We start from the raw sequence: 115,343 nt of genomic DNA on the forward strand, positions 1-115,343 counted from the left end.
TTTCCCATGTCGGCACAGGCCGTCCTGTACATCATCGCCATCATCCTGCTCGCCGTCGCGGCGCTGCCGGTGCCGTCCCGCGGCTTCAACCTGGCGATCCTCGGCGCCGCCTTCGCCCTCCTCGCCTACGGCTGGCCCGTCGTCAGCGCCTGACCGAGGCACCCGGCCACGGCCGGCCACCCCGCTCCCCGGGTGGCCGGCCGTGGCACGTTCCGGGGATTTGAACCGATCGCGGGGTGCCTAACGTCTGTCTCAACAAACGCGGCACACACCGAATCAGGGGAGATACGAACATGAGCGACTACGAGACCGGCGACGCGGGCTACGACGGCGGCAACGACACCTACGCCAACTACGAGGCGGGTGAACAGCACGAGGCCCTCGACCAGCTGCACCAGGTCAACGCCAGCGAGGCCGACTACAACAACCAGTTCAACGTCTACGAGCAGGACCACGCCGCGGCCGAGAACACCAGCTTCGACCAGGGCCACCACGTCGAGTACTCCAACCCGTCGGGCGAGCACTACGAGGAGTCCGACTACACCAGCTACGACCACTCCGCCGCCGAGACCGACCACGTCTTCGCCGCCGAGGGCAGCGAGTCCTCGCACACCGCCGAGTACTCCCAGCTCGACGCCCTCCAGGCCCGCCTGGACAGCGCGTTCGCCTCAGCCACCGAGATCAACAGCGGTGGCGGCACCGCCGAACTCGGCGTCGCCTCCAACTGAGCACCAACCACCACACCCACAGCACGACCCCTGGCGTGAGGCCGGTCACCAACACGGTGACCGGCCTCAGCCCCGTCCGGGGTGCGGGGACAGTAGGAGCATGAGCAACAACCCCGCACGGGTGTTCCGGATCGCCGCGATCGGGGAGGCGTGCTCCTGGCTCGGCCTGCTGGTCGGGATGTTCTTCAAGTACGTCGTGGTCGAGAACGAGATCGGCGTGAAGGTCTTCGGGCCGATCCACGGCGCGATGTTCGTCGCCTACCTGGTCGCTCTGGTGTGGGTGGCCAGAAGCGAGCGGTGGAGCTTCCTGAGGTTCGCCGTCGGCGCGGTCGCGTCGATCCCGCCGTTCACGACCCTGCTGTTCGAGCTGTGGGTGGAGCGGGTCAGGCGCGCCCCGGTGCTGGAACGCGCCTGACTGCGCACCATCAGGCCGGCAGGGTCCAGCGCTGGTTCTGACCGGTGCCGCACGCCCAGATCTGCAGCTGCGTGCCGTCGGCCGAGCTGGGCCCGGTGGCGTCGAGGCACTTGCCGAGCGCCCGCAGCGTGCCGTCGCCCGGCGCCGTCCAGGTCTGTGCGGTGCTGCCGTTGCAGTCGTACAGCTGGACCTTCGTGCCGTTCGCGGAGTTGGCGGCGGCAACGTCGAGGCACTTGCCGAGCGCGCGCAGCGTGCCGTCCGTGCCGACCGTCCAGGACTGGGCGGTGGTGCCGTTGCAGGTCCACAGCTGGATCTTCGTGCCGTTGGCGGTGGCCGCGCCGGCCACGTCGACGCACTTGGCGCCGTAGCCGGTGATCGGGCCGACCCGGGTGGACGGGGTGCCGCTGCTGGCGCCGGCCCACAGGTACGTGCCGACGGTCTTCGCCGGCAGCGTGCTGCTCACCTGCTGGGTGCCGACCCGCAGCGTGAACGCCTGCGAGGCCGACGTCTGGTTGACCACGACCGTGACGAGGGTGCCGTCGGGGTTGAGGAACGCCACGTTCGTGACGCTGCCGGTGCTGCCGTAGCCGGTGGAGACGCGGCGGGCGCCGGGTTTCACGAACTTCGAGAACTGGGCGATCATGTTGTAGTCGGGCAGCGCCCAGAAGGTGTCGCGGTTGCTGGTGCTCTGCACGAGCATCGTCGGGTCGGGCGAGCCGGACCAGCGTTCGGGGGCCCGGTTCTGGTCGAGCATGCTGACCCAGCCCTCATACAGGGTGGCCTGGTTGCGGAAGTACTGCACGATCCGGTCGGCGCCCGAGGTGCCCCACACGGAGCGCTCGGTCATCAGCATGTCCTTGTCCGGGTAGGAGGCCTTCACGGTGCTCATCGCGGACGGGTCGCCCGCGTAGTCGTGGAAGGCCACACCGTCCACGGAGGAGTACGCGTCGGAGTGGGCGCCGGAGCTTCCCAGTACACCTGCCGCATAGGAGACCGACTCGGAGAAGTTGTGGTCGAAGGCCCAGATGCGGGTGCCGAGACCGTTGTTCGTGAGCTCGGCACGCAGGGCCTTGGCGAGCTGCCGCTCCTGGTCCGCGGAGACGAGCATGCCGGGGTAGTCCGGCGGGGAGAACAGCGGCTCGTTCTGCAGTGTGAGGGCGTGGATCGGGATGCCCTGGGCGGTGTACGCCTGCACCGCGCGCCGGTAGTAGGTGGCCAGGGTCGGGATCTGGCTGGTGTTGAGGCTGCCGCCGATGATGGCGTTGCTGGTCTTCATCCACGGCGGCGCGGACCACGCGCTGGCGAACACCTTGATGTCGGGGTTGATGGCGAGCGCCTGCCGGACGGTGGCGATGATGCCGAGGTCGATGTCGCGCTGGATGGAGAAGCGCGACAGCGTCGGGTCCGCGGCGCCGTCGTCGTAGGTGTAGAAGGCACCCGACGTGAAGTCGCTGGTGCCGAAGGTGATCCGGATGACGTTGAATCCGGCGCCGGTCGCCGGGTCGACGAGCGCGCGCAGGGCCCGGTCGCGGGCGGTGGCGCTCATCCGGGACAGGTTGGAGACCGTGGACTCCTCCAGGGAGGAGCCCACGCCGAGGATCGTCTGGAAGCGGGTGTTCGTGTCGGCGGTGATGGTGGGGGTACCGGATGCCGCGACGACCGGCACGTCGGCCTGCCGCGACAGCTGGTAGGGCGTGCCGGCCAGACCGGTGGCCGGGTTGGTGTACCAGTTGCCGTTCTTCGGTTCGTAGCCGGCGGTGCGGGACTCGGAGCTCCAGTAGACCTGCACGCTGGTGGCGGCGGCCTGAGCGCTGGGCGCGCTCAGGGCGACGACGGACGCGGCGAGGACGCTGAGGACGAGCAACGGTCGGGTTGGGACCATGTGGAATGCTCCTGGCGGGGAGTGCACGGAAAACTTCAGGACTCGAAATAAGTCCTGACCGAACTCTCCGCAATAGGCAGCCAACCTGTCAATAGGTGGCCACGTTGAGCTTGCCCCTGGGGTCGAAGTAGCCGATCGTGTCGTGGAAGCCGTCGGTGGCCGCGCCGACGCCGGACGCCGCCGGCAGTTCCCAGGGGAACGTGTAGAAGCAGGTCGGCCGGCAGCCCTGGGAGTAGCCGCGGTGCACCGTGCCGTCCGGCGCGCGGAACCAGATGTACAGGTCTGACGGGTGCGAGGTGAGTGAGAACCCGCCGCCGGTGGACACCTCGCCGGGCTGCGGCACGCCGGAGCGGTTGGTCAGCGTGGCCGAGCCGGGCGTGAAGGTGGCGAGGTTGATGGCGTTGCCCGCGCCGGTCCAGCCGAGGATCAGGCCGTTGCCGGCGCCGGAGTCGTCCTGGACCAGCGCCGGTCCCGCGGCGCTCGTGTCGGCGAGCGTGACCCGGTCCAGCAGCGCGATGCCGTTGGGCACACCGTTGCCGCCACAGCCGGTGCTGTCGAGCCGGCCCAGGTTGAGCCGGCCGTCCGGCCCGGTCCACGCGATCCAGCGGCGGCCGAGGCCGTCGCGGGCCATCGCCGGCGAACGCAGCGTGCGGACCCCGGCGAACGCCGTGCGGCACTTCAGGCCGTTGCCGATGGTGTAGGCGACGCTGAGGGTGTTGGCGTTGTTGGCGGCGGACCAGGCGAGGTAGACCCCGAAGGCGTAGCCGAACACCCCGTCGGCGTCCAGGGCGGGACCCTCACCCTCCGGCACCCGCTCGACGACGCTGTTGTCCTTGGTGAAGGTGTGCCCGCCGTCGACGGACCAGCCGACGATCAGCTGCTTGCCGGACGTGCCGGACGTCGATCCGGTCCACGCGGCGTAGAGCCGGTTGTTCGCGAAGGCGAGCGCGGGCCGCCCCGAGCCGGTGTGGACGGTGGTGTACGCCGCCGCGGCACCCGGGAACGGGCCCAGGACGAGTGCGGCGGCGACGAAGGGCAGGGTGAGGCGTCGGACGTGCATCAGGCGTGGTCTCCACTCGGTGGCGGCGGCGGATGTGGCCGAGAGAGCGCTCTCTGAACGCCTTCAGTGTCCTGACGCCTTCACCGGCGGTCAATCCTTGTTGCCATCAGTTGCCATCGACCGACCAGACCTGGAACGCCGGCCCGTCGGACGGTGCGGTGGCGGCGCCGCCGTACAGGTTCACCGCGCGGTCGAGGCCGGGCAGCTGCACCGGCGGGCCCGACGCCCGGCGGGCGAACACCAGGATCCGCTCCTGCGCGGTCTCCCGCCAGAACGCGACGGTGTCGGCGTCGGCGTGCTCGAGGCGCAGCCCGCCGTGACGCAGCGCCGGGTGGGCGCGGCGCAGGCCGAGCAGCGCGCGGTACCGGGCGAGGGTCGGCCGGTGCCAGCTCGGCTCGTCGTGCCACGGCATGGTGCGCCGGGACTCCTCGCCCCACGCGCCGGTGAGGCCGAGCTCGTCGCCGGCGAAGACCATCGGCACGCCCGGCAGGGTCGCCAGGAGCCCCGCGGCGACCTCGACCCGGTCCGGGTCGCCCACGACGGTGCGGACGCGCGGGGTGTCGTGGGTGCCCAGCGCCGTCCACGAGTGCGTCCACGACCGCCACGACATGCCCGCCGCGGCGGAGCGCATCGAGCGCATGACGGCGTCGCCGCCGCGGCTCGGCACGCCCCCGGGGACGCCGAGGAAGTCCGGCAGCGCGAGGTCGGGCGCGCGCAGCCAGGTCCACAGCGGACGGGTGAAGCCGGCGTAGTTCATCGTGCCCTGCCAGCCGTCCAGGTCCAGGTCGCTGCCGGCACTGTGGGCGTGCTCGGCGACGAGCATCGCGTCGGGGCGCACGTCGCGCACGGCGCGGGCGACGAGCCGGGACACCTCGTGGGTCAGGTCGTCGGTGCCGTGCCGGCCGGTCATGTTGGCGACGTCGACCCGCCAGCCGTCGAGGTGCTCCAGCCACCGCTGCAGCGGGTCGACGAACGCCTTGCGCAGGCCGGTGGAGTTCCAGTTGAGCTTCGGCAGGCTCGGCACGCCCAGCCAGGCGGCGTAGCCGCCGTCCGGCGCGTGGTAGTAGCGGTCCCGCGCGGCGGGGTCGTGGAACCACTCGTGGCCGTCGCCGGTGTGGTTGGTGGTGATGTCGCCGATGAGCCGCATCCCGCGGGCGTGCAGGGCGTCGGCGAGCCGGGCGAGGGCCGCGTCGCCGCCGAGCAGCGGGTCGACGGCGTCGAAGGTGGACGCGTCGTAGCGGTGGTTGGAGCCGGCGGGGAAGAACGGTGTCAGGTAGACGGTGTCGGCGCCGAGGGACTGGATGTGCTCCAGGCGACCGATGATGCCGTCGAGGTCGCCGCCGTAGATCTGCCGGCCGGTGAGCTCGCCGCGGCCGACGACCGGGGTGTCCCAGCCGCACGGCACCGCCCATGACGGCAGCGCCCGTTCGGCGTAGGCGGGCGAGCGCGCGAACCGGTCGGGGAAGATCTGGTAGATGGTCGCGTCGCGGATCCAGGCCGGCGGCGCGGGGTGCGCCACCAGCCTGAAATCCGTGGCGTCCGAGACCTCGTGGTCCGCAAGACCGGCCGCGGAGTACCAGTTGCCGTCGACCAGGAACCGGTAGGGCGTGACGGGGTTGTGCACGGGCAGCGTGGCCCGCCACCACAGCTCGGCGCCGCGGCGTTCGGCGACCGCCTCGGAGAAGCGCGGCTCACCGTCCACGACGGACCGCACGTGCACCTGCGCGACCCCGGGCGAGGTGCGCAGGTAGACGTCGGCCTCGGAGTCCAGCGAGGGGGCCTGGTCCGGGACGTGCAGGGCCGAGCCGTCGTGGTGGATCATGGTTATCCCTTCACCGCACCCGCGGTCAGGCCGGACACGATGTACCGCTGCAGCGACTGGAAGACCAGCACCGTCGGGATCGCGGTCAGCAACGACCCGGCGCAGAACATGCCGAAGTTCGCGTTGCGCTGCCCGGCGATGAGGCCGTAGAGGCCGACGGCGAGGGTCTTGGAGTCGTCGGAGCGCAGGAACACGTTGGCGAGGAGCACCTCGTTGATGGTGCCGATGAAGCCGAGCAGCGCGGTGACGGCGAGGATCGGCGCGATCAGCGGCAGCGTGATGCGGAAGAACGTCTGGGCGTGGGTGGCGCCGTCCATGACCGCGGACTCGTCCAGCTCCCGCGGGACGGTGTCCAGGAAGCCCTTCATCAGCCAGGTGCCGACGCCGAGCGCGCCGCCGAGGTAGAGCAGCATCAGCCCCCACGGGCTGTCCAGGCCGAAGGACGGGTAGTAGTCGCCGATCTGCGAGAACAGCAGGTAGATGGTGACCACGGCGAGGAACTGCGGGAACATCTGGATGAGCAGCAGCGCCATCAGCCCGACCCGCCGGCCCGCGAAGCGCATCCGGGAGAACGCGTAGGCGGCGAGCACCGACAGGAACACCCCGGCGGCCGACGCTGTCAGTGCGATGACGACGGAGTTGAGGTACCAGCGGCTGAACGCCGTCCTGGTGAACAGGTCGGCGAAGTTGGTGGTGCTGGCGCCGGTCGGGTAGAGCTCGGTGGAGCTCAGCGAGCCGACCGGGTTGAACGCCGCGGACACCACGAACACGATCGGGAAGAGCGAGAACGCCACGGCCGCGATCCCTGCCGCGTGCCGCCATCCCATGCGGCGCATCCATTTCGTCACGAGTACACCTCCTCCTGCTTGCGGCTGCGGCGGAACCCGACCACGGACACGATCGCCACGATGGCGAAGATGTAGACCGAGATCGCCGCGGCGAAGCCGAACTGGGCGCCGGAGCCGCCGAACGCCAGCCGGTACGTGTAGGTGATGAGCAGATCGGTCGCGCCGACGCTGGAGTCGTCGGGCGGGAACGGGCCGCCCTCGGTGGTCAGGTAGATCGCGTTGAAGTTGTTGAAGTTGAACGCGAACGACGCGATGAGCAGCGGCGTCAGCGCGACCAGCAGCAGCGGCAGGGTGACCTGTTTGAAGCGCTGCCACATCGAGGCGCCGTCGATCGTCGCGGCCTCCGTCATCTCCTTCGGGATCGCCTGCAGCGCGCCGGTGGCGACCAGGAACATGTACGGGTACCCCATCCACAGCTGCACGAGGATGACCGCGAGCCTGGCCGTCGCCGGCTGGCCGAACCAGTCGACGTCGACGCCGAGGAGCCGGTTGATCAGCCCGAACTGCTGGTTGAACATGTCCCGCCAGACCAGCAGCATCGCGAAGCCCGGCATGGCGTAGGGCAGCACCAGCAGCACCCGGTAGAGGCTGCGGCCGCGCAGCTTGTCGGCGTTGAGGGCCAGGGCGCAGCCGAGGCCGAGGCCGAAGGTGACCAGGACCGAGCCGATCGCGAACGCGAAGTTCCACACCATGGTGCTCAGGAAGTGCCCGGAGATGCGGGAGTCGGTGAGGACCCGGGTGAAGTTGCTGAGGCCGACGGAGACCTTCCAGCCCTGCGGCAACCGTTCGCCGTCGGCGGCGACGAAGCTGCCGGCGTCGTTGTCGGCCTTCCACTGCTTGCCGGTGCCACGGTCGGTGATGCAGTCGCAGGCCTTGTCGTAGAACTGGGTGGCCTGGCCGTTGTAGGCGCGGGTGAGGCCGGACGCGCGGACCGCGCCCTCGCCGGTCGGCACGCTGAAGGCAAGGATGTCGTCGTTGCGGAGGTTGGCCTCGCCGAGGCTCAGCAGGGTGTACCCGTCGGCCTCGACGATCTTCCGGCCGTCGACGGTGAACTGCGCGGGGTGCAGCCCGGTGCCGTCGCCGACGAACGTCGCGCCGGTCTTGTCGATGAGCAGGAACACGATGGCGCCCTCGCGGGTGGCGACGGCCAGGTCGTACTCCTGGGAGCCGGGGATCTGCTTCACGGAGGCGCCCTGCACGGCGGTGACCGCGTCGGCCTTGCTGCCGCGGTGCCCGTCGCCGTAGTTGGTGAACGCGGTGCTGGCGGTGTACAGCACCGGCACGACCTGGAACGCGAGCAGGAACAGGGTGCCGGGCACGAGGTACTTGGCGGCGATGTGCCGCGGGGTCAGGTAGACGTAGAAGAGCAGTGCGGTGGTCACGGTGAGCACCGCGAGCCAGCCCCAGGCGTGGGCGTCGACCAGCGGGAGGGCGGCCGCGATCGCCAACGCCAACCCGGCGCCGAGCAGGGCGATCTTGATGGTGGGGCCGGCGAGCGAGCCGCCTCCCCGCTGGGTCGTCGTCATCATCGCTACTTGTTGATCGCTTCGGTGATCGCCTTGCCGGCGGCGGCGAGGGTCGTCTGCACGTCGGCGCCGCCGACGATCGCGGCCTCGGCCTTGCCGAACGGGTCCCAGACCGCGGCCATGGCCGGGATCGCGGGGAGCACGGCGCCGCCCTTGCCGGCGTCCAGCCACTTCTGGATGTCGGGGTCGGTGCCCTTGACCTGGTCGAGCGCGGCGACGAGCGCCGGCGGACGCGGGTTGGCCTGGTACAGCGCGACCTGCAGCTCGGGCTTGGTCAGGTAGTTGGTGATGAACTCGTTCGCCAGGGCCTTGCTACGACCCTTGCTGGCGACGTAGAACGCCTGCACGCCGACGAACGGCTGGGCGGGCTTGCCACCGGCGAACGCGGGGATCGGGGTGATGTCGTACTTGACGCCGGCCTTCTTGATGTCGGCGACGGCCCACGGCCCGGAGATGAGGAACGCGGTCTTGCCGCCGGTGAAGGTGGGGATGGCGTTGTCGCCGGTGATGGAGCGGGTCAGCGCGCCGCTGCCCTTCTCACCGAGGGCGGCGATCTTCTTGAACGCCTCGACCGAGGCGGGCTTGTCCACGCCGAGGTCGGCGGGGTCGTAGTCGCCGTTGGGCTTCTGGCCGAAAAGGTAGCCGCCGGCGGAGGCGTACAGCGGGTACGCGTGGTACGCGTCGCCGTTGGCGCCGACCTGCAGCGACATGATGTTGGTGACCTTGCCGGCGGTCTTCAGCGTCTGCCCGGCCTTGACGAGGTCCTCGATCGACCCGGGCGCGGTGGGCGCGAGGTCGGTGTTACGGATGAGGGCGAGGTTCTCGATCGCGTACGGCACGCCGTAGAGCTGGCCGTTGAAGGTGACGGCCTTGACCGCGACCTCGGCGAACGCGGACTTCTGCGCCTCGGGCAGCTGCACCGGGTCGATGGCGCCGTTCTGGACCAGGTTGCCGATCCAGTCGTGCGCGCCGACGACGATGTCCGGGCCCTTGCCGGACTGCGAGGCGGTGACGAAGTTGGTCTGCAGGTCCTTGGAGACCGCCTGGACCTCGACGGTGACGCCGTTGTCCTTGCCGAACTTCTCGGCGAACGGCTTCAGGGCCGCGGAGCGCTGGTCGTCGGCCCAGATGGTGAGGGTGCCGCCGGCGGCCTTCGACGCCGTGGACGACGGGGTCGTCTTGTCGCCGTCGCCGCAGGCGGTGAGTGCTAACGACAGAGCCGCAAGGGTGACGACACCCGTGATGCGGATGCGCATGGGGTTTCTCCTGTTCGGACAGGGAGGTGCTGGGGGTGTGCAGGGTGTGGTGAGCGGTCTCCGGACACGACGTGTCGGCGGTCGCTTGCGCAACCGCTGACGTGGTCTTGCGGAGCCACGGGAATGCCTGAACTTGGGGTGTGGAGCGGGGTGTGACGGACGGGTGTCGGGTCGCGATTCCAACGACACCCGTGCGCCGTGGCCGAACGCTAGCAAGACCTTGCGGCGAATGAAAGACCTTGCATCGACCTTTCACAAATGGCGGTTCGATGCTTTACAGTCGGCCTATGTCCACCGAGCCACCCCGTGCCCGGCTCGCTGACATCGCCCGGCAGGCGGAGGTCAGCGAGGCGACGGTGTCCCGCGTGCTCAACAACCGCGCCGGCGTCAGCGCGGACACGCGGCAGGCCGTCCTCACCGCGCTCGACGTGCTCGGCTACGAGCGCCCCGAGCGGCTGCGCAAGCGCAGCGCCGGCCTTGTCGGGCTGGTCACGCCCGAGCTGGAGAACCCGATCTTCCCGCTCTTCGCCCAGATCATCGAGTCCTCGCTCGCCCAGCACGGCTTCACGCCCGTGCTGTGCACGCAGACCCCGGGCGGCGTGACCGAGGACGAGTATGTCGAGATGCTGCTGGACCGGTCCGTCGCCGGGATCATCTTCATCTCCGGCCTGCACGCCGACACGACCGCGGACCACGACCGCTACCGCAAGCTGATCGACCGGCCCCTGCCGATCGTGATGATCACCGGGTATGTCGCGGGCCTCGACGCGCCCTGCATCTCCTGCGACGACCGGCTCGCCAGCCAGACGGCGGTCGACCACCTCGCATCGCTCGGCCACACCCGCATCGGCCTCATCTCGGGCCCCGACCGCTTCTCACCGGTGCAGCGCAAGCTCACCGGATACCGCGCGGCGATGCAGCGCCACGGCCTCGACGAGATGGTCGAGCTGTCCCTCTTCGGCGTCGAGGGCGGCGCCGCCGCCGCCGACCGTCTCATCGCGCGCGGCGCGACCGGCCTCGTCTGCGGCTCCGACCTCATGGCGCTCGGCGCGATCCGCGCCGCCCGCGCCCGCGGCCTGTCGGTGCCCAAGGACGTCTCCGTCGTCGGCTACGACGACTCGCTGCTCATCGCCTTCACCGACCCGCCGCTGACGACCCTGCGGCAGCCGGTCCGGGCGATGTCCAACGCCGCCGTGCGCGCCCTCGTCGACACCATCAACGGGCAGCCGACCCCGCACTCCGAGTTCCTCTTCAACCCGGAGCTCGTGGTCCGCGGCTCGACGGGCATCGTCGCCCGCTGATTTCTCCCCTCTTCAGCTCTTCAGCGCAAGGGACTCCTTCACTGTGCCTTCTTCGCACTGGTGGCGCACTGCTGCCATTTACGAGATCTATGTCCGCAGCTTCGCCGACGGCAACGGCGACGGCGACGGCGACCTCATCGGGCTGCGCGAGCGCCTGCCGTACCTGCGCGACCTCGGCGTCGACGCGATCTGGCTGACGCCGTTCTTCCGCTCCCCCATGGTCGACGGCGGCTACGACGTCGCCGACTACCGCGACGTGGACCCGCTGTTCGGCACCCTCGCCGACTTCGACGCGATGCTCGCCGCGGCGCACGCCCTGGACATCCGCGTCATCGTCGACATCGTGCCCAACCACACGTCCTCGCAGCACGCCTGGTTCACCGAGGCCCTCGCCTCGCCACCCGGGTCACTCGCTCGCGACCGGTACATCTTCCGGCCTTCTGCGGAGGAACCCCCGAACGACTGGGAGTCCATCTTCGGCGGCCGCGCCTGGACCCGCACCCCGGACGGCGAGTGGTACCTGCACCTGTTCGACCCCGGCCAGCCCGACCTCAACTGGGACAACGCCGACGTGCGGGCCGAGTTCGAGTCGGTCCTGCGGTTCTGGCTCGACCGCGGCGTCGACGGCTTCCGCATCGACGTCGCCCACGGCATGGTCAAGGAGGCCGGCCTGCCGTCCGTCGGCCACCCGCAGCAGATCGGCCTGCTCGGCCGCGAGCCGCTGCCCTACTTCGACCAGGACGGCGTCCACGAGATCTACCGCGCCTGGCGCAAGATCCTCGACTCCTACCCCGGCGACCGGATGGCGGTCGCGGAGGCCTGGGCGTCCACCCCGCTGCGGCTGGCCCGCTACGTCGCCCCCGACGAGCTGCACCAGGCCTTCAACTTCGACTTCCTCGCCGCACCGTGGTCCGCTGCTGAGCTGCGCGCCACGATCGACGCCTGCATCGAGGCCGCGGACAGCGTCGGCGCGCCGACCACCTGGGTCCTGTCCAACCACGACAAGGCCCGCCACGTCACCCGCTTCGGCTCCCCGCTGATCGCCCGCGCCGCCGCCCTGCTCATGCTGGCCCTGCCCGGCGCGGTCTACCTGTACCAGGGCGAGGAGCTCGGCCTCCCGGAAGTCCTGGACCTGCCCGACGACGCCCGCCAGGACCCCGTGTGGCACCGCTCCGGCGGCACCGACCCAGGCCGCGACGGCTGCCGCGTGCCGCTGCCCTGGGACGCCTCCCTGCCCGCCTACGGTTTCTCCTCCACCGGCCGCTCCTGGCTCCCGCAGCCCGACTGGTCCTCCCTGGCCGCGTCGTCACAGCAGGGCGTGCCTTCTTCGTTCCTGGAGTTGTACCGCTCTGCGTTGCGCCTCCGGCGCACGTTCACCGGCCCGCTGACGTGGCACCCCTCCCCCACCGACGTCCTGGACTTCCAGCGTGCCTCTCTGCGCTGCGTGGTCAACCTGTCGCCCGCAACGGTCCCGCTCCCCGCCGGCGACGTCCTGCTGACCAGCGGCGACCTGCCGGGCGGCGAGCTGCCCCCGAACACGGCGGTCTGGCTGGGGTAAACGGCCCCGTCAGGGGGCATCCGGGGCACGGCGGGTCGCATATGCTGCCCGCCGTGCCGTTTCAGATGCCGGTGCCGGAGAGCCAGCCGGTCGACCTCTTCAGCGAGCTGCGGCGCCTTGCGGCCGACGCCGACCGGGGTGACTGGCCCGCCGTGGCGGCGTTCCTCGGCAGCCTGCGCGGCCTCGACGACGTCGCCGTCGCGTGCGGGCAGGTCGAGGAGCGGCTCAGCGAGCAGGTGCTGCAGCGGGTGCCGGTCAGCGACCCGACGGGTGCGCTGGCGCAGACGGTCCGGGCGGTCGGCATCGTGCTGCGCGGCTGGAACATCCGCGGCACCGGCTGGGCGCGCAGCGTCACCGCACAGCAGTGGGCCGGCTTCCACGAGCACCTCAACCGGGCCGAGCAGTTGCTCATCGAGGTCACCGCGCGCCAGCCGGAGCAGGGCTACGCGTGGGTCGAACGAATGATCATCTGCCGGGGCATCTCGCTCGGTCACGACGAGGCCCGCCGCCGCTTCGACCGGCTGAGCCTGCACCATCCCCACACGTACATCGGCGGGTTTCAGCTCGTGCAGCAGCTGCTGCCGAAGTGGGGCGGCTCGTGGGAGAAGGTGGACGGCTTCGGCGCCGAGCTGCTGCGGACCGTCCCGGCCGGGTCGCTCGGGCTGCTGCCGGTGCTCGCCGGGCATCTCGAGCGCTTCACGGACGCCGGCTCCGACGCCGAGGGCGCCGCGTACCTGCGCAGCCCGGCGGTCTCGGCGCAGATCCACCAGGTCGCCGACCGGACCGTCCGGCACCCCGGGTTCCAGGGCGGCTACCGGCACTACACCGCGCACGACTACTTCGCGATGCTGTTCTCCCTGATGGGCGACCACGCGGCCGCGGCACCGCATTTCCGGGCCCTGGCCGGGCGGCGGACGCCGTTCTGGAACTGGTACTTCGACAACCCCGGCACCGCATACGCGAACCTCCGCGACCGCGCGCTGGCGAGAGGCTGACCCCATGCTGCACCGCACCGACGTCGGCGGCGTCCCGACGCTGCTCGCGCCGAGCTCCGGCCCGATGAGCGCCGGGCTGACCTTCCGGGTCGGCCTGGTCGACGAGGGCGCCGCCCGCATCGGCATCACGCACCTCGTCGAGCACCTCGCCCTGCACCGGCACGGCGTCGCCGACTACCACTACAACGGCGCCACCGGAAGCGTCGTCACGCACTTCCACATGCAGGGCAGCGAGAGCGACATCGTCACATACCTGGAGATGCTCTGCGACTCCCTCGCGAACCTGCCAGTGCAGCGGCTGGAGACCGAGAAGGCAATCCTGCGCACCGAGGCCGCCGGGCGCGGCAGTGGCGGCGTCAACCGGATGCTGCCGATGTGGCGGTACGGCGCACAACACTACGGCCTGGTCAGCTACCCCGAGTGGGGCATCGACCGGCTCGGCCCCGACGACGTGCAGGCCTGGGCAAGCGCCTGGTTCACCCAGGCGAACGCCGTACTGTGGATCTCCGGCGACCGGATCCCGCCGGGCCTGCGGCTGCGCCTGCCGGCCGGCACGCTCCGGCCGGTGCCGGTCGCCACGACGATCCTGCCGGCGGCCCCGTCCTACTTCACCGGCCCCGGCGGCGGCGTCGTCTTCGACGGCATCATGCGGCGGCACCCGGCCGGTCCGGTGTTCGCCCTGATGCTGGAGCGGGAGCTGTTCCGGTCGCTGCGGCAGGAAAGCGGCCTGTCGTACGCGGCGAGCGCCGCCTACGACCCGCGCGGCGACGGCTTCGCGGTCGTCACCGCGTTCGCCGACGCGCTGCCGGAGAAGCAGGGCGCGGTCGTCGGCGGTTTCGTCGACGTCCTCGCCGGGTTCCGGGTCGGCCGGATCACCCAGGCGGACCTCGACGCGGTCCGCACGAAGCACGACGAGGCGCTGCGCCACCCCGACGCGGTCGCGGGCCGGCTGCCGGGACTTGCCACCGACCTGCTCACCGGCGCACGGCTGCGCACCCTCGACGAGCTGCGCGCCTCCCTGCACGCCGTCACCCTTGCCGACGTGCACGCCGCCGCCCTGCAGGTCCTCGACTCCGGCCTGCTGCAGGTGCCGCAGGGCAGCCGCGCCGACTGGGCGGGGTTCACGCCGACGCCCACGACGTCGACGGACGCGATACCCGGGCACACGTACCGGGCGCTCGACGGCTCCGGCGCGGCGCTCGTCCTCGGCGCCGACGGGGTCAGCATCGTGGACGGCGGGTGCCGGGCCACGGTCCGGTACCGCTCCTGCGCGGTGGTGCACGCGTGGCCGGACGGCGCGCGGCAGCTGATCGGCCTGGACGGGATCGCGGTGCTGGTCGAGCCGGCGCTGTTCGGTGCACCCGCGGACACCGCCGCGCGCATCGACCGGTCCGTGCACCCGTCGATCGTCCTGCCGATGCCGGCCCGCAGCGCGCAGGACATCCCCCGCCCGGCGCCGACACCCGCCACCGGCGCGTCCCCCGTCACCCGCCGGCCGGTTCCCGTCACCCGCCGGCCCGATCCCGCAGTCCGTCGCCGTGCTCCCGCCCGACGGCGTGTTCCCGCGGCACGGCTGACTCCTGGGCTTCCAGCGAGGCTCCTTTTGTTGACCCGGCCCTGGAGTTGTCCCCCAAGAGGTCGTGGTCGTCCTCGTGCCGGGGGTTCGCGTGGGGCTACGCCGTCTGGAGTGGTCGTCTGGTGCATCCGGGTCTTGTCGGTGGCTCCGCACAGCCTTCGGCCGCGCGATGGGTAAGCGTGGTTGCGACTGCGCTGGATCATCGACAAAAGCCGGACGCGCCAGACGACCACTTCAAGCGGCGTATCCCCACGCGAATAGCACGACGGACCGGCGCTCGGGCAAAGAGCGCCGGGTCGTCGTCAAGCGATGTGCAGCTACTTCCAGGTGGCGTTCACCGCCTGGTTGGCGGTGCCCGTGTTCAGGGTGCGGTTGGCGCCGCTCTCCCACGTCACGTTCCCCGAGCCGTCCTTCTTGATGAACTTGTACTCCACCGCGGTGCTGGCCGGCATGGTCACCGTGCCGGACCAGACGGGGTAGGTGGCCGAGGACAGGGCGATCGCGTTCGCCGTGTTCCACGAGCCGAGGGCGGGGATCGAGCCGACGACGTAGACGTTCTGGCCGAGGACCGTGGTGACGGTGGCGTTGAAGGTCACCGCCGGCTGGGTGGTGGTGGAGCCGTTCCAGGTGGTGCTGACGGTGCCGGTGCCGTTCGCGGGGACCGTGTACGTGTGGTTGCTGCCCGGCTCCCAGGTGACGGCGCCGGCGCTGGTCTTGGTGATGAACTTGTACTCGACGGCGGTGCTCGCGGGCAGCGTCACGGAAGCCGTCCACGCCGAGCCCGAGGCGGTCATGGGGATGGCGTTGGCGGTGCTCCACGAGCCCAGCGCCGCGACGGAGCCGACCAGGTAGACGGGGTTGCCGGTCGGCGCGCCGGTCACCGTGAAGGAGACGCCCGACGGGTTCGGCGACTGCGACGTGGACGGGGTCGGCGACGGGGTGCCGCCGGTGACGCGGGCGTTGACGTGGAGCGCGACGGCGTCCTTGGCGTTGGCGCCGACGGTGGCCTGGCCGGAGCCGTTGACGACCACGGTCGGGCCGCTGCACGTGCCGGAGGAAGCGGTGAAGTCGCCGTGGATGACGTCGCAGTACGTGCCGGCGGGCAGGCCGGTGCTGAAGGTGCGGCTGGCAACGGTGCCGGAGCCGTTGTTGATGAGGGTCCAGCCGTTGGCGCCGCGGGAGAAGGCGATCGCGTTCGAGCCGTCGCTCCACCAGTTGCCGACGGTGGTGTTGGCCTTGGTGGCGTTGTGGAAGCCGACCATGTTGCGGATCGAGCGCTGGCGGTGCTGGCACTCCCAGCCGCTGCCGCAGGTGACGGCGGAGACGTAGCCATTGCCGTCGGCGGGTGGGGACGCGTCGGTGTTGGTGAAGGAGAAGGAGCTCATGACGTTGGGGGTGCCGTAGTTCCAGGCCAGCATGAAGACGGTGGCGAGGGTGTCGGTGCTGCCGTTCTTGTAGCTGAGGGTGGAGCCGTTGCGCTCGGTGTCGTGGTTGGACACGAACGCGGTCGCCTTGTCGGTGGGGCGCAGGCCCCAGCTGGTGCCGAACGTCTGCAGGTTGGCGATGTTGCCCTGGAACTGGCTCTTGAGGTTGGTGGCGTAGTTGAACTCCAGGACGCCGCCGGTGCCTTCGTAGGCGGCCATCGACAGGTTGCCGCTGCCGCCGGGCATGACCTCCTGGGTCCAGTACACGTTCTGGTTGGTGAGTTTGCCCTTGATGGCGGCCAGGTCGGCCTGCGGCATGTGCTTGGCCGCGTCGATGCGGAAGCCGTCGACGCCGACGCCGATCAGGTCATTCAGGTAGCCGGCGATCTTCGTGCGGACGTAGTCGGTCTCGGTCGCGAGGTCCGACAGGTGCAGCAGCTGGCAGTTCCAGACCTCGGTCTGGTTGTTCCAGTCGTGGATCTGGCCGTCCGACTGGGGGCAGGCGCCGCCGGTGTGGTGGAAGTCGTTGAACCCGTAGCCGGCGCTCGGGTAGCTGTAGTTGTTCGTGAAGGACGCCGGGCCGTAGGCGGTCGTCGAGGACTGGTCCGAGCCGGTCATGTGGTTGATGACGGCGTCGACGTAGACCTTGACGCCGGCCGCGTGGCAGGTGTTGACCATCGACGTGAACTGAGCGCGGGTGCCCATGCGGCTGTTGAGGTCGTAGGCGGCCGGCTGGTAGATGTCCCACCACGGGTGGCCGCTGACGCTGATCGAGTCCTCGGGCGGGGCGACCTGCACGGCGCCGAAGCCGGCCGGGCCGAGCACGTTGGTGCATTCGGTGGCCACCGACGTCCACGGCCACAGCCACAGGTTGGCGATGACGTCGTCGGAGGCGACGGACGCGTCCGCGGAGCGGTCGGCGGACACCAGCGGGTAGGCGAGCGCGCCGGACACGGCGAGCGCGACCGCGCCGATACTGAGCAAGCGTTTCACAGGGGTGTCTCCAGGAGGAAGAAGGGTCAGCGGAGGTACGGGCCGGCGGTGCCGACCTTGCCCGGCGCGGGGTTGCCGGGCAGCGACAGCACGTAGACGCGCATGGCGCCCTTGGCGGTCACGGTGGCGGTGAGGGTGCCGTTGGCGACGGTCTGCACGTCACCGGTGACGGCGTCGGTGTACGTGCCGTTGGGGATGCCGGTGAAGGTGGCGGTGCTGGAGACGGCGACGAGGACGAAGCTGTCCACGGTGCCGGCGGTGTAGCGGCGCTTGTAGGCGATGCCGCCGGAGACGCCCGCGGTGGAGTACTGCCCCATCTGCAGTGCGGGCACGGCGCGGCGGATCTGGTTGAGTCGCTGGACGTGCTGCACGAGCGGCTTCTGCAGGGTGGTGGCGACCGGGCCGCTGGCACTGGCGACGGTGCCGTAGCCGGAGGCGACGACCGTACCCTCCACATAGGAGCCGAAATAGGCGCGGCCGGTGTTCGCCAGGGGGCACGTCGGGCCGCAGTCGATCTGTTTGCCGGCTTGGAATTCGACCTCCGAGCCGTAGTAGAGGACCGGGACGCCGCGGAACGTCCACATGAGATCCATGTTCTCGGCCCACGCGTCCGTGCCGCCGGCGTAGCGGGTGGAGGACTTGTTGGGCCCGTAGTCGTGCGAGTCCACGTACACGGCGTTGTACGTGGCGTCGTTGACGCTGTCGTCGGAGTCCTTGCCGTTGTTGAAGGCGTTGGCGGCGTCACCGAAGTTCATGTGCATCCGCATGTCGATGATGTTCATGCCGGAGAACTGGCTGTGGTCCGGCGCGTGGTAGTCGTTGCCGTTGAGGAACGCGTTGGTGGACGTGGGCTGGTTGCCGGTGCCCTGCAGGTTCTCGTAGTTGAACTGGTCCAGGGCCGCCTGCACGTCGTCGGCGACGTAGGTGCGCCGCTCCTTCCAGGTGTAGAACTGCGCGGAGTGGTTGACCGAGCCGCGGTTCCACTTGTCGTTGACGAACGCGGCGACCTCGCCGAAGACGTAGAAGTCGTTCGCCTTCGCCGCGCCGTACTTCTGCGTGAGGCGCTGCTGCAGGGCCGGCAGGAAGCGCCGGTTCCAGGTGACCCGCGGGATGTGCACGGCGGTGTCGACGCGGAACCCGTCAACGCCCATGTCGATGTAGGAGTTGTAGGCGTCGATGAGGTACTGCTGCACGACCGGGTTCTCGGTGTTGAAGTCGGCGAGGTCGTCATGCAGCCAGCAGGAGCGGGCGTCCTCGCCTTCCCAGTTGCCGATCCAGCACTGGTGGTACAGCGAGGCGGGGAACATCTTCGCCGTCGGGCTGGGCCACTGGCAGTGGTGGTTGGCGTAGCCCTCGGGGCTGAAGGTGCCGTTGGTCTGACCGTAGTTGGGGCAGGTGTTGCCGGCCGGGGCGGTGGTCGACCACAGGTCGCCGTTGTAGGCGCGGCCCAGTGCGTTCTCGTTCAATGGGTTGTACGTGGCGCCGGCGACCTTCTCGCTGTACATCCAGTCCCACTGCCCGTCGCGGGCGCCCCAAACCGTCGGCACGTACAGCCCGCTGGCGCCCCACCGGGAGCTGTGGTTGTAGACCACGTCCTGGTAGATCTTCAGGCCCTTGGCGTGCGCGGTGTTGATGAGGTCCTGATAGGACGCGCCGGGCGACTCGAGGCGCGGGTCGACGCGGAAGAAGTCCCAGCCGTGGTAGCCGTGGTAGTCGTAGTCGGAGCGGTTGAGCACGACCGGCGTGATCCAGATGGCGGAGAAGCCGAGGCCCTTGATGTAGTCGAGCTTGTCGACGAGGCCCTTGAAGTCGCCGCGGAACATCGGGTCGTTGTTCGCGGCGTTGCCGGACTTCACGTGCTGGCTGCCGCCACGGTCGTTGGACGTGTCACCGTCGTAGAAGCGGGCGGTGAGGACGAAGTAGATGCTGTCCTTGCGCGGGTCGCCGCCGAGCATCGAGCCGCCGGCCGGCAGTGGCGGCGCGTCGCCGGTGGTGACGGTGACGGTGCTGGATGCGCCGGACAGGTTGCCGGCCGCGTCGACGGCTTTCACGGTGTACGTGTAGCCGGTGCGCGGCGCGAGCCCGCCGTCGATGTACCCGTTGGTGGCGCTGGTGAGCAGCACCGGCCCGGGGGTGCGGGTGAGCTGGTAGCCGGTGACGCCGCGGTCGTCGGTCGAGGCGGTCCAGGCGAGGGTGACGGTGACGTGGTCGACGGTCGCGGTGACGCCGCCGGGGATGCTCGGCGGGGTGGTGTCGGGCGGGACGGCCGCGCACGGGTCGGTGGCGCCGCTGGTGACGACTCCGCCCGCGACCCTGGAGGTGCCGGCGTTGATGCGGTAGTTGGCGCCGTTGTTGTTGTCCCAGGTGCCGGAGCCGTTGTTGAACACGGCCTGCATGCCGGTGGCGGCGCCGAGGGCGACGGTCTTCTTCACCCAGCCGGTGCAGGCGGTCTCGTTCATCGCCACACCGGGGACGGTGGTCCATGCCTCGCCGGTCGGCGCGTAGTGGATGTTCACCACCGGCCAGGTCCTGCCGGCGGTGGAGTAGAAGACGGTGGCGGTGTTGCCGGTGGGCGGTGGTGTGGTCGGGGTGGGCTGGCCGCCGCACGGGTTGCCGGTGCCGGCGACTCCGCCGGTGACGGTGACGTCGCCGCTGCCGAGGGTGTAGTTGCGGCCCGAGTTGTTGTCCCAGGTGCCGGAGCCGTTGTTGAACACCACCTGCACGCCGGTGGCGGAGCCGAGGTCGATGGTCTTGCTGTACCAGCCGGTGCAGGCGGTGCTCATCGCCACGCCCGGTACGGCGGTCCACGCGCCGCCGTTGGGGGCGTAGTGGATGTTCACGGTGGTCCAGGCGGCGGAGGGTTTGTAGTAGACGGTCACGGTGGTGCCCGCAGCGGCGAGGGCAGGGACGATGAGCAGGGACGCCAGCAGCGTCAGGACGGCCAGAATCAGGGTTCTTCTGCGGGACACGGGTGCTCCTTGCGTGCATCGATGCGGTGGCGGACCGACCGACGTGACAGCCCGGCGGGGGCATGGCAACGCGTGGAGGAAGACTGATCTGGAGGATTGACGTATGTCAAGGTTCTTGCAAAAATCACCGGTTCTTCACCGTGCGCACCGCATCTGAGCTGCTGAAACGCTGATGCCACCTTGCAAAGATCAACAGGTCTTTACCGGCGGGTTACGGGAAGCTAGCATCAGGGCGCTCTTGCAAGACTTTGCATAGCCTGCAAGTCACCTACAGTGGAGCGTATCCGTTGAAGCGTCCCCTCCTGCTCGCGGCGGTCCTCGCCCTGACCGCCGTCGGGCTCAGCGCCCCTCCCGCGGAAGCGTCCGGTTCCAGCAAGGACGTCACCGCGCACCTCTTCCAATGGCCGTGGCGCGACGTCGCCCACGAGTGCCGCAGCACCCTCGGCCCGGCCGGCTACGCCGCCGTGCAGGTCACCCCGCCGCAGGAGCACGTCGAGTTACCCGCCCAGGGCTATCCGTGGTGGCAGGCGTACCAGCCGGTCAGCTACAAGCTCGACAGCCGCTACGGCAACACCCGTGAGTTCGCCGCCATGGTCGACACCTGCCACCGCGCCGGAGTGAAGGTCTACGTCGACGCCGTCATCAACCACATGTCGGGCCAGACCACCGGCGGCACCGGCAGCGGCGGCACCCGCTTCGGCAAGTACGACTACCCCGGCCTGTACGACACCACCGACTTCCACCACTGCGGCCGCAACGGCGACGGCTGGATCCACGACTGGAACGACGCGTGGGAGATCCAGAACTGCGAGCTGCTCGGCCTGTCGGACCTCGCCACCGAACAGGACGACGTCCGCACCGACATCGCCGGGTACCTCAACTCGCTGATCCGCCTCGGCGTCGACGGGTTCCGCATCGACGCCGCGAAGCACGTCCCGGCCGCCGACCTCGCCGCCATCAAGGCCAAGCTCAAGCGCCCCGCGTACCTCTACCAGGAGGTCCTCGGCAACGCCCCGATCCCGAAGGCCGACTACCTGCCCAACGGCGACGTCATCGAGGACGCCTACGGCCAGCAGATCAGCCGCGTGGTGAAGTCCGGCAAGCTCAGCTGGCTCGACCAGTTCGGCGAGGCGTGGGGCTTCTCCCCCGCCGGCAGCGCCGTCGTCTACGTCGACAGCCACGACACCGAACGCGACCAGAGCGGCGCGACCCTGACGTACAAGGACGGGCCGCTGTTCGCGCTCGGCAACGCGTTCTCCCTCGCCTGGCCCTACGGGCACCCCCTGGTCCTGTCCAGCTACGGCTTCACCAGCACCGACGCCGGGCCGCCCGGCACTTCGTCCAACGGTGACGTCCGTCAGGTGCGGTGCGGTGGCGTCACCAGCGGCCCCGGCGGCTGGCTCTGCCAGCACCAGGACACCGCGACGACCGGCATGGTCGGCTTCCGCAACGCCGCCGGCGCCGCGCCGGTGAGCCACTGGTGGAGCGACGGCGACAACGCGATCGCGTTCGCCCGGGAGGGCCGCGGCTACGTCGTGCTCAACCGGGAGAACACCGCCGTCACCCGCACGTTCGACACGGGCCTGCCGGCCGGCACGTACTGCGACGTCATCCGCGGCGAGGTGCGCGGCAACCGGTGCACCGGCCCGACGGTCACCGTCACGAAGACGGGCCAGTTGACCACGACTGTCCCCGGTCTGAGCACGCTCGCGATCGACGTCAAGCACCGCGTGTCCCGCCCGGTCGCGGCGGCTGCCCCGGCGGTCAGCTTCTCCGCGTACGCCGTCGTCGCCCCCGGCGAACGGCTCGTCCTGGTCGGCAACGCCCCGGCGCTGGGCGCCTGGGACCCGGCCAACGGCGTCCGGCTCGCCGCGGACGACTATCCACAGTGGACCGCGCGGGTGCAGGTCCCGGCGGGCACGGCGATCGAGTACAAGTACGTGAAGGTCGCCGCCGACGGCACCGTCACCTGGGAGAGCCGCCCCAACCGCCTGGAGACGGTGCCCGCCGACGGCTGGCTGTCCACCTCGGACGGCTGGGAGGCCGGCGCGACCGTGCAGGCCAACGTGACGATGCACGTCGCCGAGGAGCCCGGGCAGCAGGTGTACCTCGTGGGCGCCGCACCGTCCATCGGCTCCTGGAACCCGGCGGACGCGGTGCCGCTGACGAAGTCCGCCGAGGCGACGTGGACGGGCCAGGTGACCCTGCCCGGCTCCGCGGTCGTGGAGTACAAGTACATCCGCAAGGACCCTGCCGACACCTCAGGGAGCACCGTGGTCTGGGAGAGCGACCCGAACCGCACCGTCACCACCCCGTCGGGCGGCACCATCACCCTCGACGAGACCTGGCGCTAGCGCGCTGACCACAACGTTCACGGTGTTGGACGGCACGCCGCCCGGCCTGCGGGCCGGGCGGCGTGCCCACGTTCAGGACGGCCCGGCCCGGCTCGCGGCCTTTTCGCGGGGTCGGCCGTGGCGTGCATTGTGTAGCCTCAATGCGTGACTTCGGGGGAACAGTTCGTCACCGTTGCGGTGTCCCGGCCGGCGCCGGGCCGGCGCCGGATCGGGCGCGGGTTCGCCGCGGTGGCGCTCGCCGTCGCGGTCACCGCCGCGGCGACCGGTGACCAGGCAACGCGTCCGGCCGTCGATCCGCTCGCCTTCGCGGCCACGACCTCCACCTACACGAAGCATCCGCCGGCCGGCGACGTCATCCTGCTCGCCGACCCGTCGACCCAGCACCACGTGCCGCGACGGCAACGGGTCACCTTCGTGGTCTGGTCCTCGACGACCGGCCAGCTCTGCGGGGCGTACGAGGACTTCACCCAACGCTCAAGCTTCTGCACGAAAGACAACTTCGTCGACCTGACCCCACCCGGGCAACTGGACTACGTGATGGCCGCCGGCATCGGGAACTTCTTCTGGTGCTTCGGCACCGTCCCGCCAGAGGTCACCGCCGTCACCGCCGTCAGCGGAACCGGCCGCCCGGTGACCACGAGAGTGATGACAGCAGACCTCGGCGCCGCCGCCCCGTTCCACTTCTACGCCATCACGCTGTACACCGGCGACCAGAACCTGGGCCTGCTCCGCTTCGAAGGCACCGACGCCTCAGGCCGGGCGGTCGTCACCAGCACCATCAGCAAGTACGCCTAGTACGGGCGGGCACCGGTCGCCCGTGCCCGGCTCGTTGTAGACGACCGACCACGGGCCCGGCGCGCCGACGATCCTGGCCGGGTGTGCCGGGCGAGCCTGCAGGACGTCGCCGGCGACCGCCGCGAAGCGGGCCGCGGCCGGGTGCGGGTTGCGGGCCGGCCACACCACCGACGTCTCCTGCCACAGCGGGTCACCGGTGAACGGCCGCCAGGCGACCCGCGGCTCACGGCGTACCAGAGCCTCCTGCTCCAGCGCGATGCCGAGGCCGGCCAGGACCAGGCCGCACAGGAACTCCGGGTTGCGGGCATGCCGGATGCGGCTCGGCGTGAAACCGTGCTCCCGGCAGGTGGCCAGCAGCAGGTCGTGCCACGCCGGAGCGGTCGACCGGGGGAACGTGACCAGTCCGTGCCCGGCGAGCTGCCCGAGGGCCAGCTCCGGCAGCCGGGCCAGCGGCGAGGTCCGGGGCAGCAGCACGCCGAGCCTGACCCGGGTCACCGGGCCGTGGACCAGATCCGCGGCGTCCACCGGGTGGTGGACGAGGCCGACGTCGAGGCGGGCCGCGGCGAGCTGCTCCAGCTGCTCGGCCGTGGACAACTCCTGCAGGTCGACGTCGAGCCCCGGCGCGTCCTGGGCGAGGCGGCGCAGCAGCTCGCCGAGCGCCGGCGCGGGCGTCTCCGGCGGCACCCCGGCGCGCAGCGTGCCGAGGTCGCCGTCGCGGATGCTGTGCATGAGCGCCCGCAGCCGCTGCTCCGAGGCCAGGAACCGCTCCGCCTCGTCACGCAGCGCGTGCCCGGCGACGGTGAGCTCGGTGCCGCGCGGCAGCCGGTCGAACAGGGTCACGCCGAGGTCGCGTTCGAGGCGCCGCATCGCCTGGCTCAGCGGCGGCTGCGCGATGCCGAGCAGCTCCGCGGCCCGGCTGAAGTGCAGCTCGTCGGCGACGACCAGGAAGTACCGCAGGTGCCGTGCGAGGTCCGCCATAGGCTGAGCGTATGTCGATCAAGGATGTGTTCGCCGAGGCCGGGGTGCAGGGCTGGCTGCACGCCCGCGACGTCGACACCGGGCGGGAGGTCGGATTCCGGGACGGGGAGCAGGTCGTGCTCGCCTCCATCGTGAAGATCCTCATCGTGCTGGAGTTCGCCCGGCAGGTGTCGGCGGGCGGCCTCGACCCGGCGGAGCGGGTCCTGGTGCGCACCGGCGACCGGCTCGGCGGCTGGGGCACGGCGGGGTGCGTCGACGACGTCGAGCTGTCGCTGCGCGACCTGGCGTACTTCACCATGTCCGTCAGCGACAACACCGCCGCCGACGTGCTGCTCGGCCGGGTCGGGCCGGACGTGGTGCCGCTGCTGGCCGCCGAGCTCGGCCTGCACCGGACCCGGATCGCCGGTGGGCCGCGGCAGCTGCTCGAATCGATGTTCGACGACGTCGGCGCCCGCGACGCCGCCGAGTTCGCACAGATCTTCCCTTCCCTGCCGCCGCAGCGGGTGCGGGCGTTGCGGGTCTTCGACCCCGCGCGGACGACGTCGAGCACGCCGGAGGAGATGACGCGGCTGCTCGGCCTCATCTGGCGCGACGAGGCGGGCCCGGCGGAGGCCTGCGCGGCGGTGCGGGGGCTCATGTTCCGGCAGCTGTTCTCGACCCGGCTCGCCGCCGCGTTCCCGGACGACGTGCGGGTGGCCGGCAAGACGGGCACGCTGCCCGGGCACGCGATGGAGGCCGGGGTCGTGGAGTTTCCCGGCGGTGGCCGGTACGCCGTCGCGGCCTTCGTGCGCGCCGAGGCGCCTCGTCCGACGTTGGACGCGACCCTGGCCCGGGCCGCCGCGCTCGCCGTCGGCATCCTGCGTGACCTGCGCTGATAGCCGATCGGATATGCCCTCAGCAGCCTTCTGATCTTGGACAGGTCGCGAGGTGCCCTGCTTGGGTGGCCGCATGCCAGATCGTCGTGATTTCATCCGTACCGCCGTCGCCGCCGCCGTGGTCCCCGCCGCGGTCGCCCTCCCCGCCGCTCCCGCGCTCGCGGCGCCGCACGCCGGCCGTGGCACCTTCCGCTGGTTCGGGACCGCGGGGTGGCGCATCGACGTCGGCGGGCGGACCCTGCTCGTCGACCCGTACCTGAGCCGGTTCGACACCGGATTGTTCACCGGCGCGTTCAACCCGGCGACGACGCTGACCGTCAGGGCCGACGTCATCGCGGCGAGGGTCGGCAAGCCGGAAACGGTCCTGGTCACGCACACCCACTGGGACCACTTCGCCGACGTCCCGCACATCGCCACGACCACCGGCGCCCGCGTCGTCGGCACCCTCACCGCGTACCACCTGGGCCTGGCCAGTGGCGTGCCGAGCGGCAAGCTGTGCCCGGTCAAGGGCGGCGAGGTCCTCGACTTCGGCGACTACACCGTCGAGGTCGTCGCGTCGCTGCACAGCCGCAACGCCGCCTACTCGATGGCGTTCCCCGGCGTGCGGGTCACCCAGCCGGCCGCGCCGCAGACGATCGCCGACCTGCCCGAGGGCGACACCCTCGCCTACCAGGTCAGGATCGCCGACGGCCCGGCGGTGTTCTTCATGGGCGGCAGCGACTTCGTCGAACGCAACCTCACCGGCCTGAACCCGGACGTGGCGATGGTCGCGCTGCCGTCCAGCACCGCCACCGACGACTACGTGCCCCGGCTCATCGAGGCCCTCGGCAGGCCGAAGGTGGTCGTGCCGGTGCACTGGGACAACTTCGAGACCGAGCTGCGCAACCCGCCGGCGGTCGCCCTCGCCGACGCCACCCGCCTGGACGCCCTGATCGCCGCGGTCCGCAAGGCCTCCCCGCGGTCCCAGGTCATCAGGCCTGAGTACGACACGCCGTACACCTTCTAGCACTGCTGCGCCCTGACCGGGACGGGTGCGGCGGTCGGCGCAACCGCCGCCCCGCCCGGCGTGGGCAGGCGAGACATATGATCCATGAAATTGCCCGTCTCAGCAGCAAGCACATGATGGCCCGTCCGGCCGCCTCATTGGCGACAGGTCGGTACGCCTATGGACGGTCATCGGAGGCATTGCCAGTGCCTCCGCCGTACTGGTAACACTGATTGTGTTCGTCATAGGCAAGCAAGGTTTGCCGCCGCCGGCAAGCACAGCGGCCGCAGCGCAGCCAAGCCTGACGCTGCCGCCTTCCAGCGACTCCAGAGCATCGGGCCCGCCTGTCGAGGCCTCACCCACAGCGGACTCGGCCAGTGCTACGGCGCCTGCCCCTGCTGAGCAGTATCTTGCTGACTCCAGCGTCTTTCAAACAACCGATCAACTGAACGTCACCTTCCCAGAAGCACGCGTCAACGGCGAGCCATATCCGCAGAGCGTTGCCGTCTACCTTTACTGTGAGGGGGAACGTGGCTTCGCGACGTACGTTCTCGGCCGCCAATACACGCGTTTCAAAGCAACGGTCGGCATTGAAGACGGGTCGAAAAGCGCCTTCAGGGCACGGGTGGAGATCTTTGCCGACAACCGCAAGCTTCTTCAGCGGACAGTAGGCAAAGGCGAGGCCGTTCCGGTGGATATTGACGTTACCGGCGTCTACTCGATCACCCTCGCCGCCACGTACCTCGGCCCGGGCGACGGCACGATTGCCTTCGGCGATGCGTGCACCGGGCGAGGGCGCGCAGCCGCGCGGATTCGCGCCGGTGGTGCCCGGCGATCTCGCGGGTGAGGATGCCGAAGAGCCACGGCCGGGCGTCGGGGCGGGTCAGGTCGTAGCGGCCGCGGGCGGCGAAGGCGGCGAGGAACGCGTCGGCGACCACATCGCGGGCCGTGTCCACGCCGAGGCGGCGCTGGGCATACCGGAACAGCTGGACGGCGTAGCGGTCATACAGCGGGCCGAACGCGGCGGCGTCGTGCCGGGACCGCTCGATGAGGTCCGCGTCGCTGGGTTGCGTGTCGACGTCCACGTCGGTGATGCTCCCGCCTGGTGGGGCCCGGTGTCAGTGGTGTATCTGCACCAGGCCCCGTTCAGGTTCCAAGGGTCAGGCGGGTTCGATCCAGATGTTGCGGTAGCGGACGTTGGCGCCGGCGTCGCCGTGGTCCTGCAGCCGGATCGGCAGGGCCGCCGGCGACTCGGCGGCGCCGTTGCCGGTCGGGCCGTCGATCTCGACGTCGTTGTGGACGGTGACGCCGTTCCACACCACGGTGACCCGGGCGTTCGAGAGCTTCGTGGTGCCGGTGTAGCGGGCGGCCCGGAACGTGATGTCGTAGGTCTGCCACGTTTCCGCAGCGGTGCCGGCGTTGCTGTCCGGGGCCCGTTTCAGGTAGATGGCGCCGCACTCGTTGTTGGCCAGGGTCGCCTTGCCGAATGTGTCGAGCACCTGCAGCTCGTAGCGGTCCTGCAGGTAGATGCCGCTGTTGCCGCGGGCCTGGCCGGTCACCTCGGGCGGCAGGTTCGGCAGCCAGAACTCCACGTGCAGCCGGAAGTCGCCGAAGGTCTGCTTGGTGCGCAGGTCGCCGCCGAGGACCTCCATCGAGCCGTCCGCGACCGGCCAGGTCGCCGCGGTGCCGTCGCCGGCGGCGAACGCGTTGAGGTTGCCGGCGTCGAACAGCTGGACCCGGCTGGTGCCGTTGTGCGTCCACACCTGGTGCGCGTCGCCGATCTGCAGCTGCGTGCCGTTGGCGGTGCCGCCGCCGGCCGCTTCAAGGAACCGGCCCGACTGCGGGTTGCGCAGCGTGCCGTCCGCCTGCGGCTGCCACACCTGCGCGCCGCTGCCGTTGCAGTTCCACAGCTGCACGAGGGTGCCGGCGGCGGTGGCGCCCCCGGCCACGTCGAGGCACTTGCCGAGCGCGCGCAGGGTGTCGCCGGTGCGGGTCCAGCTCTGCGCGGTCGTGCCGTTGCAGCCGTACAGCTGGATCTTCGTGCCGTTGGCGGTGCCGGCGTTGCTCACGTCGACGCATCGCCCGCCGGCGCCTGTGATCGTGCCGGTGCGGTCGGCGGGTGGCGGGCCGACGGTGATGCTGTCGAGGTTCACGTGCCCGATATCGCCGGTGTCCACTGTGTACGCGATGGTGTTGCCGCCGGCCCGCAGCGTCACCGTGTCGGTGCTGGTCGCCCACGTCTCCCAGTCGCCGGTGCTGGCGAGTGGCACCTGCCGGACCTTGGTGCCGTTGACGTACAGGCTCACCGTCTTCGTCCCGGCCGACGGGTTGGGGCCGTTGCTGTAGCGCAGGCCGACGTCGTACGCGCCGGCGGTCTGCGTGGTGACGCTGAACGTGGTGGCCGCGCCGGTGCTGTCGTAGCCGGCGACGAACCCGCTGCCGGTGTATCCACTGTGGTCGGTCGCGACGTGCGCGCTGCCGCTGAGCCCGGCGTGCTCCGCCTCGAGCCGGCCCGGCTGCGGCAGGGTGCCGTCGACGAGGCTGTTCAGCGTGTACCAGGCCTCGGTGCTCCACAGCGACGCGCCCGTGGTGGACGTGAACGGCCGCGGCGAGCGCAGGTACACGACCCGGCCGGGCTTCAAACCACTCAGCTGCAGCGTCACCTTGAGCCGGTCCGCGGACAGCGTCGCCGACGTGACCGGCAGGGTCTCCTCGTCGACCTTCGGGCCGCCGTAGGCGGGGGTCGGCACGTACCGCCACTGCTTGGCGGTGTAGTGCGCGGCGAGCTGCTCCGCGGTCGTGGTGGACACCGGTTGCGTGTACTCGACCTCGAAGCCGCCGGCGACCGCCCGCATCGCCTTGATCTCGAAGGCGGTGCTGCCGTTCGGGGTGAGCTTCTGCAGGCCGTAGGTGAGCTTGCCGTCCTGGCCCCAGTTGCCGCCGGCGCCGAGCCCACCCACGTAGAGCGCGCCGTCGGGGCCCTGGCTGAGCCGCAGCACGCCCATCTCCAGGCCCTGGGTGACGCGGAAGACGGCGCCCTGGTACTCGCCGTTGACCTTCTCCAGGTACGCGCGCTGGATGCCGCCGTAGGTGACGTCGCCGAAGAGCATCTGCCCGGCGAACGGTCCGCTGTTGAGCAGCAGCGGGGTGCTCGGGGAGTTGGCGATCTCGTTCTGCGGCAGCCACAGCACGGGTGCGGTGACGGACTGGTTGTCGAACGGCCCGTCCGGGTTGGTGTAGTGGCCGAAGAACCGGTCCTGCTTGATGCGGACCAGCTTCGACGCGGGCAGCCAGCCGCCCTGGTTGTCGGTGACGAAGATGTCGCCCTCGGGGCCCCAGCCGAGGCCGTCGGGGGTGCGCAGGCCGCCGGCGACGTACTGGACCACGCCGGTGCTGCGGTTGATCTTCAGGCTGGTGCCACGGTTCGGTGAGCCCTGCGGGTCGGTGGTCGCGCCGCCCTGGTTGATGGACACGGACAGGTTCAGGTAGAAGAAGCCGTCCTTGTACAGCAGCCCGAACGCGAACTCGTGGAAGTTGCCGTCGTACGGCCACGTCGCGACGGTGCGGTACTGGTCGATCTGTCCGTCGCCGTCGGTGTCGTTGAGCTCGGTCAGCTCGTGTTTCTGCGACACGTAGAGCTTGCCGTCGACGTACTTGATGCCCATCGGCTCCCGCAGGCCGGTCGCGATGCGGGTGTAGGTCACCTGCGCCGGCGACGTGGTGCCGGTGACGCCGCTGAGCAGGTAGACCTCGCCGACGGTGGTGTTGCTGCCGCCCCACGTGGTGATCGCGAGGCGCCCGTCGGGCAGCCAGTCCATGGCGCTCACCTGCGGCTGGAAGCCGGTCGGGCGCAGGTTGGTCAGCGTGTACCCGGGGTGCACGGCGTTGAGCGGGAGCCCGTCGCCGGGGCTGTCGGCGGCGCCCTCGCACTCCTTGCGCCCGGGGGCGGTGACCCGCACGACCCCGGAGTCGGTGCTGAGCACCGAGTTCGGCACGAGGGTGAACGCGCCGGCGCCCGGCGGCCGCCATTCGAGGGTGAGCTGCTGGCCGCCGGTACGCTCGAAGTAGTCGATGCGGATGGCGTGATACCCGGCGGTGAGGGTGACGCTGCCCTCCATGGCGGTCGCGCCGTGCAGCCCGTCGTGGTTGATGACGCTCGCGCCGTCGACGAGCAGCCGCGAGCCGTCGTCGCTGGTGAGCCGGAAGATGTACGACCCGGCGGTGGCGATGTTGACGTTGCCGATGACCTGCGCCTGGAACAGGTCCTCCAGGCCGAAGTCGGCGGCGGTGCTCCAGTTGACGGCCGGCATGAGCTTGTCGACGTTCGGTGTCTGCCCGGCCTTGAGGGTGCAGATCGAGCTCAGCGGCGTCTGCAGGTCGAAGACGCGCAGCGTGACACCGGGTTCCTGCGGCGGGACGGCGGCCCGGGCCTGGGTGGCCGGCAGCAGGCCGGCGATCAGGACCGCGGCCGCCGCCCCCAGGATGGTTCTCTGCATCGAGCGCTCCAGGGGTAGGAGTTGTCAGACGGCAGCGCCCAGCGCGGCCGTCAGGACCTCCCCGCGCGCTCGCCGAAGGGCGACACGGGTCATCGCCGGTCGCCAGGTTTGGCGGTGACGACCTTCGATGTGGTACGTCACGCTAGAAGACTTTCGCTCGCATGTCCATAACTTCTGTTCGGAAAGCCGAAAGTCGGTGTCAGTCCGCCTCGGCGTCTCCCTGATGCGCTTGAGCCCGGCCAGCACACGCGCGGGGACCGACTCGAAGGTCACCGCGGCGGGGACGGTGCCGCTGTAGCCGTAGGCGCTCAGGTCCGCTGTGCACAGCGGCCAGCCGTCGCAGGGCACCGACGGCCGGGCGATGCCCACGGTGAAGGAGTGGCCGTGCCCGTCGGACATCCGCACGACCAGCGTCGACCTGCCGATGTTGACGCCGTCGGCGTGGTAACCGGCGGCGACCGGCACGACCGGCCGCAGCCCCCGCTCCCGCAGCGCCCCGGCGAACCAGCGCTCCTGCGACGCCACCTGCACCGCGACGATCCCCGCGACAGCAGGACGAGGACCCCGGCGAGCGCGACCCGCCCCCGCCACCGCAGACCCCCGCCGACCGCGATCAGCAGGTGCGCGGCGACTGCGAACGCGGCCCAGCACGCGGTGGTCTCGACCCGGTCCCGCCACTGCGACCAGCCGAGGACGCCGACCGACACCACCGGCAGCAGGAACACGGGCACGAGCACGTGCGGCCACAGCCACGGGTTGCCGGTCACCCCGGCGTGGATCGCCCACACCGCCACGACCAGCGCGGTCGTCACACCCCAGACCGCCACGGTCTGCAGCAGCGGCGGCCCGGTGTGCCCCGATGTGCGCTACAGCAGGGTCTCCTGGTGCGGGAAGGTGAGCCGGGCGGTGGTGATGCCCTCGATGACCTGGTCGTCGTTGAGCTCGCGCTCCTGGACCTGGGCGTAGTTGCGGCCGCGGTGGTGCGTGTTGCGCATCCGCACCACATTGGGGAAGCGGCCGACCGCGCGCATGTCGCCGAGGCCGGACAGGAAGACGAGCTGGATGCCGTTGGCCGCGGCGACCCGCCGCTGCAGGTCCAGGAACGCGACGTAGTTGGCGGTGCCGAGCGGGTTGTCCATCGGCAGCACCCCGAGCCCCGGTACGTCACCGCCGCGGTTGGCGGCGCGCAGGCGGGCGAGCATGCAGAACAGCAGCAAGCTGATCGTGACCTTCTCCCCGCCGGACCATTTGCTCATCAGCTCGACCGGCTGCCGGTCCTCGCCGAGCTCGGTCGACGGCTTCAGCACGCGGGCGGTGAAGTTGCCGCGGCCGACGACGGCGGTGGTCGCCTCCCACACCAGGGTCAGCCCGTCGGGGATGTTCTCCTGCCGGGCGACGAGCCGCTCCACGAGCCGCTCGACCCGGCTGCGCAGCGTCGCGTCGGTGGTGTCCACAGTGGAGCGCGGGCCGACGTCAAGGAACCGCCGGTTGCGCAGGTGGTCGGCGAGCCCGGGCGGTAGCTGCGCGTGGTGCTGGGCCCGCTGCAGCGTCTTGAGCCCTTCGCGGACCTCGGCGCACAGCGCGGTCACCACCAGGTGCTTGTCCTTGTCGACGGCCTCCAGCTCGCCGGCGAGCGCGTGCCGGTAGGTGCGCAGCTCCTCGGCGAGGGACGCGGGCAGGTCCGCGGTGTGCTCGCCGCGGAACCGGTCGCGCACCTCGGCGGTGACGGCGGCGAAGCGCTCCTCGCCGGCCCAGCGGTCGACGCGGTGCACCTCGGCGGCGAGCTGGTTGCGGGCGGCGGCGACCGCCTTCTCGGCCGCCTGCAACGCCCTGCGCGCCGCGCGGCCGGCCTCCCGGGCGGCGTCCACGTCACCGTCGAACGGCGCCGCCTCCACGCCGCCGCGGTCGCCCAGGTCGGCCTCCAGGTCCCCGGCGAGCCCGTCGAAGTCCGCGGCGCGGCGGCGTTGCAGCTCGCCGGACTGCTCGGCCGCCGCCTGCCGTTCCCGGGCGATGCCGGCGGCGCCGACCGCGACGTCGAGCTGCTCGCGCAGGTCATTTCCGGGGTGTACGACCAATGCGAGGTCCTCGGGCGCGGGACGGTCGGCGGCCCGGTCGGCGAGGTCACGCCGGGCGGCGTCGCGTTCGGCCTCGGCCCGCGTGGCAGCCGCCCGCGCCGCGAAGTGCGCCTGCTCCGCCTCCTCGGTGTCCCGGGCGACCAGCGCCGGGTCGGCGGCCTCGGGTGTGGCGGCGAGCTGCGCCGCGGTCTGGTGTTCCTCGGCGGTGAACTGCCGCACCTGCCGGTCGAGGCCGTCCAGGCGCCGCCCGATCTCGGTGATCGTGGCCTCCAGGGCGTCGCCGGACGATCGCCGCACGTACGCCTCGTCCGCCGCCTGGTACACGCTCATCGCCGCGGCCAGGCTGGTCCGGTGCGCCGGCGCTTTCGTGTCGGCGATCCGGCGCAGCTCGTCGATCCTGGCGCGGTGGCCGCGGGCGGTCCCCCGGTGCTGCTCGGCGTCGGCGGTGCAGCGGGTCGCGACGCCGGCGTACCCGCGCTCCTGCTCCTCCGCCTGCTCCAGCTGGCGTTCCAAATCGGCGCGGCGGGCGGGCAGCTGCCGCAGCTCGGCCCGCTGCCGGTCGGCCTCGGGCGCCCGCCGGGACAGGTCCTGCAGGACGCCGAGGCGGGTGGCGAGGATCCGGCGCCGCTCGGCGAGGCGCTGCTGGGTCCCGCGGAGCCGGGCGGCGCGTTCGTCGAGCTCGCCGCGGGCGGTGTCGAGCTGTCGCGCGCGGTCCTGGGCGGCGGCGAGGAGCTCCCCGACGCGGTGGTGCTCGGCGTCGAGGTGCTCGCGGTGCCCGGGCGGGCAACGGTCGGCGAGCTGGCGCAGCTGATCCTTGAGCCGCAGGTCGTGGTCGCGGGCGTCGAGCAGCTCCTGGACGCGTTCGCCGCGGTCCCGGCGGCTGTCGGCGCGGCGGTCCGCCTCCCGCGCCGCGGCGGTGCGGTCGAACATGGCCGGCGCGGGCGCCAGCACAAACCCCACGTCGTGCGCCGTCGTGCCGTCGCCGGACCGTGCGGCTCCGTCGACGCGGGCGGCTCCGTCGAGACGGGCGACAGTGTCGGCGCCGGGCCGGGCGTCGTTGTCGAAACGGGGCGTCGCGTCGCCGCCGGACCGGGCCGCTCCGTCGAGACGGGCCGTTGCGTCGGCGCCGGGCCGGGCCGCTCCGTCGAGGCGGGCTGCGGTGTCGGCGCCCGGCCGAGCGGCTTCGTCGAGGCGGGCGGTGGTGGAGATCTGCACGGCGCTGGTCGGGAACAGCCGCGCCGCCTGCAGCGCGTCGCGGGCCCGGTCGAGGTCGGCCTCGTCGTGCAGGAGCAGCCCGCCGACGAGGTGCGGGGCACGCTCCACAGTGGACGCCCACCGGTCCTGCGGGACGCGGTCGGCGAGGTGGTGCCAGCCGGTGCTGGCCGGGATCCGTTCGGCGGCCAGGACGTCGGCGGCGCGGGCCAGGTCCAGCGCGGCCGGCAGCAGCCCGCGCGGGGACGCCAGGGCCTGCACGGCCCGGTCGTCCTCGGCGTCGGCGACGGCGAGCTGGATGCGGTGCCGGTCGGCGCCGACGATCGCCTCCGACAGCTGGTCGACGAGGAGCCGGTGCTCCGCGACCGGGTCGACGGTGTCGCGTTCGGTGAGCGCGGTGAGCCGCGGGTCGGTGGCGAGGGCGTCGATCTCGGCGAGCAGCGGCGTCCGCGTGCTGTCGAGCGTGGCCAGCTGCCGGGTCAGCTCGGTGACGGCGGCGTGCACGGCGGCGCGGTCCCGCTCGTGCGCGGCCCGGTCCGCGTCGAGCCGCTCCGCCTCGGCCGGCAGCTCCTCCGCAAGCCTTCGCGCCGCCTCCTCGTCGTCCCGGCGCGCGGCGGCAAGGGCTCCGGCGAGCCGCTCGACGCTGACTTCGTCGCCGGGCCCGTGCGCCGCGGCGCCACCGGCAGGCGTGGCGCTTGCGCGACCGCCGGCACCGGCCCCGGCTGCGGCGCCTGCTTCGGAGTCGCTTCCCGCGCGACCCGCAACACCGCCCGCGAGACCCGCAACCGAGGCAGAACCGCCGGCCACGACACCACTGGCCGGGCCGTCGCTCGCGCCGACACCGCCGGCTGGGGCGACGGTGGCGTCGGCGAGCAGTGTGTCGGAGGTGGTCAGGTGGCCGGCGGTGGCGGCGGTGTGCAGGTCGTGGTCGAAGGCGGCGAGGTGCTGCTCGATCGAGCGGTGCCGGCCGGCGAGGCCGCCGAGGTCGGCGCGCAGCCCGTCGGCGAGGGCGCGGGACTTCGCCTGCTGCTCGGCGGCGTCCGCGGCCTGCCCGGTCAGCGTCGCGACGGTGTCGTCGAGTTCGGCGCAGGCGTCGCGCAGCACCGACAGGTACACCGCGGCCGCCTCCGCCCTGGCCTGCCGCAGCGGGGCGGCGCCGGCCTCGGCCTCGCGCTGCCGGCCGCGGGCCGCGGCGAGCCGGGAGGTGAGCTGGTCGCGGTCGGTGAGGGCGGGCACCAGCTGCCAGGCGCGGTGCCGGCGGCGCCGGGCGAGGACGGTCTGCGCGGCGTCGTCGACGGCGGCGAGCGCCTCGGTGTGCCGGCGGGACGCGGCCTGCCACTGCTCCTCGCGCAGCAGCACGTCGAGGCCGGCGGCGCGGGCCTGGGCGTCGTGCGCGGCGACGGCGGCGGCCGCCGCTTCCGCCTCGTGCGTGGCGGCCTGCGACGCGGCGCGGGCGGCGGCGCCGGTGAACGCCGCGGCGAGCCGCAGCGCCGCCTGCCGGGAAGCGCCGGCCTCGGTCGTGGCCGCGGTGACGGCGGCGCGGGCCCGGTCCAGCACGTCGAGGAGGTCGACGGCCTCGTCGCAGAACGCCACCTCGGCGCGCAGGCGCGGCTGCCGGGCCAGGCGTTCGCGGGTGCCGCGCAGGATCGCGGCGACCTTCGTCGCGGAGGTCGGTTCGGTGACGAGGCTCAGCAGGTACTGCACGAAGTCGTCGGACGTCTTGAACTTGAAGTGGTGCTCGATGCCGCCCTCGGAGGCGTTGATGCGCAGGATGGCGGTGAACAGGCCAGGGTCGAGGCCGCGGTCGTGCAGTGCCTGCGCCCACCGGTCCTGTTTGGTGGTGACGACGGCCTCGGCGGTGGCGGGCAGCGCCTCGACAGTGCGGACGAACTCCTTGAAGTCGGCGCCGGCGAACGGGAGGCTCTCCACGTCGGGGCCGGGGGTGAAGGCGTACCAGCTCTGCTTGAGCCGGTCGTGCCCGGCGTTCGGGTCGGCGGGCTGGACCCGGTCGGTCCACTCGTAGACGGCGCCGGTGACGAGCCGCCGCCCCGCCGGGTCGGTCCACTCGACGACGACGTGGCCGGTGTCGGCGCCGAGGATGCAGTCCTCCAGGTGCCGGCCGGTCGTCGCGGTCGCCAGGAAGTCCCGCCGGTCGGGCCGGATCAGGGCGCAGACCAGGGCGATCAGTGTCGACTTGCCGCCGCCGTTGCGCATCCACAGGATCGTGTCGAGGGGTTTGCCGTCCCGGCCGGTCAGGTCGAGCCACACGTCGCGGAACCGCGCCGCGGGCGAGCCGACCCGGTCGAGGTAGATGCGGCGGATCTGCCAGAGCCGCGCGGGCGCCACCATCAGTCACTCTCCACAGTGGACGAGACCGGAGCAGCGTTGCGGCGCACCGCTCGCAGCGTCTCCAGTGCCTCACCACCGGCCACGTCCGCGACCAGCAGCCGGAACCGGTCGGTGAGCTGATACGACGTCGCCCCCATCTGCGGCAGCTGTCTGGCGGCGCCGCGCTCGACCAGCCAGCCCAGGACCTCCAGGACCGCGAACTGGGTGCAGCCGCGGGCCGGGCCGGGCAGGCGGTCCTTGGGTTTGAACGCGGCGGTGCGCCGGTACACCTCGGCGGCCTTGCGGGCCTGCCCGTCGGCGGTGTCGGGGTCGCCGGGCAGGGCGAGGACCCGGTCGATCGCGTCGCGGACGAACCGGTCCAGCGCCGCCACCTCGACGATCTTCACGTCGGTGCCGTCGAGGTCCACGTCGTGCGGGAACGCGTACGCGGCGATGCCGAGCACGACCAGGCCGGCGATGAGCTTGTCGTCGGCGGCCATGCTGCCGCCGCGCAGGTCCGCCATCCGCAGCGCGAAGACGCTGCCCGGCTGGGTGCTCAGGACCAGGCCGGTGCGGGCCGGTGCGCCGAGCACGACGAGGCCGAGGCCGCCGGCGACGGTGTCGACGGCGTCGCGGAAGCCGGTGTTGGTCCGGTACCGCTCCAGCAGCTGCCCGTAGGCGTTGCCGTCGGCCGGCCGGGCGCCGGTGCGCAGCCCGAAGGCGACCAGCTCGGCGGCCGCCCACACGTCCTCGATCGGGACCGTCACGGCTCAAGCCCTCCTTCGAAGCTGACCAGCAGGTCGTCGCCCCACGCGAGGGGATGCTCGAGGCGGCCGCCGGCGCGTTCCGCCGACAGCGCGGAGACCAGCGCGGTGAGGTCGGCGCCGCGTTCCTCGTCGGGGTCCACGGCGTCCGGCGCGTAGGACCACAGCGCGGTCAGCAGCACCAGTTCCCGCAGGTCGTCGCCGCCCGTCGCGGCCTCCCCGAGCAGGTCGGACAGCGCGACCGGCCGGGCTGAGGCGCGGCGCAGGATGCGGGTGGCCTCGGCGATCACCGCGGGTGGGTACGCCTGCAGGTCCACGCCCTCGACCTCGCCGGGGGTCTCGGGCTCCACGTCGTCGGGTTCGGCGGCGCGGGGCGGGGCGAGCAGCATGTCGACGAGCCCGTCCAGGTGCAGCAGCCGCGGCACCCGCAGCCCCAGTACCCGGTCGCCGAACGCCTCCGCGACGACCCGCGCGTCGTCGGCGGGCGCTGCCAGTACCGGATGGAACAGCTCCGGCTCGATGTTGAGCAGCCGCAGGTGGACGCGGCGGGCGAAGACCTGCGACAACTGGGCCTGCAGGAACACGCCGCGGGCGCCGGCGACCCGCTCGGCGAGGTCCAGGTGCACCCGGCGGATGCGGCGCAGGGTCTCCACCAGGTCGCCGGACGCCTGCCGCACGGCGCTGTCGGTCTCGGTGTCGATGCCGGCCGCGACGTGGTTGAGCACCTCGGCGTCGGCGGCGATGCGGGCCTCGACGTGGTCGCGGGCACGGGCGAGGCGGTGCGGTACATCGGTGATCCAGTCGAACGCGCGCACGTCGCGGCGGGTGGCGTCGAGCACGTCGGCGAGGGAGGCGGACATCGCCACCGACACCCGCTCGGCCTGCGTCGCGGTGCGTGCGGCGGCCTCGAAGCGCCGGTCCCGCAGCTGCCGCTGCAGCACCACGGAGAACGCGGCCTCGGCGTCGTCGACGTCCAGGTCGAGGCCGTTGAGGTACAGCATGACCGCCTGGTGGGAGGCGAGCACGACCGCGCCGTCGGGGCCGTCCTGCAGCTGCAGGAGCTTGAACGCGTACTCCTCGCGGCGGGGCGGTGACTGCAGCGCGTCGACGAACGTGTAGACGAACGCGCCCTGGTTGTCGGTGTCGTTGAGCAGCCCTTTGACGACCCAGCGGGCCGCGTCCTGGTGGTCGTCGCCGGTGCCGGCGGGATGCATGACGGCGGCGAGCTCTGCGGTCGACTCGATCAGCTCGGCCAGGGTGACCTGCCGCGCGAACCCCATCGACGCGACCGCGATGTCGACCGCCGCGAGCGCCAGCTGGCGCAGGTCATACGCCTGGTGGACGCCGGTGTGGGCGGCGTTGCGGACCAGCCGCGCGACCGGGTCGGTGAGGATCAGCGCCCGCCAGCGGGCCCGCATCGACGCGTCGGCGGCGGGTGAGCGGACCTCGGGCTGCTCGGAGCTGGTGACCGGGCCGCTGTCGAACAGGTCCGGCTGCCATTCCTGCGCCACGCTGTGCTGCTCCCCCGGGTCTGTTCCGCTGCGATCCGCTTTTGCTGCGATCCGCTTCGCTGCGAATTCGCTTCGCTGTGATCGGCAAGGATATCGGCCGAAACCGGCGGTCGTCACATCGCGGGCCGGTCCCGGCACGTCAGGGGGACGGCGCGCGTAACCTGCGGGGTGTGCTCGTCGTGCTGTTCGTCGCCGTGGCGTACACGGTGCTGATCGCCCTGCACGCGTGGATGATCAGGCACCATCGCCTCGAGGGTGCCTACGAGCCGCGGGCGGCGCGGTGGCTGGCGGCCAGGTTCGGCCCGCTGCCGCCCCCGCGCCCGGCGGGCAACGTCCTGGCCCGCCGGGAGGCGAAGGCGTTCGACCGGCTGCTGACCGGCGACCTGGACCCGGCCGATTACCGGGCGTTGATGGCCGCCGTCGCCGCCCAGGACGCCGTCGAGCGGCCGCTGCGGGTCCCGGGCCCACACCTCTGACCTGCTAGCCGGGCGGGCCGAGGGTGATCAGGCCGCGGCCGGGGGCGCCGACGTCGATGGTGGCGGTGGTGGTGCCGTCGGGTTTCAGGCTGAGCACCTTGCCGTCCTGCGGGGCGAGCAGCACGTCGTTGCTGACCCACATGGCGTCCTTCGGGAAGGGCTGGCTCTGGCCGGTGGTGAGGTCGAAGCGCCGCCAGCCCAGCGATGTGCCGGGTGGGCCGGCCAGGACGTAGCGGCCGTCGGGTGACCAGGAGAACGGGCCGGACGGCATCGCGGTGACCGGGAGTGACCGGGTGGGTGCGCCGGTGTCGGCGTTGAACAGTTGGAGGCTCGCGACCCGTTCCTCCGCCTCGCCGCCGGAGCGGTCGGCGATCGGCATGACGACCTCCGTGCCGTCCCGCGTCCAGGTGAAGCTGCACTGGCTGCAGTCGTACCGGTCGGCGTCGATCCATTGTTTGCGGACCGTGCCGGTGCGGGCGTCGATGATCGCGAACCCGATCTTGAACGGTTCCTTCTGGCTGACCCCGCCCGTCAGCCGGTCTCCCGCCGGTGACCAGCTGTAGTCGCCGACGAGGCCGCTGGTGTCGACGGTCACCGGGTTCGTGCCGCGCACGTCGGTCAGCCGTACCGACTCCGGCCCGTCGATGATCAGGATCCGGTTGCCGGTCGGTGCGGGCAGCATCGGTCCCTGCATGATGACGAACTCGCCGGTCGCGCGGTCGAGGGCCTGGTAGCCGGCGCCGGTGACGACCCAGCCGCCGGGCAGCACCCCGGACGCCACAAGGGCGGTCGGGGCGATCGGGGAGGTCGACACGGCCGGCACCGGGGGCGGTGCGGTCGCGTCCGGCCGGGACACCGCCGTCCATGACACGACGACGGCCACGACCGCCACGACCGCGGTGCCGGCCGCGGCGAGCCTGCGGGTCCGGCGGATGCGCCGGCCCTTGACCATGCTGCGCGCGGCGAGCCCGGCCGCGGGGGCGTGCAGCTCGCCGGCCATCTCGTCGATCGTCTCGTGCAGCAGCTGCTCGAAGCGCATCAGTGCCGTCCTTCCACGAGATCCGGGGACCAGTCGAGCTGCGGCATGAGGTCCCGCAGTTTCGCCAGCCCCCGGGAGGCCTGGCTGGCGACGGTGCCCTGGCGGCACGACAGCACCGCGGCGGTCTCCTCGACGCTCATGTCCTCGAAGTACCGCAGGATCAGCACGGCCCGTTGTCGGGGCGGCAGCTCCTGCAGTGCGTCGCGCAGCAGCAGCCGCAGCTCCGTGTCGGCCTCCATGTACCGGTGCCCGGCCCGCTCCGGCAGCTCCGCCACGGTGACCTCGGCCTGCCGGCGGCGGCTGCGCCACCCCGACGCGAACTCGTTGTAGATCATCCGGCGCAGGTAGGGCTCCGGCTCGTCGATGCGCCGCCACCGGGCGAACGCCTTGGCCAGGGCGGACTGCACGAGGTCCTCCGCGGCGTGCCGGTCACCCGTCAACGCGTACGCGGTCCTGAGCAGCGCATGCGCGCGCTGCTCGACGAAGGCCGAGAACTCGGCCTCCTCGGGTTTCTGCACGGCGGGCACCTCCTTCACCCTCTCTCACGCCGAGGGTGGCGGAAACTTTGCACGCCTCTCAGGAGCCGTCGGTGCGGATCCAGGTGGGCAGCGGCTCCCGGTGGGTGAGCCAGGCGGGCGGGATCGCGGCGCGGCCGGCAGCCGCGGCGACGACGCCACCGACGATCGCGGCGGTGGTGTCGACGTCGCCGCCGGCCTCCACGCAGGCGAGGATCGCGGCGCGGTAGTCGGACAGGTTGGTCGCGGCGGCCCACAGCGCGAACGGGACCGTGTCCTGGGCGAGGACCTGCGAGCCGTTGCCGAGCAGGTAGGCGGCCTCGGCCACGGACACGCCGAGGAGGTCCCGGGCGCGTTCCAGGCCTGCCTTCACCTGGCTGTCGACCTGGTACGCGAGCACCGCGTCGAGCAGCTCCACCGGCTCCAGGGGTGCCTCGACCAGCCGGGCCCAGCCCGCCTCGGCGGCCGCGACGGCGACGGCGACCGCGCCGAGGATGCCCTCGCTGTGGGCGTGGGTGACCTCGGCGGTGCGCATCGCGTCGAGCGCGGCGCTGCGGGAGTCCCCGGCGTGGAACGCGCCGAGCGGCGCGACCCGCATCGCGGCGCCGTTGCCCATCGAGCCGCTCCCGTCGAACGCGGCCCGGGCTGCCTCCCGCCACGGCACGCCGTCGCGGATCTGGTGCAGGATGACCACGGCGCCGCCGCCGTAGCCGCGGTACGGCTCACAGCGCCGCGCGAACGCGGCCGCGAGCCGGTCCCGGTCGATGCGGCTGTGGCCGGTGAGCTCGTCGACGATCGAGCAGGCCATCTCGGTGTCGTCGGTCCACGGCCAGGCGCCGGGCGGCTCGTCTGCCGCGGTGATGTGGTCAACGGTGGTGCCCGGCACGAAGAACTGGGCGCCGACCGCGTCGCCGACGGACAGCCCGTCGAGGCTTTCGTAACAGAGGTCGAGTGAGGTCATGTTGCCGGCAATGATGCCATGCGCGTGGCATGGTGGTCCGATGTCCGAGGTCACCACCGACGGCCGTCCCGTCGATCTGTACGCGGTGCTGCCCGCGACCGGCGAACCCGCCTTCGTGCACGCTCGGGTGCCGCCTGGCGCGGCGATCCTGGACCTCAGCGGCTGCGGCGGCCGGTTCGCAGATCCGCTCGCCGGGCTCGGCCATCCTGTCGTGGTCGCCGATGACTCGGCCGCGATCCTCGCCCAGGTGCGCGATGCACGGACCGTCCACGCCGCTCTTGAGACGTTGGACCTCGGCGAGCGTTTCCCGGTGGTGCTGGTCGCGAGCACCCGGGTCAACACCGCGGATCTCGCCGTGCGGACCGCGCTGCTCGAGGCGTGCCGCCGCCACGTCGCCCCGGACGGCCGGGTCGTCATGCACTGGCTGCCGCCGTCGTGGTTCGACAAGGCAACGTCGTACACCGGCCGCACCTGGCAGATCGAGGTCACCTTCGAGATCGAGTCCTTCGACGGCACCGTGCTGCACAGCCACGGGACCTACCGCCTGGACGGCGCCAGCTGGGAGCAGCGCGCCTCGGTGCGCCGCCTCAGCCGCGCCGACCTGCACGCCGCGCTGGCCGCCGCCGGGTTGCGCTTCGAGCGGCACCTGGGCGGCGGCCGGCAGTTCTTCGCCGCCGTGCCCCTCACCGCCCCGCCAGGGGCTTGAGGGTCCGCACGACGGCGGCGGCGTCGGTACCCCGGAAGAACGCGGCGTCGGCGGCCTCGACGACCTGCACCGCCTGCTGGGCGAGCGCCGCCCCGCGCTCGGTCACCTTCAGGCGCCTCGCCCGGGTGTCGGCGGGATCGACGGTCCGCTCGATGAGGCCCTTGTCCTCCAGCTTGCGCAGCACCTGCGACGTCATCTTCACGTCGGTGCCGGCGTGCCGGGCGAGGGTCAGCTGGTTCGGTGCCTCCCCTGCCTGGTTGAGCCACCAGGCGCTGGCGAGCAAAACGAACTGCACATGGGTCAGGTCCAGCGGGCCCAGCGCGGCCGCGATGTCCCGCTGCCACCGCAGCGTGACGTGCCACAGCAGAAACCCGGGACTCTCCTCCGGCCGCAGTGCCACGCCTACACCCCGACCTGCTCGTCGAGCGCCCGCTCCACGAGCGCGGCGACGACGTCGGGGAAGTCCGCGGTGATCGCCGGCCCGAGCTGCGGCCCGATCTCAGCCGCGGCCGGCCCGGTGATCTCGGTGCGGTACACGACCCGGGTCCCGCCTGTACGGTGCCAAACTGTGTTTCGGGCTGTGAGCTGGGGATTTGCAGGTGGATCAGGCAGCTCGGTGATACTCGTTGATGACGCCGCTCAGGACGCGGCGTCGCCGGATCGGTTTGTCGATCGCGACGACCGTGCTGGGGTCGTGGTCTGGTGGATGCTGGTCCAGGCTCTGGTGCGGCCGGTGCCGGTTGAAGTGGTCTTCGTAGTCGTTTACTGACCTTCTGGGGTCAGGGTCACTCGTTGGTGCAGGTCACTGATACGAGTGATTCCCGGCGGATCGGTGTTCGTGCATTGATGGAAGCATGCGCTACGGCGATGGTGGTGGGGTCGGACGGCAGGGGCGTGCGCGGCGTGAGCAGGTTCGTCTTCGGGCGGCGCGGATGTTCGCTGATGGGATGAGCGGTGCGCAGGTCGCTGCGGCGTTGGAGGTGTCGACGAAGTCGGCGTATGCGTGGCGGCGGGCCTGGCTGCGTGGTGGTGAGCACGCTCTCGCGTCGAGGGGCGCGCCGGGTCCTGACCCGGTGCTGTCGGCGGAGTTGGTGGCCAAGTTGGTCCGCAAGCTCGACGAGGGCCCGGCCGCGGCGGGTTGGGACGTCGACCAACGCTGGACCTTGGCCAGGGTCCGCACGCTGATCGGCCGGATGTTCCACATCACGGTCAGCATCGCTACCGTGGCGGAGATCCTGCACCGTGCCGGGTTCACGCCGCAGCAGCCGGTGCAGCGCGCCGCTGAACGCGATGAAGCGGCGATCGAGCACTGGCGGCGTCATCAGTGGCCCGCGGTAAAAGGGTCGCGCGCAGGCTGGGCGCGTGGATCTGCTTCATCGACGAGTCAGGTCTGACCCTTCGACCAGCCCGGGCCCGGACCTGGGCCCCGCGAGGGCAGACACCTGTCGTGAAGGTCGCCGGCCGCGGCGGACGCCGGGTCTCGGTGGCCGGGATCGTCGCCTACCGCGCCGGCCGGCAGCCGCGGATCATCTACCGCACGATGCTGCACCGCGGCCGCAAAGGCGAACCGAAAGGCTTCACCGAGCAGCATTTCGCCGCTTTGCTCGACGCCGCGCACCAGCACCTGGACGGCCCGATCATCGTCGTCTGGGACGGGCTACCCGCCCACAAGTCCGCGAAGATGCGCGCCCTGATCGCTGCCCGGCCCTGGCTGCGCGTCTACCAGCTTCCCGGCTACGCCCCCGAACTCAACCCGGTCGAGAACCTGTGGTCCAGCCTCAAACGCAGCATGGCCAACCTCGCCGCCGGCACCATCCATGACCTGCTCCGCACCGCGAAGCACCGACTCAAGGCCATGCAGTACCGGCCCACCCTCGCCCACGGCTTCCTCACCACCAGCGGCCTGAAACCACCCTGACCCTGACTCCAGAAGGTCAGTAGCACCGTCCGGGCGTGCTGCTCGTTGTAGATCAGGACCCGGTCCATGCACTCGGCTCTGACACTGCGCACGAAGCGCTCCGCGAACGCGTTTGCCCGAGGTGTGCGCGGAGGGATCTTCACGACGTCGATGCCTTCGGCTGCGAACACGGCGTCGAAGGATGCGGTGAACTTGGCGTCGCGGTCGCGGATCAGGAACCGGAACTGTGGCACACGGTCTCCGAGGTCCAGCGCCAGGTTGCGGGCTTGCTGCGTGGTCCACGCCGCGGTCGGGTGGGCGGTGACACCGAGAATGTGCACCCGCCGGGTCGCAACCTCCAGGACGAACAACACATACAACCGCCGCAGCGCGATGGTGTCGATATGGAAGAAGTCGGTCGCCAGCAGCCCGGACGCCTGAGCGCGCAGGAACGTTCGCCACCTGGTGTCGATCTCACGCGGGGCAGGCCCGACCCTCGGTCGGGGGAGGATGCGGCGGATGGTGCCGGCGCCGACCCGGTGGCCGAGCCCGACGAGCTCATCTTGGATGCGTTGATGCCCCCAGCCGGGGTTCTCCCTGGCCAGGCGCAGAACCAGGTCACGGATCTCGTCGCTGATCGGTGGCCGTCCCTGCTGGTTCGGATAGGTCCAATGTCGGCGAACCAGCCGGCGGTGCCAGGCCAGCAGGGTCGCCGGGGTGACGATCCGGTGTTGCCACAGTTCTCGCGGCAATGCCCGGACCAGCGCGGACAACACCGCACGTTCCGGCCACGACAGCTGCGGCCGGCCGATCTGGCGTCGCAGTACAGCAACCTCGTGGCGCAGCACCAGCAGCTCCGCGACCATCACGGACTCGCTCCGTGTAGCCTGCGGCAGCCAGCCGAACACCCGCACCGCGCTCAAGTACAGCAACCGAACGAACACCCCCGCCATCCTGCACCAGGGTCGCGAACAGCCGTGGTCTGCGGGACGAGGGACGGACTCGGACAGGGCTCGCCGCGCAGGCTGCGGAAGGGACGAGACAGCTCATCGACGCATGAGAGGTCTCCGATGCCAGCTCCGTCGATGCTCGAGCGTCTGTATGAGCCCGGATCTGATCGAGAGTGCTGGGCACGGCTCTCCTTCGCGTCTGCTGAGGCTCGGGCAGGGCCGCCCGGTGCAGCCCAGTCTGTCCCCCGTGCGAGCTAGCTGCGAATGTCCACCGTGCGGTGACTACAGCGAGCCGCTGGATCCATACCGTTTGGGGTAGCCCGCAGCGCTCCCGCCGCGGATTCTCACATAGGAGTCATCGTGCGTCTGGTATGGCAGCTCTTGGCGGTTGCCGCGGTATGGATCCTCGGCAATCTGGGCACGGCTGCGGTGAAGGACAACCCCTGGCTGGCGCTCGTCGCCGGTCTGCTGACGGCCGTCGTCGGGGTCCTGGTCTACGGCTGGGTGGTGCGGCGAACCGAGCACCGGGCCCCCGTCGAGGTGTCGCTGAAGGGAGCAGGTTCCGGGATCAGCTGGGGCACGCTGCTCGGCGTCGCGCTGTTCGGGGCAGTCATCGCGAACATCGCCTTCTTCGGTGACTACACGATCAACGGCCTGGGCACGCCGGCGAACGCCGTCGCCCTGCTCGGCATCATGGCGGGTGCCGCCGTGACCGAGGAACTGGTCTTCCGCGGTGTCCTGTTCCGCAACATCGAGCGCTGGACCGGAACCTGGATCGCGCTCGCGCTGACCGGCTCCCTGTTCGGCCTGATCCACCTGGCCAACGCGAACGCAACCCTGTTGGGTGCCGTCGCTATCGCCATCGAGGCAGGCGGGATGCTGACCGCCGCGTACATCGCCACCCGCAAGCTGTGGCTGCCGATCGGTCTGCACTTCGGCTGGAACATCGCCGCGAGCGCCATCTTCAGCACCGAGGTGTCCGGCAGCAACACCGCGCAGGGCCTGCTGGACGCGACACTGTCGGGTCCCGCGCTGGTCACGGGCGGCGACTTCGGACCGGAGGCCAGTGTCTACGCGGTGGTGTTCGGCGTGCTGGCCACCGGCGTGTTCATGTGGCTGGCCTACCGGCGTGGTCACGTGGTCCCCGTCCGTCGCGCGGCCCGGGCGGACGTGGCCGCTAGGCTCGCCAGGTGATCGAACTCCGGCGGGTCCTGGACCGGTGGCGTCAGATCGACGTCACGGTCCGAGACCTGCCGCTCGCATTGCTGCTGGCGGTCGCATCGTTCGTGCCGGCGTACCACGGGCTGGGGACGGAGGTCGGCGCGCTGCCGACCCGTCCCTTCGACGCGCTGGCCGTCGTCGCGATCGTTCTCCAGTGCTTCCCGCTCGCCGTTCGCCGGCGGTGGCCGTCCGCCTGCCTCGTCTTGGTGTTCCTCGGCTTCGCCCTCGATCAGCTCCGGGGTTACCACACGCTCGCGGGCGCCGGGCTCGTTATCGCGTTGCTGAGCGCGGGTGCCTACCTGGAACGTCGTCGCCGCACGGTCGCGATCCTCCTCTCGGGTGCCTACGTGGTGCTGGCGGTCGTGCTCGATCTGGTCGGCGGGGCCGAGCGGGCGGACGGGTACCTGACGTTCTACCTGGCGTTGGTCCTCGTGTGGGCCGCCGGCTCCTGGCTGCGCTCCACCCGGGCCGCCGAGACCGAACGGCGCCTCCGGGTCGCCGAGGAGACCCGCACTGCCGAACGCGTCCGCATAGCCCGCGAGCTGCACGACGTGGTGACCCACCACGTGACGGCGATGGTCGTGCAGACGGAGGCCGCCCGGTACCTGACGGGCGCACCCGACCGTCTCGAGGAGACGCTGAACGCCGTCACCGACACGGGCCGGCGGGCGATCGGCGACCTCCGGAACCTCCTGGACCTGCTCGACCCGGGCCACGACGTCGCCGCCCGGACGCCGTCCCTCCGGGAGTTGCACACGCTCGTCGAGCAGACCCGCCGGGCCGGGCAGCTGGTGGAGCTCACCGAGGATGGCACCCCGTCGGAGTCGGCCGGGAGCGCCGAGCTGGTCGCCTACCGCGTGGTGCAGGAGGCCCTGACCAACGCCCTCAAGCATGCACACGGCAGCTCGACGGCGGTCGGCGTGCGCTACGACGAACGGGAGATCACCGTGGAGATCAGCACTGCCGGGACCGGACCTGAGCAGGCCCTCGGCGGGGCCCGCCCTCGCTCACCCGGCGGGAGCGGCCGGGGGCTCGTCGGGCTCCGCGAACGGGTGAACGCCCTGGGCGGCGAGTTCGACGCGGACCGCGAGGCCGACGGCAGATTCGTCGTCCGGGCGCGCATCCCTACCGGGAGCCGGGCATGAGTGCGCCGATCCGGGTCCTGGTGTGCGACGACCAGGCGCTGATCCGCACCGGGTTCACGACGATCATCAACGCCCAGCCCGACCTCGAGGTGGTCGGCGAGAGCGGGGACGGGCGGGCTGCCGTCGACCTCGCCGGCCGGCTGAACCCGGACGTCGTGGTGATGGACGTCCGGATGCCGGTGCTCGATGGCATCGAGGCGACCCGCCTGCTCGCCGGCGTCGGGGTCGCGCACCCGGTCAAGGTGCTCGTGGTGACGACGTTCAACCTCGACGAGTACGTCTACGAGGCGCTGCGCGCGGGAGCCAGCGGGTTCCTGCTCAAGGACGCCCCGGCGGCGCAGCTGCTGCACGGCATCCGCACGGTCGCGAGCGGGGCCGCGCTACTGGCTCCCGAGGTGACCCGGAAGCTCGTCGGCAGGTACGCGGCGCGGATCCGCCCCGCCGAGAGCGCGGCCGCCGACACCGCGCTGACGCCGCGCGAGCTCGAGGTGCTGCGGCTCATCGCCAACGGCCTGTCGAACAGTGAGATCGCCGCGACGCTGGTGATCAGCCACGAGACCGTCAAGACGTACGTGTCGCGCATCCTGGCCAAGCTCGGCCTGCGGGACCGCGTGCAGGCGGTGATCCACGCCTACCGCAACGGTCTGGTGACCTGAGGGGCGATGATGATGCGGTGCCGTCGTGGTCGGGGTTCGGCTGGCGGCTGGACCCGGGTGCGTAGCCAGCCGGCCAGGATCGTTGCCAGGTTGTCGGCGTCCAGGCGGGTCAGCAGCCGCCACATGGTCGTGGTTGCCGGGATTCTGCGGATGAACCCGAGCCGGGCTCGGGCGATGTCGTCGAGGTCGTGGAGCCAGTCGGCGATCGCGGTGAATGACGACGCGCCGGCCATGACCGCACACACCGCGGCCGTCAGCAGCCCAGCCAAGGGGTAGCGCACGCCGCGGGCGGTGCGGGGGTCCGGGACCGCGGATAACGCGTGCAAGAGCCCGCCTTGTTCACCGTCGGTTACAGCACGCGGGGTCGTGTTGGTGGGGGTGGTGACTGCGGACAGTACCGAGATCGGGCATGCTGACATCGCGGGTGAGGTCCTCAAGGTGTCTGGGAGCGTCGAGAACTCCATGACCACCTATGGGGCCCCGCCTCCATAGAGGCCACCCAAGGCTCTGGGCGGTGGCGCCACGGCCGGGCCATTCGGTGCCGCCCCGGCCGGCGAGATCGTCATCCTCGCGGTGCTGTTCGACAGCGCCGTGCCGGCCGTCCGCGAGTTGGGGACGCGCTGGCCGGTAAAATCATCGTCGACATCACCAACCCCTTCAATGCCACGGGCACCGGGCTGGCCGTCCCTCACGACACTTCCATCGCGCAAAGGGTGGCCGAGGCCGCGCCCGCGAGTGCGCATGTCGTGAAGGCGTTCAACACCCTTTTCCGCCACGTCCTGGTCCAAGGCGGCCGGTGGACGTGGTCTTGGCCGGCGACGATGCGCAGGTCAAGGCGAGCGTGTCAGCGTTCATCGAGAGCCTCGGACTGCGCCCGCGGGACACCGGCGACCTGAGCATGGCCCACTGGGTAGAGGGAGCGGGCGTGTTGACGATGGGCTTGGCCCGCTACGGCGTGGGGAACTTCGACTTCTCCCTCGGCGTCAACAACCTCGAAGGAGCATCACGATGACCTCCTCTGCGCGCGAGACCTCGATAGAGCAGACGTCGACCTGACGGCCGCTTCGTCTCGGAGGCGCGCCACTGTGCGGTGATGGGCGTGGCTCGGCCTGGTCGCCCAGGCGGTCTTCGTCGCGAGCTGGCTCGTCGCGGCGTCCTGGCAGGGACCGCACTACAGCGCCGTCGACCACAGCATCAGCGACATGTACGCAGTCACTGCGCCACATGGAGTGTTCCTGGTGGTGGTCCTGATGTTGTCCAGCGCCGCCATGATGGGCTTCGCATTGCGTTCGGTGTGGTCGGAGCTGCGTACCGGCGGCTGGAGGGCAGCGACGGGTTCCGTCCTGCTTGCCCTGTCCGTCGTCGGGCTCGGCGACCTGCTCTCTCTCCCGCCGAGAGGCTGGCCTGCCGGATGGCCGACCCGGGATGCACCGCCACGCAACAGCTGTCCAACACGGGCGGACAGCTTGACAACGCCATCAGCTCGATCGGCCTCCTGCTACTCGTGATCGCCGCATTCTTCCTGGCCGCCGCGATGCGCCGCACATACGGCTGGGAGGGCTGGGTGCGCCCGACGCGCTGGACGGCAGTCCTGATCACCGCTTTCGCGGTGGCCAGCGTGCTGACGCAGGAGGCGGGCTACGCCGGCCTGTTCGAGCGCCTGGTCGCCGCCACGGGCGCCGCCACGCTCGCGGTGCTCGCGGTCGGGATCCTCCGACGGACCCGAGGCACGTCCTGACGGCCGTCGTACGAACACGGCGGACGCGTTCACATCCCTACGATCCGCGAGCATTCGGGGCCTAGTTGCGGGAAGCCTCTTCAGCAGCGCATGCGCTAAATAGGCCGCGCCTGTTGCGGGTCGTATCGCGACTTGCCGCTTCCCATCCGTGTTCGATCAGGCTGAAGATCTGGTCCAGCGAGCCGGGGCCGAGGTTCTGCGCAAGCAGTACGGCCTCCAAGGAGAAATGGACGATCGCGGCGCAGGCGGCGTCACCGTCGGGGGCTCTGATCTCCGCAGCGATTGCCGAGGCGACGGCCGCTTCGTGTCGGGCCCATGCCCGTCGCGGTGTTCGCAACGTGGTCACCGACACATCCGCGGCGTCCGCAACTTCCTTGACGCCGACCTGGTCGAAGCCTCGCTCCAGAAACAGCTCCAGCGCCGCATCGGCCAGCGCCTTCCGAGTGGCGCCTTTTGTACTCGCGGCGCCCGACCGTAAGGCGGTTATCGGGTGAGCCAGCGGTCCAGTTCGGCGAGGATGTTCTCGATCTGCGGGCGGAGCGCGTCGGCTATCTCGGCCGGGGTCTGACCTTCGCGGGCGCGGCGGCCCGATTCGCTGATGATGATCTGGAACACGCCGGCCAGCGCGATGCCCTGCAGGCGGGCGATGTCCGGGGTGATCGGGCTCGTGTCGCCGATGGCGGCGGCGAGCGCGGTGGCCTGACGGTCGGTCAGCTCCAGGGCCAGTCGGTTGACCGTGGGGCTGATGACCGCCAGGTAGCCGAGCGTGCCGCGGGCGATCTCCGGCTGCGTGTCGCGGATGGCCGACACGGTCTGCAGGACGAAATCGCGGATGGCGGCGGCCGGGCTGGTCCCCGCCGGCCGGGAGCGGATCAGGTCGTCCAGCTGCTGCTGTATCTGCTCTTCGCGGTCGGTGACCAGCTGTTCCTTCGTCGGGAAGTAGTTGTAGAGCGTCTGCTCCGCCACCTCGGCCGCGCGCGCGATCTCGCTGACCGTCACCCGCTCGTAGCCCCGCTCGGCGAACAGCCGGGCCGCGGTATCGGCGATGAGACGGCGGGTGCGCGCCTTCTTCAGCTCACGAAGTCCGGGTTTGGCCACCCCGAGAGTGTATCAAGCCACATTTTTGTGGTGGACAACAATTTTGTGGCAGACTCCATGCACGGTGCGGTCCAGAGATCGAGCTGATCTCCGCCTTCCGAATTCAGCCAGGCAGAGCGACCCCAGGGTCGAGAGCGGAGCACATGATGAGGGCAGCCCGTTTCAGCCAGTTCGGGGGTCCAGAGGTCCTCGAGATCGTGGATCTTCCGGAGCCGCATCCGGGGCCGAGGCAGGTCCGGATCGCGGTGCGCGCCGCCGGGGTCAGCCTGAGTGACTGGACGAAGCGCAAGGGCCTGATGGATCCGGAGCTCCCGCAGACCCTGGGCTACGAGGCGGCCGGGGTCGTCGACGAACTCGGCGAGGGCGTCACGGACGCGACCATCGGCGATCGCGTGTTCGGCGTCTGCGGCGACGGCGCGGCCCAGGCCGAGTTGGCGGTGTTGTCGGCCTATGCGCCAATCCCCCCGTCGCTCGACTTCCCGGCCGCCGCTGCGCTGCCTGCCGCCATTGAGACGGCCATGCGTGCGCTCGACCAACTCGGCGTCGCCAGCGGCAGCACGCTGCTGATCAACGGCGCGTCCGGCAGCGTCGGCAGCGCGGCGGTTCAGTTCGCCGTGGCGCGTGGTGCGCGCGTGATCGGCACCGCCGGCGCGGCCAACCACGACTACCTGCGCTCGCTGGGAGCCGAGCCCGTCACCTACGGCGAGGGCCTCACCGGGCGGGTACGGGAGCTCGCCCCCAAGGGCGTCGACCTCGCACTCGACGTCGCCGGCAGCGGCATCCTGCCCGAACTCATCGAACTCGCCGGGGGCGCGGAGCACGTCCTGACGGTCGCGGACTTCGAGGGCGCGCAGAAGTACGCAGTGACGTTCAGCCGGGGCGACTCCGGCCGCGCGCTGCACGCGCTCGCCGAAATCGGCGAGCTGATCGAGTCCGGGCGCTTCGAGCCCCCAGTTGTGCGGACCTTCCTGCTCGCCGAGATCGCCGAGGCGCACCGCGTCGGCGAGCAGGGCCACGGGCGGGGAAAACTCGTTCTGCTGATCGGCTGAGACTCCTCACACCACCACTCCCTCCGTATCCCTCCGTAAGGAGCGCTCATGACTGCTCAGCCTCACGACGACGTACTCGAACAACCAGCGATCGGTGCGCCCCAGTCGTTGCGGGCGGCGTGGGTGGCTCTGGCTGGGCTGTCCGCGGTGTTTCTCTTCGAGATGCTGGACAACTCGATCTTGAACGTCGCGTTGCCGACAATCGGCCGAGAGTTGCACGCTTCGACCACCGGGTTGCAGTGGGTGACGGGCGCGTACGCGGTCGTATTCGGCGGGCTGATGCTGGCGTTCGGCGCGATCGCCGACCGGTTCGGCCGACGACGGATCATGCTCATCGGCCTGATCCTGCTCGGCGCCGCGAGCCTGGCGACCGCTCTGGTCACCACCGCGGAGCAGCTCATCGCCGTGCGCGCGGCCATGGGGGTCGCGGCGGCAATGACGACCCCGGGTTCGATGGCCCTGGCCTTCCGCCTCTTCTCCGAAGACGGTCTGCGCGTCCGTGCGATGACCCTCATCTCGACCGTCGGTCTGATCGGGCTCGCGATAGGCCCGACAGTGGGCGGCTTCGTCCTCGCGATCGCGCCGTGGCAGGTCCTGCTGCTGGTGAACGTGCCGATCGCGGTACTCGCGATCATCGGCGTGCGCAAAGGCATCGCCGCGGACGTTGCCGCCGAATTGCACCGCGACCCCGTGGATGTTCCCGGAGCGGTGCTGGGCACCGTGACGATCGTTCTCGCGCTCGTTGTTCCGACACTGTTCGTGAACGAAGGCTCCGGCTCGTGGGCGCCGTGGACGGCCACCGCCGCGGCCGTCGCGGGCGCGACTCTTTTCGTCCTGCGTGAGCGCTCGGCGCGTTACCCACTCCTCGATCTCAAGCTCGTTGCTCGCCCGCTGGTGTCGAGCGGCCTGGCCTACAAAACCGCGTCCGGATTGGCGGTCGCCGGTATGGGTTACATGGTCACGTTGCAGCTGCAGCTCGACTGGGGGTGGTCGCCCGCACACGCGGCCACCGGCATGCTGCCGCAGGTCGTCGTCCTCGTCGCGGGTGGCGCGTTCGTCAATCCGTTCGTGCAACGGGTCGGTTTGGACCGGGCCGCCTGGATCAGTGCCGCGGCGGTCGTGGTCGGGCTCGCCGCCTACGCCGTGCTGGGACGCTTCGGATACCTGTGGATCGCGATCGCGCTCGTCCTCGTGGCCGCTGGGATTCGCGTGAACGGCGTTGTCGCCGGGACGAACGTGCTGCGCGGTCTGCCGGAGAACCGGACGTCGATCGGCGCGGCGCTCGTCGACACTGCTTCGGAGGTGGCCACCGGCGTCGGCGTCGCCGTTACCGGTACCATCCTCGCGGCGATCTTCACCGGCGACATCGCCACATCGAACTGGAGCACGCAGCAGACCATGCAGTTCCGCGACGCAGTCTCGGTCGCGGGCCTCACACTCACCGTCGTGGCCGCAACGCTGGTCGCCTGGGGGACCGTCCGCACGCGACGCGCCGCAGACAGCCAGACAAGCACGCCGAACGCCGACGTCATCGGCGGGTAGACAGGACTCATCGAGGGAGAAGAACCGCTCTGCCGGTCTTCGCCGGGATCGCCGTGCACGACGCGTGGGCGCCGTATCACCGCCAGCCGGGCCTCGACCGCGGCGACGTCCGGGGAGTGCCGCGAACCCAGGCCGCGGGTCAGCCGGGCCAGGCCGTCGCCGGCCGGCACGCTGCCACCGGTTGCCCTCACCACCAACCCACCACACACGCCGCAATGTGCTCGGCGCCCATGTCGGATCCGTCGCTCGTTTGGGTGACGTCTGCCTGCCTGTATTGCGCTCACCCTGGATGCCAGGACGGGTGAGGAGAAGGGCACGGCCATGGCGAACACAGGTGTGATCTTCAAACGATGCGGGTGCGGTAACGACGCCGGGCGTCGGCTGGAACGCTCGTGTCCCCGCCTCACGGAACGCGGACACGGCAGTTGGTACTTTCACTGCTCCGTCACGAACCTCCTCGGCCGTCCGGAAACGCGCCCGCCGGGGTGGCTACCCGTCGCAGGCAGCTGCCCGCCGGGGCCCGGGACGAGTGGCTGGCCACTGCCGGCGAGGACCGCACCGCCCGGTCGTGGACGGTGGAGCGATGGCTGCGGTACTGGCTCGCCAGCCACACCAGCATCCGGCCGACCACGAAGCTGCACTACACCCGCGACGTCGAACGCGTCCTCATCTCCACCTCGGCCGGCTGTGCCTGGCCGACCTCGACGCCCGACGGCTCCGCGCCGTCTTTGCCGAGATCGCCCGGACCACGAACAACCAAGGGCCAGCCGCAGTCCGCCTCCGCTATGCAGCACCTACGCACCATGCTGCGGGCCGCGCTCAACCTCGCCGTCCGCGAAGGCGTCATCGCCGCGAACCCGGCCCGGCACATCGAGGTCCCCGCCTACCGCAACCCGACGCGAAGGTATGGACCGATGGCCGGGTCGAGGAGTGGGAACGCACCGGCGAACGACCTTCGGTGGCGGTGTGGACCGCCGACCAACTCGCCACCTTCCTCAAACACGGTCACCGACGACGCCTTGTTCGCGCTCTGGTGGCTGACCGCGCTGCGTGGCCTGCGCCGCGGTGAGGCATGCGGACTGCGCTGGTTCGAGCTCGACCTCGAGCACGGCGTGCTGTTCGTGATCCGCAACCGCACCACCGCCGGCTACCAGGTCGTTGAAGGCGAGCCGAAGACCGCCGCCGGACGGCGGCCCGTCGCCCTGGACCGGCACACCGTGAAAACATAGGGGCATCAGCGCCAGCCGATAGGATCAGCGACAGGACAACCCGGGACTTTATGATCGCCGATACGCCCATTCGGTCAGAAGGCGATCCCGGTCGGCTAGTTTCAACGAGCCGCGTTGACCTGTTAGGAGTCAGGTGCTTACGTATAGTGGCCAAGATGGAACCGCTCCATATGCGCTGTCATTTCGAATAGGCACGCGCGCATAGCTGTGGAGGTAGACGTGGGTCTTTTTCGCCAGAAGCCGAAGGCTCCGCCACTGACTGATGCTTTGGTCAAGGAGCTCCTCCGTAGGGCCACAGTAGACATGGACTACGGAGCGGTGCTTCAACTGCACCGCATCTACGCCAACCAGGCGCCGCCGGGTGAACTTTGGACATGGTGGTTGGACCAGGTCGAGGTCCTGATGAGGTCGGGTGACCGGAGTCTAGCCACGACCGCCATCGACTTCGCCAGTAAAGCCAACATCGAGCCGTGGGGTTCATTGACCGGTGGCCACTACTCCCGGATGCGCTTCATCGAAGCGCTCTAACTACAGCGGCCAACGCTGGATGCGTGCACCTCGAATCCACCGCATCGCGACAGGGCCACCGCAGAAGCGCGCATTGTAGACGTATTCGACCAACAGGCTCAAGGGTGCGTCGTACAGGCAGTCGACGGGAGAGGTGACCATGAAATTGGCTCTGCCGCTCGGACGTCAGTCTATCCCCGGGCGAGGTCGATCAACGCGCCAGAAGATCACGACGTCCCCGAAGGTAACGCTGCCTGATGCAAACTATCCGGAGCCTGATCGTGGTCCGTCACACCGAGAATTCTCCGAATCGTCCCTGTACTCAGCGGTGTGGTCTCGCGAAGCCGGCCATTAGTCACTGGCACGGCGCCGGGATCCTGGGCCACCGTCCAGGAATAGCGGATGAGCCTCGGCGCGCACGGAGGCCTGACGGCTGTGTTCATCAACCACAACAGCTCCTACCTCAGAAGCGGTGGTCGCGTTGATCACGCCAATCAGGTCGCCCGGATCCTTCGCCGGTCGCAAATTTGCCCGGAGTGCGTTTCTCGCCGCGCTGTGGGCTTTGATTCTTGGCGCAGCGGCGGCCACGTTCGTGACGACGCGAACGAGGTACCTGCCCGGGCAGTACGCGGCCGGGGTTGGTGCCGTGGCTGCCTCCGGCGTCGTCATGTACTCGACCATGCTGATGGTCATCTTTTTGCGTGGCTACCGGCCACGGCGGTGGATGCAACATGCGATAGCCCTGGCACTCGGCGCCGGCGTCGGTGTGTTGCTCTATCCGGATCTTGCGTCCGGCCCATTGCCGGCGCTGCCGGCGAGCGTCGTGCTGTCGGCCGGTGCGTATGTTGTGGCGCTGCCCCGGGTCCGCCACGACGCCGCGTCCTCGTTGTCGACGATGTCTCGACCATTGATGAACCCGGCGGACGCACGGCAAATGCTGAAGGCGGCGGAACGGGCGCTCCGGCAGCGGCTGTCCCCGGAAGCACGCCGAACGGCGGAGGTGAACGCCGCCAGAGCCCGGCTCGCGCTGTCGGCCGCGCTCGGATCCTCCGCCGAGCTTGTGGCTGCTACGGACGGGTTGCAGGCGGTTCTCGCCGATGGTCCGGTCGACCCGTTGCTTGGTCTTAGCGCAGCGGAGGAACTCGTGACCGCGATAAGGATCAAAGTTGACAAGTTCGGTGACCTGGCCGGATTTGAGGAGGCGCTACGGGCATTGACGTTGGCTGCGGCCCGGATACCGGATGGTACGGATGCGCCGGCACGCGTCGACCGGGACACAGCGGAGTACCGTCTCGTGCTCGCAGAGCGGGCGACGACGAAGCGGCAGGCTGACGCGCACACCGATGCTGCGATCACGCTGCTCCGTCGGGCCGTTGCCGTGACCGTGCCACGCAGCCGCTCGCTTCATCCTGTGCTGCTAGCCCGACTCGGGCACAGCATCGCCCTACGCAACCGGTGGCCAGGTGATCTCGACCACGGAATCAGCCGTTGTCAGGAGGCTCAACGGCTGGCTGGGCCGCTGTTGTCGCGCCGGGCGCCGGCCGACCTGGCTCTCGCGCGGTTGCTTGTCCGTCGCGCCGGCCTACCTGGGCCGACGGCTGACCAGGACCTTGCCCATGCGCTCGCATTGGGCCGGCGGATCGCCCGGCATGGCCCGCCGTCGTTGCGTGCGGAGGCGTGGGAGACGATGGCCGAGGCACTCACCACGCGTGGGAAGGCTGCCAGCGGCCGGACGGATCTGACCGAAACATGTGCCGCCTGGCGCACTGCCGCGCATCATTCGACGCACGCCTCGGTGTCGGCCATGTTGCGGGTCGGCCGACGGTGGGTCGACTGGGCAGTCCAGGTCGCCGATGCCTCGTCGGCGGCCGAGGCGTATCACCACGTGATGTCGCTGATTCCGCGGGTCGTCGCGGCGCGCTACCTTCCCTCGGAGCGTGATCGTCTGCTCCGGGGCGTGCAGAGCACGGTAGAAGAGGCCGGGTACTGGTTGACGCAGGCGGGGCGCCGTCGCGACGCGGTCGTCGCCATCGAACTCGGTCGAGCGGTGTCGATCACGGATGTACTCTTGCGGGACCGTGACGACCTCGCTGACGTCGCGAAACTGCCGGGCGGTGTCGAGCTTCTCGACCGGTATTCACGTGCGGTGACAGCCCTGCGCGAGGCCGAGCGGGCCGGCCATGGCACATCCGCGGCCACCGCGGCGGCCCGGCAGCGGGCCCGAGCCGAGTACGAACAGGTGCTGGGACAGATCGACCGGCTCGCCGGTACGCGATTCGCAGACGCCCCGGCTACCTACCCGGAAATCGGAGCTGCCGCGGCGGCCGGCCCAATCGTCTATCTGGCTGCGGCCGACCGGATGGGCTACGCCCTGATCGTGACTGGTGAGGCCGATCCAGACTTTTGCTTGCTGCCGGGGCTGACCCGCCCGCGTGCCGCGATGGCGGTGGACCGCTTTCTGGCCGGCACTGACCGGCAGTCGGTATGCCGGACGTTGCGCTGGCTGTGGAAGAACGGCATCTCCGATCTGGTCGGGCAGCTGCCGGCGGGTGCCGTTGTCACCGTGATTCCGGTAGGTGTGCTGGGCCTGCTGCCGGTACATGCCGCAGGCGGCCCTGCCGAACCCACGCAGGCACCCCAGAACTGGTCCTTCGTCAGCGACTCGGTGATCGTCCGGTACGCGCCCAATGCGCGGTCCCTTTCCACGGTCCTCAAACGCGCTGCCGCGTTGGACCGACAGGATCTCCGGTTGCTGGCGGCCGCCGCGTCGGCCGGTGACCCCCGACGACCCCTGCCCTACGCGGACGCCGAGGCCAGAGCTGCTGCTGGACGCTGGGCCGCGGCAAGGGCAAGGGCGACACCGCTCCCAGACGCGACGTACCAGGCTCTACTGTCGGCCCTACCGGCACACCAGGTGTGGCACTTCGCGTGTCACTGCGAGGCATACCCGGATCGGATCCTCGACAGTGCACTTCTCGTTGACGGGGGTCGGCTCACCCTGCGGCAACTGCTCCGGCTACCCGACCGGCCGGGCCGGCTGGCATTTCTGTCCGCCTGCCACAGCCACCGGCCCAGTCGCGACCTGCCGGACGAGTCAATGGGTTTGCCCGGTGGACTCCTCCAGGTCGGGATGACCGGGGTCGTGGCATCCCACTGGAGTGTCGGCGACGAGTCGTCGGTCTTCCTCTCGTCCCGGTTCTACGACCTGTGGCGGGGACGAGGGCTGGCGCCCGTGAATGCACTTGCCACAGCCCAACGGTGGTTGCGTACGGCCACGTACGCCGACCTCGATGCGTACTTGCCGGGCACGCTCGACCCGCGCGGAGGACTGCCCGCCCGTGACTCGCCGGAATGGACCAAGTCCAGACCGTTCGACCACCCGCACGACTGGGCACCGCTCGCCCTGACCGGTGCATGAGAGAACTCACTAGGAGTGGAACTACATGGCTGACAGGCTGACTGTCGAACTTCCGGTCTCGGCATCCCCGGATCTAGCAGCGTTTGTCACCACCCAGACGGGTGTCCACACACGGGTGGTAGGCGCAACACGAGGATCAGATGTAGCCGTGGTGTGTGCGGTACTCGCAGGCGCACTCGTCCCGTTGCTCAACGGTATGCTCCAGCAATTCGGTACCGAGTCCGCTAACCGGCTCGTGGCCGTCGTAGATCGTCTCCGCAGAGAAGCCAGTTCCGGATCCCAAGGCGATCCGGTGGAGATCCGACTCGTCGACGAGGCGAGCGACGTCACCGTCGTAATCGACCAGAGGGTTGATTCCCGAGCTGTCGAGGCATTGCTCAAGATCCAAATGGACGCGTACGGGCCAGATACTGAGCTGTGCTGGGACGACCGCGCCCGTCACTGGACAGCCAGCCGCCCGACATGACAGGGCGGACAACGGCGGCACTCGTCTTCAATGGGCCGTTCCAAACCGCATTCTGGTGTGATCGCGTTCGGTCCATTGTGGACGACGTAACATGTCGAAACATCCGAAATCTGGCACGCGAAGTCAACCCGATCAAGGCTGTGACCAGCATCTGACTTGTCGGGCTCGTAAATTCGGTTCGGTGGCTGTGACGTGCGACTTTGTGCGAGGTTCGCCCAACGATGGCGAGGACGATCCAGGACATGGCGGCCTCGCTGGTGTACCTGCTCCTGCGTCAGCTCCTGCAGATGCTGACCCAACTCGCCCGAGACGGCGGCGCGAAGGACGTCGAACTGCTGGTCTTGCGGCATCAGGTGGCGGTGCTGCGCCGACAGGTGCACCGACCCGATCTCCAGCCCGCTGACCGGGTGGTGTTGGCGGCGTTGTCACGGCTGCTGCCCCGGCAACGCTGGGCGACGTTCTTCGTCACCCCCGCGACCCTGCTGCGCTGGCACCAGCAGTTGATTGCCCGACAATGGACCTACCCACACGCGCGACCCGGCCGGCCACCCGTCGACCGGGAGATCCGCGAGCTGGTGCTCCGCCTGGCAGCGGAGAACCGGACCTGGGGCCATCGACGAGTGCAGGGCGAGCTGACCGGTCTGGGCTACCAGATCGCGGCCAGCACCGTCTGGAAGATCCTGCATCACGCCGGCGTCGACCCAGCACCACGCCGAGCCGGACCGACCTGGCGACAGTTCCTCACCGCCCAGGCCCACACGATCCTCGCCTGCGACTTCTTCACGGTCGACACCGTGCTCCTGAAGCGGATCTACGTGCTGTTCTTCATCGAGTTGGCCACCCGCCAGGTCCACATCATCGGAGTCACCGCGCACCCGACCGGTGCCTGGGTGGCGCAGCAGGCCAGGAATCTGCTCATGAATCTCGACCAACGGGCCGACGGGCTCCGGTTCCTGCTCCGCGATCGCGACACGAAGTTCACCACGGCCTTCGACACGGTCTTCACCGCCGCGGGTATCGACGTAATTCGAACACCGCCACAGGCTCCGATGGCGAACGCTTTCGCGGAGCGCTGGGTCGGCACCGTACGGCGGGAGTGCACCGACCGGATGCTCATCGCCGGCGAACGGCACCTGGCGAGCGTCTTGACCGAGTACACCGAGCATTACAACGGCCGCCGACCACACCGATCACTCGGCCAGCGACCACCGAACCCGCCGCCGCAGGTCGTTGACCTCACCGTCGCCCGGGTCCAACGACGCCCGATCCTCGGCGGGCTGATCAACGAATACACGCAGGCCGCGTAGCCCAAACCCGATTTACGAGCCCCACACGATGGTCGATGGCGGCGACCGGCTCGGTGTGCTGGCAGTGCAGACGACTGCCCCGTTGAGCGCGGCGGTCGTTGAGGAGCTGCGGGAACTGGCGGCCGTGCTGGCGGAGATCTTGGTAGTGCGGCAACGGTCCAGTGACGCGTTGGAGCGGACCCGGCGGCGGTTGCCGATGCAGATCGCGGCCGAGATCATCTGGAATCTGCTGCCGCCGTTGACGTTCGCGACCGGCGACGCGGCCGTGTCGGGGATCCTGGAGCCGTGTTACGACGTCGGTGGCGATGCGTTCGACTACACGCTCAACGGTGACGTGTTGCATGTCGCCGTGTTCGACGCTGTCGGGCACGGTATCGCGGCCAGCGCGTTGACCGCGCTGGCGATCGCTGCGTACCGCAACGCCCGGCGCTGCGGCCTGGACCTGGTCGACACGTACCGCTCGGTGGACAAGTGGGTCCACGCGCAGCATCCCGACGACTACGTCACCGCTGTCCTCGGTGAGCTCGACGTCCGGACCGGCGTCTACCGCAGGATCAGCGCCGGACATCCGGAGGAGTTGCTGCTGCGGGATGCCCGGCTGGTGAAGGCGTTGGCCGGGCCGACGGCGTTGCCGCTCGGGCTGGGGTACCTCGGCGACCCGCTGCCCGACGTCGCGGAGGAGATGCTGGAGCCCGGTGACGCGCTGCTGGTCTACACCGATGGTGTGGTGGAGGCCCGCACCGTGACCGGGGATTTCTTCGGTGTGGAGCGACTCACCGAGTTCGTCACCAGAGCCCTGGCCGACAAGATGCCGGCGCCGGAGACCATGCGCCGGATGATCCGGGAGGTGCTGACCTATCAGCAGCACGAGCAGTTGCCGGACGACGCGACCGCGGTGCTCGTGGAATGGCGTCCATCATTGCGCTACGGCGCCGCGCTGGACTGAACCCGCTCCTGTCGACCACATGGGTGGCGTGTCAGTCGGGAGATGATCGTCGACGGCACCGATCGTGACGGCACCTTCCTGGACGTCGGATGCGCCAACGGTCTGCTCATGGAGTCGGTGCACCAGTGGGCCGCCGGGCGGGGCCTGCACGTCGAGCCGTACGGCGTTGACCTTGGCCCTCGGTCTGGTCGCGGCGGGGCAGGCCCGGCTGCCGCACTGGGCTGACCGGATCGCCGTCGGCAATGCCATCAGCTATGTGCCGGCTGACCGGCGCCGGTTCGCGTTCGTCCACGTCATCGTCGACCTCGTCCCGGCCGACCGACTTGCGGACCTGCTGCACCACGCCCTCGGAACGCTCGTCGAGCCGGGCGGCCGACTCCTTGTCAGCCGACACGCGCCGGCCGGCGGCACCGACCGCACCACCGCCGGCGACATCACGCAGCGGTTGGGGTTCCCGGTGGCAGACGAGTCCCGTGCGGGAACGAATGGAGAAGCGGCGTCGACAGCCTGGATCACCCGACAGCCCATATGAAGGTCCCGGTTCGATCTGTTGTCGGGCGTCCTGCTGTCCGGTACGCACGGCGGGCGCCGCGGCGGTGATAGGGCCTACGCACGCCATGCCAGCGATCGCAATGTGTTCCGTACGTGATCGGACGTTCAGCAATTGACAGGCACGCAAGGCCGTATTCCGGCACGTGCCCCGGAGCCGGGCGCTTCCCGAGTCGTGCCATGTCCGCCGCAAGCCGCGGACCAGCCGATACGTAAACCCATCCATCTGGACGGAGGGGTTGCCAAACGGCACGTTCGTGTGAGAAGGTCAGAGTGGTGGGGACTGCGGAAAGCATCTGACTACGGATCAGAAGGTTAGGGGTTCGAGTCCCTTCGGGCGCGCAACATTAAGAGGCGGTTGACCTGCGGAAACGTAGATCAGCCGCCTCTCTCGTTTCGTCCACTGTGGACTCGAAGTGTTCTGAAAGTGATCGGCTATTTCGGAAGGGTCCAGACCGGTTCGTGCTGGCCGGCGCGGTTCTGTGCCGCCTGGTCCACCGTTCCGAAAAGGGATCCGGCGGGTGACGGTCGGTGGGCGGCATCTGACTGGTTGTAGATTTCGGCGACTGTTGAAGACCCAACAGGGTGGCGGCAGACCGGGGTCGATCTCGGTGCCCGGGCCTGTGTCAGGTTGGGGCCGAGTGCCGGCCGGTTGTCGCCCGGCGGTGGCGCCGCGGCTCAGCTACGCCGCCCGGTGTCCAGCGGCGGAGCCGGTGCACTCATCTGCTTGATATGCGCGCACCTGACCTCATGCTGCTCGTAGTGGCTGCGGCAGCGGCAGAGAGGGCTGCCGAGCTGACTACGTCTTGGTCGCCTGCCCTCTGCTGCCGTTGACTGAGCGATTCCGATGCGACTGTAACAACAGGCCCCCGGCACGTCAGTCCTGCGCCTCCATCGCGCCTTTGAAGGCGAACAGGCTCCGCCGGGTGGGTCGACCGGGCGCCATTTCCGTAGACGTGCTCATGATCGACCGAACGGACGATCCGGCGATGCGTGTTCGGTCAGCTGGTCGGACACGTATCGCCGGACGCTTCAGATGGTGCTGACCAGGCCGCCGTCGATGATGACGTCCGTGCCGGTGATATTGCCCGCGGTCTCGGCGGCGAGCAGCAGCACCACCTGCGCGACCTCGTCGGCGCGGGTGAAGCGGCCCGTCGCGGTGCCGGCAACGGCGGCCGCCCGCACGGCCGCTGGGTCGACGCCCCCGGCCCGGGCGAGCGTGTCGGCCACGCCGCCTGGGCCCAGCCAGAGCTCGGTCTCGACCGGTCCCGGGCTCACCGTGTTGACCCGGACGCCTGACGGGCCGAGCTCCTTCGACAGCGACTTGCACAAGCTACGCAGCGCTGCCTTGGCCGCGCTGTAGTCGATGACGCCGGGATCGGGCAGGGTCGCGTTCACCGAGCAGACGGTCACGATGGCCGACGGAGCGCCGGCCAGCAGGTGGGGCAACGCGGCCCGGGTGGCTCGGACGGCCGAGAACACGTTGGCCTCGAGCGCCTGCTGCCAGTCCTCGTCGGTGACCGAAAGGAAGCCGCCGGTGCGCGGGTGGACGGCGCCGACGTTGTTGACGAGGAGATCGACACCGCCGAAGCGGGTCACGGCCGCGTCCACGATCGCGGCGCAGCCGGCCGTGGTGGTCAGGTCGGCGAGGACAACGAGGGCATCGGCCTCCTCGACCGTGGCGGTGAGTTCGGCCGAGGCGTGCCGGGCGCCCGCCGCGACGCGGGCGCCCTCCTGCAACAGCGCACGGGTCACGGCCAGGCCGATGCCCTTGCTGGCGCCGGTGACCACGGCCCGGCGGCCGGCCAGACCCAGGTTCACAGGGAGTGTTCCTTCAGCCAGGTCAGGCACGTGTCGGCGACCTCGCGCCAGCTGGCGTCGATGGTCAGCGAGTGGGCCTTGTCCGGGAAGGTCAGGATGTCGGTGACGGCCTCGGAGTGGCGGTACTGCTTCAGGGTCGAGCGGGTCACCGACTCCGGGACGGTGTGGTCCTTGCCGCTGGCGATGAGCAGGAGCGGGCCCCGGTTCTGGTTCTCGGTGGCGACCTTGGCCGGGGAGTGCGGGTTGAAGTTCGCGGTGGCCGCCTCGAAGAGGGGCTTACCCGGCGCCGGAATCGTCCAGCGCGCGTGCAACTCGTCGGACTCCTGCTCCGACACCGTGTTGGCGAACGCGAAGCGGAACTGTTGCGGGGTCAGCGACACCGCCCGGTGCACGTTGGCCGGGTTCTTGAAGACCGGCAGCGTCGCCCGCAGCGCTGACAGCGGTACCGGCAGCACGCCCTTGATCTGCGCGGCGTCGATGGCGATGGCGGCCCGGGCGCGGTCCTGGCCCAGCAGCTTCTGGGCGATCATGCCGCCGAACGAGTGCCCGATCAGGATCGGGGCTGACGGCAGCTGCTCGATGATGGCAGCGAAATGCGCCACGACATCGTCGATACCGTGATCGCCGATCGCCTCGGGGTTCGCGCGGGACGCCTCGACGGTCTCGCCGTCGCCGGGCCAGCCAGGGGCCTGCGGGTCATAGCCGTTGGCACGGAACAGGTCGGTCCACGGATCCCAGGACGAGGCATGCAGCCAGAGGCCATGGATGAAAAGCACGGGCGTGGTCACGGTTGTTCTCCACTCCTTACGATCACAGGCAGTCGTGATGACCGTAGGTGACACCGGCGCCGCAGGCTTCAGTCTTGAGTAGCGTCAAGTGACTGCACGTGGCTCGACAGCGCCTCGGCGAGCTGGCCGCGGGCGGCGATGCCCAGTTTGGGGAACATGCGGTACAGGTGCGAGCTGACCGTGCGGTGCGACAGGAACAGGCGCTGGCCGATCTCGCGGTTGGACAGGCCCTGCGCGGCCAGTTCGGCGATCTGGGTCTCCTGCGGCGACAGGCGGTCCCGCAGGTTGGCCGCCGGCTGCCAGCCGCGCTCACCCGTCGCCCGCAGTTCCCGGTCGGCCCGCTGCGCCCAGGTACGGGCGCCGACGGACTCGAAGACGGCCCTGGCCGCACGGAGCGGGTCGCGGGACTCGACGACCCGGCGCTGCCGGCGCAGCCACGAGCCGAAGGCCAGCTCGGCCCGGGCCCGGTGCCAGGGCAGCGTCCGGCTCGCGCCGTCGATGGCCGCTGTGAACAGAGGCTCGGCCGCGACCGGCTCGGCCAGGACCGCGCGCGAATACTCCAGCGCAATGATGGAGCCCGTCGCGGGTGAGGCGCCCGCGAGCCGCTCCATCGCGGCCAGCGCGTCGCGGCCCTCGGCGTGCCGGCCGGTGTGGACGGCGGCGTCGGCCAGGTGACTCAGCGCCCACACCTGCTGCTGGCGCTGGAAGGCCGGGTCGCTGGGCTCGAAGACACGGTGCAGCTCCCGGAATGCGGGGTCGGGCCGGTCGGCGCCCAGCTCAGCGACCCCTCGGGCCAGCTGCACGCCGGCCAGCAGCGACGACGCCGCGTTCGGGGTGCGCCGGGCCACCACCTCGGCCTCGGCCAGCAGGTGGTGCCGGGTGTCCCAGCCGTGCCCGACCCCGTCGATCAGGGCCACGGCGATGCGCGCGGTCGCGGCCCACAGCGACTGGCCGGTCTCGTCGGCGAGCCGCATGGCCTCGTCGGCCGAGCTCGCCGCGTCGAAGGTACCGAGGTAGATCTCGGCCCACGCCCGGATCGCCAGTGCCTCGGCGAGCAGACTCATCCGGCCCTGCGCCCGCAGCTCCTGCACCGGCGTGGACAGGAACGCGACCGCCCGGCCGAAGTCGCCGGTGCAGAACGCGGCGATGCCCAGCAGCCCCGCCAGGTCGGGCCGCCCACCGGCGTCGGCAGGCCACCGGGCCAGCTGCTCGATGACCGCCGGCCCCTGCTCGTGCGACTCGGCCAGGGCGAAGATCGCCAGCCGTCGCGGGTCGCCGTCCGGCAAGCCCAGGTGCTGGGCGGCCTGCACGATCTCGTGCCGCAGCCCCTCACCCGGGTCGCGCCACCACACCCGCCGGGCCGCGCCGACCAGCAGCTGCACCGCCAGCTCGACGTCACCGTCGACGGCCTGGCCGGCGAGGTCGACGAGGTGCCGCACCTCGGCGGGTTCCCCCGTCGAGCCGTCGTGGAAGACCCCTTCGAGCCAGATCAGCCGCGACCGGTCCCGCGCCCGCAGCGGCATCCCCGTGACCTTCGTCTTGATCTGCTCCACCTGGCTGAACCGGCCCAGTTGAAACCCGAGTTCCGCCGCCCCGAGCAGCCGGCCGGCCTGGTCCTGCGGGTCCGGGCTCAGCGCCGCCGCCCGCTCCAGCCACGCCGCCGCCGAGGCGATCGCCCCGCGCCGCTGGGCATTGCCGGCCGCCTGCTCCAACGCGGCCGCGATGTCCTCATCCCGCCCGGACACCGCCGAGGCCCGATGCCACACCGCCCGGTCCGGATGCGCCGCCAGCACCTGGGCGAGCGCCTCGTGCGCCAGACGCCGCGTGTCCGGCGACATCGCCTGCCGCAGTGCGGATGCGACCAGCGGATGACCGATCCGGTACCGCTCGCCGACCACGATCAGCAGTCCGTGCTCCAGCGCCGGCTGCGCCGCCATCCGGTCCAGCGGCGCCCCGTGCAGCATCCCCGCAGCCGCGAGCACATCGTGCAGGTCGTCACCGTCGTCCACGGCGGCGATGGTCAGCACCGCCCCCGCGGCTGCCCCGAGGTGCTCGGCCCGCGCCGCGAACGCCCGCTCGAGCCGTGTCGTCATGGGCAGGTCGTCGTCGAGCTCGACCCACGCGTACCGCCCCGATTCCAGCGCACCGGCGAACTCGACCAGGGCGAGCGGATTTCCACGGGCCTGCCGCAGCACCCGCTCCCGGGAGGCCGTCGGCAACCGCGGCGCCCGCTCGTCCAGCAACGCGGCCGCCGCCCCGTCGTCGATCCCGCCCAGCTCCATCCACTCGACCGCATGCGCGTCGGCGAACGGCAGCGGCCCGGGCCGCGACGCACCAAGCACAATGACCCGCTCACTGCCGATCCGTCGGGCGACGAACGCAAGCGCGTCGATGGACGGCTGATCCATCCAGTGCAGGTCGTCGAGCACCACGAGCACCGGCGTCCGCCGGGCCAGGTCGACGAGCAGCTCCAGCACCGCCAGAAACGCGAAGAACGGGTTCACCTCGCTGGAGCTCCCCATGGCGAAGCAGGCGAGCAGGGCGTCGCGCTGCTGGGCCGGCAACCGGTCGGCCCCGGCCAGCAGGGGCCTCAGCACCTGGTGGAGGCTGGCGAACGGCAGATGCGTCTCGGACTGGCTGCCCCGTGCGCTGAGTACCGTGAAGCCGCGCGCCCGGGCCTGTTCCACGACCTCGGCGAGCAACGCGCTCTTGCCGACGCCCGGCTCACCGATCACGCCGACCGCGCGCCCCAGAACGTCCACCCCGTCAAGGTGCCTGGCCAGAACCCGCATTTCGTCGTCCCGCCCGAGGAGCTGGCGAGAGGTGGGAGCGCTCACAGCACCGAGCTAACCGTGACCACGCCCCGCTGTCCATCGTGACAGACCTAACGCAGGGGCCGACACCGGAGCGCCTCGCCGAGCGATGCGCGGCGGCGGTACCGCGAAACCGCACCGCGCAGCTTCGTCGCGAGCCGGAGGCGGTGACCTTCGTCCGAGCGCGACCTCGTCCCCACCCGAGAAGCAGCGCGGCCACCGGGCCGCCCGACCGGCGCGCACCTCTGCCACGAACCTGCCCGGCGCCTGCGGCAGTGGTCAGGTCGGCGCGCGGGTGACAAACGTTGGCGGCCTGTCCTCAGCGTGGATTGGCTCGGCCGCGTTCGCTGTCAGAAGCTGTTCGACACCCGCGCAGTGCGGACATCCGCATCAGCGTGTCGGCCTCGCCGAAGAGGTTGCCGTGGTACCAGTACCGCATGCCGCTAGCCGCACTCCGGCAGCGTCAGATGCGCCCTATCCAGCGAGTAGCTGAGCATGACGTGGTCGCCGCTGCCCGGGTACTGCCGTGGGTCGTGCACTCGGCGCCACAGCACGACCACCGCCACAACGACGATCGCGAGCACGGTGAGACCGGCGACCCAGCGACGCGCATGCGAGATCTTCCCCACGGTCGCCGCCTGACGCAAGCGCGCTCCGCTGCGCTGCCGGTCAGCTTGATCACGTGCACGCTCATGGATCCCCTCTAGTCAAGGGGTGGCAGCGAGGTTTGTTCTACGCTTGGCGGTGGCGGGTCCGGGCTGTGACTTGTCCGAAGAGGTGGCTGTCGGGATTGGGCCGTCCGCGCTGGATTGCAGAGTCGCTCCCGAGTGTCCTCCCGGGCCCGTCGCATCGGTTCGTGCGCGTTTGGCGTCCTGGACCATCCGCTTGTAGACCACATCGGAGAGGTGCCGTTTGAGCGCCCGCAGCGCCTCCATGGTGGTCTTGCCTTCGGCCAGGCGGCGCCGGTAGTAGGCGCGGCCGGGGGTGTCGCGGCGGAGTTGGACGACAGCCATGATGTGCAGCACCCGGTTGACGCGTCGGTTGCCGGCGCGGGAGAGCCGGTGGCGTTTCTGGTCACCGGATGACGCCTCGATGGGGGCGGTGCCGTTCCAGGACGCGAAGTGCGCGGCGCTGCGGAACCGGTCGATGGCGCCGATGTCACCGATGAGCCGAGCGGACCCGGACGGGCCGATCCCATGCAGTTCGGTCAGCGAGCTGCCGGCCGCGGTCACGAGCTCGCGCAGGTGCTTGTCCGCAGCCCGGATTTTGCATCGATGACGGTCAGCTCGTCGATGAGCTCACGGGCCAGCTGATGGCGGGTCTGGGCCGCGACGCCGACCGGTGCCGGCGCCGTGCGCAGCAGGTAGCTGGCCTGGCCGCGAGTGAGGAACTTCTTCGCCCCACCGGGGATCAGCTCGAGCAACAGGTGGTGGATGCGGCTGACGGTCTCGGTCCGGGTCCGGCCGAGTTCGTCGCGGCGGTCGACCAGCAGGCGGATGGCGACGGTGACATCATCGGCCACCACGGGACGCAGGTTCGGGCGGCGCAGCCCGGCCACAGCCACGCTGTGCGCGTCGACCGGGTCGGTCTTGCGGCCCTGTCCGGTGTCGAACACCCGGACCCGGGCGGACAGCTTGGCCGGCACGTCGAGGACGGTTTCACCGTCGGCGACCAGACGCTGAGCGATGTGCCGACCGATCCCGTTGCAGCCCTCCACCGCCCACACCCGGTCCGGGAACTGTCGGCCGGCCGCGAGCATCGCCTGGTAGCCATCGGTATCCGTGCCGTACCGGCCCTGGGTAAGTACCAGCTCGCGCTCGTCGATGGCCTCGATTGTGGCCGACCGCTTGTGCGGATCCATCCCGATCACCACACGGCCCATCCGTTGCGCCTCCTCACTCGTACACAGTGGACGTTGTGGGGAGGGCAACGCTACTTTGAGCTGGGCGTACCCCTTGAGCCACTCCCACGGCGGTGACCGGCGGGCGCACGCCAGATGAGAGTCACACCCAAAGTGCCGTGGACACCCGCTGGAGAGAGCAACCCGCCGGCCACCTCGACCCAGCCTGGCCGGGCTGAGGTCGTAGATCCAACTTAGGGGGTGTCTGAGTTGGTGATTTTGGCGAGTCGGCGTTGGCAGATGAGGATGGCTGCGAGGTCGGCGAAGGCTTGGAAATGCTCGGCTTTGCGTTCGTAGCGGCGGGCGAGTCTGCGGTTGTTGGTGAACCAGGACAGGCATGACTCGACGATCCACCGGTGCCGGCCCAGCCGCTCGGAGGACTCCACGCCCTTGCGGGCGATGCGGACCCGGATGCCGCGGCGCTGCACCTCGGCCCGGATCGCCTTGTGGTCGTAGGCCTTGTCCGCGTGCAGCTTCTCCGGACGGTGGCGAGGGCGGCCACGCCGCCCACGCACAGGGGTGAACGCGTCCAGCAGCGGGAACAGCAGTTGCGCGTCCGGGGTGTTCGCGGCGGAGATCAGCACCTGCAACGGGATCCCGCGCCGGTCGCACAGGACGTGGATCTTCGAGCCCGGTTTGCCGCGGTCGACCGGGTTTGGCCCGGTCAGGTCCCCCTTTTCAAGGCCCGGACACTGATCGAGTCGACGATCGCCCGTGACCAGTCGATCCCGCCGGCCACCTGCAGCCGGTGCAGCAGTTCGTGGTGGATCCGTTCCCACAAGCCGTGCTTGGTCCACTCGGTGAACCTGCGGTGCACCGTCGGGCGGGACACCCCGAAGAACACCGCGGGCAGTTTCCGCCACGAACACCCGGCCTGCACCATGTACACGATCGCGGCCAGGACGGCCCGGTCGTCCGCCCGGCGCTTCCCACCGCCCTGAGGTCGTTTCGCAGCAACCGGAATCAACGGCTGTGCCACCGTCCACAGGTCATCCGGCGCCCACGTCTGGATCATGTCCTCGACAACATCCGCCACAAATAAAGATCATGCCCGAGGCCGCAACTTCACCAACTGAGACACCCCCTAAGTGGATACGGCACGACACGCGGACCTCATTACTTCAAAGTCTTTAGTGGGCCACAGCGACCCTCTGGGGTCCGGCCTGCAGTGCGATTCGCTGGAAGACCTCGGCCTGTGTCGGGTAGCAGTGAACCGTGTTGGCCAGTGCCTCCAGCGTCAGCTGGTTCGTGACTGCCAGCGTAAGCTCGCTGATCATCTCACCGGCATGCGCCGCCACAAGCGTCGCTCCCGCGATTACGTCGCTGCCGCTGCGCGTGTAGATCGCCCCGAATCCCTCCTCCTCGCCGTCGATGAACGCCCGCTCCACCTTGGCAAGGTCGAGCCGGTAAGCGTCGATGGCGACACCTTCGTCGCGGGCTCGGCGCGGAGTCAGGCCCACCTCGGCCACCTCGGGATCGGTGTAGGTGCAGTGGGGAATGACGAGCTCCCGTGCCGGGCGACGCGCTCCATCCAGCGCATTCGCGATACAGAGCCGCGCTGTCGCAATGGCCGCGTGCGTGAACTTCTGCGGGAAGGTTGCATCGCCAGCGGCATAGATGTCGGAGTTGCTGGTGCACAGGTATTCATCTACCTCCACGCCGTCTCTGGCGACGTGTACCCCTGTCGCGTCCAGGTCCAGGTGGTCTACGTTCGCCTTGCGGCCGGTGCCGAGCAGCAGCGCGTCATAGGGTAGCTCGTGTGTCCCGTCGGGGCCTAGCACCAGCAAACGGCCGGCGCCCGCCCGTACTGCCGTGAACCCGAGATGGAGTCGTATCCCCTCCTGTTCGAACCGGCGACGGATCAGCTCACCGACCTCCGGCTCATCATGGGCCAGCAGGGTCCTGGGGCGACTGACCAGGTCCACCTCGCTGCCGAGACGGCGGAAGGCCTGGGCCAGCTCGCATCCCAGCGGACCGCTGCCTATGACGATGAGCCTGGCTGGCAGCTCGGTCAGTGAGAAGACGGTCTCATTGGTCAGGTACTCGCCGGTCCGCAGTCCCTCGATGGGGGGCACCACGGGGTCCGATCCGGTGGCGATCACAGCCTTCCGGAATCGCAGCGTCCGGCCCTCGACCTCCACGGCATTCGGCGCGGTGAAGCGCGTGTGCCCGAGGTAGACCTCTACCCCCGCTTGCTCGGCCGCCTCGACCGCATCGCCTGAGCTGCTCATGGAACGCATCCTGCGGACCCGATCCATGACCGAGCCGAAATCAGTCTGGGGTGGGGCGTCGAGCCGAAATCCGAACTCGGCCCCGCGGCTGGCATCATGTACCGCGCGTGCGCAGCGAATCAGCGCCTTGCTCGGCGTGCAGCCGAAGTTGACACAAGTGCCCCCGGTCAATCGCTGCTCCGTCATCGCGACGCGGTGCCCGCCTGCAGCAGCAGTCATGGCAGCGGTGAGGCCGCCCGGTCCGCCGCCGAGCACCACCAAGTCGTAGTCACCACCTTCGCGGTTGACCCAGTCAGATGGGTGGCCCTGGCGGATCGTCCGCTGGTTGTAAACGTCGTCGGGATACAGCTCGATAGTCGTCATGGCGCATCATCCTCCGAGAGCCAGGTTGGCCTGTTCCAACAGCAGCGAGCCGACCGGTGGGGGTTGCGATCGGCTCACGCGTCGAGCCTCTTGTGCGAACTTTCCGGTTGCAGAGCCCGTAAACCTAGGGCCTCGCGTCCCCACATCAAGGGCCTCGGCGAAGCCCACTCGACCAGCCCAGCCACCGATGAGCCAGATTGGTGTCCTGGCAGTGCCGGCGTCGTCGAGCGCCCGGGTCAGCAGGCGATACGCGCCGTCGGCATGCAACAGGTAGACCGCTGTGGCGGCGGCGAAGACGGATCCGCTGCGCGTGCCCAAGACTGATCGGGCGTCATCTGCCTTTCGGGCGTCTGCACGCTACGACGCGAGTGCACCAACCGGGTGCTCATCGTCGGTGAACGACACCTTGCCAAGGTCCTGATCGAGTACACCGAGCACTACAACGGCCACCGGCCACTCCGACAACTCGGCCAATGACCACCGAACCCACTACCGCCCCCACAGGTCGCGTTGCTGAAGCCGGCGGGTCGTCGGTGATCCATGACGAGAGCCTGCTCAGCAGCGGCGCGTGTCGCGGACACCATGACAATCGCTCGGTCCGGGTGAGTCTGTCGGGACCTTGTGGATGTTGGTTGGTTTAGAAGGGATGGCGGAGTCATACAGCCGGGCGCCTGGCGGTGAGGTCGCAGAGGCCGGTACGCCTGCGGGCGGGGAATGCTCACGATGGCCGATGGGACGCCTCAAGGGACGTCGACGGTTGACCAACCGAGACGAAATCGTCCAGATGTGGCTAGGTGGCTGCACGCGTCCACGTTCACCTTCGCCGGTGCCCCTGCTGCGGCCGCGCCCGGCGCTGATGCCTTGACCTGGTTCGTGCGGCGGTCCTGTCAGTACCATGGCAGTGTGGAGGAGAGCTCGCAGACCGTCGCAGCCGCGCGGTTGACGGCGCGTGGCGCGAAGACGAAGTCTAAAATCGTCGCCACCGCCGCCGATCTGATGCGCGTGCGAGGAGTCGGTGGAACGACTCTGGACGACGTCGTCTCAGCGAGCAAAGTCAGTAAATCGCAGCTGTACGGACACTTTGAAGACAAGCCAGCGCTGGTACGGGCAGTGATCGAGTTTGTGGGCGAGCAAACGATAACCGGTGAGCGAGAACGCCTGGAGAAGGTGAGAACGTTCGCGGGCCTGCGACGTTGGCGGGATGCACTTGTCGCGCGCAATGCCCTGCAAGACGGCCGGTACGGGTGCCCTTTGGGCTCCCTGGCGAACGAGGTTTCCGATCAGGACTCGGTCGCACGCAGGAAGCTGCACGACCTGTTCATGGCCTGGCAAGAACTCTTCGAAGATCTCCTTCGCCGGTTTCAGCAGGAAGGTGTCATTCCGCAGGACGCCGACGTGGCCCAACTTGCGACGGGGTTCGTGGCGGCTGTCCAGGGCGGCTACCTGTTGGCGCAGACCTCCCGCGACGTCACGCCGATGGCTTCCGCAATCAACATGGCCATAACACATCTGCACCTGCTCGCCCGCGAGCAGGATGAAGCATCGTAGCGGGCATACGCGGGAAGTATGTGTTCGCTCATGCTGTCGTGCGCCGAGGATCACGGCCGGTGCGCGAGCACGCTGTCCAGAAGGAACTAGGGCCAATACCACTGACTTAATAGATCAACTGCTATGGTGGTCTTGCGCCGCGTGCTGGACAGGCGAAGCCGCCGACGGATGAGCGGTTGTCGGATCGCATCGCGATCGGAGTGTTGACGCGTGTGGTCCCGTCGGCGTTGGTCGACGAGGTGGTCGGGGCCATCGGCGGTGTCGACGACCTCGGCGGCCTCGACCTCGTTCCCCTCGTCGGCCAGCACGTCGTCGAGCGAGCAGGGATGCCACACGGCCCGCAACTGCGCCACCTCTGCGGACAGGAGGTCGGCGACGGTCTGCGGACGCCGGCGGCGGGTGATCCGCAGGTCCGGCGCGTCCGACGGAGGCTCGGCCGCGGGGCGCGGCGATGATGTCGCCGACGACGCTGCGGTGGGCGCTGGAAGGATCGGTCACCCGCAGCACCATAGGCGCTACCGTGCCCCGACGGCTGGCTGGCGGTGCCCCGTCCGCTTCCCGACTGCCCCGGTCCACCCGCTGCCCTGGGTGGCCGAGCAGCAGAGCCGTTGCTCACGGTCAGGTACAGCAGCCGAACAACCACGCAGAAACCCAAGGGCGGGCAGCCTACCGACGTCCAGAAGACCTACAACAAGGTCCACAACGGCCTCCGGGATATCGGCGAACGCGGCAATTCCCTGCTCAAGACCACCTTCAAGGCACTGCGTAACGTCAGCCCCTGCGACCGGAATATCGACAAGATCGTCAGAGCCGTACTTGTCGTCCTACATGTCGAGTACGGCCGAACCTCGTGACGCAGGGTCTCGTGGTTCACGCCGAGTTCTCGGCCAACCTCACGAATCGTTCGACAGGGCGACGAGCGGACCAGCTCGACCGCATCCTTAAGGTCCAGTTTCTTCGTGGCCTCAGCGTCGGTCGTGCAGTCTTCCGTTGAACACGCGGATGATCGATGAACCGGTGCCGATTATCCAGGCCGGTAGCCTTGCCTTTGTGACCAGGTCAGAGAGCGCCGGAGAGGAGTCGAGGCTGACACCTCGCGGCGCGGCGACGAGGCGGCGCATCATCGAGGCCGCGGCCGAGCTCATGTACGTGAAGGGGGTCAGCTCGACCACTCTGGACGAGGTCCGCGCCGCGAGCGGCACGAGCAAATCTCAGCTCTACAACCACTTCGCCGACAAGGAGCAGCTGGTCCGCGCCGTGGTTCTGCTCCGCGCGGAACAGGTCATGGAGCGCGAGCATGCTGCGCTTCAACGCCTCAGATCGTTCAATGGTCTGGTTCGGTGGAGGGACGCACTCGTCCAGCGCAACTCACTGCAAAAGGGCGCATACGGCTGCGTCCTCGGCTCGATCGCCGGGGAGGTCTCCGACCAGGACGAGGTCGCCCGCATGGCCGTGGCGGAGACCTTCGACGAGTGGGAAAAACTCATCGAGGCCGGCCTGCGTCGCATGCAGGATGCCAGGACACTCGCTGCCGACGCCGACCCTCGGAAGCTCGCGATCGGGCTGATGGCAGCGCTGCAAGGGGGCTACCTGTTGGCCCAGGCCGCTCATGACGTCACACCCATGGAGATTGCGCTCAACATGGCGCTCGATCATGTCAGGATGTTTCTCTCGGCCTGATAAGTGCAGTGCTCATCCGGCGGAATGCGAGCGAAGACAGCTCCGCGCCGCGTCGAGCGCGGCTTCCAGCGGGACGATGTCACGGGTTGTTTTCGCCAGCAGCGATCCGCCCTGCAACGCGGCTGTCAAGCCCGTCGCCAGTCTGGCCGGATCGGCGTCGACCGCCAGTTCGCCGTTCTCCCGCATTCGGTCGATGCCGGCTGCCAACAACGCCTCCAGTGTGGCGGTCGCGACGGGACGCGCCACTCGCGACCCGGCGCCGTTGCACGCGCAGCTGGCAACATCGGGCACAGCGGAGGTGCCGAGGATCACTTGCCGGTGCAGGTTGATGACCTCATCGCGCCAGCGCGCCAAGTCATCGAGTGAGTCCAGGCTGCACAGTAGCGGCCCTCCCAAGGCCAAGGCATCGCTGGGCGGGTCAGCGATAGCCCCTACGCGCGAGCATCCGCCGCGGTCCATCGGTGAACCCTCACGGTGGTGGTCTGTAGCATCCATTCGCAATCTCCGTTTTGGGCTCTCCCTGACTGTTGTGGACGATGTGGTCCAGCAGCTCGTCGGCCTCCAGCCGCCTGGCGAGTGAGGAGATGTCGATGTCTGCCCGGTTGCGGCATGCGCTCCGCGCCGTTCGCGCACCATTCGTCGGACTCTATCGTCCAAATCACGCCAGCTGCGTCAACTCCTTGGGTGAGGCCTGGGTGCGCGGCGGCGCGTTCATACCCCCACGTCAAGCTGCATCCTGTCACCCGCCAACGGCGCTTGCGAGCGAAGGCCTCGTTACTCGGGAGCCCCCAGATGGCACTTGGTGTGGACGAGATAGTCCATGTACGTTGGACCCCTAGCGCGCATGGAACGGCTAGGTTCCACGTGACGAGGAGGTGCCCGATGAAGGCGATTGTGGTGACAGATGAGGCTGCGGGAACGGCCGGGATGACGCTGGTGGAGCGGCCCGAGCCGGAACCGGCGACAAACGACGTCGTTGTTCAGGTTCATGCGTCGGGATTCACCCCCGGCGAGCTGACGTGGCCCGGAACCTGGACCGATCGCCTCGGCCGCGACCGCACACCGTCGATCCCTGGCCACGAGGTGGCCGGAGTGGTCACCGCGCTCGGCTACGGCACGAAAGGACTGTCGGTGGGACAACGGGTGTTCGGGCTCGCGGACTGGGCTCGCGACGGCACTCTGGCCGAGTACGTGGCGATCGAGGCGCGTAACGTCGCGCCCCTGCCGGGTGATGTCGACTTCACGGTGGGCGCAAGCCTGCCGATCTCGGGTCTGACCGCGTGGCAGGGACTGTTCGTGCACGGCCGCTCCGAGGTGGGCCAGAGCGTTCTCGTGCATGGTGCGGCCGGTGGAGTCGGCTCGATGGTGACTCAACTGGCCAGAGAGGCCGGCGCCTACGTCATCGGCACCGGACGTACCGCCGACCGGCAGATCGTACTCGACTTCGGTGCACAGGAGTTCGTCGACCTTGAGAACGACGCGCTGGAAGACGTCGGCGGCGTCGACCTGGTCTTCGACGTGATCGGTGGCGACATTGGGAAGCGGTCTGCGGGTTTGGTTCGAGCTGGCGGAATGCTGGTGACCATTGCCGGCTCGCCCGAAGCGCAGCCCGCGGACGGCCTGGCAGTCGATTTCGTCGTCGAGGCCGATCGCGCGCAGTTGAGTGAGATCGTCCAGCGGGTCCGGGACGGACGACTGCGGGCCAACATCGGCAACATCGCAACCCTCGACGACGCCGTCGCCGCATTCAACCCGACCGAGCGGATCAAGGGGAAGACGATCATCCGCGTTCGCCCCTAAAGGACTCGGCACACCTAAGAACAAGAACGAGCGGCCTCGGCCGGCGAACGAACTATCAACGAAGGGATACCCCCCCATGACCGACCCGACTGAGCCGGCCCGATACGCCTTCGAGTACCCCGATGAGGCCGGATACCTCGGTGGGAAGGGCGCCCTCAGTCAGGATCAGATCGTCCTCATCGACGAGGTAACCGACGATCCCCACGCTCCCGCGTTCGACTTCGCAGTCGTCAACGACGAGAAAACCGGCATCTACGAGGCCATCGTGGGCGACCGCGAGATTGCCGGCCTGCCATACAACGTCGCCGGCGACGACCGGCTCGTGTTGCTGGCCACCTCAGTGCTCCCCGAGTTCCGCAAACAGGGCATCGCCACAGAGCTGATCAGACACGTCCTCGACGACGTGCGGACGCAAGGCAAGACGGTCACCATCATGTGCCCGATGGTGCACACCTTCATCGAGCACAACCCCGAGTACGCCGATCTCATCGACCCGAAGCACCCGGGAGTAACCAAAGGCCACCGATGACCTTTGGTACTCCGCACCTGCTGGTGGTCGGCGGGAAGGCGTCGAGGAACGAGCGAAATCGTGACGTTGTAAGTAAGACGGCGTGACGAATCGGCACAAATCAGGTCACGGAGGACGCCATTCGTTGCGCCTTCTCGCTTACCGATGTCGCGTGGGTCGCCATCTGGCCTATTCGCGGCCGGCCTAGTTCAGAACAAGAGAAAGGCACCGCTCGATGCAGAACGTGGCACCAGTGATCAACAAGGTCAGCCGGGGCGGGTCGCTTCGGCTGGCCTTCGTATCTGCGGTGGGCTCCCTGGTGGCCGCGTTTGCCGCGGTAGGCTCGACGATCCCGCTTTTCAACGTCTACCGGGCCGAGGACGGGTTCACCAACGCCGGCATCGCGATGACCGTCGTCGCCTATTCCGCTGCCACTCTCACCACACTGTTGATGATGGGACGGCTGTCCAATCATCTCGGCCGCCGGCCCACCTCGATCGCGAGCCTCGGCCTGCTTGTGCTGGGCTGTCTGCTGCTGCTGAACGTGCACGACATCGGCATACTGATCGCCGGTCGGCTCCTGATGGGCCTCGGTGCCGGGCTGGCCAGCACCAGCCTCACCTCCTACATCGTCGATGCCGCACCGGCCAGGCCGGCCTGGTTGGCCTCCGTCGCCTCCAGCCAGACGGTCATGCTCGGCCTCGCCGTCGGCGCCATCGCCTCCGGCGCCCTGGTCCAGTTCGGCCCCTGGCCACGCGAGCTCATCTACCTGGTCGCCGTCGGCCTCCTTCTCCTGTCTGCCGCACTCGTCGCTGTCAGCCCGGAGACTGCAACTCCGTCGCCGGGCGCTTGGTTGTCACTGCGACCCCAGGTTCGCGTACCGGCCCGGGTCAGGCATCTGCTCCCCGTCGCGGCAGCGGTGTTCCTCGCCACCTGGGCGACCGGGGCCTTCTATCAGGCCTTCGTGCCAACGCTAGTCGAAGATCAACTCCACACGCGCAGCCCGCTCGTCCTCGGGCTGGTGTTCGCCGCCTACATGGCCCCCAGCGCTCTGGGCGCTCCCCTCGGCGGCCGGTTCACACCCGCGACAGCCCAACGCCTCGGCATGATCATCTTCCTGGCTGGATGGATCAGCATCATCACAGCAATCGCCACCGGCACACTCGTACTGTTCATCGCCGCAACCGTCGTCGCCGGCGTCAGTCAAGGCATCGCCATCAGCGCCGCCACCCGCGGCCTGCTGCACGGCAGCACCCTGGCCGACCGGGCACCGATGTTCAGCATCATCTACCTCATCTGCTACAGCGCGGCCGCCTTCCCCAGCCTCATCTCCGGCCAACTCTCCAACATCTTCTCGCTACCGCAGATCGCCCTCGGATACGGCGCACTTGCCCTCATCGCCACCCTGTTCACTGGCCTCGCTGCACGCCACCCGGACACCGACACGACCGGGAACAGCCAGCCCGGCGAGTAATCATGCGCGAGTCCATCTCGATTAACGAGCGCCTCCAGTCCGCCTACGCCCCGTACGTCGCGTACGTCATCCTTCCGCCGTTCGCCCTCGCCAACGCGGGCGTCATGCTGAGCCCCGAGATCCTCGCCGACGCGGCCGGCTCCACTCTGACGCAGGGCATCGCCGTGGGCCTGGTCGTCGGCAAGCTCCTCGGCGTCTTCGGTTCGAGTGAGCTCCTCCGGCGTCTGGGGCTCGGCGAGTTCGGAGCGGGACCCACCCTCGATCGCATCCTCGGCGGTGCAGCGCTGTGCGGGATCGGATTCACCATCTCGCTGTTCATCGTCGACCTCGCGATCGACGACGAGCTTGCGCAGAACGAAACGCGAGTGGGTGTGCTCGCGGCATCCGTCATCGCCTTCGTGCTCGCGATCGCGTCCCCGAGTCCTCACGGACGAACGCGGATGATCGTCTTCCCCTTGATCCGCTCAGTCGGGTTGAGGGCGGCGACGGCATCGTCGAGGGTTGCGATGTTGCCGATGTTTGTCCGCAGTCGTCCGTCCCGCACCCGGTGGACGATCTCACCCAGTTGGGTGCGATCGGACTCGACGACGAAGTCGATCGCCAAGCCGTCGGCGGGCCGCGCCTCGGGCGGCCCGACGACGGTCACCAGAGTTCCTCCGGCCCGGATCACGCCCGCGGACCGCCTCTGGATGTCGCCGCCGATGACATCGAACACCAGGTCGACGCCGCTGACGTCTTCCAGGGCGTCGTTGTCGAGGTCGACGCACTCCTGCGCGCCGAAGTCGAGCGCCTTCTGACGGTCGGCAGCGCGCCCGGTACCGATGACGTAGACGCCGAACTCACGTGCGAGCTGAGTCACCATCGTCCCGACTGCGCCGGCCGCGCCGTGCACGAGGACGCTCTGCCCCGCCTGAAGGCGGCCGTGCTCGAACAGCCCTTGCCACGCAGTCAGACCGCATCGGCAGGCTCGCGCCCACCGTGAAGTCGACGTCGCCCGGCAGCGGCGCGAGGTTGCGTGCCTCGATCGCCACATACTCCGCCAGCCCGCCGCCGCGATACGAGTCCGTGAGACCGAACACCCGCTGTCCCGTCGACAGCCCCGTCGTGCCATAACCGAGAGCGGTGACCACTCCGGCCAGCTCTTGCCCGGGAATCGACGGTGTCCGGTCACGATCGAGGCGATCGGTCCAGGTCGAGGGCCACGTCAGCTCACCCGAGGTGAATCCCGACGCATGAACCTGAACGACGACGTCGTTGATCGCGGCCGTCGGCTCGGGCCGCTCCACCAGCGTCATCCCAGCCGTTCCCGCAGCCTGGTCCGTCACCACGATCGCCTTCATCGGGCACCTCCCTGCACCCGGTCCTCGCCTACACGGCATTTTTCGGTTCACCAGTGTTAGTGGCACCAGACCTCGGTGTCTCACCACGCTGATCGGTAGGGGTTGTGGCGCGAGGGCGTCGTCGTCGAGCGATGCTTCGAAGCGGCTCAGCACGTCCTCGGCGTTGGCGTACGGTTGGCGTACGTCTGCCGCATCTGCTCCGCCATCGCAGAAACGTCGGTGATCGTGTTGTCCGTGTCGGCTGGTGCGGGCGCGTGGAACTGTTCGCGGCGATGTGAGAACTGTCCGGACATGTAGATCGTGTCACCGTGCCGCACGGCCTGTGCCGACTAGCCATGGTTACGCCCGGTGTTCACCCAGGTCGCGAACCAGTCCAATGCCGTTGTCCGGTACGACTTGTCTGATGGCTCCGCAGAGTGGACGCTGGAAAACTACGTACCCGGTCGGGTCGAGCACAAACCCGGTCGACTGCCGGCGAACGCATCCGGAAGGGCGAGTTGCTGACCACCTGGCTGGGTAAGGCCCAGGGCCGGGAACGGGTCTCCCGGGTTGAGCAGTGGCATCGCGTTTCCCTCATGATCGTCAAGCAAATATTGATTCACCAGCGTTTGCGCCACCAACCCCCGGCGTCTCACCACGCTGATCGGTAGGGGTTGTGGGGCGAGGGCCTCGAGGAACGAGCGCGATTCGCGAAAGTTGTCGGTAAGAACGGCGCGAAGGATCGACGCTCATGAGATTAGGTGCAGTCGCCATCGGGTGGGCCTTCTCGCTCATCAGGGTCGCGTGGTGCGCCATGTCGGCTAACCTCAGCCCTTCGTTATGGGCTGCCCACATGGTGGGTCAATAGAGAACAGGTGCCGTCTGAGCTGGGAAGATAGGACTTGTCTAGGGTCATATCCATCCCGCCCGGAGGGCACCTGCATGGTGAAGCGTACCGGAGCGCGCCCGAAGATCGTGGTGAGTGGTGACGGGCGTGGCGTGGTCAGCCATGCCGGTGCCCGGCTCCTCGCCGATGTCGCCGCAGTGACCGGCCTTGCCGACGTCAGATCGCGCTCGTCGAGTCTCCCATCGTGTCGAGGTCGCGGACGGCGAAGCTGTGGTGTGCCCACTCCTCGTTGAAGATGACCCGCAGGCACGCGGAGGCGGCACGAGGGGCCGGCGAAGGCCAGCCGGACGGCACCTCCGGCTCGCGGACCCGGTCCAGGTCCTCCTGGGTGGCGGTGGCGAGAAACTCCCGCACCTCGGCCACACGGTCGGCCCGGACCGCCGCTACCTCGGCGAGGCTCGGCTCGGCAGCCAGGTCCATGCCGAGGTCCGCGCCGTTGGTGATGAACGCCGCCGGCAGCCCGAGCGGATGGTACGGCCGGTCCCGCCCCAGCACCGCCTGGCCGAACCACAGGTCGGTGACCATCACCAGATGCCGCAGCGTCTGCACGAACGACCACTCCCCGTCCACCGACCGGTGAACGTCCTGCTCCGGCATCGATCCCGCCCGCGCCATCGTCGGCGCCCAGAACGCCTCGACCGTCTCCCATGCGATCCGCATACCGTCCGGTGTGGACGGACGCAGTCGCGTGCGCTCCGGGTGCAGACGGTCCAGCTCGGCCTCGACCAGCGGTGCAACCTCGACGCCGTTGACCCGCAGCCCGTCGATCACCCCGTCGAGGTCGGCGCCGTTGAGCAGGGCACCGCGGATCCGGACACCGCTAAGATCCACCTCGCGAAACACGCTGCCCGCAAAGTTTGTCTCGATGAACTCGGTGCCGCTCAGGTCATCCGGTCCGCTATAGGTTGCCATCGCCGGATCCTAGCCTCAGCCCTTCGTTATGGGCTGCCCACATGGTGGGTCAATAGAGAACAGGTGCCGTCTGAGCTGGGAAGATAGGACTTGTCTAGGGTCATATCCATCCCGCCCGGAGGGCATTTGCATGGTGAAGCGTACCGGAGCGCGCCCGAAGATCGTGGTGAGTGGTGACGGGCGTGGCGTGGTCAGCCATGCCGGTGCCCGGCTCCTCGCCGATGTCGCCGCAGTGACTGGCCTGACCGCGGCGTGCAGCGATGCGCTCGCCGGTGTGCGGCAGCGTCGCGGTGGTCACGATCCTGGTCGGGTCGCGGTCGATCTGGCCGTCATGCTGGCCGACGGTGGTGAGGCGATCGCGGACCTGGCCGTGCTGCGGGACCAGGCGCAGTTGTTCGGGCCGGTCGCGTCCGACCCGACCGCGTGGCGGCTGCTGTCCATGATGGACAGTGACATGCTGCGCCGGCTCGCCACCGCGCGGGCGCAGGCGCGGGAAACCGCTTGGGCGCAACGGATCGACGTCCGTAGTGGGCCGCCGGAAACGACCGCGGCCGGGCTACCCGTTCCCGGCCTGGTCCTCGATCTGGACGCCTCCATCGTCATCTGCCATTCCGAGAAGGAGGCGGCCACACCGACCTGGAAACGCTCGTTCGGCTACCACCCGCTGTTCTGCTTCCTGGACAACACCCGCGAAGCGCTGTCCGGGATGCTGCGTGAAGGGCGGGCCGGGTCGAACACCACCGCCGACCACATCACCGTCCTGGACGACGCGCTCACCCAGATCCCGGACCAGTTCCGGCACGGGACCCCGATCCTGATCCGCGCCGACTCGGCCGGCTGCACCCAGGGTCTGCTCGCCCACATCCGTGGCCTGCGCGGTGACGGTGTCGACGCCAGATTCTCCGTCGGAGTCGCGATCACCGAACCGATCCGGCAGGCGATCCTGACCGCCAAAACGTACAGTCGGTGGGTGCCGGCCCTCGACAGTGACGGGGAACCCCGTGACGGCGCCGACGTGTGCGAACTGACCGGTCTCGTCCCGGACGACGGCTTCCCGCCCGGGACCCGGTTCATCGCCCGCCGCGAAGTGCCGCACCCGGGTGCCCAACTGTCGCTGTTCGACACCGTCGAAGGCTTACGCCATCAGGTCATGGCGACCGACACCCCAGCCGGTGGCGGGTCGGTGCAGTTCCTCGAGGCCCGCCACCGCGGCCACGCCCGCGTCGAAGACCGCATCCGCACCGGGAAAGACACCGGCTTCGGCCGGTTCCCCTCCCGCGTCTTCGCCATCAACGCCGCCTGGCTGCAACTCGCGTTGACCGGCATCGACCTGCTCTCCTGGACCCAGATGCTGCTCCTGCACGGCGACCTCGCCGTCGCCGAACCGAAGAAGCTGCGCTACCGACTGCTGCACATCGCCGCACGCCTCACCACCTCGGCCCGCCGCATCCGCCTTCGCATCGCCGAACATTGGCCCTGGGCAACAGATCTCGTCGCTGCGTACAGTCGTCTCGCCGCACTGCCCCGACCGGTCGGCTGAACCAACCCAACCGACCCTGCGATCAGCCCTGGAGGAACCCGGCCACGCGCCGGACCACCGTCACGCCCAAACGCCGAACCCCGGACCAAGAAAGATCAACTCTCAGAACACCTCCCTTGATCAACACTTAGCGAAAGACCGAGGCTAATAGTGCTTTGTTAGGTTGCGTCGTGTCGTGTGGGCGTCCATTGTGGATGGTGGTTGAATTGCGGTGTGGCTCCACCGGAGATCGGGCAGGTACGTCCACGGCTGGTCGAGTTCACCGCGCGGATGCTGGAGGGGGCGGTCGCGCGGTCGGATCAGCGGGCCAAGAGCGGGTTGTATGTGCGTGGGCTGCTCACCGACGGCGCGCAAGTCGATGCGGCCGACGGCGGAACGCCTCGGCGTCGATCATCAGCAGTTGCAGCAGTTCGTGACCTCCTCAACGTGGGACTACACGACGGTGCGGATGAACGTGGCCCGGTGGGCGGTCGAAGCGATCGACCCGGCGGCGTACGTCGATGCCCGTACTTCGCTGAAGGCTCTGGTTCGTCTTGCGAAACTGCGGTGGCGGGTCGAACACGACTACCGTGAATTCACGACCGGTCTCGGGATCGACCATTTCGAAGGCCGCAGCTTCGTCGGCTGGCACCGCCACGTCACCCTCACCGTGCTCGCTCAAGCGTTTTGCACCCTGCTGCGCCTCGACCCAAAAGCGATGCGCCGGCCTGACCCTCTATGCCGTGCTGCGTGAGCTGCAACAACTGCTCACCGTTGTGGCTGGCGCATGCCAGACCCGCAAACGCCCATATGATGAAACAACCCAACGAAGTGCTACTAGACGCTGGCTGAATAAGTCGCTGTGTGGTTCGTGAGGGGCGGCGGTATCGCTACCTGCGGGCGTGACCGACAGCAGGACGTTCAGCCTTGTGTCGCGGTGTCGGTGTCGGCGTATCCGAAGGCGGCGTCGAGGCCGGTGAGGTCGACCGGCCGGCGCAAGTGTTCGGGAACGTAGTCGACCAGTGGGCGCATCGCCTTAAGCGCAACGATGATCTCCCGGCCGACCCTCGAGGCGGGGCGCATTGCGTCTACCGACACCAGGATGCCGCGCTCGGCGTACCACGCGAGGATCGGGTGTGTCACTTGGTGGTACAACTCCAGCCGCTGCCGGATGACGTCCTCGGTGTCGTCGGAGCGGCGCTCGACGACGGCCCGCGCCAACAGCCGTCGCGTCACCTCCTTGTCGTCGGCCGCCAGATGCAGCGCAATGTTCGCGGTCATCTTCAGCTCCACGCCGATCACGTACATCTGCCGGGCCTGGGCCAGCGTGCGCGGCACCCCGTCAACCACACACTCACTGCCGGCCGACCTGGCAGCGATATACCCCTCGCGGACCAAGTCCATCACGATCTCGTCGGGTACCAGTTGCCCACGTTCGAGGTGACTCTGAATGGCCTGGCCGATATCCGTCTGCCGGGCGACGTGATCGCGCAGCTTCTCGCCTATCACAATACAGGGGATGTCGAAATGAGCGGCGATCAGCGCGCCCTGTGTTCCCTTGCCCGCACCCGGGGGCGCGATCATCAGAATCCGCATGATCTCGCCTCCTCGCCCTCTTACCTCCTCGCTTCAATCATGCCAAGCCAGCCGCATCGGTGCCAAGCGCCACCGACGCCAACCCAGCTCGCCGACCATCGGTCCGTCGAGCACCGCTGCGGCAGTACCACGACTGCCCACACCGCAGCCGTCCTGACAGGCAGCGACGCCGACTGCAGGTCAGACGGCAGGATCGGTCTCGACCAGGGCGGCGAGGTCGACACCGATGCACCGCCTGCCGGGACACCCCGAACCGCTCGGCCACCTCGGTCACCGGAATCCCGGCGGATGGTGCCGGCGCCGACCCGGTGGCCGAGCCCGACGAGCTCATCTTGGATGCGTTGATGCCCCCAGCTGGGGTTCTCCCTGGCCAGGCGCAGAACCAGGTCACGGATCTCGTCGCTGATCGGTGGCCGTCCCGGCTGGTTCGGATAGGTCCAATGTCGGCGAACCAGCCGGCGGTGCCAGGCCAGCAGGGTCGCCGGGGTGACGATCCGGTGTTGCCACAGTTCTCGCGGCAATGCCCGGACCAGCGCGGACAACACCGCACGTTCCGGCCACGACAGCTGCGGCCGGCCGATCTGGCGTCGCAGTACAGCAACCTCGTGGCGCAGCACCAGCAACTCCGCGACCATCGCGGACTCGCTCCGTGTAGCCTGCGGCAGCCAGCCGAACACGCGCACCGCGCTCAAGTACAGCAACCGAACGAACACCCCCGCCATCCTGTGCCGGGGTCGCGAAACAGCAGCTCACACCAGGTGCGATGAATTGGCACAGTACACGCTGGATGTCGGTAAGGCCGAGTTCCTGGTGCTCCGTCACACCGGGCACGTACCCCATCGCTTCCGGGATCTACCGGCTCCGACACCTGGTTTCGGGCGTCCCTCCGTTTGGGAGCGAGAGGCAGGACTGGGATAGATCCACGGTCGGCTCGGGCGCCGATCCGGCCGCCGCGGCTGTTGCAAGTGTGAGCACTTTCGCGATGATCTCCGACCAGCACTCACAGACCTCGCCGGTGTTCCCCCGCGGAGATGAACGCGACCGGCTGGATGACCTTGTGCGAGCGGCCGGTCTCTCGTCACCACTGGCCATGCTGGCCGAGTCACGACTGCCTCGACTGCGCGCGGCGCCGTCCGCCGGGCTCGGATTCGCGAGGTGTCGCCGCGTCGGGCCGCGTGTGTTGTGCAGGTCGGCGAGGGCCACGCCCGGACCTCGCGGCCCGCGCCAGGGAACTGTACGTCAAAGGCTGACATTGGACGCGCGTGTCAGCCTGACGCCTCAGATGCGGCGGTCTGCCCGGCTGCTACTGAGGCTGAAGGGTCGAGGTGAGTCGATGTGGTGCGGCGTGTCGGCGTGACCCGGGTGTGGCGGGGGTTTATACCGGGGGTGTGAGGTACGCCGATGGTGGCGGGCTGAACGCGAAGGGCCGGGCCCGTCGGGAGATGGTACGGATGCGGGCCGCTGATCTGTTCGAGGAGCAGGTGCCGGCCGGGCGGGTCGCGGCGTGGCGGGGCGTTCTTCGCTTTGTCAATGTCTTTCTGGCTCGGTGCGCCCCCGCCGCCGCTGCCACTTCCCCGCCGCTGGTAGGCGGAGTGCCACCTGGTCCATACGGGTTGCGGTTATCGCACATCGTCGGGTCACTGCAGGGGATGGTCTTGTAGTCGCCTGCATCGTGGTCGTTCCATAGGCCGCTGGGGTCTGACTGGCGGCGACGCCTCGGACCAGCGATGCCACTGGCGCTCTACAACCGGCTGGCCTCGATGGCGGCAACGATACGGTCTCGCTTGAAGAGAACGAAGTGAAAAACAGCACCTGACGTCGTCGTTACGGAAAGTCCATTCGGGATGATTCTGAGATGGTTGTACTTCTGCACAGATGCGATATGGCCAAGCGGAAGGTCCAGCGGTTCGGTCTGGATGTTCAATGCATGCGCACGGAAAGACAAGCAGTCCCGAGTCAAGGTGAGGCGACCACCGACTGCCTCCCTACCACGCCACAAGTTTGCGTTAACACGCAACAACACGCCATCCTTGTCGTTCACGGGACCATCCTTATGTTCATCCGCCGAGAGCCTACTACCCGAGGCTGAAAGGTCGGTGATTACGGTTGTTCGGGTTGTAGGGCGAGTCCCGTTTCGGCGATGAAGGCGTCGAGGAGGTCGGGTCGGTACTGCATGCTCTTGAGCCGGGTCCGCACGATCACGGCGAGCTGATCGGTGCTGCAGGCGGCGAGGTTGCCCAGCCCGCGTTTGAGGTGCGACCACACGCCCTCGGCCGGGTTCAGCTCCGGCGTGTACGCGGGCAGCTGGACCACGCTCAGCCAGTCGTGGGCTGCGACGAACGCCCGCATCACCGTACTGACATGGTGATTCAAGTTGTCCCACACGAGGATCAGCGGTGCCCGCACCTGGGCGTGGACCGCGGTCAGCAGCCGCATGTAGTCGGCCTCGGACAGGCCCTTCGGCTCGTGTTTGCGGCCGTGGTAGACGTGGATGCGGAAGAACAACCGGGTCCGCAGCCCCGGCCGGGCGGCGATCAGCCCGGCCATCGACACCCGCCCAGAGCCCTTCCCCGACACCGCCACCACCGGCGTGCTGCCGCGCCTGGACCAGGTGCGGGCCTTCGGCGGCCGTAGTGACTGCCCGGCCTCGTCCTCGAAGCACACCCACGCCCCGAGCGCCCGGGCCGTCATCTGAGGCGCGGCCACGTCTCCTCCCGCCACACCGCCACCGCCGCCTCGTCCCGCTCGACCGCCCGGTGTACCGGCATCTGCGGGCTCCAACCCATGCGGTGCAAGAGGTACGACACGCCCCGCTCGGTGTACCGCACGTGAAACAGCCGGCCGATCAGCACCGCGACCCGCGGCAGCGTCCACCGCTGATCCTCCACCCAGCCATGCGCCGCCGGACCCCGCTTCAGCTCCGCCCGCAACCGCTCCACCCGACGCCCGTCCAACCGGCACCGGCCCCCGCTCGGACCCCGAGACCGCAACCCACCACGTCCCTCACGCCGCCAGGTCCGCTGCCACTGATACGCCGACTTCGCCGAGACCCCCAACCACACCGCGACCCGCCCGGCCGGCACCTGCTCCTCGAACAGATCAGCGGCCCGCATCCGTACCATCTCCCGACGGGCCCGGCCCTTCGCGTTCAGCCCGCCACCATCGGCGTACCTCACACCCCCGGTATAAACCCCCGCCACACCCGGGTCACGCCGACACGCCGCACCACATCGACTCACCTCGACCCTTCAGCCTCAGTACTCCTCGCGGCCGGGCCCCTCACCTCGGGGCGTGGTCGTACCTGTGCGTGGTAAAAGCTGCGTCGGAACCGCGCCGGGGTGGTTCCCGAGGCGGTGCGGAAGGCCCGGCTGAAGGCGGACTCGGATCGGTAGCCGACCCGCGCGGCGATCGCCGCGACCGTGTCGTCGCCGGAGCGGAGCAGTTCAGCGGCGGTCATCAGTCTCGCCCGCGTGACGAACGCCCCGACGGTCATCGCGGTGCTGTGCTGGAAGTGCCGGATGAACGTGGCGCGAGACATCGCTGCCACCGCAGACAGTCGACTGATCGACCAGTCGGCGCCTGGGTCGTCGAGGACGCGTTCGATGACAGCCGCGATCCTGTTGTCGCCGGCCGCGGTCCACAGGGTGGCCCCGGTGGCCAAACCGCGGGAGGTCCGCAACACCATGGCGAGGAGCACGGTGCTCAACGACGACAGGATCACCGCGGTGCCGGCGCCTTGCCATTGCGCCTCGTTGCGCATCAGGCTGCTCAACGTCTGCAGCATCCCACTCCCAGCCGGCTGTCCGAATGACGCATGCACCGGATCGGGCAGGCTGCGCAGCAGCATCGTGCCGGCGCCCGGCCCGAACGTGTAGTGCCCGCAGAACAGGTCGATCACGCTCTCGCCGCCGCGAGCGCTGCGCACGGTCGTGAACACGTCGCCGCTCGTCTTAACGACTCCTTGCGGACGTCCCCGGCCAGGGGTCGTGATGGTGTGTGGTGCACCGCTCGGAATCACGACGACGTCGCCCGGAACCAGGCTCAGCTTGCGCGAACCGATCCGGAGCAGACATGTTCCCTCCAGCAGGACATGGAACGGCGCCTCGTGCTCGTGGCACGCACCGAACTCGAACCGGGTGGCGCCGGCGAGCATGCAGCGCGTGTCCAGACTCGCGTCGATGCGGGCCAGACGGATCAGATGGCTGACGGTGTCCAAGTGAGACTTTCGAGCTGGAACGTGAGACGACACTGCCTTGTCGCCTCAAGTGTAGGTACCGAGACTTGGTGGCGTGGAAAGAACGATCAACACCCTCGCCGTCGACATCCTTGTCGTCGGCCTCGGCAACGGCGACAAGAACACCGCCGCGACCTTCGGGAGGCTCGGAACCGCTGATGCATACATCGCTCCAAACGCGACGGAGTGACAACCGTCGCCGACGTCAGCCCGTCGGCCCTGCACGCGGCCGCATCCAAGCGGCGAGGCAGGTGTGCACTCGCCTGATGTCGCACATCCTGCGTTCGAACCGGCCCCCGTTCGGGGCGGGGATTACAGTTGCGGCGTTGTTCGTCGTGGCGGAGACCCTGCTGGTGAATCCGTTCAAGCCGGTCGCGGCCGAGGGTGCCCTGGCCATGGTTTACGTGTCTGGCGTGCTGGTGGTTTCGACGATGTGGGGCTGGTGGCTGGGGGCGGTGACGTCTGTGGCCAGTGCTGCCGCCTTCAACGTCTTCCACGTTCCACCCATGGCGGGTGCCACCGCTCGCGGCCAGGATTGGCTGGCGCTCGCAATCCTCCTAGCCGTCGCGCTAGTCACGAGCTTGGTGGCGGACGTGGCCCGCATGCGCGCCGCCGAGGCCGTCGAGTGCTGCCAGGCGGCCGAGCTCTGCCGCCGAGAGGCCGACCTCACCGCGAGCCTGGCCCACCTCATGCTGCATCCCGACGATCTGCCCTCGGTGCTGCCGGAGGTGGCACGACGCATTGCTCAGGCGTTCGAGCTGCCGTGCGCGGCCATCGAGGTCGAGGCGGTCGCCTGCGACGAGCGTCGGGCGGCGATCCCGTTGCGCTACGGCGGTTCACTTGCCACCCTCCTGGTCCCCGCCGACCTGGCGGAGCCAACGCTGCAACGCCTCCGAGACCGGATCGGGCCCGCGTTGGAGATCCTGCTGCACGGAGTCTGCGATTGCGCGGCAACGCGTAGGTCTCTGACGACGAGCCACGACGAGCTGCGGGCGCTTGTCGAGGAACAGGCGGCGCTGCGGCGCGTGGCGACGCTGGTCGCGCACGGCGTCGCCCCCACCGAGGTCTTTACCGCGGTGGCCGTGGAAGCGGCGCGGTTGTTGAACGCAGACGACACGAGGCTGATGCGCTTCGAGCCCGGAGGTATTGCAACCATCGTCGGGGAGAGCAGCCACCCACCCCAGGGCAGTCTCGTCGGCAGGCGGCTTGTCGTGGACAGCGGTGCCGCGCGGACGGTGTTCCGCACTGGCCGCGCGGCCCGCGTGGACAACCATGAAAATTGTCCAGGCTCCATCGCCGCCCTCGTCCGTGAGCTCGGCCTCCGCTCCTCGGTCGGCGCGCCGATCCTCGTCGAGGGCCGTCTGTGGGGCGTGATGCTAACGTCGTCGGCCCGGCCCGAGCCGCCCCCGCCCGACGCCGAGGAGCGACTGGCCCAGTTCACGGAGCTCGTCGCCACCGCCATCGCCAACGCCGATAGCCGCGGCGAGCTCAAGGCCTCGCGTGCCCGCATCGTCGTAGCCGCCGACGAGGCCCGCCGCCGCATCGAGCGTGATCTGCATGACGGCGCCCAACAGCGCGTCGTGTCGCTAGGGCTCCAACTGCGTGCAGCGGAGGCTGCGGTGCCGTCCGAGCTGAACGGCCTCAAGACACAGCTGTCAGACGTGGTACACGGCCTGACAGACGTCTTCTACAACCTTCAAGACATCTCGCGGGGCATCCACCCGGCCATCCTTGCCCAGGGCGGCCTCCCGCCGGCGCTCAAAACGCTCGCACGCCGTTGCCCTATCCCGGTCGGGGTCCACATCAGCATCAACCAGCGCCTCCCCGAGCTTGTTGAGGTGGCCGCGTACTACATCGTGTCCGAAGCACTCACCAACACGACCAAACACGCGCATGCCTCCGAAGTGCACGTCGAGGTGGAATCGGACGCCAGCGTGCTGAGGCTCGTGATCCGCGACGACGGCATCGGCGGCGCCGACGCCGGTCAGGGCTCCGGGCTCACCGGCCTCAGCGACCGCGTCGAGGCGCTCGGCGGACAAATGACGATCGCCAGCCCCGCCGGAGGCGGAACGTCACTGCTCATCGAGCTCCCACTCGGAACCTGATGCGATGAAGGGGCGGGGCCTCCGTTCCTCGTGACAGTCGCCCCGATCGGGGGTTTCCTGTGGATCGTCACGGTCCACTTCGAAGAAGGAGGCCCCTTGTGGACGAATATGACGGCCGGTAGTACGTGGGCGTAGATCTGCACCGGCGACGCAGTGCGATCGTGCGGATGACGCCCGAGGGCGAGCGGCTGGGCCGGGCCGTGCGCATCGACAATGATCCGTTCACATTGGCCGAACAGGTCGCCTCGTGGGGCCAAAGCCCGGAGGTTGTCTTGGAAGCGACGTACGGCTGGTACTGGGCGCCCCACAGGCCGCGTTGCTGAAGTCGGCGGGTCGTCGATGGATCCATGACCAGAGTCTGCGCAGCAGCTGCGCGTGTCGCGGACAGCAGGACAATCACTCGGTCCGGGTGAGTATGTCGGGACGCTGTGGATATTGGCTGGTACAGAACTGGGGGTATCGGCTGCTACAGAAGGGGTGGTTGGTTTAGAAGAGCTTGCGACCACGGCTTGGGGACGCTGACGCGCCACGCCAAGATCCACGATCCACGGAGGTCATGGTGACCACCACGACCATCGATCTGGACACACTGTCGATCAACACCGTCCGTGGCCTGTGCATGGACGCGGTCCAGCGTGCGGAGTCCGGACACCCGGGTACGCCGATGGGGATCGCGCCGGTCGCGTACACGCTGTGGCAGCGGTTCCTGCGCTTCGACCCGGCCGATCCGATCTGGCCGAACCGGGACCGGTTCGTGCTGTCCGAGGGCCATGCGTCGGCGCTGCTCTGGTCGCTGTTCCACCTGAGCGGGGTGCGGGCGGTCGATCCGGATTACGAGGTGCTCGGCCGTCCTTCGGTGACCCTCGAGGACCTCAAGACGTTCCGGCAGCTGGACTCGCGCTGCCCGGGCCACCCCGAGTACCACTGGACCAGTGGGGTCGAGACGACGACCGGGCCGCTCGGTCAGGGCGTCGCGACCTCGGTGGGGATGGCCGTCGCCGGCCAGTGGCTGGCCGCCCGGTACAACCGCGACGGCTTCCGGCTCTTCGACTTCGACGTGTACGCCGTCGCCGGGGACGGCGACATGATGGAGGGCATGTCCTCGGAGGCGGCCTCGTTCGCCGGTCACCAGCGGTTGTCGAACCTGTGCTGGATCTACGACTCGAACCGGGTGACCATCGAGGGCCACACCAGCATCACGTTCACCGAGGACGTGGCCGAGCGGTTCCTGGCATACGGCTGGAACGTGACGAGCGTCGCGGACGCCAACGACCTCGACGCGGTGGAGCGGGCGCTGCACACCTTCCGGGCCGAGGACGAGCGCCCGACGCTGATCGTGGTGCACAGCCACATCGGGTACGGTTCGCCGGTCGAAGACACCGCGCAAGCGCACGGCGAACCGCTCGGCGCGCAGGCCGTACGGGAGACCAAGCGGTTCCTCGGTCTGCCCGAGGACGTCGACTTCTACGTTCCGGACGAGGTGTCCGACTGGTTCGCCCGAGGTATCGGCGCGCGCGGCAGCGCGGCGCGCGACGCGTGGCGGTCGAGCTTCGCGGGGTACCGCAGCAAGTATCCGCAGTTGGCCGACGAGATCGAGCGGATGCAGCGACGGGAACTGCCGGACGGCTGGCAGGACGCGCTGCCGACGTTCCCGGCCGATGCGAAGGGGCTCGCCACCCGTGACTCCTCCGGCCAGGTGCTCAACGCGCTCGCGCAGGCGGTGCCCTGGCTTTTGGGGGGCGCGGCCGACCTCGCCCCGTCCACCAGAACGCGGCTCACGTTCCCCGGCACCGGCGACTTCCAGCCCGAGGACCGGTCGGGACGCAACTTCCACCTCGGGATCCGCGAGCACGCGGCGGCGGCGATCGCCAACGGGATGGCGCTGACCAAGCTTCGCCCGTACTGGTCGACCTTCCTGATCTTCTCCGACTACGCCCGCCCGGCGATCCGGCTGTCGGCGTTGATGGAGATCCCCACGGTGCACATCTTCACCCACGACTCGATCGGGGTCGGCGAGGACGGACCCACCCATCAGCCCGTCGAGCAGCTCGCCTCGCTGCGGGCCACGCCGGGCCTGCTGGTGTTCCGCCCTGCCGACGCGAACGAGGTGGCCGAGACCTGGCGGATCGTCGCCGGACTACGGCACGAGCCCGCGGCCCTCGTGCTCACCCGCCAGCCACTGCCCACCCTCGACCGGACCCGGCTGGCCGCCGCGTCGGGGGTCGCCCAGGGCGGATACGTGCTGGTTGATGCGGACTCCGGCGAGCCGGACGTGATCCTGCTGGCCACTGGATCGGAGGTGGCGCTCGCGCTCGCGGCACGCGACGAGCTCACCGCCGGCGGCATCACGGCCCGGGTGGTGAGCATGCCGTGCTGGGAGCTGTTCGACCGGCAGCCACGCCGGTACCGCGAGCAGGTGCTGCCGCCGGCGGTACGGGCCCGGGTCGGGATCGAGCAGGCGTCCACGTTCGGCTGGCACCGGTACGTGGGTGAAACTGGCGCGGTGGTCGGCATGCACACGTTCGGCGCCTCCGCGCCCCTCAAACAGCTCCTGCGCAAATTCGGCTTCACCCCTGAACGCGTATCGCAGGCGGCCCGCGATCAGGTGGCCGCCAGCACCTGACCGCCACGGCGGCCCGCAGACCGGCGAGGAGGCGACGTGAAGGCAACCCAGACCCTGCACGAGCACGGGCAGAGCCTGTGGCTCGACAACATCACCCGCGGCATGCTCGACTCCGGCAAGATCCAGCATTACATCGACAGGTACGCGGTCACCGGGCTCACCTCGAACCCGTCGATCTTCGACAAGGCCATCGAGTCCGGTTACTACGACGACGTGATCCGCGAGAAGAGCGGCGCCGGGCTCTCCGCCGAGGAGCTGTTCTTCGACCTGGCCATCGAGGACCTGCGGCGGGCCGCGGACGAGTTCCTGCCCGTGCACGCCCGCACCGACGGCGTGGACGGCTGGGTGTCGCTGGAGGTGTCGCCGCTGCTGGCCTACGACACGGCCGCGACCATCGCCGCCGCCAAGGCGTTGCACGCCAGGGCCGCACGACCCAACCTGCTCATCAAGATCCCCGGTACGACGGAGGGCCTGCCCGCGATCACCGAATGCGTCGCGTCCGGCGTCCCCGTGAACGTCACCCTGCTGTTCTCGCCCGAGCAGTACGAGGCGGCCGCGGACGCCTACCTGACGGGCGTCGAACGCCGGCTGGAGCATCAGCTCGATCCCGCGGTCGGGTCGGTCGCGTCGGTCTTCATGTCCCGGTGGGACGTCGCCGTCGCCACCCGCGTGCCCGAGGAGCTCAAGGAACAGCTCGGCCTCGCGGTCGGGCTCGCCACCTACCGGGCGTACCGCCGGCTCTTGGACTCCGACCGGGTGCAGCGCGTGCAGAACTCCGGCGGGCGCGCCCAACGGCTGCTGTGGGCCAGCACCAAGACCAAGGACCCCGCGGCCTCCGACACGCTCTACGTGCACGGGCTCGCCGCCCCGTTCACGATCAACACCATGCCCGACGCGACGTTGCAGGCCTTCTACGACCATGGCGAGGTCGGGGCGCCGATGCCCGCCGACGGCGACGACTGCGACGCGATGCTGGCCCGCTTCCGCGACGCCGGCGTCGACGTGGCCGAGCTCGCCGAAGAGCTGCAAGCCGACGGAGCGAAGTCGTTCGTCGCGGCCTGGAACGACCTGATCGAACGGATCTCCGCACAACGCGCCGCGGTCACCTGATGCGTGGACAACCCGCCGAGGAAAACGAACTCCCGACCACGACGACCCGGTTATCACACGGACTGGAGGACGGTTCGATGACGGCTATGCCGCTGCGGAAGTGCTCGTCGTGGCAGGCGCTGGAGAGCCACTACGCCGAGATCGGCGGACGGCACCTACGGGACCTGTTCGCTGAGGACCCGCAACGCGGGGAGCGACTGTGCGCCGAGGCGGCCGGGCTGTACCTCGACTACTCGAAGAACCGGATCACCGACCAGACCCTGCAACTGCTGCAGCAACTCGCTCGGGAGTGCCAGCTGGAACAGCGCCGGGACATGATGTTCGCCGGCGAGCCCATCAACACCTCCGAGCACCGGTCGGTGCTGCACGTGGCGCTACGGACGCCGAAGGAACGTTCCCTCGTCGTCGACGGGGTGGACGTGGTCGCTCAGGTCCACGAGGAACTCGACCGGATGGCGGGCTTCGCGCAGCGGGTCCGGTCCGGAGCGTGGAAGGGCCACACCGGCAAACCGATCCGCAACATCGTCAACGTCGGTATCGGCGGCTCCGACCTCGGCCCGGTGATGGCGTACGAGGCGCTGCGCCACTACGCCCGGCGTGACCTGACGTTCCGGTTCGTGTCCAACGTCGACTCCACCGACTTCGTGGAAGCCACCCACGACCTGTTCGCGGACGAGACCCTGGTCATCATCTCGTCCAAGACCTTCGGCACCCTGGAGACGCTCACCAACGCGCACTCCGCGCGCGACTGGGTGATCAGCCAGCTCGGCGAGGAGGCCGCGGTAGCCAAACACTTCGTCGCGGTATCCACCAACGCCGACCGGGTCGCGAAGTTCGGTATCGACACCGCGAACATGTTCGGATTCTGGGACTGGGTGGGCGGCCGGTACTCGATGGACTCCGCCATCGGCCTGTCCACCATGCTGGCGATCGGCCCAGAGCGGTTCGCCGAGATGCTGGCCGGCTTCCACGAGATGGATGAGCACTTCCGCACCGCACCGCTCGACGCGAACCTGCCGGCACTGATGGGCCTGCTCACCGTGTGGTACGCGAACTTCTTCGGCGCGCAGAGCATCGGGGTGATGCCGTACGAGCAGTACCTGAAACGGTTCCCGGCGTACCTGCAACAGCTCACCATGGAATCCAACGGCAAACACGTCACCCGCGACGGGCACCGCGTGGACTACGACACCGGCCCGGTGTACTGGGGTGAGCCCGGCACGAACGGCCAGCACAGCTTCTACCAGCTCCTCCATCAGGGCACCCGACTCGTCCCGGTCGACCTGATCGGGTTCGGCCAGACCCTCAACCCGCTGGGCGACCACCACGACATCCTGTCCTCCAACGTGTTCGCCCAGGCGCAGGCGTTGGCGTTCGGCAAGACCGAACAGGAGGTGCGGGCCGAGGGCACCGCACCGGACGTCGCACCGCACCGGGTGATGGAGGGCAACCGGCCCACCAACGTCCTGCTGGCCGAGAAGCTCACGCCCCGGCTGCTCGGCGCGCTGGTCGCACTCTACGAACACAGCGTGTTCACCCAGGGGACAGTTTGGGGGATCGACTCCTTCGACCAGTGGGGGGTCGAGCTCGGCAAGGCACTCGCCGTGCAGATCGTCCCCGAGCTGACCAGCGACAACGAACCCGAACTCGGCCACGACTCGTCCACCAACGCGCTGATCCGCCGGTACCGCAGTCTGAAGGGCTGAGCGTGCATGTTCGAACGGAGAACTTGCGCTGAAGGACCTGCAAGGCGCCGCTTGAGGGGGAATTATGATGACGACGCAAAGACCCATGCAGGTCGGCATGGTCGGCCTGGGGCGGATGGGCGCGAACCTGGTCCGCCGGCTCATGCGCGACGGCCACCGGTGCGTCGGGTACGCCCTCACTGAGAGCACCGTGCAGCAGCTCGCCGGCGAGGGCATGACCGGCGCGACCTCGCTTGCGGATCTGGTGGCCAAACTCGACAGGCCGCGCGTGGTCTGGCTGATGGTGCCGGCCGCGGCCGTGCAGCCCACGCTCGACCAGTTGGTCCCGCTGCTCGACCCGGATGACGTGGTGATCGACGGCGGCAACTCGTACTACCGCGACGACATCGCCCGCGCCCGGCAGCTGACCGAGCACCGGATCCATTATCTGGACTGCGGTACGTCGGGCGGGGTGTGGGGTCTGGAACGCGGCTACTGCCTGATGATCGGCGGCGAGGAGGCGCCGGTCCGGCGGCTCGACCCGATCTTCAAGACCATCGCCCCGGGCCGCGGCAGCGCGGAGATCACGCCGAGCCGGACCCGTGACGGGACCGCCCCCGAGGGATACCTGCACTGCGGTCCCAGCGGCGCCGGCCACTTCGTGAAGATGGTCCACAACGGCGTCGAGTACGGGATGATGGCCGCCATCGGCGAGGGCCTTTCGATCATCCGGCACGCCAACGCGGGCAAGACCACCCGTCTCGTCGACGCCGAGACCGCGCCGCTGCGCGACCCAGAAGCGTATCAGTACGACATCGACGTCGCCGAGGTCGCCGAGGTGTGGCGGCGCGGTTCCGTCGTCGGATCGTGGCTGGTCGACCTCACCGCCGACGGGCTGGCCCGCTCACCCGAGCTGGATGACTTCACAGGGCGGGTATCGGACTCCGGCGAAGGCCGATGGACCGTCGAGGCCGCGATCGACGAGAGCGTGCCCGCTCCGGTGATCACCGCGGCGCTCGTCGAGCGGTTCGAGTCGCGAGGGCTCGGCGAGTTCACCGACAAGGTGCTCTCCGCGATGCGCAGCGAGTTCGGCGGCCACGCGGAAAAGCACGGCTGACGCGAGTCCGACGTGCGGGAGCCGGGCATGGCGTCCGCGGTTCAGGTGTGGACCATCCATGGGTTGGTGGTCGTTCATCATCGCCGGACCCGGGCGTTCGCCGACCTGCGACGGAGCGACGAGGAGGACAGAGCATGAGCGATACAGTCGCTACCTGGCGGCCCTCGGCCGCGGATCCGCTGCTGATTCTCGCGATGGATCATCGCGAGTCGTTTGGGCGCACCATTTTCGGAGTTGAGCACGACACTCCGAGCCGAGCGGTGGCGAGGTGCAGGTCTTCCCTGCGGGCTGCCACTCCTGTCGGCGGCCGTCTCGGGCCGCGCTACCTTCGCGCGTCGTGGACGCACTCTGCTCGTGGCGACTGTGGCGCGGCCCTGCCAGAGCAGAGTAGCGGCATTTCTCCGGTCCGCCTCCACAACCTCCGACACGGTGCGGCGTCGCTCGCCCACGAGGCGGGTGCGGACCTCAAGACGGTGCCGGACAGCCACCCACGGTGCTCCGCGAGGAGCGGCCCGTCCATGCACCGATCATCCGGGTCGATGCTTGATGGCGGCGATACGTGGGCGTTGGTCGCGCCAGCCGGGAAGCCATTCCACGTCGCTCAGGCCTGCTTGCTGGATCGCGTGGAGGTATTGCTCGTCGGTGAACAGGGTCAGGGTGTGTTCTTCGGTCCAGTGCCGGATTCCGGTGCCCGTGTCGCCGAGCAGGTAGTGCATGGTCATCGTGGAGGTGGTGCCGGTCTGCTGTGAGACGCACATTCTGGTGACGTGCCGCTGGCCGTCGGCGGCCGTGCCGGTGTCAACGGGTCCGGAGATCCATTGGTTCGGGGTGAACCATGGTTCGAGCACCAGGACACCGCCTGGTTCCAGGTGTGCGGCGAGGCAGGCGATGGTTTGGTTCAGTTCGTCGACCGATCGTGTGTAGCCGATGGCGGAGAACAGGCAGGTGACCGCGCTGAATGTGCGGGTGAGCCGGAAGTCGCTCATGTCCCCGGCGTGCACGGTGATCCCGGCGAGTCGCGTGATGGCCGCCTTGCGCATCGGGTCGGCGAGTTCCAGCCCCTCGACGTGAGCGAAGCTGTTGCGGAAATGGGACAGGTGCAGTCCGGTGCCGCAGGCCACGTCGAGGAGGCTGTCTGCCGTGGGTTGCCGTTGCCGGATCAGTGCGGCGATGTCGTCGGCTTCCCGTTGGTAGTTCTTGCCAGCGGCGATCACGTAGATGAGCTCGTATGCCGAGGCGAGGTCTTGGTCGTGGGGCACGTTTCCTTGTTCTTTCGTCGGTACGGATTCGGGTTGGGCTGCGGTCAGTTGCTGACGGGCAGGTCGCCCAGGTCGTGCCACAGGTCGCGGATGCTCGGGTATGGCTTGTCGTTGAGCCGTTGGAGGGCGGCGATGACTTCGGGGCGGGCGTGGCTGCTGGCGGCGTAGGCGAGCATGTTGTCGCGGGTGGCGGGGCCGCTGGCGAACGCGGCCTGGATGTGGTTGGCCAGTTCGGTGCGGGTGACGGTCATCTGATACTCCTGCGAATAGTGGGGGCGACGGCGATGTGGGCCGGGTGTGGCCTGGGTGTGGGCTGGTGCGGCGCGGCCCGCCGTGCGGCAGTGTGGACTGCGGCGGGCCACGCCGGTCCGGAGACGGTGGTAACGGTGTTATCGGGTGATCAGTCGGTGTCGCAGGGTGTCGAGTTCGGTCCACAGGGCGGCGGGCAGCTTGTTCCCGAAGCGGGTGAACCATTCGGTGATCTGCGGGATCTCGTGCTGCCATTCCTCGACATCGACGCGCAGCGCGGCGGCCAGATCGTCGTTGGTGATGTCCATGCCGACGGTGTCGATCGCGGCCGGGTAGGGCACCAGGCCGATCGGGGTGTCGAGGGCGTCGGCGGTGCCGTCGAGGCGTTCGATGACCCATTTGAGGACGCGGGAGTTCTCGCCGTAGCCGGGCCACAGGAATTTCCCGTCCGCCGCGCGGCGGAACCAGTTGACCTGGAAGATCTGCGGCAGCCGGGCCGGGTCGGTGGAGTGTTTGCCGATCTCGGTCCAGTGCCGTAGGTAGTCGCCTGCGTGGTAGCCGATGAAGGGCAGCATCGCCATCGGGTCGCGGCGTACCACGCCGACCTGCCCGACCGCGGCGGCGGTCGTTTCCGAGGACAGGGCGGCGCCCATGAACACGCCGTGGTTCCAGTCCCGGGCCTGCGCCACGAGGGGGATGGTCGTTCTGCGGCGCCCGCCGAACAGGATCGCGGAGATGGGTACCCCACGTGGGTCGTCGTATTCGGGGGCCAGGATCGGGCACTGTTTGATCGGGGTGCAGAACCGGCTGTTGGGGTGACTCGACGGGGTGCCGGATTCGGGTGTCCAGTCCCGGCCGTGCCAGTCGGTCAGATGCGCCGGGGGCCGGCCCATGCCTTCCCACCACACGTCGCCGTCGTCGGTCAACGCGACGTTGGTGAACAGCGAGTTGCCGCGTTGCAGGGTGCGCATCGCGTTGGGGTTGGTGGTCCAGTCGGTGCCCGGTGCGACGCCGAAGAACCCGTACTCGGGGTTGGTGGCGTACAACTGACCGTCGTCGCCGAAGCGCATCCAGGCGATGTCGTCGCCGAGCGTTTCGACCTTCCAGCCCTCGATGGTCGGCTGCAGCATGGCGAGGTTGGTTTTGCCGCACGCGGAGGGGAACGCCGCCGCGACGTAGCGCACCCGGCCCTGTGGGTCGGTGAGTTTGAGGATGAGCATGTGTTCAGCCAGCCAGCCCTCGTCGCGGGCCATCACCGACGCGATCCGCAGGCTGTAGCACTTCTTGCCCAGCAGCGAGTTGCCACCGTAGCCGGAGCCGTACGACCAGATCTCGCGGGTCTCCGGGAAGTGGGCGATGTACTTGGTGTCGTTGCACGGCCACGACACGTCGTCCTGGTCAGGTGCCAGGGGTGCACCGACCGAATGCAGTGCCGGCACGAAGTCGGCCTCGCGACCCATCGCGTCCAGCACGGGGGTACCGACCCTGGTCATGATCCTCATGCTGGCCGCGACATAGGCGCTGTCAGTGATCTCGACACCGAACTTGGGATCCTCCGCGTCCAGCGGGCCCATGCAGAACGGGATGACGTACATGGTCCGGCCGGTCATCGATCCCCGGTACAGGTCGGCCATGAGGCGTTTCGTCGTGGTCGGGTCCTTCCAGTTGTTGGTTGGTCCCGCATCGGCCTGCTCGGCGGAGCAGATGAACGTCTGTTCCTCGACCCGGGCCACGTCGGAGGGGTCGGTGCGTGCCCAGAACGAGTTCGGTTTGTGTTCCTGGTTGAGGGCGACGAGGGTGCCGGCCTCGACGAGCACTGCGGTGAGGGCCTGCCATTCCTCATCGGAGCCGTCGCACCAGTGCACGCGGTCCGGTGTGGTCAAGGCGGTCACCTCGGCCACCCAGGCGACCAGACGTGGGTGGGTGGTGGGAGCTGCGCCGGGCGCCATTGCCGTGTCAGTCATCGTCGATACCTTTCTCGTCGTGGCGCGGGCCGTGGTGTCGCATGTTGCGCTGCTGCGGTATGCCCGGCCGTTCGGTGTCGAGTTCGAAGCGTTTGTTCCAGGCCGCGTTCCGGCTGCGCCGGTTCGGGTGGTGCGGCCGGACCGTACCGATGGTGAGCAGGAACAGCCGATGCGCCATCGCGTGCGCGAGTGCGATCAGCGCCGGCCGGTCGCCGTGGCGGTACAGGCGGATGGCACTGCTGGCCGCGGCAGTGAGTATCGGACCGTCGTGGTCCCACATCGGCGCGGAGCGGCGGATGCGGACTGCGACCCCGCCCAGGCGCGGATTGACCTGCGCCCAGCCGTCGGTGCCGTGCTCACATTCCGGGTCGTACAGCACGGGAAGCAGACCTATGGTGATGGACACGTAGGCGTCCCACGCCGCTCGCTGCCCTGCCGGTCCGGTCGCGGCGTTCATCGGGTTCCCCTGGGGTTCACCGGGTGATCCGGGTCGTGTCAGCAGTGTCAGCCGCGGGTTCACGCCGTGGTGGCGGCACCATCACGCCCGTGTGGTGCAGCAGTTGGCGGGCGGCGGTGATCGCCTCGCCGGTGTGTGCGAACAGGCGCCCCTGCTCACGTAGCCGGTCCAGCACGGCCAGCGCGTCCAGAGCTTTGGTGTGGCGGTCGGGGATGCCGGACAGGTAGACGGTGATGCCGCGGCGTTCCAGCCGTTCGATCGCATCGCGGACCACGAGTGCTCCGGTGCCGTCGATGGTGGACACCCGCGACATGCGCAGGATGACCACCCGGACGTCGGCGACCTCGGACAGTTCGAGCAGGAACCGGTGGGCGGCGGCGAAGAACAGCGGGCCGTCGAACCGGTACGCCACGATGTGCTCGGCCAGCAGCGCCGCTTCTTCAGCGTGATGATCACCGGTGTCGAGGGGGACCTGTTCCAGGGTGGCGGCGCGGGAGATCTTGCGAATGGCCAGGAAGCAGGCCGTGGCGAGGCCGACGCCGACCGCGGCGATCAGGTCTAGGGCGAGGGTGGCCGCGGCGGTCAGCGCCATGATGGTCGCGTCCGAGCGGGTGGAGCGGGCCAGCGCGGCGAGCGAGCTCACTTCGACCATACGGATCGCGGTGGCCAGCAGTACCCCGGCCAACGCTGCGAGGGGAATGTGGGCGACGAGGGGCGCCGCGGCGAGCATGATGATTGCCAGCGCGGCGGCGTGGCTGATCGATGCCAGCCGGGATGAGGCCCCGGCTCGGACGTTGACCGCGGTGCGGGCGATCGCCGCGGTGGCCGGGACGCCACCGAACAGTGGGGTGACGAGGTTGGCGATACCTTGGCCGAACAGTTCCCGGTCGGGGTCGTGGCGCTGCCCGACGCTCATGCCGTCGGCGACGGTCGCCGACAGCAGGCTCTCCAACGCTGCGAGGGCCGCCACCGCCAGGGCCGAGGTAGCCAGCGTCGGGATCGCGGACAGGTCAAGGAATCCCAGCGATGGTGCGGGCAGCGTCGCCGGCAGCGCGCCGATGCGGGCCACGTCCAGGTGCCACACCAGCGCCACCATGCTCGCCGCGCCGACGGCGATCAGCGAGAACGGGATCCCCGGACGGATCCGGGCCCCGGTGAGCATCACCGCCGCCACGCCCAACGCCAGCGCGAACGCCGTCCAGTGCGGGGCGTGGGCGAAATGCTGCACCGACCGCCACGCCACGACCGTCACCTTGTCACCGTGCGGTGTGGGCACACCCAATGCAGCCGGAACCTGCTGCAGGAAGATCACCGCGGCGATGCCGACGGTGAAGCCCTCCACCACCGGGGCAGGCACGTAACGCACGAAACGGCCCGCCCTGCCCAGCGCGAGCGCCATCAGGATCAGCCCGGCGAGCAGTCCCACCGTGAGGACCCCGCCGGGCCCGTAGCGGGCCACGATCGGCACCAGCACCACCGTCATGGCCCCGGTCGGGCCGGACACCTGAAGGTTCGACCCGCCGAACACGGCGGCCAGCACGCCGGCGACGATCGCGGTGGCCAGCCCGGCTGCCGCACCCAGACCGGAGGACACCCCGAACCCCAGAGCGAGGGGCAACGCCACCACCGCCACCGTCAGTCCGGCCATCAGGTCACGGCGCGGTGCCCGGCGCATCGCCGTGACGTCTGCCCGGCCCGGCAACAGCGACCGAAGCCGATTCCCGCCGGCGCGGACGGCGCTGCGACCGGCGGCGACGATGCTCACGCGGGCACCGTCACCGACGCATCAGCTTCGTCGGTTTCGTCGGCGCCGCCTTCGTCGCGCAGCGCGTCGAGCAGCTCGCTCTGGCTGGCAAGCAGCCCGGTCAGGAACGAACGGGCCGCCTGCATCAGATCCGCGACATCAGGTCCGGCCAGGGCGTACCTGCCTTCGGGCAGTTTGTTGACGATCCCGGCTCGGCGCAGCACCGCCAGCTGCTGCGACATGCTCGTCGCCTCGATGTCCACCTGGGCGAGGAGGTCCCGCACCGCGAGGGGTCCGTCCCCGAGCAGTTCCAGGACCCGGATCCGCGCCGGATGACCCAGCGTGCGGAACAACTCCGCCTTGCTCTGATACAGCGGTACCGGCACCAGCCCACACCCTCACCCAAGACACGTCCTACGTTCTCGACAATTGAACACCTTTGCAACTTCACATAACGACAGCGGCCGCACGGTTGTGAAACATCCCACGGCAGCCGCATCAGACCCCTGTGTGAGTTGCCCTCTGTCGGGGTCTACGTCCGTGGAGGGCCACTCGACTCGACGCCACGCCTCAGCCGACCCACCGCCACCGTCTACCGCTGGCTGCTGGCCTGGACCCGCAACTTCGGCATCCTGGCCCGTGCTGGCGTGGAAGGCGCCCGCTCCTGCCGCGCCGCACTTACCCGGTTCCTGCGCCGCCACCACATCGCCGTGATCGAGGTCAACCGCCCGACCGCGCCGCCCGCCGCCGCGGCAACCTGACACCATCGACGCTGTCGCCGCCACGCCCGCCGTACTGCCTCAACGGGCCACACTGCCCCAACGGGCCGCGACCACGGCCAAGACCGCCGACGGATCGGTCGAGACCCTGCGCCTGCTTCGCCTCGCCGGGCTTCGCGGTGAAGTCCCGTACGCAGACGATCAGGAGTGCGAACTCCAGCAGCAGATCACCGCATGCCTCGACACTCACGCCCCCGCAACTGTTGCAACGCAATGGGATCGGCTCCGACAGGGCCTCCGCGCTCCTCCTCGCAGGCGACGACAACCGGGCCGCATGCACACCGAGGCCTTCTTCGCCGCGCTCTGCGGCGTCAGCCCCGCCAATGCCTCTTCCGGCAAACCCGCCGGCGGCGACTCAAACGTGGCGGCGACTGCCGCGCAAACGCCCTCCACCGCATCGCCATCACCAACGCCCGCGCCGACCGACACACCCGCGACTACCTCGACCGCCGGACCACCCGAGGGGGGCGCACCGCCGCGAAACCATCGGCTGCGTCAAGGGCTACATCACCCGCGAGGTCTACCATCTGATCCAACAGCTCAACACCGCAGGCCAACCTCACGAGCCGCTTGACCAGACATTGGGCATTGAAGCCCATCGGCGAGAGATCCCGACTGCTGCAGGCCACGAGCCGAGTCCGGCGTGGATGGAGGATCGCGATGATCCCCGACTGGGCGGTCTACCGCGCCACGGATGACAGCGTGACGGTGTTTGCTGTCCTGGAGCGAACTCAACGTTTACGCCGACGGGTCTGCGCCGGCGGGGCGGCCCTGGCCTGCCCGCAATGCGCCGGGCCGAACCCTGCACCTGGACTCGATCCACTTCGCCACCCACGACATCCCAACGGTCGGCGTGAGCGTCGACCTCCGCACCCGAACGATCCTTGCCAACAACCAGGCCCGCGCCCTGCACGCCAGTCAGAACAGCGGATCGATACTGACGACCGGCTTTCGGGGCGCGAAGGCGCGGCCAAGACCGCATCGAACTTCGCGAACACAAGGGGGCACCTCTTCGCCGCCCCGCACCTCACGACGGCCGAACGATCCGATAGGCAACCGCGACACCGACGTGGCTCACACGGGCCCAGGTGGCCTCGTCGCGCAATTCGCTCGACTTACGAGGCCTTGCACGGTGCTGGTCCATGCCGTCCCACAATCATTCCGGCGCCGGTGTCATCGCCGTTGGAGTGCCTGCACGATTTGTTCCGAAGTCTCGATGACAATCGTGTGATAGCTGTCGATCCGGGACACGATCGCCTCGCGGGGGCCGAGCCGCCAGGCGTCGCTGCCGTAGTACCTTTCCTCCTGCTCCTGATGCGCTTCAAGGGACGTGAACGCGCGCATCAGGTAGGCCTCCTCGTGCCCGTCCTCGGCCACCAGCGACGCGCCGTAGTCCACCACCCGAATGCCGGACGCCTCCAGCAGCGGAACGGACTCCTCCCGCATGACACGAACGAACTCGTCGCTGGTGCCTGGCTTCAGCCGGTACGTGCGGATTTCAAGAATCACGGGGCAACCCTTCACGGCATGGCTGGCGGTGGGCCACTTCGACGGTGACCGCACCATTGGCCAGGCGCAATAAGGTGAGGGCCAGATCTCCGCGGCAAAGGGTCGGACGCTGTGTGCCCGGTTCAAATACGGGACAGCCGGCCACCACTCGCTCGTACGCTGTGCGGATCTCATCAGCGCCGGTGGCGGTCTGACCGTCGGGTAACGCCAGCACTGCGTCCGGTTCGTAGAGTGCAACCAGGCCGTCGACGTCACCCGCGTTGAGCCGGTCGACGATGAGGCGGCTCAGTTCCTCCGGTTGCGTTGCGCGTCCGCAGCCTGTCTCCCGGTCCATGCGGCGAGCATCTCACCTACGTCTGACAGTTCGGCCGGCCTTCGGTTGAGTCAGCGCCCGTTCTCAGGGTGATCTATGCCACCAGATTTCAACCACAAATGCAGACACACCAACGGCTCGACAACACGGCGAGTGTCGTGAGAACGGGCGTTGTGCGAGCCAGCGGTGGATGCGGGAGCACCGCACGAGTCTGTCGCCGAAGTAGCGGTCTCGGTCAGCGGTCGGCAGGTAGAGCCGGACGCCCATGAGGACCCGCCCCGCCGGGGTGTCCGTGGCGCGTTGCTCCGCGCCCGAGCCAGCCGTAGCGGCGGGCGCCGGTCTCGGAGGTGTTGCGCTGGGTGCCGAACTCGATGGAGCCTCCCGCCGTGGCGAGACCCAGGTCGGTGTTGTGCACGATGGCGACGGCGTCACCGTACGGGTTGACCGGCTGCCGGCCCGTGTCGGTGACGCCGAACGTGCTGGTGACCGCCGCCGTGCCCGGCACCCGGCGGGCTCCGGCACAGCGTCGAGGTGTCCCGGCTCGCCTAACGCAATTGCGCACCAGGCCGTAGGCCAGCGAGGTCCCCGCCGACTGCCGCGGGCAGGCGGGCCACCAGCCGAGAAGCTCATTGTGCTGACTCACCGCGCCGACGACCTCGCGCCGCGGCGACCGGCCCGGGCGACCGGGGCCCGGCGACCGCGAACACCTGACGCCCGGACCGGTCCGGCGAGGCCAGCAGGGCTCGCCCGATCGGCAAGCCAGCCCTCGGAGTGGCGTAGGTCACATCGAAGCAGCGCGGATGAAATGGCAAATTGCAAAGGTCTTCAATTGCAGGTATCTGCGCCGGGTGGTTGGAGGGCATGTGTCGGTCCAGCCGAACAAGCGCAAGGCGGAATTCCTGCGCACGCTGGTACATCAGGTACATCCGCATTCGGGTGCTGGAACTGCTCAACGACCGGCCGATCGCGGTGCGGGACCTCCTCGCCGAGATCGCCATCGAGGCGGCGAGGCTGCCGCAGCAGCTCGCGGCGCTACGGCGTGCGGGCGTCGCGACCGCCACCCGCGAGGGACGCGCCGTCCCCTGCGCCGTCGCCGGACGGACATGGCCGATCTGCTCCACGCCACCCACAGCTTGCTGGCCCAGGTCCCGCCGGCCAGGCCGAACTGCACGAAGGCCACCGCGAGGAACAACGCCGGTGACCAGATGTCAGAGGATCCCACGCGATCGGAGAACTCAAACTATGGCCGCTCACTTTCCGATCAACCACCGCCTACGGCCCCTCTACCGGATGTTGTCCGGGGTGGCGGGCCTCTACATGCTGGTCTTCGGTGTGGTCGGCGTCGTCCAGACCTCCGGCGCGCCGTTCTTCACCCGTGACGAGGCCGAGTGGGCGCTCGGCCTGCGGACCAACCCGGCGTTCTCGCTGCTGTCGCTCGTCGCCGGTGTCGTCGTGCTCGGCGCCAACCTCGTCGGGCGCAACCTCGCGCACCTCGTCAACCAGCTCGCCGGCATCGCCCTGACGACCGTCGGCCTGGCGGCGTTGGCGGTGCTGCAGACCGAGGCGAACGTCTTCGCGTTCTCGATGGTCAACGTGATCGTCACCTTCATCCTGGCCGGTATCACGGGCACGGCCAGCCTCTACGACCGGGTGGGCACCACTGCCGCCGCTACGGCCGAGGAGGAGTTCCGCCACGCGCCACGCGCGGCTGACGTGCCCGGGGCCTGACGTGCCCTGAAAAAAGGGGGCGCCGTTGCCGGCGCCGCCTGCTCATTTGCCCTGCCGGGTCATCAGCGTCGGCTTGCCCTACATGTTGGGCAGGCCGTTCCAGGCCAGGTTGCGGCCAGGCTGCGGCCAGGTGTGCCGCGACGACCTCGTTCTACGGCTTGCGGACCTCCGGCCACCAGTGGCCGGTCAGCGCGACCATGCCGACGAGGGCCTGCAAGGACAGCTCCGCGGGCTTCGGGTGAAACCCGCGGCGTTTGGGCGCTCAACCTGATCAGCGACGGCACCACCGTGACCATGACCCGGGGCGCGCCCCGGCTGGCCGCCGCGCTGCGCGCCCGCGGCCTGCGGGTATTCGAACTCGACACAACCGAGTTCGCCAAGGGCGGCGGCGGCGTCCGCTGCACCGCCCTGACCCTCGACAACCCACCCCCGGTGAGTTCGACGTAACCACGGGCAGCCGCGCGCGGATCCACAGTACCGACCGCCTCGCGTCCGACGCGGGCCGCGTGTCGTCCCGGTTGCCCGGCCGTACGCACAGCGAGCCGCCGGTGGCGCTGGTGTACCGGGCACCGGCGTCGTCGCCCGACTGCCCGCAGGCGATGGCCGCGCTGCTCGAATCCAGCCGATGCGGCTACGACGTCCGCTACGTCGGCCCCGACAAGGACGTGCCCGTCTCCACGCTGGCCGTGGCCGGTGCGGCGATGTACGCCAAGCCCGGCGGGGGCGTTCGCGCACGGTTACCGGAATCGGCGCCGGCACCGCGCCGCGATCCGGGGGTTCGTCCACTCCGGTAGGCGGTATCTGGGGTTCTGCCTCGGCGGGTATCTCGCCGGGGCCACGTCCCGCTTCGGCCTGCTCCCCGGGGCACCGACCACTACATCGCCGCTCCCGCCGCCGCCATCGGATCGGCAGACAACACCCCTGGTCGCGGTCGCCTCTGGGATCTCGGGGAGGCACATGCCCCGCGCCGGTAGCGCGCGCCTTCCCCAGGGCCGGCCAGCGATCTCGCGAAAGGGCCCGCGGTCCCGGTCCGCGGTTCGGGGCGGGTGATCGTGTGCACGGTCGCCGCCTGTTCTCACGGCGGTCCAGCAACGGTGGTGGTGCCGAGCCGGGGTATGGCGACGTGGCCCGCCGGACGAGAGATGGAGCCGGTGGGCCAACTTGGTCTGTGGGGTTGTGGCCTGACGGGTTACCGGATGAGGAGGCGGGTTCTGAGGGTGTCGAGTTCGGTCCGCAGTTGGGCAGGGAGATTGTCGCCGAAGGCGGCGAACCATTCGGCGATCTGGGGGATCTCGGCGGTCCACTCGTGGACGTGGACGGCGAGCGCGGCTTCGAGGTCGGTGCGGGGGATGTTAAGGCCGCGGGTGTCGATCGCGCCTGGGACGGGGACGTAGCCGATGGGGGTGTCGAGGGCGCCGGTGGTGCCGTCGACCCGTTCGATGATCCATTTGAGGATGCGGGCGTTCTCGCCGTAGCCGGGCCAGAGATATCGGCCGTCGGCGCCGCGGCGGAACCAGTTGACCTGGAAGATCGCCGGCAGCTTCGCCGTGTCGGTGGCGTGGCTGCCGATCTCGGTCCAGTGCCGCAGATAGTCGGCGGCGTGGTAGCCGATGAACGGCAGCATGGCCATCGGGTCGCGGCGTACGACGCCGACCTGCCCGACCGCGGCGGCGGCGGTTTCGGACGACAGGGTGGCGCCGATGAACACGCCGTGGTTCCAGTCGCGGGCCTGGGTGACGAGAGGGACGGTGGTGTTGCGGCGGCCGCCGAAGACGATCGCGGAGATGGGCACGCCGCGCGGGTCGTCGTATTCGGGGGCCAGGATGGGGCATTGCCTGATCGGGGTGCAGAAGCGGCTGTTGGGGTGCGCGGCGGGGGTGGGTGAGTCCGGGGTCCAGTCGTTGCCGCGCCAGTCGGTCAGGTGTGCCGGCGGGCTGCCCATGCCCTCCCACCACACGTCGCCGTCGTCGGTGAGCGCGACGTTGGTGAAGATGGAATTGCCGCGGGCCAGGGTGCGCATGGCATTGGGATTGGTGCGCCAGCCGGTGCCGGGAGCGACCCCGAACAGGCCGTATTCGGGGTTGACGGCGTACAGCCGGCCGCCGTCGCCGAAGCGCAGCCAGGCGATGTCGTCGCCGAGGGTCTCGACCGTCCAGCCGGGAACGGTGGGCTCCAGCATGGCCAGGTTCGTCTTGCCGCAGGCGGACGGGAATGCCGCTGCGATGTAGTGGACCCGGCTATCCGGGTCGGTGAGTTTGAGGATGAGCATGTGTTCGGCGAGCCAGCCCTCGTCCCGGGCCGTCACGGAGGCGATGCGCAGTGTGGAGCAGTTCTTGCCCAGCAAGGCGTTTCCGCCGTATCCGGAGCCGTAGGACCAGACCTCGCGGGTCTCGGGGAAGTGGGCGATGTACTTGGTGTCGTTGCACGGCCACGGCACATCGGTCTGGCCGGGCCTGCGCGGTGCGCCGACGGAGTGCAGGCACGACACGAAGTCGGCGTCCTCGCCCATCACATCCAGCAGGTCGAGCACCGGCCAGCCCATCCGGGTCATGATCCGCATGCTCGCCACGACGTAGGCGCTGTCGGTGATCTGTACGCCGAACTTCGGGTGTGCGGCGTGCAGCGGGCCCATGCAGAACGGGATGACATACATGGTGCGTCCGGCCATGCAGCCCTCGTACAGTTCCGTCATCAGCCCCTTCATGGCGGCGGGAGCGATCCAGTTGTTGGTCGGTCCGGCGTCGGCCTCGTCGATCGAGCAGACGAAGGTCCGTTCCTCGGCCCGGGCCACGTCGGCGGGGTCGGTGCGGGCCCAGAACGAGTTGGGTCTGATCTGCGGGTTCAGCGGAACCAGGGTGCCGGCGTCGACGAGTTCGGCGGTCAACTGCTGCCACTCCTCGTCGGTGCCGTCGCACCACACGACCCGGTCCGGGGCGGTCAGCCCGGCGACCTCGCGGACCCAGGCCAGCAGCCGTCTATGGCTGGTCGGTGCGATCGGCGGCGTCTGTGCCGTGTCACTCATGATCGGGCCCTTCCCCGTCTGGACATCGTCGACGGTGTGGTGGGTTCGGCCGGCGGGCGGGCTGCGGCGGGCGGGCTACGGCGAGGTCGGGTCGCGACCGTCGCGCGGCGGTGGTGTCCGGCTGGCCGAGAGCAGGTACAGCCGATCCGCTGTGGCCTGTAGCAGGGCGACCAGGTCGTCGTCGTCCCCGGCGCCGTAGAGGCGGATCGCGGATCTGGCGGCCGCGACGAGCATCGGACCGTGCTCACCCCACAAGGGCGCGTACCGCATGATCCGGATCGCGACGCCACTCAGCTTGGTGTTGACGGTGCTGTCGGGCCGCTCCTGCCGGAGGGCCGGCAGCAGGTTGGTGGTCAGCGTGAGATAGGTGTCCCACGCCGCGCGTCGTGCCGGTGCCACCGTGTCGGTCGACCTCCCCCAGAGCGATGTTGCGCTGCGTGGATCTTGTGCGGGCTCCCAGGGCTCCCAAGGCTCCCAGGGTGGCGCGGACGCGACGTTGATGTGATGTAGCTGCGGGCGGTCCTGGCGGGTGTGCGGCGAGCGTTCCGTCGGGCCGGGTGGCGTGGATCAGGTCGGCCACGTCCGGTCCGGTAAGGGCGTATCGGACGGCGCCTCCCTCGCGGGTGGAGTTCACGATGCCGTGCGTCGTAGCTGCGACAGGCTCACCGCCTCGATGTCGATCTCGGCGAGGAGGTCCTGCACCGCGACGGCCCGTCGTTGAGCAGTTCCAGTACCGAATGCGGATCCGTACCGGCGTGCGGAGGAGCTCGATCTTCCGCTGGCTCGGCGGGACCGGCACGTGCCCTCCAATTCGGCGCAGATACCTGCAATTGAAGACCTCTGCAATTGACTAGGTCATCCGTACCCGATCTGATGTGACCCACGCCACCCTGATGGACAGGCTCACCACTCGGCGATTCCTGCCCGCCTCGGGCCGGTCCGGGCGCCGGGTGTTCGCGGTCGACACGCTCGGTCGCCAGGGCGCAAGGTTGCCGGCACGGTGAGTTTGTCGGCTGGCGGCCGGCGGCCGGCGGCCGGCGCCGAACCTTGGCGGCGTGCGCCCTGGTGCGCAATTGAGGGCGTGCCGGGATGGCGGTCGGCCGGCAGGAGTTGGGTGGCCGGGCGAGCCGGTGTCGGCGCAACGAGCAGTTGATCGTGAATTTGATGCTCACTCTCGTCCGCTTGCATCCGACCGGGCTGCCGTTCGGTAACCGCCTCAACCCTCCAAGGCCGACACATCCCAGCCGCGATCGCGGACCGGGCCGTTACCGTGGTTGGTCAGGCCCGACCGGATGGTGCGGGTCGGACGCTTCCGGCCACCGTGCGTCCGGGTCGTCGCGCATGACCCCGATGAGGTTTCCTTCGGTGTCAGCGAGGCAGACCAGCCAACCCACGCCGGTGAGCGGCATGCGGGCGATGAGGATCTCGCCGCCGGCGGTGCGGGCCGCGCGGGTGGTGGCGTCGAGATCTTCGACGTGGACGGTGGGGATGGCGATCCCGTCGGGCTCGGCCGCGACGCGGAGCCGAGGGTCGTCGCTGGGTGTGATGACCCAGCAGTGCCGGTCATTGTCGGTGGGCAGCGCCCATCCGAAGACCTTGTGGTAGAACGCGGCGGCGCGCTGCGGATCCTTCGCGTAGATCCGCAGGAGCACCGATCGGGTCACGACAACCTCCCACCACTGCCCTTTCGCGGACACCGCCTGAGCAGTTGCTAAAGTTTGCAACTGATGGATAGCATGATGGTACGCCGGGCGGGGGTGGATGGGATGAGTCGGCCGCTGTATCAGGCCAAGGCGGAGTTCTTCAGGACACTCGGGCATCCGGCCCGTATCCGGGTGCTGGAGTTGTTGTCGCAACGGGAGCATGCGGTCAGCGAGATGCTGCCCGAGGTGGGTGTCGAGGCGAGCAGCCTGTCGCAGCAGTTGGCGGTGCTGCGCCGGGCCGGTCTGGTCGCCTCCCGCAAGGACGGCTCCACGGTCTACTACTCGCTGACCAGCCCGCAGGTCGCCGAGTTGCTGGCGGTAGCGCGGCGCATCCTCACCGAGGTGCTGGCCGGGCAGGTCGAACTCCTCGCCGACCTGCAGGCGGCCACCCCGTCAGGTTCCGTACCGCCGCCCTAGGCCTTCCACGGCGCGGCCGGGGCGCGGTCACCCTGCCTTCCCCCGATGTTGGGTGACCGCGCCCCCCGGTCAGTTGTATCCGCAATGTTGTATCCGGAATCCTGCCGGCTCGAACCGTGGAGTACGACACCGATGGCCGTATTCAACCTGCTCCGCAAGATTCGCCGAACCGGGCGGGTGGCCGACGCCGCCCCACCCCGACCGGCTGGCCTGTCGTGCCCGAAAGCCGCCGCACTACACGGGTCGGTGCAGGTGCGGCACGTGGACGCCGGGTCGTGCAACGGCTGCGAGATCGAGATCGGGTCGGCGTTCGGCCCGGTGTACGACGCCGAGCGCTACGGTGCCCGTCTCGTCGCCTCGCCGCGGCACGCTGACGCGTTGCTGGTGACCGGGCCGGTGACCCGCAACATGGCGGTACCGTTGCTGCGCACGTTCGAAGCCGTGTCGGAGCCGCGGATCGTGGTGGCGGTCGGCGACTGCGCGATCGACGCCGGCGAGTTCGCCGGTGGACACGGCGTGCACGGTCCGGTCGCGGACGTCGTCCCGGTCGATCTGCGGATACCGGGATGCCCACCCGAGCCGGACGCGATCGTCGCCGCGCTGCGCGGGCTGACCGGCCGGTGAACATGATCGGCTGGGCCCTGGCCGTGGCGTGCGGGCTGGCCGGGCTGGGGGTGCTCGCCGCGGTCGTGTCCCCGCGCCGGGTCCGCGCGGCCCTGGTCGGCGCCGCCACCGCCGGGGTCGGCCTCGCCGGTCTGGTGGCGGGTGTGGCCGCGCTGCGCGGCCAGACGTACGGGGCCCGGATCCCCGGCCTGCTTCCGCTCACGGAGGCGCAGATCGCGGTGGACCCGCTGGGCGGCTGGTTTCTCACCGTCACCGGCGGCGTGTTGGCGGTCACCGCGCTGTACGGCATCGGTTATGCCGGCCACGGTCACGCTCCCGCCGGGCGTGGGGTGCAGGCGGCGCAGCCGGTGTTCGCCGCTGTGCTGCTGCTGGTTCCAGCGGCCTCGAGCGCGTCCACGTTCCTGGTGCTCTGGGAACTGATGGCGGTCACCTCGCTGGTCATGGTCCTCGCCGAGCATCGGGCGCGCCCGGCGGTGGCCGAGGCGGGCTGGTGGTACGCCGTGTTGACCCATCTGGGGTTCGTGGCAATCCTGCTCGGGCTGGTGCTCTACGCCGCGAACGCCGGTGGCGACGCGTTCGCCGACCTGCGTGACGCCGACCTGTCCCCGGCGCTGCGCGGTGTCGTGTTCGTGCTGGTGTTCGTGGGGTTCGGGTCGAAGGCTGGCCTGGTACCGCTGCACGTGTGGCTACCGCGGGCGCACGCCGAGGCCCCGTCACCGATCTCCGCGATGCTGTCCGCGGCGATGGTCAACGTCGGCGTGTACGGGATGATCCGGGTCGGGTTCGACCTGCTGGGCGGCGGCACCCGCTGGTGGTGGCTGCTCGTCCTCGCGGTCGGCGCGGTCTCCGCGCTGTACGGCATCCTGCAGGCCACGGTCGCAGCCGACCTCAAACGCCTCCTCGCCTATTCGACCGTGGAGAACATGGGCCTGGTCTTCCTCGGCCTGGGTGCCGCAGGCATCTTCCACACGGCCGGCGCGGTCACCCTCGCGGCCCTGGCCATGGCCGCGGCGCTGCTGCATGTGCTCAACCACGCCGGGTTCAAGGCGTTGCTGTTCACCGCGGCCGGTTCGGTGCTCCGCGCGACCGGCAGCCGCGACCTGGACGCCCTGGGCGGGCTGCGCTCCCGCATGCCGGCTACCACCGCCCTGTTCGCGGTCGGGGCGCTCGGCGCTTCGGCCCTCCCGCCGGGCAACGGGTTCGTCTCCGAGTGGCTGCTGCTGCAGTCGCTGGTCCAGGCGCTGCCGGCCGGCGGTGTGGTGACCGCCGTCGCGATGCCCCTCGCCGTGGCCGTGGTGGCGCTGACCGCGGGGCTGGCGGTCGCCACCTTCGTCAAGGCGTTGGGTGTGGGGTTCTTCGCCCGCCCCCGCAGCGACGCCGC

The 115,343-nt window shown here is 69.7% G+C and carries 104 protein-coding genes and 7 pseudogenes (1 of these 111 running past the window's edge); 53 read left to right on the forward strand and 58 right to left on the reverse strand.

Features of this window, described 5'->3' with window-relative positions:
- The first annotated feature begins 6 nt into the window (after window positions 1–6).
- The 3 genes from OHA72_RS55890 (at window position 7) to OHA72_RS55900 (ending at window position 1,143) form a co-directional block, all read left to right on the forward strand.
- Entirely contained in the window at window positions 7–153 is a 147-nt protein-coding gene (locus OHA72_RS55890) for a hypothetical protein (RefSeq protein WP_327004249.1), read from the forward strand.
- Window positions 154–293: 140 nt separating this feature from the next.
- A complete protein-coding gene (locus OHA72_RS55895) occupies window positions 294–728 on the forward strand; it encodes a hypothetical protein (protein WP_327004245.1) in 435 nt (144 codons plus the stop codon).
- A gap of 100 nt (window positions 729–828) precedes the next feature.
- The gene (locus tag OHA72_RS55900) at window positions 829–1,143 is read left to right on the forward strand and encodes a DUF3817 domain-containing protein (protein WP_327004250.1); all 315 of its coding nucleotides are present in this window, start codon (window positions 829–831) and stop codon (window positions 1,141–1,143) included.
- 10 nt (window positions 1,144–1,153) lie between these two features.
- Here OHA72_RS55900 and OHA72_RS55905 read toward each other — a convergent pair whose 3' ends face one another.
- The 6 genes from OHA72_RS55905 to OHA72_RS55930 all read right to left on the reverse strand — a co-directional run bounded on the left by OHA72_RS55905 (window position 1,154) and on the right by OHA72_RS55930 (window position 9,537).
- Window positions 1,154–3,025: a ricin-type beta-trefoil lectin domain protein gene (locus OHA72_RS55905; RefSeq protein WP_327004251.1), complete on the reverse strand. Its 1,872-nt coding sequence runs from the start codon at window positions 3,023–3,025 to the stop codon at window positions 1,154–1,156.
- Between the two features lie 88 nt (window positions 3,026–3,113).
- The gene (locus OHA72_RS55910) at window positions 3,114–4,085 is read right to left on the reverse strand and encodes a hypothetical protein (RefSeq protein WP_327004252.1); all 972 of its coding nucleotides are present in this window, start codon (window positions 4,083–4,085) and stop codon (window positions 3,114–3,116) included.
- Window positions 4,086–4,191: 106 nt separating this feature from the next.
- A complete protein-coding gene (locus tag OHA72_RS55915) occupies window positions 4,192–5,907 on the reverse strand; it encodes a glycoside hydrolase family 13 protein (RefSeq protein ID WP_327004253.1) in 1,716 nt (571 codons plus the stop codon).
- 2 nt (window positions 5,908–5,909) lie between these two features.
- Window positions 5,910–6,743 carry a sugar ABC transporter permease gene (locus OHA72_RS55920; protein ID WP_327011856.1) on the reverse strand — a complete coding sequence of 278 codons (834 nt, stop codon included), beginning with the start codon at window positions 6,741–6,743 and terminating at the stop codon, window positions 5,910–5,912.
- A gap of 8 nt (window positions 6,744–6,751) precedes the next feature.
- On the reverse strand, window positions 6,752–8,284 hold the full coding sequence (locus OHA72_RS55925; protein ID WP_327004254.1) for an ABC transporter permease subunit: 1,533 nt from the start codon (window positions 8,282–8,284) through the stop codon (window positions 6,752–6,754).
- 2 nt (window positions 8,285–8,286) lie between these two features.
- Window positions 8,287–9,537: a sugar ABC transporter substrate-binding protein gene (locus OHA72_RS55930; protein WP_327004255.1), complete on the reverse strand. Its 1,251-nt coding sequence runs from the start codon at window positions 9,535–9,537 to the stop codon at window positions 8,287–8,289.
- 269 nt (window positions 9,538–9,806) lie between these two features.
- On the opposite strand from OHA72_RS55930, the gene OHA72_RS55935 reads away from it, so the two are divergent.
- Genes OHA72_RS55935 through OHA72_RS55950 form a run of 4 tightly spaced genes read left to right on the forward strand, consistent with a single transcriptional unit; the run spans window position 9,807 to window position 15,144 of the window.
- Entirely contained in the window at window positions 9,807–10,838 is a 1,032-nt protein-coding gene (locus tag OHA72_RS55935) for a LacI family DNA-binding transcriptional regulator (protein ID WP_442788438.1), read from the forward strand.
- Between the two features lie 43 nt (window positions 10,839–10,881).
- Window positions 10,882–12,396, forward strand: a complete 1,515-nt coding sequence (locus tag OHA72_RS55940; protein WP_327004257.1) for a glycoside hydrolase family 13 protein — start codon at window positions 10,882–10,884, stop codon at window positions 12,394–12,396.
- Window positions 12,397–12,449: 53 nt separating this feature from the next.
- Window positions 12,450–13,391, forward strand: coding sequence for a hypothetical protein (locus OHA72_RS55945; RefSeq protein WP_327004258.1), 942 nt, complete (start codon window positions 12,450–12,452; stop codon window positions 13,389–13,391).
- Window positions 13,392–13,395: 4 nt separating this feature from the next.
- Window positions 13,396–15,144, forward strand: a complete 1,749-nt coding sequence (locus tag OHA72_RS55950) for a M16 family metallopeptidase (protein ID WP_327004259.1) — start codon at window positions 13,396–13,398, stop codon at window positions 15,142–15,144.
- Between the two features lie 140 nt (window positions 15,145–15,284).
- On the opposite strand, the gene OHA72_RS55955 is transcribed toward OHA72_RS55950, so the two are convergent.
- On the reverse strand, window positions 15,285–17,384 hold the full coding sequence (locus OHA72_RS55955; protein ID WP_327004260.1) for a carbohydrate-binding module family 20 domain-containing protein: 2,100 nt from the start codon (window positions 17,382–17,384) through the stop codon (window positions 15,285–15,287).
- 26 nt (window positions 17,385–17,410) lie between these two features.
- Complete coding sequence (locus tag OHA72_RS55960) at window positions 17,411–20,353, reverse strand: carbohydrate binding domain-containing protein (protein ID WP_327004261.1); 2,943 nt, start codon at window positions 20,351–20,353, stop codon at window positions 17,411–17,413.
- A gap of 287 nt (window positions 20,354–20,640) precedes the next feature.
- Between OHA72_RS55960 and OHA72_RS55965 the strand changes: the two genes are divergently transcribed.
- Both OHA72_RS55965 and OHA72_RS55970 read left to right on the forward strand, forming a co-directional pair.
- Window positions 20,641–22,707 (forward strand): carbohydrate-binding module family 20 domain-containing protein, encoded by a 2,067-nt coding sequence (locus OHA72_RS55965; protein ID WP_327004262.1) that lies wholly within the window; start codon window positions 20,641–20,643, stop codon window positions 22,705–22,707.
- Window positions 22,708–22,851: 144 nt separating this feature from the next.
- On the forward strand, window positions 22,852–23,502 hold the full coding sequence (locus tag OHA72_RS55970; protein ID WP_327004263.1) for a hypothetical protein: 651 nt from the start codon (window positions 22,852–22,854) through the stop codon (window positions 23,500–23,502).
- Here the strand turns inward: OHA72_RS55970 and OHA72_RS55975 are convergent.
- Window positions 23,458–24,480 carry a LysR family transcriptional regulator gene (locus OHA72_RS55975; RefSeq protein WP_327004264.1) on the reverse strand — a complete coding sequence of 341 codons (1,023 nt, stop codon included), beginning with the start codon at window positions 24,478–24,480 and terminating at the stop codon, window positions 23,458–23,460. The genes OHA72_RS55970 and OHA72_RS55975 overlap by 45 nt on opposite strands.
- A gap of 11 nt (window positions 24,481–24,491) precedes the next feature.
- Here OHA72_RS55975 and OHA72_RS55980 point away from each other — a divergent pair, with 11 nt between their 5' ends.
- From OHA72_RS55980 to OHA72_RS65355, 3 genes and pseudogenes are all read left to right on the forward strand, one after another.
- Window positions 24,492–25,355, forward strand: a complete 864-nt coding sequence (locus OHA72_RS55980; RefSeq protein ID WP_327004265.1) for a serine hydrolase — start codon at window positions 24,492–24,494, stop codon at window positions 25,353–25,355.
- Window positions 25,356–25,428: 73 nt separating this feature from the next.
- Window positions 25,429–26,361 carry an MBL fold metallo-hydrolase gene (locus tag OHA72_RS55985; protein ID WP_327004266.1) on the forward strand — a complete coding sequence of 311 codons (933 nt, stop codon included), beginning with the start codon at window positions 25,429–25,431 and terminating at the stop codon, window positions 26,359–26,361.
- Between the two features lie 214 nt (window positions 26,362–26,575).
- Window positions 26,576–27,034, forward strand: a pseudogene (locus OHA72_RS65355) (NPCBM/NEW2 domain-containing protein); the annotation flags it as partial.
- 28 nt (window positions 27,035–27,062) lie between these two features.
- Here the strand turns inward: OHA72_RS65355 and OHA72_RS55990 are convergent.
- The 6 genes from OHA72_RS55990 to OHA72_RS56015 all read right to left on the reverse strand — a co-directional run bounded on the left by OHA72_RS55990 (window position 27,063) and on the right by OHA72_RS56015 (window position 38,726).
- Window positions 27,063–27,425, reverse strand: a complete 363-nt coding sequence (locus tag OHA72_RS55990; protein ID WP_327004267.1) for an RNA polymerase sigma factor — start codon at window positions 27,423–27,425, stop codon at window positions 27,063–27,065.
- Window positions 27,426–27,500: 75 nt separating this feature from the next.
- Complete coding sequence (locus tag OHA72_RS55995; protein ID WP_327004268.1) at window positions 27,501–30,836, reverse strand: 3-keto-alpha-glucoside-1,2-lyase-like domain-containing protein; 3,336 nt, start codon at window positions 30,834–30,836, stop codon at window positions 27,501–27,503.
- Between the two features lie 24 nt (window positions 30,837–30,860).
- The gene (locus OHA72_RS56000; RefSeq protein WP_327004269.1) at window positions 30,861–31,367 is read right to left on the reverse strand and encodes a hypothetical protein; all 507 of its coding nucleotides are present in this window, start codon (window positions 31,365–31,367) and stop codon (window positions 30,861–30,863) included.
- 335 nt (window positions 31,368–31,702) lie between these two features.
- Complete coding sequence (locus OHA72_RS56005) at window positions 31,703–36,472, reverse strand: hypothetical protein (protein ID WP_327004270.1); 4,770 nt, start codon at window positions 36,470–36,472, stop codon at window positions 31,703–31,705.
- Entirely contained in the window at window positions 36,472–37,218 is a 747-nt protein-coding gene (locus OHA72_RS56010) for a hypothetical protein (RefSeq protein ID WP_327004271.1), read from the reverse strand. Before OHA72_RS56010 ends, OHA72_RS56005 begins: the two co-directional genes overlap by 1 nt.
- Window positions 37,215–38,726, reverse strand: coding sequence for a hypothetical protein (locus tag OHA72_RS56015; RefSeq protein WP_327004272.1), 1,512 nt, complete (start codon window positions 38,724–38,726; stop codon window positions 37,215–37,217). Before OHA72_RS56015 ends, OHA72_RS56010 begins: the two co-directional genes overlap by 4 nt.
- A gap of 170 nt (window positions 38,727–38,896) precedes the next feature.
- Here OHA72_RS56015 and OHA72_RS56020 point away from each other — a divergent pair, with 170 nt between their 5' ends.
- The gene (locus OHA72_RS56020; protein ID WP_327004273.1) at window positions 38,897–39,202 is read left to right on the forward strand and encodes a hypothetical protein; all 306 of its coding nucleotides are present in this window, start codon (window positions 38,897–38,899) and stop codon (window positions 39,200–39,202) included.
- 4 nt (window positions 39,203–39,206) lie between these two features.
- On the opposite strand, the gene OHA72_RS56025 is transcribed toward OHA72_RS56020, so the two are convergent.
- Genes OHA72_RS56025 through OHA72_RS56035 form a run of 3 tightly spaced genes read right to left on the reverse strand, consistent with a single transcriptional unit; the run spans window position 39,207 to window position 41,717 of the window.
- Window positions 39,207–40,241, reverse strand: a complete 1,035-nt coding sequence (locus OHA72_RS56025; RefSeq protein WP_327004274.1) for a TolB family protein — start codon at window positions 40,239–40,241, stop codon at window positions 39,207–39,209.
- A complete protein-coding gene (locus OHA72_RS56030; protein ID WP_327004275.1) occupies window positions 40,241–40,759 on the reverse strand; it encodes a SigE family RNA polymerase sigma factor in 519 nt (172 codons plus the stop codon). Before OHA72_RS56030 ends, OHA72_RS56025 begins: the two co-directional genes overlap by 1 nt.
- A 58-nt stretch (window positions 40,760–40,817) precedes the next feature.
- Window positions 40,818–41,717, reverse strand: coding sequence for an ADP-ribosylglycohydrolase family protein (locus OHA72_RS56035; RefSeq protein WP_327004276.1), 900 nt, complete (start codon window positions 41,715–41,717; stop codon window positions 40,818–40,820).
- A 40-nt stretch (window positions 41,718–41,757) separates the two neighbouring features.
- Between OHA72_RS56035 and OHA72_RS56040 the strand changes: the two genes are divergently transcribed.
- On the forward strand, window positions 41,758–42,423 hold the full coding sequence (locus OHA72_RS56040) for a class I SAM-dependent methyltransferase (protein ID WP_327004277.1): 666 nt from the start codon (window positions 41,758–41,760) through the stop codon (window positions 42,421–42,423).
- Here OHA72_RS56040 and OHA72_RS56045 read toward each other — a convergent pair.
- The gene (locus OHA72_RS56045) at window positions 42,401–42,823 is read right to left on the reverse strand and encodes a MarR family winged helix-turn-helix transcriptional regulator (protein WP_327004278.1); all 423 of its coding nucleotides are present in this window, start codon (window positions 42,821–42,823) and stop codon (window positions 42,401–42,403) included. The genes OHA72_RS56040 and OHA72_RS56045 overlap by 23 nt on opposite strands.
- 2 nt (window positions 42,824–42,825) lie before the next feature.
- A complete protein-coding gene (locus tag OHA72_RS56050; RefSeq protein ID WP_327004279.1) occupies window positions 42,826–42,960 on the reverse strand; it encodes a hypothetical protein in 135 nt (44 codons plus the stop codon).
- A 43-nt stretch (window positions 42,961–43,003) separates the two neighbouring features.
- On the opposite strand from OHA72_RS56050, the gene OHA72_RS56055 reads away from it, so the two are divergent.
- The 6 genes from OHA72_RS56055 (at window position 43,004) to OHA72_RS56080 (ending at window position 48,292) form a co-directional block, all read left to right on the forward strand.
- The gene (locus OHA72_RS56055; protein WP_327004280.1) at window positions 43,004–43,192 is read left to right on the forward strand and encodes a hypothetical protein; all 189 of its coding nucleotides are present in this window, start codon (window positions 43,004–43,006) and stop codon (window positions 43,190–43,192) included.
- Between the two features lie 85 nt (window positions 43,193–43,277).
- On the forward strand, window positions 43,278–43,817 hold the full coding sequence (locus OHA72_RS56060) for a winged helix-turn-helix domain-containing protein (protein ID WP_327004281.1): 540 nt from the start codon (window positions 43,278–43,280) through the stop codon (window positions 43,815–43,817).
- Complete coding sequence (locus OHA72_RS56065) at window positions 43,748–44,341, forward strand: IS630 family transposase (RefSeq protein WP_327004282.1); 594 nt, start codon at window positions 43,748–43,750, stop codon at window positions 44,339–44,341. The genes OHA72_RS56060 and OHA72_RS56065 overlap by 70 nt, the downstream gene beginning before the upstream one ends.
- A 1,289-nt stretch (window positions 44,342–45,630) precedes the next feature.
- Window positions 45,631–46,464, forward strand: a complete 834-nt coding sequence (locus OHA72_RS56070) for a CPBP family intramembrane glutamic endopeptidase (protein WP_327004283.1) — start codon at window positions 45,631–45,633, stop codon at window positions 46,462–46,464.
- Complete coding sequence (locus tag OHA72_RS56075; RefSeq protein ID WP_327004284.1) at window positions 46,461–47,636, forward strand: sensor histidine kinase; 1,176 nt, start codon at window positions 46,461–46,463, stop codon at window positions 47,634–47,636. Before OHA72_RS56070 ends, OHA72_RS56075 begins: the two co-directional genes overlap by 4 nt.
- Window positions 47,633–48,292, forward strand: coding sequence for a response regulator (locus OHA72_RS56080; protein WP_327004285.1), 660 nt, complete (start codon window positions 47,633–47,635; stop codon window positions 48,290–48,292). The genes OHA72_RS56075 and OHA72_RS56080 overlap by 4 nt, the downstream gene beginning before the upstream one ends.
- Here the strand turns inward: OHA72_RS56080 and OHA72_RS56085 are convergent.
- Window positions 48,268–48,618, reverse strand: a complete 351-nt coding sequence (locus tag OHA72_RS56085; RefSeq protein WP_327004286.1) for a transposase family protein — start codon at window positions 48,616–48,618, stop codon at window positions 48,268–48,270. The two genes, OHA72_RS56080 and OHA72_RS56085, sit on opposite strands and share 25 nt — an antisense overlap.
- A 470-nt stretch (window positions 48,619–49,088) precedes the next feature.
- On the opposite strand from OHA72_RS56085, the gene OHA72_RS56090 reads away from it, so the two are divergent.
- Both OHA72_RS56090 and OHA72_RS56095 read left to right on the forward strand, forming a co-directional pair.
- Window positions 49,089–49,304: a hypothetical protein gene (locus OHA72_RS56090; RefSeq protein ID WP_327004287.1), complete on the forward strand. Its 216-nt coding sequence runs from the start codon at window positions 49,089–49,091 to the stop codon at window positions 49,302–49,304.
- 399 nt (window positions 49,305–49,703) lie between these two features.
- The gene (locus OHA72_RS56095; protein ID WP_327004288.1) at window positions 49,704–50,030 is read left to right on the forward strand and encodes a DUF998 domain-containing protein; all 327 of its coding nucleotides are present in this window, start codon (window positions 49,704–49,706) and stop codon (window positions 50,028–50,030) included.
- 61 nt (window positions 50,031–50,091) lie between these two features.
- On the opposite strand, the gene OHA72_RS56100 is transcribed toward OHA72_RS56095, so the two are convergent.
- From OHA72_RS56100 to OHA72_RS56105, 3 genes and pseudogenes are all read right to left on the reverse strand, one after another.
- The gene (locus tag OHA72_RS56100; RefSeq protein WP_327004289.1) at window positions 50,092–50,376 is read right to left on the reverse strand and encodes a hypothetical protein; all 285 of its coding nucleotides are present in this window, start codon (window positions 50,374–50,376) and stop codon (window positions 50,092–50,094) included.
- 30 nt (window positions 50,377–50,406) lie between these two features.
- A pseudogene (locus OHA72_RS65360) lies at window positions 50,407–50,529 on the reverse strand (hypothetical protein); the annotation flags it as partial.
- Entirely contained in the window at window positions 50,514–51,128 is a 615-nt protein-coding gene (locus tag OHA72_RS56105) for a TetR/AcrR family transcriptional regulator (RefSeq protein ID WP_327004290.1), read from the reverse strand. The pseudogene OHA72_RS65360 and the gene OHA72_RS56105, both read right to left, overlap by 16 nt.
- Window positions 51,129–51,274: 146 nt before the next feature.
- Between OHA72_RS56105 and OHA72_RS56110 the strand changes: the two genes are divergently transcribed.
- The 5 genes and pseudogenes from OHA72_RS56110 to OHA72_RS56130 all read left to right on the forward strand — a co-directional run bounded on the left by OHA72_RS56110 (window position 51,275) and on the right by OHA72_RS56130 (window position 58,873).
- Entirely contained in the window at window positions 51,275–52,177 is a 903-nt protein-coding gene (locus OHA72_RS56110) for an NADP-dependent oxidoreductase (protein ID WP_442788441.1), read from the forward strand.
- A gap of 48 nt (window positions 52,178–52,225) precedes the next feature.
- Complete coding sequence (locus OHA72_RS56115) at window positions 52,226–53,719, forward strand: MFS transporter (protein ID WP_327004292.1); 1,494 nt, start codon at window positions 52,226–52,228, stop codon at window positions 53,717–53,719.
- 321 nt (window positions 53,720–54,040) lie between these two features.
- Window positions 54,041–54,939, forward strand: a pseudogene (locus OHA72_RS56120) (site-specific integrase); the annotation flags it as partial.
- Window positions 54,940–55,251: 312 nt separating this feature from the next.
- Window positions 55,252–55,476, forward strand: coding sequence for a hypothetical protein (locus OHA72_RS56125; RefSeq protein ID WP_327004293.1), 225 nt, complete (start codon window positions 55,252–55,254; stop codon window positions 55,474–55,476).
- Window positions 55,477–55,927: 451 nt separating this feature from the next.
- Window positions 55,928–58,873: a CHAT domain-containing protein gene (locus OHA72_RS56130; RefSeq protein WP_327004294.1), complete on the forward strand. Its 2,946-nt coding sequence runs from the start codon at window positions 55,928–55,930 to the stop codon at window positions 58,871–58,873.
- 136 nt (window positions 58,874–59,009) lie between these two features.
- Here the strand turns inward: OHA72_RS56130 and OHA72_RS56135 are convergent, their stop codons facing one another.
- Window positions 59,010–59,315 (reverse strand): hypothetical protein, encoded by a 306-nt coding sequence (locus tag OHA72_RS56135; RefSeq protein WP_327004295.1) that lies wholly within the window; start codon window positions 59,313–59,315, stop codon window positions 59,010–59,012.
- Between the two features lie 245 nt (window positions 59,316–59,560).
- Between OHA72_RS56135 and OHA72_RS56140 the strand changes: the two genes are divergently transcribed.
- The 3 genes from OHA72_RS56140 to OHA72_RS56150 all read left to right on the forward strand — a co-directional run bounded on the left by OHA72_RS56140 (window position 59,561) and on the right by OHA72_RS56150 (window position 62,124).
- Window positions 59,561–60,646 carry an integrase core domain-containing protein gene (locus OHA72_RS56140; RefSeq protein WP_327004296.1) on the forward strand — a complete coding sequence of 362 codons (1,086 nt, stop codon included), beginning with the start codon at window positions 59,561–59,563 and terminating at the stop codon, window positions 60,644–60,646.
- Between the two features lie 64 nt (window positions 60,647–60,710).
- Window positions 60,711–61,592 (forward strand): PP2C family protein-serine/threonine phosphatase, encoded by an 882-nt coding sequence (locus OHA72_RS56145; protein WP_327004298.1) that lies wholly within the window; start codon window positions 60,711–60,713, stop codon window positions 61,590–61,592.
- 172 nt (window positions 61,593–61,764) lie between these two features.
- Window positions 61,765–62,124, forward strand: coding sequence for a hypothetical protein (locus OHA72_RS56150; RefSeq protein WP_327004299.1), 360 nt, complete (start codon window positions 61,765–61,767; stop codon window positions 62,122–62,124).
- A gap of 1,049 nt (window positions 62,125–63,173) precedes the next feature.
- Here OHA72_RS56150 and OHA72_RS56155 read toward each other — a convergent pair.
- The 8 genes from OHA72_RS56155 to OHA72_RS56190 all read right to left on the reverse strand — a co-directional run bounded on the left by OHA72_RS56155 (window position 63,174) and on the right by OHA72_RS56190 (window position 72,057).
- Entirely contained in the window at window positions 63,174–63,962 is a 789-nt protein-coding gene (locus OHA72_RS56155; protein ID WP_327004300.1) for an SDR family oxidoreductase, read from the reverse strand.
- Window positions 63,959–64,750 (reverse strand): alpha/beta hydrolase, encoded by a 792-nt coding sequence (locus OHA72_RS56160; RefSeq protein WP_327004301.1) that lies wholly within the window; start codon window positions 64,748–64,750, stop codon window positions 63,959–63,961. Before OHA72_RS56160 ends, OHA72_RS56155 begins: the two co-directional genes overlap by 4 nt.
- Before the next feature lie 68 nt (window positions 64,751–64,818).
- Entirely contained in the window at window positions 64,819–67,512 is a 2,694-nt protein-coding gene (locus OHA72_RS56165) for an ATP-binding protein (protein ID WP_327004302.1), read from the reverse strand.
- A gap of 494 nt (window positions 67,513–68,006) precedes the next feature.
- On the reverse strand, window positions 68,007–68,210 hold the full coding sequence (locus OHA72_RS56170) for a hypothetical protein (protein WP_327004303.1): 204 nt from the start codon (window positions 68,208–68,210) through the stop codon (window positions 68,007–68,009).
- A gap of 60 nt (window positions 68,211–68,270) precedes the next feature.
- Window positions 68,271–68,795, reverse strand: coding sequence for a transposase (locus OHA72_RS56175; protein WP_327004304.1), 525 nt, complete (start codon window positions 68,793–68,795; stop codon window positions 68,271–68,273).
- Entirely contained in the window at window positions 68,792–69,424 is a 633-nt protein-coding gene (locus OHA72_RS56180) for an IS110 family transposase (RefSeq protein WP_327004305.1), read from the reverse strand. Before OHA72_RS56180 ends, OHA72_RS56175 begins: the two co-directional genes overlap by 4 nt.
- A 233-nt stretch (window positions 69,425–69,657) precedes the next feature.
- Window positions 69,658–70,478, reverse strand: a protein-coding gene (locus tag OHA72_RS56185) for an IS5 family transposase (RefSeq protein WP_442788789.1) whose coding sequence is annotated in 2 segments (ribosomal slippage) — window positions 69,658–70,130 and window positions 70,130–70,478 — 822 coding nt in all. Because the reading frame shifts where the segments join, the coding sequence is not laid out codon by codon here.
- Between the two features lie 115 nt (window positions 70,479–70,593).
- Window positions 70,594–72,057 (reverse strand): FAD-dependent oxidoreductase, encoded by a 1,464-nt coding sequence (locus tag OHA72_RS56190; RefSeq protein WP_327004306.1) that lies wholly within the window; start codon window positions 72,055–72,057, stop codon window positions 70,594–70,596.
- Between the two features lie 903 nt (window positions 72,058–72,960).
- Between OHA72_RS56190 and OHA72_RS56195 the strand changes: the two genes are divergently transcribed.
- Window positions 72,961–73,605: a TetR/AcrR family transcriptional regulator gene (locus OHA72_RS56195; RefSeq protein ID WP_327004307.1), complete on the forward strand. Its 645-nt coding sequence runs from the start codon at window positions 72,961–72,963 to the stop codon at window positions 73,603–73,605.
- An 86-nt stretch (window positions 73,606–73,691) separates the two neighbouring features.
- Here the strand turns inward: OHA72_RS56195 and OHA72_RS56200 are convergent, their stop codons facing one another.
- A complete protein-coding gene (locus OHA72_RS56200) occupies window positions 73,692–73,958 on the reverse strand; it encodes a hypothetical protein (protein WP_327004308.1) in 267 nt (88 codons plus the stop codon).
- 255 nt (window positions 73,959–74,213) lie between these two features.
- Here OHA72_RS56200 and OHA72_RS56205 point away from each other — a divergent pair, with 255 nt between their 5' ends.
- Complete coding sequence (locus OHA72_RS56205; protein WP_442788442.1) at window positions 74,214–74,459, forward strand: transposase family protein; 246 nt, start codon at window positions 74,214–74,216, stop codon at window positions 74,457–74,459.
- Between the two features lie 148 nt (window positions 74,460–74,607).
- Complete coding sequence (locus tag OHA72_RS56210) at window positions 74,608–75,285, forward strand: TetR/AcrR family transcriptional regulator (protein ID WP_327004309.1); 678 nt, start codon at window positions 74,608–74,610, stop codon at window positions 75,283–75,285.
- Between the two features lie 12 nt (window positions 75,286–75,297).
- Here the strand turns inward: OHA72_RS56210 and OHA72_RS56215 are convergent, their stop codons facing one another.
- Window positions 75,298–75,639 carry a hypothetical protein gene (locus OHA72_RS56215; RefSeq protein ID WP_327004310.1) on the reverse strand — a complete coding sequence of 114 codons (342 nt, stop codon included), beginning with the start codon at window positions 75,637–75,639 and terminating at the stop codon, window positions 75,298–75,300.
- Between the two features lie 528 nt (window positions 75,640–76,167).
- Here OHA72_RS56215 and OHA72_RS56220 point away from each other — a divergent pair.
- The 4 genes and pseudogenes from OHA72_RS56220 to OHA72_RS65365 all read left to right on the forward strand — a co-directional run.
- On the forward strand, window positions 76,168–77,085 hold the full coding sequence (locus tag OHA72_RS56220) for an NADP-dependent oxidoreductase (RefSeq protein ID WP_327004311.1): 918 nt from the start codon (window positions 76,168–76,170) through the stop codon (window positions 77,083–77,085).
- A gap of 76 nt (window positions 77,086–77,161) precedes the next feature.
- The gene (locus OHA72_RS56225; protein ID WP_327004312.1) at window positions 77,162–77,614 is read left to right on the forward strand and encodes a GNAT family N-acetyltransferase; all 453 of its coding nucleotides are present in this window, start codon (window positions 77,162–77,164) and stop codon (window positions 77,612–77,614) included.
- Between the two features lie 232 nt (window positions 77,615–77,846).
- The gene (locus OHA72_RS56230; RefSeq protein ID WP_327004313.1) at window positions 77,847–79,067 is read left to right on the forward strand and encodes an MFS transporter; all 1,221 of its coding nucleotides are present in this window, start codon (window positions 77,847–77,849) and stop codon (window positions 79,065–79,067) included.
- Between the two features lie 2 nt (window positions 79,068–79,069).
- Window positions 79,070–79,417 (forward strand): annotated as a pseudogene (locus tag OHA72_RS65365) (Na+/H+ antiporter NhaA); the annotation flags it as partial.
- A 74-nt stretch (window positions 79,418–79,491) separates the two neighbouring features.
- On the opposite strand, the gene OHA72_RS56235 reads toward OHA72_RS65365, so the two are convergent.
- From OHA72_RS56235 to OHA72_RS56245, 3 genes are all read right to left on the reverse strand, one after another.
- Window positions 79,492–79,929 (reverse strand): zinc-binding dehydrogenase, encoded by a 438-nt coding sequence (locus OHA72_RS56235; RefSeq protein ID WP_327004314.1) that lies wholly within the window; start codon window positions 79,927–79,929, stop codon window positions 79,492–79,494.
- Window positions 79,907–80,407, reverse strand: a complete 501-nt coding sequence (locus tag OHA72_RS56240) for an alcohol dehydrogenase catalytic domain-containing protein (RefSeq protein ID WP_327004315.1) — start codon at window positions 80,405–80,407, stop codon at window positions 79,907–79,909. Before OHA72_RS56240 ends, OHA72_RS56235 begins: the two co-directional genes overlap by 23 nt.
- A gap of 1,042 nt (window positions 80,408–81,449) precedes the next feature.
- Window positions 81,450–82,205: a DinB family protein gene (locus OHA72_RS56245; RefSeq protein WP_327004316.1), complete on the reverse strand. Its 756-nt coding sequence runs from the start codon at window positions 82,203–82,205 to the stop codon at window positions 81,450–81,452.
- Between the two features lie 130 nt (window positions 82,206–82,335).
- On the opposite strand from OHA72_RS56245, the gene OHA72_RS56250 reads away from it, so the two are divergent.
- The 3 genes and pseudogenes from OHA72_RS56250 to OHA72_RS56260 all read left to right on the forward strand — a co-directional run.
- Entirely contained in the window at window positions 82,336–83,745 is a 1,410-nt protein-coding gene (locus tag OHA72_RS56250; RefSeq protein WP_327004317.1) for an IS1380 family transposase, read from the forward strand.
- A 358-nt stretch (window positions 83,746–84,103) separates the two neighbouring features.
- Window positions 84,104–84,178, forward strand: a pseudogene (locus tag OHA72_RS56255) (hypothetical protein); the annotation flags it as partial.
- An 81-nt stretch (window positions 84,179–84,259) separates the two neighbouring features.
- Window positions 84,260–84,478 (forward strand): annotated as a pseudogene (locus tag OHA72_RS56260) (transposase); the annotation flags it as partial.
- Window positions 84,479–84,645: 167 nt separating this feature from the next.
- On the opposite strand, the gene OHA72_RS56265 reads toward OHA72_RS56260, so the two are convergent.
- The 6 genes from OHA72_RS56265 to OHA72_RS56290 form a co-directional block, all read right to left on the reverse strand.
- Window positions 84,646–85,320, reverse strand: a complete 675-nt coding sequence (locus tag OHA72_RS56265) for an adenylate kinase family protein (protein ID WP_327004318.1) — start codon at window positions 85,318–85,320, stop codon at window positions 84,646–84,648.
- A 20-nt stretch (window positions 85,321–85,340) separates the two neighbouring features.
- Window positions 85,341–86,033 (reverse strand): hypothetical protein, encoded by a 693-nt coding sequence (locus OHA72_RS56270; protein WP_327004319.1) that lies wholly within the window; start codon window positions 86,031–86,033, stop codon window positions 85,341–85,343.
- Between the two features lie 1,028 nt (window positions 86,034–87,061).
- Window positions 87,062–87,361, reverse strand: coding sequence for a GRAM domain-containing protein (locus OHA72_RS56275; RefSeq protein ID WP_327004320.1), 300 nt, complete (start codon window positions 87,359–87,361; stop codon window positions 87,062–87,064).
- A 59-nt stretch (window positions 87,362–87,420) separates the two neighbouring features.
- A complete protein-coding gene (locus OHA72_RS56280; protein WP_327004321.1) occupies window positions 87,421–88,026 on the reverse strand; it encodes a transposase in 606 nt (201 codons plus the stop codon).
- On the reverse strand, window positions 88,008–88,433 hold the full coding sequence (locus OHA72_RS56285) for a winged helix-turn-helix domain-containing protein (protein ID WP_327004322.1): 426 nt from the start codon (window positions 88,431–88,433) through the stop codon (window positions 88,008–88,010). The genes OHA72_RS56280 and OHA72_RS56285 overlap by 19 nt, the downstream gene beginning before the upstream one ends.
- A gap of 122 nt (window positions 88,434–88,555) precedes the next feature.
- A complete protein-coding gene (locus OHA72_RS56290; protein WP_327004323.1) occupies window positions 88,556–89,536 on the reverse strand; it encodes an AraC family transcriptional regulator in 981 nt (326 codons plus the stop codon).
- Between the two features lie 73 nt (window positions 89,537–89,609).
- Between OHA72_RS56290 and OHA72_RS56295 the strand changes: the two genes are divergently transcribed.
- The 6 genes from OHA72_RS56295 to gnd all read left to right on the forward strand — a co-directional run bounded on the left by OHA72_RS56295 (window position 89,610) and on the right by gnd (window position 98,194).
- Window positions 89,610–89,744, forward strand: coding sequence for a hypothetical protein (locus OHA72_RS56295; RefSeq protein WP_327004324.1), 135 nt, complete (start codon window positions 89,610–89,612; stop codon window positions 89,742–89,744).
- A 76-nt stretch (window positions 89,745–89,820) separates the two neighbouring features.
- Window positions 89,821–91,659, forward strand: coding sequence for a sensor histidine kinase (locus OHA72_RS56300; RefSeq protein ID WP_327004325.1), 1,839 nt, complete (start codon window positions 89,821–89,823; stop codon window positions 91,657–91,659).
- A 559-nt stretch (window positions 91,660–92,218) separates the two neighbouring features.
- Window positions 92,219–94,282, forward strand: a complete 2,064-nt coding sequence (gene tkt, locus OHA72_RS56305) for a transketolase (RefSeq protein ID WP_442788443.1) — start codon at window positions 92,219–92,221, stop codon at window positions 94,280–94,282.
- 36 nt (window positions 94,283–94,318) lie between these two features.
- Complete coding sequence (gene tal / locus OHA72_RS56310) at window positions 94,319–95,392, forward strand: transaldolase (protein WP_327004326.1); 1,074 nt, start codon at window positions 94,319–94,321, stop codon at window positions 95,390–95,392.
- 77 nt (window positions 95,393–95,469) lie between these two features.
- Window positions 95,470–97,098 (forward strand): glucose-6-phosphate isomerase, encoded by a 1,629-nt coding sequence (gene pgi, locus OHA72_RS56315; protein WP_327004327.1) that lies wholly within the window; start codon window positions 95,470–95,472, stop codon window positions 97,096–97,098.
- Between the two features lie 85 nt (window positions 97,099–97,183).
- On the forward strand, window positions 97,184–98,194 hold the full coding sequence (gene gnd / locus OHA72_RS56320; RefSeq protein WP_327004328.1) for a phosphogluconate dehydrogenase (NAD(+)-dependent, decarboxylating): 1,011 nt from the start codon (window positions 97,184–97,186) through the stop codon (window positions 98,192–98,194).
- Window positions 98,195–98,721: 527 nt separating this feature from the next.
- On the opposite strand, the gene OHA72_RS56325 is transcribed toward gnd, so the two are convergent.
- From OHA72_RS56325 to OHA72_RS56350, 6 genes are all read right to left on the reverse strand, one after another.
- Entirely contained in the window at window positions 98,722–99,408 is a 687-nt protein-coding gene (locus tag OHA72_RS56325) for a class I SAM-dependent DNA methyltransferase (RefSeq protein WP_327004329.1), read from the reverse strand.
- Window positions 99,409–99,497: 89 nt separating this feature from the next.
- Complete coding sequence (locus tag OHA72_RS56330) at window positions 99,498–99,704, reverse strand: DUF2795 domain-containing protein (RefSeq protein ID WP_327004330.1); 207 nt, start codon at window positions 99,702–99,704, stop codon at window positions 99,498–99,500.
- A 138-nt stretch (window positions 99,705–99,842) separates the two neighbouring features.
- Entirely contained in the window at window positions 99,843–101,666 is a 1,824-nt protein-coding gene (locus OHA72_RS56335; protein WP_327004331.1) for a phosphoenolpyruvate carboxykinase (GTP), read from the reverse strand.
- Window positions 101,659–102,123, reverse strand: a complete 465-nt coding sequence (locus OHA72_RS56340; protein ID WP_327004332.1) for a hypothetical protein — start codon at window positions 102,121–102,123, stop codon at window positions 101,659–101,661. Before OHA72_RS56340 ends, OHA72_RS56335 begins: the two co-directional genes overlap by 8 nt.
- Before the next feature lie 16 nt (window positions 102,124–102,139).
- Window positions 102,140–103,798: a SulP family inorganic anion transporter gene (locus OHA72_RS56345; protein WP_327011859.1), complete on the reverse strand. Its 1,659-nt coding sequence runs from the start codon at window positions 103,796–103,798 to the stop codon at window positions 102,140–102,142.
- Between the two features lie 86 nt (window positions 103,799–103,884).
- Entirely contained in the window at window positions 103,885–104,253 is a 369-nt protein-coding gene (locus OHA72_RS56350; RefSeq protein WP_327004333.1) for an ArsR/SmtB family transcription factor, read from the reverse strand.
- Window positions 104,254–104,382: 129 nt separating this feature from the next.
- On the opposite strand from OHA72_RS56350, the gene OHA72_RS56355 reads away from it, so the two are divergent.
- A complete protein-coding gene (locus OHA72_RS56355) occupies window positions 104,383–104,628 on the forward strand; it encodes a hypothetical protein (protein WP_327004334.1) in 246 nt (81 codons plus the stop codon).
- 1,191 nt (window positions 104,629–105,819) lie between these two features.
- On the opposite strand, the gene OHA72_RS56360 is transcribed toward OHA72_RS56355, so the two are convergent.
- The 4 genes from OHA72_RS56360 to OHA72_RS56375 all read right to left on the reverse strand — a co-directional run bounded on the left by OHA72_RS56360 (window position 105,820) and on the right by OHA72_RS56375 (window position 107,589).
- Window positions 105,820–106,155: an NIPSNAP family protein gene (locus tag OHA72_RS56360; protein ID WP_327004335.1), complete on the reverse strand. Its 336-nt coding sequence runs from the start codon at window positions 106,153–106,155 to the stop codon at window positions 105,820–105,822.
- Window positions 106,145–106,489, reverse strand: coding sequence for a YybH family protein (locus OHA72_RS56365; protein WP_327004336.1), 345 nt, complete (start codon window positions 106,487–106,489; stop codon window positions 106,145–106,147). The genes OHA72_RS56360 and OHA72_RS56365 overlap by 11 nt, the downstream gene beginning before the upstream one ends.
- Window positions 106,490–106,703: 214 nt before the next feature.
- On the reverse strand, window positions 106,704–106,973 hold the full coding sequence (locus tag OHA72_RS56370) for a hypothetical protein (RefSeq protein ID WP_327004337.1): 270 nt from the start codon (window positions 106,971–106,973) through the stop codon (window positions 106,704–106,706).
- A gap of 121 nt (window positions 106,974–107,094) precedes the next feature.
- Window positions 107,095–107,589: a hypothetical protein gene (locus OHA72_RS56375; protein ID WP_327004338.1), complete on the reverse strand. Its 495-nt coding sequence runs from the start codon at window positions 107,587–107,589 to the stop codon at window positions 107,095–107,097.
- Between the two features lie 181 nt (window positions 107,590–107,770).
- Between OHA72_RS56375 and OHA72_RS56380 the strand changes: the two genes are divergently transcribed.
- Entirely contained in the window at window positions 107,771–108,196 is a 426-nt protein-coding gene (locus tag OHA72_RS56380; RefSeq protein ID WP_327004339.1) for a DUF4383 domain-containing protein, read from the forward strand.
- A gap of 78 nt (window positions 108,197–108,274) precedes the next feature.
- Here OHA72_RS56380 and OHA72_RS56385 read toward each other — a convergent pair.
- Window positions 108,275–108,446 (reverse strand): annotated as a pseudogene (locus OHA72_RS56385) (TetR/AcrR family transcriptional regulator); the annotation flags it as partial.
- Between the two features lie 38 nt (window positions 108,447–108,484).
- Here OHA72_RS56385 and OHA72_RS56390 point away from each other — a divergent pair.
- Complete coding sequence (locus OHA72_RS56390; protein ID WP_327004340.1) at window positions 108,485–108,643, forward strand: hypothetical protein; 159 nt, start codon at window positions 108,485–108,487, stop codon at window positions 108,641–108,643.
- Between the two features lie 101 nt (window positions 108,644–108,744).
- On the forward strand, window positions 108,745–108,990 hold the full coding sequence (locus OHA72_RS56395) for a hypothetical protein (protein ID WP_327004341.1): 246 nt from the start codon (window positions 108,745–108,747) through the stop codon (window positions 108,988–108,990).
- A gap of 395 nt (window positions 108,991–109,385) precedes the next feature.
- On the opposite strand, the gene OHA72_RS56400 is transcribed toward OHA72_RS56395, so the two are convergent.
- From OHA72_RS56400 to OHA72_RS56410, 3 genes are all read right to left on the reverse strand, one after another.
- Window positions 109,386–111,218: a phosphoenolpyruvate carboxykinase (GTP) gene (locus OHA72_RS56400; RefSeq protein ID WP_327004342.1), complete on the reverse strand. Its 1,833-nt coding sequence runs from the start codon at window positions 111,216–111,218 to the stop codon at window positions 109,386–109,388.
- Window positions 111,219–111,293: 75 nt separating this feature from the next.
- Entirely contained in the window at window positions 111,294–111,617 is a 324-nt protein-coding gene (locus OHA72_RS56405) for a hypothetical protein (RefSeq protein WP_327004343.1), read from the reverse strand.
- 866 nt (window positions 111,618–112,483) lie between these two features.
- Complete coding sequence (locus tag OHA72_RS56410) at window positions 112,484–112,882, reverse strand: VOC family protein (protein WP_327004344.1); 399 nt, start codon at window positions 112,880–112,882, stop codon at window positions 112,484–112,486.
- A 102-nt stretch (window positions 112,883–112,984) separates the two neighbouring features.
- Here OHA72_RS56410 and OHA72_RS56415 point away from each other — a divergent pair, with 102 nt between their 5' ends.
- The 3 genes from OHA72_RS56415 to OHA72_RS56425 form a co-directional block, all read left to right on the forward strand.
- A complete protein-coding gene (locus OHA72_RS56415) occupies window positions 112,985–113,338 on the forward strand; it encodes an ArsR/SmtB family transcription factor (RefSeq protein ID WP_327004345.1) in 354 nt (117 codons plus the stop codon).
- Between the two features lie 261 nt (window positions 113,339–113,599).
- Complete coding sequence (locus OHA72_RS56420; protein ID WP_327004346.1) at window positions 113,600–113,962, forward strand: NADH-quinone oxidoreductase subunit B family protein; 363 nt, start codon at window positions 113,600–113,602, stop codon at window positions 113,960–113,962.
- 2 nt (window positions 113,963–113,964) lie between these two features.
- Window positions 113,965–115,343 carry the 5' portion of a proton-conducting transporter transmembrane domain-containing protein gene (locus OHA72_RS56425; protein ID WP_327011860.1) on the forward strand. Its footprint extends 637 nt past the window's final position, so only the first 1,379 of its 2,016 coding nucleotides appear in the window; its start codon is at window positions 113,965–113,967; the stop codon falls past the right edge of the window.

The sequence above is a fragment of the Dactylosporangium sp. NBC_01737 genome (genome assembly GCF_035963215.1).
Classification (GTDB): Bacteria; Actinomycetota; Actinomycetes; order Mycobacteriales; family Micromonosporaceae; genus Dactylosporangium.

Coding starts and splice junctions, on each gene's coding strand:
- OHA72_RS55890 (WP_327004249.1), top strand. CDS start 7: ATGTCGGCACAGGCCGTCCTGTACATCATCGCCATCATCCTGCTCGCC.
- OHA72_RS55895 (WP_327004245.1), top strand. CDS start 294: ATGAGCGACTACGAGACCGGCGACGCGGGCTACGACGGCGGCAACGAC.
- OHA72_RS55900 (WP_327004250.1), top strand. CDS start 829: ATGAGCAACAACCCCGCACGGGTGTTCCGGATCGCCGCGATCGGGGAG.
- OHA72_RS55905 (WP_327004251.1), bottom strand. CDS start 3,025: ATGGTCCCAACCCGACCGTTGCTCGTCCTCAGCGTCCTCGCCGCGTCC.
- OHA72_RS55910 (WP_327004252.1), bottom strand. CDS start 4,085: ATGCACGTCCGACGCCTCACCCTGCCCTTCGTCGCCGCCGCACTCGTC.
- OHA72_RS55915 (WP_327004253.1), bottom strand. CDS start 5,907: ATGATCCACCACGACGGCTCGGCCCTGCACGTCCCGGACCAGGCCCCC.
- OHA72_RS55920 (WP_327011856.1), bottom strand. CDS start 6,743: ATGCGCCGCATGGGATGGCGGCACGCGGCAGGGATCGCGGCCGTGGCG.
- OHA72_RS55925 (WP_327004254.1), bottom strand. CDS start 8,284: ATGATGACGACGACCCAGCGGGGAGGCGGCTCGCTCGCCGGCCCCACC.
- OHA72_RS55930 (WP_327004255.1), bottom strand. CDS start 9,537: ATGCGCATCCGCATCACGGGTGTCGTCACCCTTGCGGCTCTGTCGTTA.
- OHA72_RS55935 (WP_442788438.1), top strand. CDS start 9,807: ATGCTTTACAGTCGGCCTATGTCCACCGAGCCACCCCGTGCCCGGCTC.
- OHA72_RS55950 (WP_327004259.1), top strand. CDS start 13,396: ATGCTGCACCGCACCGACGTCGGCGGCGTCCCGACGCTGCTCGCGCCG.
- OHA72_RS55975 (WP_327004264.1), bottom strand. CDS start 24,480: ATGGCGGACCTCGCACGGCACCTGCGGTACTTCCTGGTCGTCGCCGAC.
- OHA72_RS55980 (WP_327004265.1), top strand. CDS start 24,492: ATGTCGATCAAGGATGTGTTCGCCGAGGCCGGGGTGCAGGGCTGGCTG.
- OHA72_RS55985 (WP_327004266.1), top strand. CDS start 25,429: ATGCCAGATCGTCGTGATTTCATCCGTACCGCCGTCGCCGCCGCCGTG.
- OHA72_RS55995 (WP_327004268.1), bottom strand. CDS start 30,836: ATGCAGAGAACCATCCTGGGGGCGGCGGCCGCGGTCCTGATCGCCGGC.
- OHA72_RS56005 (WP_327004270.1), bottom strand. CDS start 36,472: ATGGTGGCGCCCGCGCGGCTCTGGCAGATCCGCCGCATCTACCTCGAC.
- OHA72_RS56025 (WP_327004274.1), bottom strand. CDS start 40,241: ATGCGCTTCGAGCAGCTGCTGCACGAGACGATCGACGAGATGGCCGGC.
- OHA72_RS56035 (WP_327004276.1), bottom strand. CDS start 41,717: ATGACCTCACTCGACCTCTGTTACGAAAGCCTCGACGGGCTGTCCGTC.
- OHA72_RS56040 (WP_327004277.1), top strand. CDS start 41,758: ATGTCCGAGGTCACCACCGACGGCCGTCCCGTCGATCTGTACGCGGTG.
- OHA72_RS56060 (WP_327004281.1), top strand. CDS start 43,278: ATGCGCTACGGCGATGGTGGTGGGGTCGGACGGCAGGGGCGTGCGCGG.
- OHA72_RS56080 (WP_327004285.1), top strand. CDS start 47,633: ATGAGTGCGCCGATCCGGGTCCTGGTGTGCGACGACCAGGCGCTGATC.
- OHA72_RS56095 (WP_327004288.1), top strand. CDS start 49,704: ATGGCCGACCCGGGATGCACCGCCACGCAACAGCTGTCCAACACGGGC.
- OHA72_RS56110 (WP_442788441.1), top strand. CDS start 51,275: ATGAGGGCAGCCCGTTTCAGCCAGTTCGGGGGTCCAGAGGTCCTCGAG.
- OHA72_RS56115 (WP_327004292.1), top strand. CDS start 52,226: ATGACTGCTCAGCCTCACGACGACGTACTCGAACAACCAGCGATCGGT.
- OHA72_RS56125 (WP_327004293.1), top strand. CDS start 55,252: ATGGACTACGGAGCGGTGCTTCAACTGCACCGCATCTACGCCAACCAG.
- OHA72_RS56140 (WP_327004296.1), top strand. CDS start 59,561: ATGGCGAGGACGATCCAGGACATGGCGGCCTCGCTGGTGTACCTGCTC.
- OHA72_RS56180 (WP_327004305.1), bottom strand. CDS start 69,424: ATGGATCCGCACAAGCGGTCGGCCACAATCGAGGCCATCGACGAGCGC.
- OHA72_RS56190 (WP_327004306.1), bottom strand. CDS start 72,057: ATGACGACTATCGAGCTGTATCCCGACGACGTTTACAACCAGCGGACG.
- OHA72_RS56210 (WP_327004309.1), top strand. CDS start 74,608: ATGATCGATGAACCGGTGCCGATTATCCAGGCCGGTAGCCTTGCCTTT.
- OHA72_RS56220 (WP_327004311.1), top strand. CDS start 76,168: ATGAAGGCGATTGTGGTGACAGATGAGGCTGCGGGAACGGCCGGGATG.
- OHA72_RS56225 (WP_327004312.1), top strand. CDS start 77,162: ATGACCGACCCGACTGAGCCGGCCCGATACGCCTTCGAGTACCCCGAT.
- OHA72_RS56235 (WP_327004314.1), bottom strand. CDS start 79,929: ATGGTGACTCAGCTCGCACGTGAGTTCGGCGTCTACGTCATCGGTACC.
- OHA72_RS56240 (WP_327004315.1), bottom strand. CDS start 80,407: ATGAAGGCGATCGTGGTGACGGACCAGGCTGCGGGAACGGCTGGGATG.
- OHA72_RS56245 (WP_327004316.1), bottom strand. CDS start 82,205: ATGGCAACCTATAGCGGACCGGATGACCTGAGCGGCACCGAGTTCATC.
- OHA72_RS56250 (WP_327004317.1), top strand. CDS start 82,336: ATGGTGAAGCGTACCGGAGCGCGCCCGAAGATCGTGGTGAGTGGTGAC.
- OHA72_RS56265 (WP_327004318.1), bottom strand. CDS start 85,320: ATGCGGATTCTGATGATCGCGCCCCCGGGTGCGGGCAAGGGAACACAG.
- OHA72_RS56285 (WP_327004322.1), bottom strand. CDS start 88,433: ATGCGGGCCGCTGATCTGTTCGAGGAGCAGGTGCCGGCCGGGCGGGTC.
- OHA72_RS56300 (WP_327004325.1), top strand. CDS start 89,821: ATGTCGCACATCCTGCGTTCGAACCGGCCCCCGTTCGGGGCGGGGATT.
- pgi (WP_327004327.1), top strand. CDS start 95,470: ATGACGGCTATGCCGCTGCGGAAGTGCTCGTCGTGGCAGGCGCTGGAG.
- gnd (WP_327004328.1), top strand. CDS start 97,184: ATGCAGGTCGGCATGGTCGGCCTGGGGCGGATGGGCGCGAACCTGGTC.
- OHA72_RS56330 (WP_327004330.1), bottom strand. CDS start 99,704: ATGACCGTCACCCGCACCGAACTGGCCAACCACATCCAGGCCGCGTTC.
- OHA72_RS56335 (WP_327004331.1), bottom strand. CDS start 101,666: ATGACTGACACGGCAATGGCGCCCGGCGCAGCTCCCACCACCCACCCA.
- OHA72_RS56340 (WP_327004332.1), bottom strand. CDS start 102,123: ATGAACGCCGCGACCGGACCGGCAGGGCAGCGAGCGGCGTGGGACGCC.
- OHA72_RS56345 (WP_327011859.1), bottom strand. CDS start 103,798: ATGCGCCGGGCACCGCGCCGTGACCTGATGGCCGGACTGACGGTGGCG.
- OHA72_RS56365 (WP_327004336.1), bottom strand. CDS start 106,489: ATGGACCGGGAGACAGGCTGCGGACGCGCAACGCAACCGGAGGAACTG.
- OHA72_RS56400 (WP_327004342.1), bottom strand. CDS start 111,218: ATGAGTGACACGGCACAGACGCCGCCGATCGCACCGACCAGCCATAGA.
- OHA72_RS56415 (WP_327004345.1), top strand. CDS start 112,985: ATGAGTCGGCCGCTGTATCAGGCCAAGGCGGAGTTCTTCAGGACACTC.